The following is a 115343-nucleotide window of genomic DNA, read 5'->3' as shown; positions in this document are numbered from 1 at the left end:
TTCAGCGCCTTGCGCCGCCCCTTCGGCGGCATTCTTCTCATGACCCAAGCCATCGCGGGCAAGCCGGCGATGGCGGCTCTCGCCCGCGATGGCCTTCTAGCAAACAGGCGCCGATAACGAGGCGGACGGTAGCGCTGCCGCCAGGCGCGCAAACCGAATACGCTCGCCAACCCAATCAGCAAAAGTAGGGCCCAAGGGCGGGATGCGGAACGGTGGGTCGCTCCCCGCAGCCACCCGCCACTGCTTCCCGTTCCCTCGGCCATCGGCTCAAAGAGATTGCCTCGACTATCCATAGCGCGCTGTCGCCCTAAATGCTTGCGCTCTACCTGCCTCGCCATGATTCGCTCCGCCACGCCCGGCAACACGCGTTTTATGCCCAATAACATGCGCCCCGCGCCACCAACGACTACCTCTCTCCTCGGAGTTCGCGCCAAGCTCACGATGGCATCGGCAACCTGCTCGGAGGAGTAGACCGGCTCCATCGGAACTATATTGCGACCGCTGTAGTTCGCCGCGTGGTGGAAAAACGGGGTATCGACCGTAGCCGGCAACACCGTACAAGCGTGAATATGCGGCGCATCCTTTAACTCCATGCGCAGACCTTCGGTTAAGCCGCGAATGCCGTACTTACTAACGCCGTAGGCGTTTGTGTACGGCTGAGCCAAGGCCCCTACAATCGAGCTGGTGTTAATAAGGACCCCTTGGTCCTGCTTACGGAAACACGTTAACGCCTCTCGCGAACCGTAAACGTAACCCAGTAAATTGGTGCGCAGAACCTGCTCGTAGTCCTCCAGGGGTGTCTGTTCGAAACGCCCGAATAAGGTCACGGAGGCATTGTTGACCCAGACGTCGATTCTGCCGAAAGTATCCCGCGCACGCTTGGCCAGAACTTCCACCTCCGACGCCCGCGAGACATCCGTAGGAACCACCAGGGCACGCCCTCCCGCACGAATACACTCTCGCTCAACTTCCCTTAGAGCGCCTTCCCGCCGCGCAGCAAGAACCACCCGGGCGCCGGCGGCCGCAAACTTAACGGCCGTGGCCCTTCCGATACCGCTGGAGGCACCGGTAATGACGACTACAGCGTCTTTCAGCTTCCTGCGCATTTGGGCATCCTCCTTCATTTGCAACCAATCGCCCGTACCGAGGTGGCTATAAGGGTGAGTGAACTATGCTTTCAACACCCGGAAGCGATGGCAACGGCGAAACGAACAGCACGTTTTCCTACCGCGAGCCCGCCGCTGTCCGCCCATAACCCTGCCTACTTTAGTGGCGGCTTGTTTAGCCTGACGCAAGCGTGGAAGCAGAAAAACGGCCGCGAAGAACGGTATAAGAAACTTGTGATTCTGCCCCTGCCCCATATGTTGGTTAGCACGACCATACGGTGACAGATAGGGAGGGAGCGTGATGAATTGGGATCAGGTCAAAGGCAACTGGAAACAGATGAAGGGACGCGCTCGGCAGCAGTGGAGCAAGCTCAGCGACGATGACTTGGATAATCTCGAAGGCAATCGCGAGGAACTCGTCGGCAAGATTCAGGCCCGCTACGGCAAAAGCAAGGACGAGGCCGAAGCGGAAGTCAATAAATGGATGGACAGCTTGTAAGCCGCTATGGGCATAGAAGTCGGCGGCTTTTTCAGCCTACTACTCCTAATCGCCGTAGTGTGGGCACTTATTAATGTTTTCCAAAGTGCTGCGTCGACGTTCGCCAAAGTAATTTGGACCGTTGTTATTCTCTTGCTGCCGTTCCTGGGCTTTATTGTTTGGCTGCTTTTCGGACCTCGCTCCGCCAAAGCTTAGCAGGAAGGCCTCACGGGCAATGAGAAAACGTATGGGCTGTGACGAGAGTAGCCATCCGAACCTTACTGAAGATAGCCACCGAGACAAGGCCGCCTAGCTATATATACAGCGTCGCCCCGTGCCGCATCGGCGCGGGGCGACGCTTATAGCCTTTACGGCTTCTCGCGTTCGAGATCTTCCTCGTCTTCGTCCTTTTCCGGCGGCATCAAGTCGGCTTTGGTCACGCCCAGAGCCAAGGCCAAACCGCTAGCAATAAAGATCGAGGAATAGGTACCGATCAAAACGCCGATTAGGAGCGCGAAAGCAAACGGCACCATAACCTCGCCCCCAAGGAAATACAGGGACAACACCACCATCAAGGTGGTACCGGACGTTACCAAGGTACGCGACAGGGTTTGGTTGACCGAGATGTTCATCACCTCTTCGGGCGTGCCTTTACGTAGCTTGAGGAAATTCTCCCGAATACGATCGAATACCACGATGGTATCGTTCAAGCTATAGCCGATCACCGCCAGTATCGCAGCCAAAACCGTCAGATCGAATTGCATCTGCGTCAGCGAGAACACGCCGAGCGTGATCACCACGTCATGAATCAACGCGGCCACCGAGCCGGCCGCAAACCGGTACTCGAAACGGAAAGCGACATAAATCAAAATGCCGAATAAGGCATACAACATCGCTAAGCCGCCCTGCTCGGTCAACTCCTCCCCGATCTGCGGGCCGACGAACTCTACCCGACGCAATTGCACGCCTTCCGTATCGTCCTGTAAGGCTCGTAGCACCTGATTACTCAGTGCCGCATTATCGACCCCTTCAATCGGCGGCAAGCGCACCATGACCTCGCGCGCCGTACCAAAATGCTGCACGGCCGCGTCGTCAAAGCCTGCCTCGTCCAACGCTCCGCGCACCCGGTCTAACTCAACCGCTTGCGGATAGCCTACCTCGATGACGGTACCGCCGGTGAAATCGATCCCGAAGTTCAACCCGCGGGTCGCCAGGAGCGCAATCGAGGCGACCAGCAAGACTACCGATACGAAAAAGGCCAGTTTGCGCTTGCCGAGAAAGTCGAAATTAAACTCTAGGTTCTTCATGGGATGCGTCCCTTTCGCCTCGCTGCACTAAATGTGCAGCTTGGTCAGCCTCCGGCGGCGACCGTAAATCAGGTTAATAACCGCCCGAGTACCGAGAATAGCGGTAAACATCGACGTCACGATACCGATCGATAAGGTTACCGCGAAACCCTGAATCGGCCCGGTACCGAACACGAACAGCACCAGCGCGGCAATTAGCGTGGTGATGTTGGCATCGGCAATGGTCGAGAAAGCCTTACCGTACCCGGAATCGATCGCTTTCTGCGGGCTCAACCCCGCCTTCAACTCTTCCCGTATTCGCTGGAATATCAGCACGTTAGCGTCCACCGCCATACCGACCGTCAATACGATACCGGCGATACCAGGCATCGTCAGAGTCGCTTGCAGAAGCGACAGGATCCCAACGATAAGGACTAAATTGACGAACAAAGCCAGGTTCGCCACCAAACCGAACACTTTGTAATAGACCGCCATGAACACGACGACCAGCAAGAAGCCGATTGCAACGGCCATGAAGCCTTGCCGCACATTTTCCGCCCCCATGCTGGGGCCAATGGTCCGCTCTTCGACGATTTCGATCGGTGCGGCAAGCGCGCCCGCGCGCAACAATAGCGCTAAGTTGCGCGCTTCGGTCGAAGATTCGATGCCGGTGATACGGAAGCGGCTACCTAAGGCCTCGCGGATCTGAGCAACGCTAATCACCTCTTCGGTACGCGTACGCTCCCGCACTGGCTCGCCGTCGACTATCTGCGTTTCCACGCGCGTTTCGATAAACACCACCGCCATATTCCGGCCGACATTGGCTTGGGTAATATCGCGGAAGATACTCCCACCGGCACTGCTCAAGCGAATGTTGACTTCCGGCTGGCCAGTCTCGGAATCCAAGCCGGAAGCGGCGTCGACGATGTAATCGCCAGTGAGCATCACATCGCGCTCGAGGATGACCTGGCCATCGGCGCGGCGATCGTAGACCCGTCCATCGGCAGGCACGCGCCCAATTCGCCCGTCGCCTTGATCGCTCCGGTGAACCATACGGAATTCCAACGTTGCCGTTGCCCCGAGAATATCTTTTGCACGTGCGGTATCTTGTACGCCGGGCAACTGCACGACAATGCGGTCCACCCCCTGACGCTGAATAATCGGCTCGGCAACCCCCAGCTCATTCACCCGATTCCGTAACGTGGTGATGTTCTGCTGAACGGCGTATTGCCGCATTTCCCGCACGGCTTCTTCCGTCATGCTCGCGAACAACCAGAATTGACCGCCACGTTCGGCCTGCCGAAACTCTAAGTCGCGATATTCGTTGCGCAGGTAACGCACAGCGCGCTCCCGCTCGGGCGCCTGGGCAAACCGAATCTCAATACGATCGCCCTCAAGTTCGACCGCCCCGTAACGAATTCGTTGTTCGCGCAACCGCGTCCGAAACTCCGTCACGGTCCGCTCCAGCCGCTGCGTCATCGCCGACTCAAGGTCCACCTCCATCAGAAAGTGAACGCCGCCGCGAAGATCAAGACCGAGATACATCGGCTCTGCGTTGAAACGACGCAGCCAATCCGGCGTCGCCGGCGCAAGATTAAGCGCCACAATATGATTGTCGAGCTGACGGCGCAGGATATCCTGAGCCGCCAGCTGATCGTCTAGGCTGTTCAGACGAACCAGGTATTGCCCCGCCTCGACCTCGGCGCCGCGAACACCAACGCCTTCGCGCTGCAGCAACTCGAGGGCACGCATCTGTACCGCTTCGCTCGGCGGCTCGCCTTGAACGGTGGTGATCTGTACTGCCGGATCTTCCCCGTACAAGTTCGGCAGCGCGTAAAGCACGCCTAGTACGATGGCGACGAGCAGGACGAGGTATTTCCAGAAGGGATACCGGTTCATAATCCGTTGGCCTTTACAACGAGGTTATTTGGCGCTCTTTTTCTCTTTGGACGCCTGTTTAAACGTGCCTTTCGGCATCATGGCGGCGACCGCATTTTTTGTAGCTGCACTTCGATGCCGTCGGCGATCTCAACCGTAGCGAAGGTCTCGCCAACGTCCAGCACGCGACCGAGCAATCCGCCGTTGGTCACGATTTCGTCACCCTTAGCCAGGGCTTCGACCATCTTCTTATGCTCTTTCGCCCGCTTTGCCTGCGGCCGAATCAACAGGAAGTAGAAGATGACAATCAGCAGGATAGGAAATAATAGGACTTCCAAACCACCACCGGCGGCCTGCCCTCCCTGCGCATAAGCATCAGATATGAAAAAGCTCATTTCAGGCCCTCTTCAGGTTAACGATTAAGCCACAGGGCACACCTGGGCAGGCGCCATTATGTCACAGGCGTCTGCCCGAAAAACCTTCAATCCCCAACTTGGGCTGTCATCGCAGCCCGCTATTCCGGCATCGGCTCGGCAAGCCGTGCGTAGAAATCGCTGACGAACTGCTCGAAGGTGCCCGCCTCCAGCGCCTGTCGTATCTCGCGCATGAGGCTTTGATAATAGTAAATGTTGTGAATTGTGTTCAGCCGTGCCCCCAAAATTTCTTTGCAACGATCGAGGTGACGCAAATACGCGCGACTGTAATGTTGACAGGTATAACAACCGCATTGTTCGTCGATCGGCCGCGGGTCGTCGGCGTAGCGGCTGTTACGAATCCGCATCGTGCCATTCGGCGTATACAAAAACCGTTGCGCGCATTGCGCGTGGGAATAACGCAATCGAACATATCGACGCCGCGCCGAACCGCCTCGACGATATCTTCCGGCTTCCCAACGCCCATGAGATAACGCGGCCGATCTACCGGCATTTGCGGCGCTAAGCCGTCTAGCACGGCAAGACGCTCTGCGGCCGGCTCGCCGACCGAAAGCCCTCCGATCGCATAACCGTCAAAACCGATTTCCCGCAATCCCGCCAACGATTCGCTGCGCAGCCCATCATACATGCCGCCTTGGACAATGCCGAACAAAGCAGCCGGATTATCTCCGTGTGCCTCCTTGCTGCGCTTTGCCCAACGCAGGGACAATTCCATGGACAGCCGTGCGTCGCGTTCGTTCACCGGATAAGGCGTACATTCGTCGAAAATCATCACGATGTCGGAGCCCAATGCGCGCTGCACCGCCATCGACTCTTCGGGCCCGAGAAAGACTTCGGAACCGTCGACCGGCGAGCGAAAACGCACACCTTGTTCCGTAATCTTACGCATCGCCCCCAGGCTAAACACCTGAAAGCCGCCCGAGTCGGTCAAGATCGGCCCCTGCCAATGGGTAAAGTCGTGCAGATCGCCATGGGCGCGGATAATCTCCACACCCGGCCGCAGCATCAGATGAAAGGTGTTACCCAGAATAATCTGCGAACCAAGCTCTTTGAGCTCTTCCGGGGTCATGGCTTTAACCGTGCCATAGGTACCGACCGGCATGAAGGCAGGCGTTTCAACCACGCCACGCTCAAAGGTCAACCGCCCGCGCCGAGCATAACCTTCGCTTTTCAACAATTCGAACTGCATCGACCTTACTCTGCTACCGCCGCCGGCTGGGGCGGACTAATAAACATTGCGTCGCCGTAACTGAAGAACCGATAACGCTCTTCTATGGCATGCCGGTAAGCCTGCATGGTGTTCTGGTAGCCGGCAAAAGCGCTGACCAACATAATCAGCGTCGATTCGGGCAAATGGAAATTCGTCACCAGCGCATCGACAACGCGAAACGTAAAACCGGGATAGATAAAAATGTCGGTTTCGCCCTGGAACGGAGCCAAGCGACCGTGCCGGGCCGCCGTTTCCAAGCTGCGCACCACCGTCGTACCGACCGCGACAATACGCCCTCCGGCCTCTTTAGCCGCCGTTATCTGGGCGCAGGTCTCGGGGCTGACTTCCAAGTATTCGCGATGCATCCGGTGCTCTTCCAAACGTTCGGCTCGCATCGGCTGAAACGTGCCGGCACCGACATGCAACGTGACCCGCGCCTGGCCAACACCTTTGGCACTTAAACGAGCCAGGAGTTCGTCGTCGAAATGCAAGCCGGCCGTCGGTGCGGCAACGGCTCCCGGGCGCTGCGCATAGACGGTCTGATAACGCTCGCGATCATGCTCCTCGTCCGGCCGCCGAATATACGGCGGCAACGGCATATGGCCATGACGCTCAAGCAACCCGAGCAGATTCTCCGCCGCCTCGACTTCGATGAGGAAAAACTCCCCTTCGCGCCCTACCACAGTGACGGAGATTGCGCCTTCAAGCCATAGCGAAGCCCCCGGCTTCGGTGCCTTGCTCGCCCGTATGTGCGCAAGCGCCCGGCGTTGGTCGAGAACACGCTCTATCAGCACCTCGACTTTACCGCCAGTGGCTTTTTCGCCGTGCAAGCGCGCGGGAATGACCCGTGTGTCGTTTAGCACAAGGAGATCGCCGGGCCGTAACAACTGCTCGAGATCGCGGAACCGACCGTCCCGGCATTCGCCGGTCCGGCCATTTAACTGCAACAGGCGACTGCCGCTTCGCTCGGCGAGCGGATAGTCGGCAATCAACTCCGGAGGCAGATCGAATTGAAAGTCAGAACGCTGCATGGCGCGGCATATTAACAAGTTCGTTACGACCGCGCGAGCAAATCCCTTTGCTGTAGACGAAAAGTATCGTTATAATCCCCCTCAATCGTGCCGGGGTGGCGGAACTGGTAGACGCGCCGGATTCAAAATCCGGTTCCCGTGAGGGAGTGCGAGTTCGATTCTCGCTCCCGGCACCATTTTTCTCTTTGCATGTCTCCAAAGCGCTCGTACGAGCACGCCATAGAAAAAACGACTTCCTGGTGAATGACCTGCTACTCAACCTCCTCGCCGTCTTTGTCGGCAGCGCCCTAGGAGGAGGAGCACGCTATGGCGTAATTAGCATCGCGAACCGCTGGCTCGGGGAGCGCTTTCCATGGGGCACGCTGGTCGTTAATGTCAGCGGGGCGATACTGATCGGCCTACTCGTATCGCTGACGACCGACGGCGCTCCTTTAACCGAACTAGAGCAAGCAAAATGGCTGCTGATCGTTGGCGTCTGCGGCAGCTACACCACGGTTTCTTCCTTCTCGCTACAAACCCTTAACTTGGCCGTCAAGCAACGCTTACTCACGGCGGCAACTAACGTGCTGGTTTCGGTGGCGTTGTGCCTCGGCGGGGTTTGGCTGGGACTATTCATTGGCAATGGGTGGGTGGGCAACTCATGAAGCTCTGGCTGTGGGTCGCGCTCGGCAGTGCCCTAGGAGGCAGCACCCGTTACCTTTGCGGCGTCGCAGTACATAGCATGGGCAGCACCGGTTTCCCTTGGGAAACGCTGTGGGTCAATGTTACCGGCTCGTTTTTAATCGGCCTGTTCGCAACCTGGAGCACAGCCGGTCGCCTCAAAGTCTCCGTCGCCACGCATCAGTTCATTGTCACCGGCTTTCTTGGCGGCTATACGACGTTTTCGCTATTCAGTCTGGAATCGCTGCGTCTGTTAGAGAAAACGCCACTGCTCGGCTGGCTATATATGGGATCGACGTTGAGCCTTAGTCTTTTCGGAGTCTGGCTTGGTTACCGGCTGGCTTTGACATGGGTAAAACCGTAAGGCCGCACTCGCAACAAAAGCGAGCGCGGCCTTAACATGACATTTCCCCCTACCCAACCGGTATGGTCAACAATGCCGTAGCGATCGAGAAGTAGATCAGGATCCCGCAGATATCGGCGATAGACGTAATAAGCGGGGCGCTCGCCGTTGCCGGGTCGAAATTCAAACGGGTTAGCAGGAAAGGCAACAGCATGCCGATCATGCTGCCGAAGATAACCACGGCCACCATCGACAACGCAACCACCGTCCCGACCTCGGGCCCACCACGCCAAAGGCCTAAGCCCCAGACCGCAAGCCCCATCGTCACACCAAGCGCAGTCGCAACGCCCAACTCTTTCCCCCATAGTTTGAGCCAATCGCGTGCCTGCACATCGCCGGTGGCCAACGCCCGCACCATCAACGTCGCCGACTGCGATCCGGCGTTGCCGCCGGAATCGACGATCAACGGCAGGAAGAATACCAACGCAATCACCGCCTCGATGGTGTCTTCGAAATACGCAATACTCGCGCCGCCGAAGATATTCATGAACACCAGCAAAACCAGCCAGCCGACGCGTTTACGATACAAAAGCGACGGGCGAGCATCGCGCAAGCTCAAATTAAAGGCGCCGGTACCGCCGATTTTCTGGAAGTCCTCGGTATTCTCCTCTTCCAACACGTCCATGACGTCATCGACGGTCACAATCCCCAGCATGATGCCGCTGCGGTCGACCACGGGCAAAGCTGTGATGTCGTAGTGCTGGATCATCCTCGCCGCCTCGGTGCGCTCTTCCGAAGCAAGCACACTCACGGCGGGGCCGGACACCAAGCTCTCCACCAGCGCTTGCGGCTCCCCTAACACCAAGCGCTTTAGGCTTACCGTGCCTTCCAAACGGCCGCTATGATCGGTGACATAGAGCGTGTTGACCGTCTCTCCGTGCTCGCCCACTCTGCGCACATGCTCCAAAGCCTGTGCCAGCGTCCATTCCGGATGCACCGCAACGAAGCGGGTGTTCATCAAGCGCCCGGCACTGTTCTCAGGATAGCCAAGCAGCTTTAACGCTTGCTTAAGATCCTCCGGTGTCAAAAGCTTTAACAGCGCCTCCACACCTTCCTGCGGAAGCTCTTCCAGCAAGGCGGTACGGTCGTCGGGCAACAAACCGGCTAGCAGAAAACGCCCGTCCTGATCGCTAACCTGGCGCAGCAGATCGTATTGCACCGGCGGTTCGAAATAAGCAAACACTTCCGGCCAGCGCTCACGCGGTAACTCGTTGAAGGCACGAACGATAAGCGCCGTATTGAGATCGCCCAACGCATCCGCGATATCTTGCACATGCAATGCGTCGTACTGCTCGGCAAGTTCTTCCCAGGCCTCGCGCTGAACCAGCTCTCTTAGCAAGAGGGCTTCTTGATTTTGCTCCATTGGCACGCCCCTTCCTTCTTACCGTACGGCTGCCAGAACTTGTGCCAGCGCGCGATTTTGCTTGGCGGGATTTAGCGCCGAATACACTCGCGTCCGGCGCGTCGGCGGCAATAGCGCAAACGCCCGCAAGCGCTGCTCCGCTTCAAGCTGCTCCAATCGACCCGCAACCTCATGTTCCGGCAACGAGGCCAACACTTCGGCCACCACTTCCCAGTCGCCACGCTCGACCAGCGCGGAAAAGTCTATAATTTCTTTACGTTCAGCCATGGCATCACCTTTTCAAGCCGCGTCGGACTCGACGCTCGTCTTGACCTATACGTTTATTGCGATGTGCATTAGCCGTTACGCCAGGCAAGAGCCGCCCGCCCCACCGCAACCTAAGGCCCGGTTAAGGCACACGCGCTCCCACCAACGAACGACTGCGGACAAAAGCAGCTTGTTGCGGCAACGCCGGACGATTCCGTTACCCGTCAGGGCAAAAGAAACGAATCGGCGCGCCTTCAGCATCGGGAGCTCCCGCTGCTTACAAGCGACGAAATAAGAACCGAGGGAAAAACGGCTGAAATCAGCCTATGCGTGTCGACCGCACGCGCTTCCCACCGCTACCAGGCGGAAAGCATGTCGGTGAAAGGAAACAACCGAGAGTACTTACCGCCCGAACGAGATAACGTTGCTGTTTAAATGACAACTACCAGGTTCCAAGGATGTAAGCCCTCTTGCTGCAAAGTGCGCGGCCAATTTTACATTGTTCGCGCTAAGGATCAATTATTTATGCTGAGATTTCGATGTCAGCGCACGTGAGCCACCTCCTGGCCCAACATTTCCGTTGTTACCAGCACAACGCCTTTAGGCGATACGAAAAAGCGCCGACGGTCCGCCTCGGCATCTTCGCCGATCACCATACCGGGAGGAATGCGGCAGCCCTCGTCAATGACAGCCCGGGTAATTCGACAACCTTCTCCGACCACAACATCCGGTAAAATTACCGAATCTCGCACTTCCGCCCGTGGATTGACGACAACTTGCGAAAACAACAACGAGTGACGCACGACGGCACCGGCGATAATATCACCGCCGGAGACCATCGAATCTACCGCCATACCGCACATATCCTCGTTATCGTAGATAAACTTCGCCGGCGGCAACTGCGCTTGGTAAGTCCAGATCGGCCATTCGTCGTCGTAGATATCCAACTCGGGAGCCTCGCCAATAAGCTCCTGATTAGCTTCGTAAAATGCATCAACCGTACCCACATCGCGCCAATACGCCTGCTCGCCGGAGTGCGGATCGCTGAAGGGGTAAGCCATGACTTTATCGGTAGCAATAGCCGCCGGGATAATATCTTTGCCGAAATCGCGCGCGGAACCGAGATTTTCCGCATCCTCTCGTAGTTTCTGAAAAAGATACTCGCGATTAAAGACATAGATGCCCATCGACACCAAGGCATGATCGGGACGGCCGGGCATAGGCTCCGGCTCCTTAGGCTTTTCGTTAAAGCGAAGCACCTTGCCGTCGTTGTCGGCCGTCATCACCCCGAACGAGCGGGCCCGCTCCCGAGGCATCTCCACGCAGCCGACGGTCATATCGGCACCGCTCTCCACATGCCGCGCGATGATATTGCCGTAATCCATCTTATACACATGGTCGCCAGCCAAGATCAGAACATAGCTGGGGTTATGTGCTTTGATAATGTCGATGTTCTGATAAACCGCATCCGCCGTGCCCGCAAACCAAATCGGCTTATCCAAGCGTTGCTGGGCGGGGATAATCTCCACAAACTCGCCGAACTCCCCGCGTAAAAACCCCCATCCGCGCTGCACGTGTTGAATCAACGAGTGCGCTTTGTACTGGGTAAGTACTCCGATTCTGCGGATGCCGGAGTTAATGCAATTGGACAGCGGGAAGTCGATCAACCGGAATTTACCGCCGAAGGGAACCGCAGGCTTAGTGCGCCAATCGGTCAGGTTAGCCAGCCGACCGCCGCGCCCCCCTGCCATAATCAACGCTAGGGTGTCACGGGTGAGACGACTTACAAAGCGAGGGTTACGTTCAAGAAACATGGTTCTTGGATCTCCGCATCGGGGCATCAACGACTGCGCCGTAGGATACTGGTCGAAGCGACGCCTGCCAACGACGATCAGTCGGCGCTGTTTTTCAAGTACACCGTTCAGCTACCGGCGCTCGCAGGCACTTCTCTAGCCTTCCTTATACAGGAGTGATAAATTATCGGACCAACGGGGCCGTAGCTCAGTTGGGAGAGCGCAGCAATCGCACTGCTGAGGTCAGGGGTTCGACTCCCCTCGGCTCCACCAAATACGTGTAAAGACCAGCATCCGCTGGTCTTTTTTTAGGTTCATCGCGCTTTAGCGGAGGATACCCGCCTCGCTTTGTCGGATAGCGTAAGCTCCGTTATACTGGCGCAGCTTCGTCAAACGCGCTTTGTCGAAAGCGTCTTCTTGCGCAGCCCCGGTAGCTCAGCTGGATAGAGCAATCGCCTCCTAAGCGATAGGTCAGAGGTTCGAATCCTCTCCGGGGCACCATTCGATTCGATAAACGCTGCTTGCGTGCCCCCCACCACCTACAACGTCGTCTTACCCTTTCCGCTTAACAAAGCGCATCAACCGACGGCGACGCGCCAACTGCCGTGGGGTCAGCTTGTTTTGCCGCCCCTCGTAAGGGTTCTGGCCGGTCTTGAACTCGATACGCACCGGCGTCCCTTGCAACCCCAATTCGCGGCGAAACACATTGATTAAATATCGCCGATACCCCGCCGGCACTTTCTCGGTTTGGTTACCATGGATCACGATCAACGGCGGGTTCTGTCCGCCTTGGTGCGCATAACGCAACTTGATCCGACGCCCATGCACTAAAGGCGGCTCGTGGGCGGCAACGGCGTCGGATAACACCTCGTTTAACAAAGGCGTAGAGAGCTTTCGCATAGCCGCATCGTAAGCCTTGCGAATATCGTCGAACAGCAATCCTACGCCGGAGCCATGCAGGGCGGAGATATAGTGAGTGCGGGCGAAATCCAGGAAACCGAGTTTAACATCCAACTGTCGACGCACACTTTCTTTCTGCGCCGGTTGCAGACCGTCCCACTTATTTACCGCCAGCACCAATGCCCGCCCGGATTCGAGCACGTGACCCGCTAACGATGCGTCCTGGTCAGTCACCGCCTCATGCGCATCGACCACCATAATGACGACATTGGCGGCCTCTATAGCCTGTAGCGTTTTCACTACGCTGAATTTTTCCACCGCTTCGTCAATTCGCGCGCGCCGTCGCACCCCAGCCGTATCGATCAACGTGTACTGACAGTCGTCGCGCTCGAAGGGGATAAAAATACTATCGCGCGTAGTACCCGGCATGTCGTAGACCAAGACCCGCTCTTCCCCCAGCATACGATTTACCAGAGTACTCTTTCCGACGTTGGGACGGCCCACCACGGCTACCTTAATCCCCTCTTCGAGTTCCGCCGGTAACCCCTCAGGGCCGGATTCTTGCGGTGCAAGGTCCGTCAATACCTGCTCGATGAAGGGTGCGACATGCGTTCCCTGCGAGGCAGCGATCATATGCGGCTCGCCCAACCCAAGCCGATGAAACTCGGCGCCGGCCATAGCACGATTCATCCCGTCGACTTTGTTTACCACCAGATACAAAGGCGTACCCCGACGCCGCAATACGGTGGCCAACTCCTCGTCGGCCGCCGTTAGGCCGGCGCGTGCATCGACCAGAAACAGAACGACGTCCGCCTCGTCCAATGCTCGCATGGCCTGGCTTTGCATACCCAGTGCCACACCCTCGGGATCGTCGCCCAGCCCTCCGGTGTCAACCACGATGTATGGCCGCGATCCGACCTTGCCACGGCCGTACTGACGATCTCGGGTCAGGCCGGGATAGTCGGCCACTAAGGCGTCGCGGCTACGGGTTAGATAGTTAAACAAGGTTGACTTGCCGACATTCGGCCGACCAACCAGGACGATTACGGGTTCCATGGCGTTTTTTGGATCCTGCTGGGTTCTTGGACGCACCCGCTCCGGCGGCGAGCACATTAGCGGCCTGTAGAATAACAGATGTCTCGCTTCGTGCAGCCACCGGTAAGCGTTCTAAGAAGAGCGTTTTGTGTCAGGAGACGCGTCGAGTTTCGCTTCTAAGATCGAAAGCCGCGGTTAGCAGCGCCTGCGTGTAGGGATGGGCCGGTTGCTCAAAGAGCTTCTCAGCCGTGTTGGTTTCGACTACCTTGCCGTTACGCATCACCATAATCCGATGGCTTAAGGCACGAACGACCTTTAAGTCATGACTGATGAATATATATGCCAGCCGATGCCGCTCCTGCACCTCGCGTAGCAACTCCACCACCTGTGCCTGCACCGAGCGATCCAAAGCGGAGGTGGGCTCGTCGAGAATCAATACTCGGGGCTTAAGCACTAGTGCCCGCGCAAAAGATACCCGTTGCCGTTGGCCGCCGGAGAGTTCGTGCGGATAACGGTGCCGAAGCTCGGCAGCCAAGCCGACTTCTTCCAACGCCTGGGCAATCAGCGCTTCCCGCTTGCCTGGTTCTGTGCCGATGCCGTGTACTTCCAGCCCTTCGGCGACGATCTGCCCGACCGACATTCGTGGGCTGAGACTGCCGTACGGATCTTGAAACACGACCTGAAACGCCTGCCTCAAAGGCCGCAGCTCTCGGCTCGACAAGCGACTGATGTCGCGCCCCTGGAAAGTGATCGTACCGCGCGACGATAACAATTTAAGCAATGCCAAACCTAACGTCGTTTTACCGGACCCACTTTCGCCGACAATGCCTAAGGTTTCGCCCTCTTTAACCGCCAAGGACACGCCGTCGACAGCTTTCACATGGCTGCGCGTACGGCCGAGGATACCGCCCTTGATCGGGAACCAAACACGGATATTGTCGGCTTGCAGTACCGTTTCGCTATTGGCAGGCACACTCGGCGGTCGGCCCGTCGGCTCGGCATCGATTAGCTTCTTTGTGTACGGATGCTCCGGCCGGGCAAAAAGAGCATCGGCCTGATTCGCCTCCACCACTTCTCCGTGCTGCATGACACAAACACGATCCGCCAACTTACGTACGACGTTGAGGTCATGGGTTATAAGCAGCAAGCTCATACCAAACCGACGCTGCAAATCTTTGATCAGCTCCAGTATCTCGGCCTGGATCGTCACATCCAAGGCAGTGGTCGGCTCGTCGGCGATGAGTAAATCGGGCTCGTTCGCCAATGCCATCGCGATCATAACGCGCTGGCGTTGGCCGCCGGAGAGTTCGTGCGGAAAGCTGCCGAGACGTCGTTCAGGCTCGGGCAAACGAACCAAGCGCAGCAATTCGAGTATGCGCTTGCGCGCCGACTCCCGCGTCATACCGGCATGTAAGCGCAACGTCTCGCCGATTTGCTTTTCAACGGTGTGCAGGGGATTCAAGGAGGTCATCGGCTCCTGGAAGATCATACTGATACGATCCCCGCGAATGCGTTTAAGTTCGCGCTCCGGCGCCCCCACGAGTTCCTCGCCGCGGAAACGAATGCTGCCGGACGGGTGTTGGGCACGCGGATAAGGCAACAGCTGGAGTATGGATAAGGCGGTCATCGATTTCCCCGAGCCGCTCTCGCCAACCAAGGCTAGCGTTTCGCCCTCGCGCAACTGGAAATCGACTTTGCGTACGGCATCGACGGCGCTATCTCCACTGCCAAAGCGTACGGCCAGGTCACTCACGCTGAGCAATGGCTCGCTCATACGCCACCTCCTTGCAAGCTCTTACGGGGGTCGAAGGCGTCACGGGCCGCTTCGCCGATAAACACGAGCAGGCTGAGCATAGCCGCTAGGGTTAAGAATGCCGTAATCCCCAACCAAGGCGCATGTAAATTATCGCGTCCCTGTCGCAACAACTCCCCTAATGACGGCGAACCGGCCGGCAAACCAAAGCCGAGGAAATCGAGCGAGGTAAGCATGGTAATCGACCCCGTAAGGATAAAGGGCATAAAGGTTAATGTAGCCACCATCGCATTCGGCAGCGCATGGCGAAAAATAATCGTCTGGTTCGGAACGCCCAGCGCACGCGCCGCGCGGACGTAATCGAAGTTTCGCACGCGAAGGAACTCTGCTCGCACGACCGCAACCAAGGCCGTCCAACTAAACAGCAACATGATCGCCAGCAGCCACCAGACATTCGGCTGCACAAAGCTGGACATGATAATGATCAGGAACAGCACCGGCAGACCGCTCCAGATTTCGATAAAGCGCTGCCCCAACAGATCGAGCCAGCCGCCGAAATAGCCCTGAATTGCGCCGGCAAACACCCCGATGACCGAACTTAGCAAGGTCAGCGCCAAGCCGAACAAAACCGATAACCGAAAGCCATAGATCAGGCGCGCCACGACATCCCGCGCCTGATCGTCGCTACCCAGCCAGTGCTCGGCCGAAGGCGGCGCCGGCACTGCGGTTTCGACATCGTAGTTAATCGTTTCGTAGTGATAACGAATCGGCGGCCACAGCATCCAGCCGTCCGCCTCGATCAACTCCTGCACATAAGGATCGCGGTACTCGGCTTCGGTAGGAAATACACCGCCGAAGACCGTCTCGGGGTACTCTCTGAACACGGGAAAGTACCAGCCGCCATCGAAATTAACCACCAGGGGTTTATCGTTGGCGATAAACTCCGCCCCTAAGCTCAAAACGAATAAAAATAGAAAGATCCACAAAGACCACCAGCCGCGCCGGTTACGCTTGAACTGTTGCCAGCGACGTTCGTTGATCGGGCTGAATTTAATAAGTGACAACGCCATAGCGATCCGTCAGGCCTCCCGCCGCTCGAAGTCGATCCGTGGGTCAACCACCACGTACATCAAATCGCCGATCAAGCTCAGGATCAGCCCTAATAAGGTAAAGATGAACAAGGTCCCGAACACGACGGGATAATCACGGTTGATGACGGATTCAAAGCCGAGTAAGCCAAGCCCATCCAAGGAGAAAATCATCTCGATCAAGAAAGCGCCGGTAAACAGCACGCTGAGGAACGCCGCCGGAAAGCCGGCGATGACGATCAGCATTGCGTTGCGAAACACGTGGCCGTATAGCACTCGACGCTCGGAAACCCCCTTGGCCCGCGCCGTGATGACATACTGCTTACTGATCTCTTCCAGAAACGAGTTCTTCGTCAGCATCGTCAAACTGGCAAAACCACCGATCACCATCGCCAATACCGGCAGCGTTATATGCCAGAAGTAGTCGAGAATACGAGCCGGCCAGCTCAGCTCGTGCCAATCGTCGGATACCAAACCGCGCAACGGGAACAAGTCAAGGAAACTGCCGCCGGCGAATAACACCACTAACATGATGGCGAACATAAAGCTCGGCACCGCATAACCGACGATAACCACCGCGCTGGTCCAAAAATCGAACCGGGTCCCGTCCCGGATGGCCTTCTTGATACCTAACGGAATCGAAATCAGATAAACGAGCAAAGTCGTCCACAAGCCCAGGGAAATCGAGACCGGCAACTTATCCTTGATCAGATCGATCACCGAGCGGTTTTGATAGAAGCTCTCGCCGAAATCGAAGCGTAGATAACCGCCGATCATTTTAAAGAAACGCTCATGGGCCGGCCGATCGAAGCCGTACATACGCTCAAGATCGGCAATCAGCTCCGGGTCCAAACCTTGCGCGCCCCGATAAATGCCGCCTTCGCCCGCCTGGCCCTCGCCGCCGGCGAAGCGCGCTGTGGCTTCGACATCGTGTCCTTGCATCTGGGCGGCGAAACGCTCAATAGGTCCGCCGGGGGCCATCTGCACGATGATAAAATTGAGCAACATGATGCCGAATAGTGTTGGCACCATCAGCAGCAAGCGCCTCAGGACATACGCTTTCATGCAATGATCCTTTAGTCCCGTTCCCCACGAAGATGCGCCGCTTTCCCGGCATCGACCCACCAAGTATTAAAGCCTAGCGAATAATCCGGGCTTTGCTCCGGTCGGCCGAACTTATTCCAGTAAGCGATCCGGAACGTACTGGAGTACCAATGCGGAATGATGTAATGCTGCCACAGCAACACACGATCCAAAGCACGGGTCCGGGCGATTAAGGCTTCGCGATCGGGCGAGCGGATCAAGGCTTCGATCAAATCGTCCACCACCGGATGGCTAATCCCCGCCACGTTACGGCTACCTTCTGTCTCCGCTGCCGCAGACCCCCAGTAACTGCGCTGCTCGTTGCCCGGCGACATCGACTGCGGAAAACGCATCGAGGTGATGTCAAAATCGAACGTATTCACGCGATTTAGGTACTGAGTGATATCAACGGTACGTACCGTTGCCTCAATTCCCAGACGCTCCAGATTACGAATGAAGGGAAGTGCAACTCGCTCCATAGTCGATTGCACCAAGAGAAACTCGATCTGCATCCGTTGCCCGGTTGCGACGTTCGTTAAACGACCGTCGCGAACCTCCCAGCCGGCCTCCTCCAATAACGCCAGTGCTTTCAGCAGATTCTCCCGACGCTGCCGCCTGTCGCCATGCACCGGAGGCTCATACACCTGGGTGAACACCTCCTCAGGCAGTTGATCCCGATACGGCTCTAGCAACTCCAGCTCCGCTTCGCTGGGCAATTCGCGCGCAGCAAGCTCGGAGTTAGAGAAAAAACTCTTGGCCCGCGTATAGGAGTCGTGGAACAACGCGCGATTTGCCCACTCGTAGTCGAACGCCAAGTTCAGTGCCTCGCGCACGCGCGGATCGCTGAACTTGGCGCGTCTTGTATTGAAGAAAAACGCCTGCACCCCTTGCGGAATCGTGTGCTCGATTTCGTCTAAGACGATATTGCCGGCACGACGCGCGGGTGTGTTATAGCCATTGGCCCAATTGCCCGCGCTATACTCCTGGCGAAAATCGTACTCGCCGGCAATGAACGCCTGCAAAGCAATGTTATCGTCGCGATAGAAATCGTAGCGAACGGTATCGAAGTTGTAACGCCCGCGGTTGACCGGAAGATCCTTTGCCCAATAGTCCCGAACTCGCTCATAGGTGACCGACCGGCCCGGCTCGACGCGGGTAATGCGATAAGGCCCACTCCCTAGCGGGGGTTCCAGCGTCGTCCGGCTAAAATCCCGCTCTGCCCAATAATGCTCCGGCAACACCGGCAGTTGACCGATAATGAGCGGTAGCTCCGGGTTATCGTCCGAGCGGAAGTAAAACGTGACTTCCCGTTCTCCCGTTTGTTCGACGCGATCGATATCCGCATAGTACTTCTGATAAATCGGATGCCCTTCGGTCTTAAGAATATTCAGGCTAAAGACGACATCGCTCGGCTTAATCGGCTCCCCGTCATGGAAGCGCGCTTCTTCCCGCAAGGTAAACGTTACCGATAAATGGTCGTCCGCGACCTTGATAGTTTCTGCAACCAAACCATACATACTAAATGGCTCATCGGCGGAAGAAACCATCAGCGAGTCGACGGTCGGTGCCACTTCGCTCGTAAAAGGCACGCCGTTCGGCGTAGTGCCGCGGAGAATGTAACCGTGCAAACTATCGAAGGTGCCCCGTCCATGCAGGCGTACCTGCCCTCCTTTGGGAGCATCCGGGTTTACGTAATCGAAGTGCTCGAAATCGGCAGGGTATTTAGGTTCGCCGTGTAATGTGATCGCATGCTGGCCCGCCCACGCCGTGAGCGGCAACAACATGAGCGAGACAAGTAGAAATTTTCGCACCCTGGCTTCCTCCTGAATCACGGCGCCGACACTATCCAAAGAGTGTCGCTAAAAGACAACAGGTTGTCACCTCTGGATCGGTCGCGCTTTGGCGCGCATCACCTTTTCAAGGTTAGGAAACCGATTCTCATGACGAATTTCTTGCGCGCTTCCCTATGCGAGGCGCGCCTTTTTCAGTAAGTTATGCGGGTCGCGCGGCCGGGGTAACGTTCTGGCCCGTTTCGCGCCTACCCATTTTGCATTTACCGAGAAGTAGTCGGGGACTAAAAAACATGGGCTTTCTTAAAAATAAACGTGCGCTTATCGTCGGCGTAGCCAGCAACCGTTCTATTGCCTGGGGCATCGCGCAAGCTATGCACCGCGAAGGCGCGGAACTTGCGTTTACCTATCAAACCGAGAAACTCAAGCCACGCGTCGAAGGCTTTGCCAAAGACCTCGACAGCTCCATCGTCCTACCGCTCGATGTCGCCAGCGACGAGCAAATCGAGAATGTTTTTAGCGAGCTGCAAAAGCATTGGGACGGCTTGGATATCATCGTCCACTCGGTTGCCTTTGCACCACGCGAAGAACTCGAAGGCTCTTATGTGGACAACGTAACCCGAGCCGGGTTCGCGATGGCGCAAGACATTAGCAGCTATAGTTTCGTTGCGCTTGCCAAACACGGCCGCTCAATGATGAAGGGCCGCAACGGTTCTCTGCTCACTCTTAGCTACCTGGGTGCCGAACGCACCCTACCCAACTACAACACCATGGGGCCGGCAAAGGCGAGCCTGGAAGCCAACGTACGCTACATGGCGGCCGATCTCGGCGCGGAAGGCACCCGCGTTAATGGCATTTCCGCCGGACCGATCCGGACGCTGGCGGCTTCCGGCATCGGCAATTTCCGCAAGATGCTCGATTACAATGCAATGGCGGCCCCTATGCGACGCAACGTCACCATTGAAGAAGTCGGCAATGCTGGGGCATTCCTTTGCTCCGATCTCGCCTCCGGTATCACCGGCGAGGTGGTACACGTCGATGGCGGGTTCAACATCGTCGGGTTAAGCGGTAGCGAGTTCGAATAAGCCGCCTGTCAGGCAGCTGCCCAAATAATGCAAAAGGCCGTACGGCTTTAACCGCACGGCCTTTTTATTGCCTAGAAGTACAACGCTACGTTGCAGCGTCCGCCGCCTTTCAAGCTCCGGGTTTAGATCCGGTCCTCGTACACACGGACATTAGCCTCTTCCCGCAAATCGGCCAGCAAACCCGCTAGCGCCGCTTGACCGTAGGCCTGCTGCAGCAGCATGCGATATTGCTCGCGCTCTCCTTCGTCCAAGGCTTCGATATCGCCATCCGTTACGTTATGCAGCTGGATCACCGCGTAACGGCCATTGCCAACTTGTACATCCGCAACGCTCGGAGCATCCTCGCTCGGACGCGACATCATGAACGCTTGCCGCACCACGGCCCCAGGGTGATTCGTACCGCTACCACGAACAACCGTGTCGGCCTCATGCGCCGTCACGCCGTCGAGTTCAGCGAGGCTCTCCAAGCTGTCGCCGGCCTCAAGGCGCTCCCGCAGTTCGGCAGCCAATTCCCGAGCCCGGTCTTCGGCCTGTTCGCGCGCCAGACGACTGCGAACCTCCTCAGCCACCTCCTCTAGCGGTAAGGTCGTTGCCGGGCGGTGCTCCTCGACCCGAACGACAACATGACGCCCGCCTAAGTCGATCGCCTCGCTGTTATAGCCATGTTGCAGTACTTCGTCGCTAAAAGCTTGTTGCACTACAGCCGAGTTAGATGCCAGTCCAGAGTCGGCCCCATCCCTCGAGAACCAGTCGGTATGCTGAATATCCAGCCCCATCGCTTCGGAGGCAGGCTCCAGGCTTTCCGCATGCTCATAGGTCAGATTATTCAGTTGCTCCACCAATTCATGGATTCGGTGGCCAACCCGCTCTGCCACTAACTCCTGCTCGAGCCGATCGCGGACCTCCTCAAAAGGCCGTACCCGATCCGGCTCCACATTGTAGACTTGGATCAGATGGACACCGAAAGGCGTGCGAACCGGCGGACTCACTTCGCCCTCGTTGAGCATATATGCCGCTTCTTCGAACTCGTCGACCATTTGGCCGCGACGTATCACGCCGAGATCGCCGCCTCGGTTTGCCGAGCCTGGGTCATCGGAATACTCGCGCGCCAAGTCTTCGAAAGACATACCTTCGGCAATGTCCGCACGCATTTGATTCAGCTGCTCGCGGGCAGCCTCCACTTCGGCTTGCGACGCGCCCTCCGGCACCGAAATCAGAATATGCCGAACGGCGCGATCGCCTTCCCGCGTAAAGCGAGAGTCGCGCACTTCGTTATAGCGCTCCCGAATATCTCCTTCGGAGACTTCGACCCCCTGCCGAAGGCGTGCCTCCTGAAGCTCTACATAGGCCAAACGTACCTGCTCGGGACGCTGAAATAGCGCCTGATTGTCGTTATAAAAAGCCTGCATCGCTTCTTCGGTGACCGAAGCCGGGTCGTAGAACGCCTGCCTATCGATCGCAAGGTAAGCGAAGTCACGACTTTGGCGATCGATCCGAATGAGGCGCTCGATGTCGGAATTGGTTACCAGAGCGGTCCCGAACACACCGAGCTGAAGCTGCTCGATAACCTCTGCGTTACGCACACGCGCTTCATACACTTCGGGCCTCATGCCCGCATTACGCAGCAACTGCTCGTAACGGGCGGAAGAAAAGCGACCGTCCTCGTGGAAAACTTCCTGCGAACGCACCAAAGCCCGCAAGCGTTCGTCGCTGATCCTTAAGCCCCGCTTATCGACGTACTCAGCCAGTAGGCGCTCGTTAATCAATTGCTCCAACGCATTACGACGCATTTCATCGTCGTCAAAGATCGCCGGATCCAACTGGTCGCCGAACTGGGCCTCGAGCTGCTGACGCTGCTGGCGGTAACGATTGGTGACTTCCGACACCAGAATATCCTCACCGTTCACCTGCGCCGCAATATTCGGCGAAGGCCCCGACAAATAGTTATAGACGCCAAAAAACGCAAATGGGATGGCGATCAAGACGATGATCACCCACGCGAACCAGCCCTTGGCGCGATCTCTGATCGCTAGCAACATGGTATTTCGATCCTGTTCAGAGAATGTGCTAACAGAAAGATAGTCTTTTCCATAGACAAAATAAAAGGGCGCCGGTTTCGGCGCCCTTTCTCATTATAGCAAATATTTGGCGGAGCGGACGGGACTCGAACCCGCGACCCCCGGCGTGACAGGCCGGTATTCTAACCAACTGAACTACCGCTCCTAAAACTAATGGTGGGTGGTGAGGGGATCGAACCCCCGACATTCGCCTTGTAAGGGCGACGCTCTACCAGCTGAGCTAACCACCCGATAGGAGGCGCTTAGTTTACTGCATCCTTAAGGGCTTTACCAGCCTTAAAGCCTGGGACTTTCGATGCAGCGATGGTGATGGTTTCGCCAGTACGCGGATTCCGGCCGCTACGAGCAGCCCGCTCGCGAACGGAGAACGTACCGAAGCCAACCAAAGTGACCTGATCACCTTCTTTCAGCGCAGCGGTGATGGAGTCTACCAGAGCATCCACCGCACGGCTAGCAGCCGCTTTGGAGATATCTGCGTTCTGGGCTACGGCTTCGATCAGTTCGGATTTATTCATTACCTTATATCCCCTTGGTGTTGTTCTTGATGCACAACGACTCGGCTAGGCAGCCTACACGGCTTCTTTATAGCGGAGACCGTGCCTCGCTAAGCGAATAAATTAGCTGCCGCTATCCTAGCGGTCTCGCCGCCTCAGGACAAGCGCCCTGCTTGGGTCGAGCCAAACTAGGTTCCCCCCATCGTCAGCTCTGAACCAAAACGTACTGACGCTGCCACGCCAAGACGGTGTCTCGGCGCAAAAACGGCGGGTTGCGTCGCCCGCAGCCCGCCGGCAATCACGTTTATAGCAGTCGCTCCCGAGAACTGTCAACGCCGGCAAAACGCCTACTGTCGCGGGTTGTGGACAGGTTCACAGCTCGATGCTAAAGCGACTGTCCCTTAATGAGGCCTTACCTCGCGCGTCTTCTTACTCGACTCGGATTGCTTACGCTCCTCGACCGCTTCCGATAATGGAGTTGGCGGCGAGGCTAGCGCCACATCCAAAACCTCGTCGATCCAGCGCACCGGGCGAATATCAAGCTTACTCTTAATATTCTTCGGAATATCGGCAAGATCCTTCCGGTTTTCTTCGGGAATCAAAACAGTGGTAATACCGCCACGATGTGCCGCAAGCAATTTTTCCTTTAAGCCACCGATAGGGAGCACTTCTCCACGCAGGGTGATCTCGCCGGTCATGGCGACACTGGACTTAACCGGAATCTGCGTAATTGCCGACACCATCGCGGTACACATGCCGATACCCGCGCTTGGCCCGTCTTTCGGAATCGCACCTTCCGGCATATGAATATGGAAGTCATGCTTTTCGAAGAACTCGGTATCGATACCTAATACTTCGGTACGGCTCCGCACGACAGTGCGAGCGGCCTCGATCGACTCCTTCATGACATCGCCAAGCTGGCCCGTTTGACTGAGCTTACCCTTACCCGGCATCACCGCCGTTTCGATACGCAGCAGTTCGCCGCCAACTTCCGTCCATGCCAAGCCGGTAACCTGCCCGACCTGATCCAACTCTTCGGCGATACCATAGCGGAAACGCTTGACGCCCAGATACTTCTCCAGTTGCTGGGTGCCCACCGACGTTTTCTTATCCTGAGGCTTGAGCGAGACGTCCTTGACCACCTTGCGGCAGATTTTCGCGATCTCACGCTCCAAGTTACGAACGCCGGCTTCGCGCGTATAGAAGCGGACAATATCCCGAACCGCGTTTTCGCTAATCTCAAGCTCGTCCTTCTTCAGGCCGTGTTGTCTCAATTGCTTCGGCACCAAGTACCGCTCGGCGATATTGACCTTTTCGTCCTCGGTATAGCCGGCGAGTCGGATGACCTCCATACGATCCAGCAACGGCCCGGGAATATTCATCGTGTTAGCGGTGGCCACGAACATGACGTCCGACAAGTCAAAGTCGACTTCGAGATAATGATCGCCGAACGTGTCGTTCTGCTCGGGATCCAGCACTTCCAACAAGGCAGATGCCGGATCGCCGCGAAAGTCCATCGCCATCTTGTCGATTTCGTCGAGCAGGAAGAGCGGATTACGGGTACCGACCTTACTGAGATTCTGTACGATCCGCCCCGGCAAAGAACCGATGTAGGTCCGCCGATGACCGCGAATTTCCGCTTCGTCGCGAACCCCGCCCAAGGCCATCCGGACAAATTTCCGGTTAGTCGCGTGCGCAATGGACTGGCCTAGCGAGGTTTTACCGACGCCCGGCGGGCCCACAAGGCACAAGATCGGCCCCTTCAGCTTCCGCACACGCTGCTGAACGGCGAGGTATTCGAGAATACGCTCTTTAACCTTCTCCAAACCATAATGGTCTGCCTCGAGGATTTTTTCCGCCGCGCTGAGGTCGTGCCGCACACGGGTGCGTTTTTTCCACGGCACGGAAACCATCCACTCTAGATAGTTGCGCACCACCGTCGCTTCCGCCGACATCGGCGACATAAGCTTCAATTTGTTAAGCTCCGACTCGGCCTTCTCGCGTGCCTCCTTCGGCATCCCCGAAGCTTCGATTTTCTGCTCCAGCTCCTCGATTTCGTTAGGCACATCCTCAAGCTCACCCAACTCCTTCTGGATAGCTTTCATTTGTTCGTTGAGGTAGTACTCGCGCTGGCTCTTTTCCATCTGCTGCTTAACGCGGCCGCGGATGCGCTTCTCGATTTGCAGCAGATCGATTTCGCCTTCGATCAAGGACATCAGGTGTTCTAACCGCTCGCGGACGCTATCGATCTCGAGGATTTTCTGCTTTTCCTCGATTTTCAGCGCCATATGTGCCGCGATCGTATCGGCAAGCCGACCTGGGTCCTCGATACCGGCAAGGGACGACAGAATCTCCGGCGGCACCTTTTTGTTAAGCTTGACGTACTGCTCAAACACGCCGACCACCGAGCGGCTAAGAACTTCCAGCTCGCGATCGTCGCTCTGATCAACTTCCTCTTGCTCAACGACTTGTGCTGCGAAGTATTCTTCCTGGTCTTCAAAGTTCAGAACCCGCGCCCGCCTGACGCCCTCGACCAACACCTTGACCGTGCCGTCAGGTAACTTAAGCATTTGCAAGATGGTCGCGATGGTTCCGACGCGGTATAAGTCGTCTTCGCTCGGATCATCGATTTCGGCGCTCTTTTGCGCTACCAGGACGATACGCTTATCGTCTTCCATAGCGGCTTCCAAGCCCCGGATCGATTTCTCCCTTCCCACAAACAAGGGAATAACCATGTGGGGGTAAACCACCACATCGCGAAGTGGGAGTACCGGCGCCCCGCTTACGGGTGCGTTAGCGATTTCCGAAGGCTGATCTTTCCGCTCCATACAGGAGTTCCTCACTCTTCGTCGCGCTGCGAATGTAATGCAGCAGATGCGGCCGACCGCAGGCACACTTGGGAAACATATGCGGCCAGGAAACGGCCTTCCAAAACGAGCGGCCCGCGAGTAAACCACTAAGTCGTTCGTCCAGGCGAGAAGCCAAACTATGCGGCTTAGGGATCACTCTCCCTGGGCGAACCATTCTCATGATAGTAGCAATGGAAACCCAAACAGGAAACGGGGCAAGGCGAGTAAGGGAGAAACGACTAGCGCATGCATCGTCAGCACGGCCAGCAGTTTCTTTATGCGGCGCTCTAACCGAACAAACAAAACCGCTCTAATCTAGAGCGGTCTTAAAGCGCTGATCAAGAGCTACCAACAAGCCAGGACCACCCGCCCCTGCCGGCTTCATTGCCCAGCAAAAGCCATAAGGGACGGAGCCAATTCGGCGCTTGTCCCTTATGGCTCGGACCGCTTATTGATCAGACACCGCTTTAGAGGGCTCTGCCCCATCGTAAATGATGTAAGGCTTCGCCTCGCCACGGATGACCGCCTCGTCGATAACTACCTTACCGACGTTGTCCATAGACGGCAGGTCGTACATCGTATCGAGCAGCGTTTGCTCAAGAATGGTTCGCAGGCCGCGGGCACCGGTTTTACGCTCCATCGCCTTGTCCGCTACGGCGCGTAGCGCGTCTTCGCGGAACTCCAGCTCGACCTCTTCCATTTCAAACAGCTTTTGATACTGCTTGGTAATGGCGTTCTTCGGTTCCTGCAGAATCTGAATCAGCGCGTCGGCATCCAGCTCTTGCAAGGTCGCCACGACCGGTAACCGCCCGACGAATTCCGGTATCAAGCCATACTTGATCAAGTCTTCCGGCTCGACTTCCTGCAGCACGGCGCCGACGCTCTTATGCTGCTCTTTGCTCTTCACTTCCGCCGAGAAGCCGATGCCGCCTTTTTCCGAACGTTCGCGGATGACTTTATCCAGCCCGGCGAAAGCACCACCGCAAATGAACAGAATATTGCCGGTATGAACTTGCAGAAATTCCTGCTGCGGATGTTTACGACCGCCTTGAGGCGGTACGGAGGCAACGGTGCCTTCAATCAGCTTCAGTAGTGCCTGCTGAACGCCTTCCCCGGATACGTCCCGAGTAATAGACGGGTTGTCCGCCTTACGCGAAATCTTGTCGATCTCATCGATGTAGACGATGCCCGTCTGCGCTTTTTCGACGTCGTAATCGCACTTCTGAAGCAGTTTCTGAATGATATTCTCGACGTCTTCACCGACGTAACCGGCTTCCGTCAAGGTTGTCGCATCGGCGATGGTGAACGGAACGTCCAACATCCTTGCCAATGTTTCAGCCAGCAGCGTCTTGCCCGACCCGGTCGGCCCAATCATCAGAATGTTGCTCTTGGCGAGCTCGACGCCGTCTTTACCCTGCCCTGCTTCCAACCGTTTGTAGTGGTTATAAACAGCGACAGAAAGGACTTTCTTCGCATGCTCCTGGCCGATGACGTAATCGTCCAGCGTTTCTTTTATCTCATGCGGCTTGGGCAACTTGGAGCCGGCTGTCGCAGACTTCTCCTGCATCTCCTCGCGGATAATGTCATTGCACAGCTCGACGCACTCATCGCAAACGAACACTGAAGGTCCGGCGATCAGCTTACGAACTTCGTGCTGACTCTTCCCACAAAAGGAGCAGTAGAGCAACTTGCCGCCGTTATCTCCTCTGCCTTTATCTCTATCGGTCATGGCCTGCCCTCAGCTCGGGAAAACTCACGGAATGTATAAGACCTTGCCCTCTTTTCGAGAAGCACGCAAGCGATCAACCCGCTGTAGATACCGCTTGCTTCAGGTGCCAACCGTCCCAAGCGCGGACAGCACCTGCGAAAAGGAATGGGATTGCACGAAAACCATTTAAAGAGTTGGAGGTCTCCCGCGCCACAAGGTTCCCTGAGTTTCTTACTCGGCACCACCCACCAGACTCTTACGGTCTTTGAGCACGGCGTCCACGAGGCCGTACTTCTGGGCCGCCTCCGGTCCCATGAAATTGTCTCGCTCGGTATCGCGCTCGATCACTTCGATCGGCTGTCCGGTGTGATGAGACAACACTTGATTTAACCGCGCCCGCATGGACAAGATCTCGCGCGCATGAATATCGATATCCGTCGCCTGACCTTGAAAGCCGCCCAGAGGCTGATGAATCATAACCCGGGAGTTCGGCAAGCAGTAGCGCTTACCGGCGGCGCCGGCCGCGAGCAGGAAAGCACCCATGCTAGCCGCCTGCCCCAGGCACATCGTGCTTACGTCGCACTGCACGAACTGCATCGTGTCGTAGATTGCCAAACCCGCGGTAACCGCACCGCCCGGGGAATTAATATACAAGTGTATATCTTTATCCGGGTTTTCCGATTCCAGAAACAGCATTTGCGCGACGATAAGGTTAGCCATGTAGTCTTCTACCGGGCCAACCAGAAAGATCACCCGCTCTTTCAGCAAACGCGAGTAGATATCGTACGCACGCTCGCCACGCGCAGACTGCTCAACCACCATCGGCACCAAACCGACGGCATTGAGGTCGTGTCCTGCCGTTTTATCGTTATTGGCGGTCATATCCCTTAAACCTCAATCAGTCGTTGTCTTCGGCTTCTGCGTTGTCGGCGACGCCCATCAACTCCTGGAAGCCGGTCGGCTTATCGGTAACTTTGGCCCGTTCGAGCAGCCAATCAACCACTTGATCTTCCATAACCGCAATCTCGATACTTTCCATCATCTTGCGGTTCTGCATGTAGTAACGGATAACTTCCTGCGGTTGCTCGTATTGCGCAGCCATACCTTCGAGGACTTTCCGCACCCGATCCTGATCGAGCTTTATCTCGTTGGCACGAACAATTTCGTTAACCAACAGACCGAGCTTAACACGACGCTTCGCTTCCTCTTCGAACATGGAAGCCGGCAGATCGTCGTCCTCCTGCTCCTGGCCAAACTGTTTCGCCCGCTCTTTGGCCTGCTCGCGCAGGTGAGAGATTTCGCCGTCGACCAACACCTGGGGCAACTCGACCTCATTGGCCTCAGCCAAGCCATCCAACACTTGCGGCTTAACCTTCGCCTGGACGGCCTGATCGCGTTCGCGCTCCAAGCTTTCGCGGATATTCTCGCGCAGCTTCTCGACACCGCCGTCGGTGATACCGAACTGTTCGGCGAAGGCATCGTCCACCGCCGGCAACTGTGGCTCTTCAACTTTCTTCACTTCTACATGGAAAGTCGCCGTCTTTTCGGCGATGTCCTTGTCCGGGAAGTTTTCCGGAAAGCTGTAATCGATATCTTTTTTGTCGCCCGCTTTCAGGCCTTCGAGGCCTTCCTCGAATTCTTTCGGCATTTGTCCAGAGCCGATCTGCACCGGAACATCGCTGCCTTCGTTACCGGCAAACTCTTTGCCGTCGATCTCGCCCTTAAAATCGATGACGACACGATCTTCGGCCTGCGCAGCACGCTCGACTTCAACGAAGTTTGCCCGCTGCTTGCGCAGATTCTCGACGATACGATCGACGTCTTCCTCGCCCACTTCGACTTGCGGACGCTCGACTTCGATCGTCTCAAGGCCTTTAACTTCAACTTCCGGCATCACTTCGAAAGTTGCAACGTACTCGATATCCTGGCCCGCGTCGATCTGCTTGGGATCGATTTCCGGCGCACCTGCCGGCCGCAGGCTCTGCTGCGTAACCGCCTCGCCATACGTCGACTGAATCAGCTCACCAAGCACTTCGCCGCGCACTTGCTCGCCGTAGCGCTTTTTCACCACCTTCAGAGGCACCTTACCAGGGCGGAAACCATCCAAGCGCACGCGGCCGCTAAGAGAGCGCAGCCGGCTTTCAACTTCCTTATCAACCCGCTCCGACGGTACCTGAACCGTCATGCGGCGTTGCAACCCCTGGGTGGTCTCGACTGAAACTTGCATCTAAATACACCTCAAAGTCAGGTGATGACAATTCGCTTCCAATATACGTAGGGGGGCAAAAGAGGCCGTCGCAAAGCCGTTCCGTGCGGAGGGACACCACGGCATCGCCACAAGGTATCCGCACCTCCTCACGACGGTTCGCGACAACCCCTCAAGCCCCCTTCGACAGGAAATGGTGCGAAAGGAGAGACTCGAACTCTCACGGGTTACCCCACTGGAACCTAAATCCAGCGCGTCTACCAGTTCCGCCACTTTCGCATTGTTGGTCACTAATTTACCGCGTTAGAGCGCTACGTTCCAAGTTGTGCCCGCCTACAGGCCGCCAACGTATCGCTCGCTCCCCGCGTAGTGCCCCTTAGATTGAGGCACATTATAGCGGGGAATCAAGTCCGCAAACAAAAACGGCTTACGAGCAATCCCCGCAAGCCGCATTTTGTTGGTGGGCCGTCAGGGACTCGAACCCCGAACCAATTGATTAAGAGTCAACTGCTCTACCATTGAGCTAACGGCCCAATAAACTGGGGTGGACGATGGGACTCGAACCCACGACGACCGGAATCACAATCCGGGGCTCTACCAACTGAGCTACGCCCACCATTGTTTGCGCCAACTTTTACACCAATCGGCCCGGACCGGGTTGGCGCGCCCGGCAGGACTCGAACCTGCAACCCTCGGCTTAGAAGGCCGATGCTCTATCCGGTTGAGCTACGGGCGCTCTGGACAGACTATCCTGCCGCCGAGGCCGAATCTGGTCGGGGTGGAGGGATTCGAACCCCCGACCTCCTGCTCCCAAAGCAGGAGCGCTACCAGACTGCGCTACACCCCGCGTACCGCCCAGTCCAGCTTCCCGCCTGGCGCGGAAGGCGTGAATAATACGCAGACTGGAAGGCTGAGTCAATGACCTTAGCTACAATTAGCAGCGACTCTATGACTACCAACCCACGCCTTGTCGCTCGCTTGGGCGCCGTGCGACAATCCCGCCGCCGGCACGGCTCAGTTTAGCAAAACGGGTTTAGCATGACAGCAAAAATCATCGATGGCAAAGCGATTGCGGCGCACCTGCGCAACGATATCAAACAATCGGTCGTTAAACGTCAGGCGGATGGGCGCAGCCAACCGGGCTTAGCCGTCGTGTTAGTGGGCGCGGACCCGGCATCGCAGGTTTACGTTCGCAAAAAGCAAGAAGCCTGCGACGAGGTCGGTTTCTTTTCGCAACGCTACGATCTGGCTGCGACAACCACGGAGCAGGAGCTGCTGAAACTCATCGATGAGTTAAACGCGAACCCGGCGATACACGGTATTTTGGTGCAACTGCCGCTACCGCAGCAGATTGACGCCCAAACCGTCATCGAGCGCATTTCTCCGCACAAAGATGTGGACGGCTTTCACCCCGACAATATCGGCCGCTTGACCCTGCGCCTACCCGGCCTGCGCCCCTGCACACCGCACGGCGTGATGACCTTGCTCGATCGCTGCAACGTCGAGCTAAGCGGTAAAGACGCGATCATTGTCGGACAATCGAACATTGTCGGCCGCCCGATGGCGTTAGAGCTACTGAACCAGCGCTGCACGGTGACAATATGCCACAGCCGAACGCAAGCATTGGCGGATAAAATCGCTACGGCGGATATTGTCGTCGCCGCCGTTGGCATACCTAACTTTGTTAAAGGCGAATGGATTAAGCCGGGGGCAGTCGTCATTGACGTCGGCATCAACCGTAACAACAACGGCAAGCTGGTAGGCGACGTCGACTATGCCGCGGCCGCCAAGCGCGCCAGCTGGATCACGCCGGTTCCGGGCGGGGTAGGACCGATGACGGTCGCTACCTTATTGCAAAACACGCTTCTTGCAGCGGAGGCGTTTGACGACTAAATAGCTACGGAGTATCGATAGAGAAAGGCGGATGCGATGACAGACACGCAAGCTCCGGGAGAACGTCGGCGCTATAGCCGGATTCCGTTCGACGCCTCCGCCCAACTCGACGAAGGCACGCACAGCCACGAAGTCCGCTTGCTCGATATTTCTATTAATGGCGCTTTACTGGAACTGGACCCGCAAACACCGTTAGACAGGGGTCGACGCTACCGGCTCTCGATCAGCCTATCGACAACGGCAACGGTAATCATGGAAGTTCGCTTACGCCATCGAAACGGTGCCTTAGCGGGCTTTAGGTGCGAGCGGATCGACCTAGAGAGCTTGACACACCTACGCCGCCTGGCGGAATTAAACCTCGGCGATACCGCACTGCTGGAGCGGGAGCTCGCGGAACTGTTCGGCACGGACAGCTAAGCCCCTGTCAACTTAGGGCATCGATCGCTTCGCTCAGGCGCTCCACACCGATCACTTCCATACCTTCGATGACCGTCGCCCCCCGAGGAGCGTTTTTGCGCGGCACCAGGGCATGTTTAAAACCGTGCTTAGCGGCCTCCCGCAGGCGTTCCTCACCGTTTTGTACCGGTCGTATTTCACCGGCGAGACCGACTTCGCCGAACACCACCCAGTCATGAGGCAATGGGCGATCGCGAAGGCTGGATAGCACCGCCAGCAAGGCCGGCAGGTCACTCGCGGTTTCCGTCAACCGCACACCACCGACGACATTGAGGAACACGTCGAGCCCGAAAGTTGCGACACCCCCATGACGATGCAGTACGGCCAACAGCATCGACAGGCGATTACCTTCCAAACCAAGCGCCACGCGGCGCGGATTACTCAAGGGGCTGTCGGCCACCAACGCCTGCACTTCGACGAGCAATGGGCGGCTACCCTCTCGCGTCACCGTGACCACACTGCCGGGCACTTCGGCATCATGCCGCGACAAGAATATCGCCGAAGGGTTAGATACTTCTTTAAGCCCCGTTTCGGCCATGGCAAACACGCCTAGCTCGTTAGCCGCTCCGAAGCGATTTTTTACCGCTCGCAGCAAGCGATAGCGGCTTCCGCTGTCGCTCTCGAAATAGAGCACCGTATCGACCATATGCTCAAGCACACGCGGCCCGGCAAGCGTCCCCTCCTTGGTTACGTGACCGACGAGAAACAACGCCGCACCGCTTTGCTTTGCATAGCGAACCAAAAGCGCGGCGGTCTCTCGCACCTGGCTGACCGAGCCGGGCGCAGATTGGAGCTGCTCGGTAAAAATCGTCTGCACCGAGTCGATGACGATCACCTGCGGTCGCTCGCGCTGGGCGGCGGCCAGAATGGCTTCCACCGCGGTTTCCGCCAGGACTTTCAACCGATCGCCTTCCACGCCGAGCCGATTTGCCCGTAACGCTACCTGGCGCAAAGACTCCTCACCAGTAACATAAAGGGCGGAAACTTCCTCCGGCAATTGCGCCAGACTCTGTAGCAACAAGGTCGATTTGCCGATTCCCGGATCACCTCCCAGGAGGATGACCCCACCGACCACCAGCCCCCGCCGAGCACCCGATCAAGTTCGCGACTACGTGTCGTAAAACGCGCTTCTTCGGCCTGAGGGACCTCGGCGAGCGTTTGCACGCCGGAGTCGCCAGCGTAGTTGCCGCGCCGCTTAGCGCCGACCGCCGATGCAACCTGGACGACCTCTTCTAACGTATTCCAGGCGCCGCAGTCAGCGCATTGCCCCGCCCACTTTGGGCTCATGGCACCGCAAGCGGTACAGGTATAGGTTGTCTTGGCTTTCGCCACGAGTGCTCGATCTCCTTTCCATTTGCGCGACCACCGTTGCGCGGGTGCATCTTCTCACAGCGACGGCCGCGTCGGCGGCACAGCCCGCTAGGCTTCCGCCTCCCGGTATTCGAAACGAACACGGCCCGTTACCTTGGTAAGCAATTCATAGGCAATGGTTCCGCTGAGCTCCGCCACCTCTTCAATCGGCAGCCCTTCGCCCCAAAGCGTCACGGGGTCGTGAATACGCGCCTCCACGCCTCTGAGATCGACGCATAACATATCCATCGACACCCGGCCGAGCACCGGGCACCGACGCCCGTTAAGCAACACCGAAGCCTTTGCCCCGGCGTGCCGCGGATAACCGTCGGCGTAACCGGCTGTAACGATCCCCACCGCCATATTCTCGGGACAGGTATAGGCACCGGCGTAGCCCAGCCGGTCGCCGCGTCGACAAGCATTGATCGCGACCAGGCGACTCTGCAACGTCATGACAGGCCTCAGGTCCGGGCGCTCGTCGCGGCCATCGGCAAACGGCGAAACCCCATACAGCATAACGCCGGGGCGCAGCCAGTCGCCGTGCGCACGCGGCCAGGCCAACACACCTGCCGAATTGGCTATCGAGCGCTCGCCCGGCAAGCCGGCACAGGCGCGCTCGAACTCGCGCAACTGAAACTCGGTATAATCGCTATCGCGGTCGTCGGCGGCGGCCAAATGGGTGAGAAATCCAATCCGGTCGACCGTATTGCAGGCACGCAGCCGCTCATACATCGGCCTAACTAACGCCGGGTCGAAACCAAGCCGATGCATCCCCGAATCGACCTTCAGCCAAACCGCCACCGGCCGCGACAAGCTTGCTCGCTCTAATAGCTCCACCTGCCATAGGGAGTGCAAAACCAACTCGCACCCGAGCCGGCCAATCAGCGATAATTCGCTATCGTCGTACATTCCCTGCAGCAAAACAATCGGTTGCGCAAAGCCCGCCTCCCGCAACGGCAAGGCCTCCTCAACCGAGGTCACTGCAAACGCCTCGGCATCGCTTAAGGTTTGCGCCACCGGAAGCACACCATGGCCATAGGCATTGGCCTTGATCACCGCCATCACACGGCTGCCGGGCGCGCTACGACGCGCGAGCTCGAAGTTATGCCGCAGCGCCCCCAGGTCGACGATCGCCTGGGTGTTACGACTCATTGATAGACTTCGCCGCTATATACGTCATCGATGAAGTTCTCGAACCGGGTAAAGCGCCCCAAGAAGGTAAGCCGAACGGTACCGATCGGACCATTACGCTGTTTGCCGATAATGATCTCCGCCGTACCTTTGTCCGGGCTATCGTCGTTATATACCTCGTCACGATAGATAAAAGTGATGAGGTCGGCATCCTGCTCGATCGCTCCCGATTCACGGAGGTCGGACATAACCGGACGCTTATTGGGACGCTGCTCAAGAGAGCGGTTAAGCTGCGACAGCGCGATAACAGGCACATCCAACTCTTTCGCCATGCCCTTTAAACCGCGGGAGATTTCCGAAATCTCGGCCGTTCTGTTTTCTTTAAAACCCGGCACCTGCATAAGCTGGAGGTAGTCGACTACGATCAAGCCCAGACCGTGCTCGCGCTTTAATCGGCGCGCGCGCGCGCGCATCTCGTTGGGCGAGAGGCCGGCGCTATCGTCGATATACAGCGGCGCTTGCGATAAGAGATTCATCGTGCCGGTCAAGCGCGGCCAATCTTCGTCGTCCAGTCGCCCGGTACGAATTTTCTGCAACTCGACCCGACACAGCGAGGAGAGCATACGCATGACCAACGAGTCGCCTGGCATTTCCATGCTGAATACGGCGACAGGCGCACCTTTGAGCGCGGCATGCTCGGCCATATTCATGGCGAAGGTCGTCTTACCCATCGACGGTCGCGCAGCCACGATAACCAGATCTCCCGGCTGAAGACCGGAAGTCATACGATCGAAATCGTTGAAACCGGTAGGCAAGCCGGTAATCTCGCTCTCCTGCTCGTACAGGGTGGCAATACGATCCACCACCTGCGGGAGAATCTCCTTAACCCCCATAAAACCCTGCTTGTGGCGACCGGTTTGCTCGGCGATCTCGAAGATGAGCCGCTCCGCCTCCTCAAGCAATTCGGCGCTGTCGCGCCCTTCCGGCTGAAACGCCTGAGTCACCACTTCGGTACCGGCGCGAATTAGCTGCCGCAATACCGAACGTTCACGCACGATATCCGCATAAGCTTTAATATTCGCCGCGCTGGGAGTATCGCGCGCCAAGGCGCCTAGATAGGCCAGCCCCCCGGCGTCCTCCAATAGGTCGTGGGAGCGCAACCATTCCGACAAGGTCACCACGTCTAGCGGTTGACCGGCCTCCGCCAGGGTGGCGATACCGCGAAAGATCAAGCGGTGGTCGCGCCGATAAAAGTCCTCCTCGGTAATACGATCCCCGACGTTATCCCAAGAACGAACTTCAAGCAGCAGACCGCCCAATACAGCCTGTTCGGCTTCGAGCGAATGAGGTGGGGTTCTGAGCGCTTCCGTCTCCGGCGAGGCCGGTTTGGGCTCGGCCATGAGGCTTACCTCCTACGCCAAACTAACCGGCTGCACACGTAGCCGCCTGTGCGATCGCCGGCGACGCCGACAATCGCCAGCACCGTACGACTGGCCGACACGCTGCGACACAATCGCCTATTCGGCCGGAAAGCCGCTCAATGCAGTGCGATCAGACAGCTCTTGCGAGAGCCGCCGGCGCCAGATAATGGAACACATGCTGACGCGACGCCTTTTAAACTCAGCACCATGCGGCACTGACAAGCGAAGCTTACGGCAGCCTTAATCGAGCGGTTGTAGAACGACTAGCAACCCACTTCTCGGTGCTGTCGCGTTCTCAACAAGCTGCTCTTTGTTTATCTCATCAAACCAAAGGCAGGCGCAGACCAGCTGCGGCACTACCCGATACGCCACAGATAAACCGGGAAAACGCGCCTCTCCCCTAACCGAGAGAGAAAGCTGCGTTTTCCCCAACAGCCTATAAGGCTTAAGCTTCCGGCGCGACGACAACCTTCACAGTTGCGTCCACGTCCGTATGCAGATGCAGCTCGATGTCGAACTCGCCGCAAACCCGAATAGGACCTTCCGGCATGCGCACTTCGGCACGGCCGACTTTAACGCCTGCGGCCGTCACGGCCTCGGCGATGTCGGCGGTACCGACGGAACCGAACAGCTTACCTTCGTCGCCCGCTTTGCATTAACGGTGACGGTCAAGCCTTCCAGCTGAGCCTTGCGGCTTTCGGCGGCAGCCACTGCTTCGGCGGCAGCCTTCTCTAGTTCGGCACGGCGCTCTTCAAAGAACTTGACGTTCTCTTCCGTCGCCGGCTTGGCCTTACCCTGAGGAACCAGGAAGTTACGACCGTAACCGGGCCGCACCTTTACCTTGTCGCCCAGGTTACCCAGGTTCTCGACCTTCTCCAGCAGAATGACTTCCATTGTTTGCACCCCAACGGTGTATCGCAAAAATGTTCGTAAAACACGGGCCGAGCCGTCGCCAGAACAGCCTTTAACTACGGCTGTAGATACCGTAGCCGCGCCCGAAAAAGCCGGCGATCGACACTGCTTACCGTCAACCGCCGGCCTTTTACTATCGCTTAGTGGCGATCGGTGTACGGCAGCAGCGCCAGGTAACGCGCCCGCTTGATGGCGGCCGCCAATTGGCGCTGGTAGCGTGCACTCGTGCCGGTGATACGGCTCGGGACGATTTTGCCCGTTTCGGTAACGTAGTTGCGCAGAGTGTTGAGATCCTTGTAATCGATCTCTTTTACACCTTCGGCAGTAAAGCGGCAAAACTTACGACGACGAAAAAAACGCGCCATGATCTTATGCTCCTGTCTGATTTTGACGGTCATCGAGTACCGTCAGTGTTCTCGCGTAAACCAGCAATCGGTAATCTTCCGAGGCCTGATCGCTCCGAGCAAGAAACCCGAAAACTCGCACGCTACAGCCTTCTTCCAGGGAGGCTAGCCGATTGCACAGCTCCTCCCCAACAGCCCTGACGCCAATGCGAAACGCTTGCCGACGCAATACGCTCGCTTCCGGTTGCTCGGAGTAATGCTCTAAGGCAAAGCGGGCTATAGGTATACCGGCCGGCGAATAACGTACCTGTGGCCGCCCCAGCAAACGCCCGGCGATGGCCACTCGGTTCTCCGCTATGGGGTCAATCACTCCAAGCCCAGGCCTTGCGCTTTCGCATTAGTCCGATTAGGCGCTGGCGTCCTCTTCGCTTTCGCTGCGGCCACGAGTGGACTCTTCGCGCTCTTCCTTGCTCTTGGCAAGCGGCGACGGCTCGGTAACGGCCTCGTCGCGAGACAAAACCATGTTACGGATCACAGCGTCGTTGAAGCGGAAAGCGGAGGCAAGCTCCTCCATCTCTTCGTTACCGCACTCAACGTTCATCAGCACGTAATGCGCTTTAATAAGCTTTTTGATGGGATAAGCCAGCTGGCGGCGGCCCCAGTCTTCCAGGCGGTGGATTTTACCGCCGTTCGACTCGATGATCGCGCGATAACGCTCGACCATGGCCGGCACCTGCTCGCTTTGGTCCGGATGAACCAAAAAACGATTTCGTAATGTCGCATTGTTGCTCCTTTCGGATATCTCGGGCACCGGTTGCGAAACCATTGCCCAGAAAGCCTTCGGCAATCGCCGTAAGGCAAGGAGGCCGCCTGCCCACAGAGTAACCCATCGACAGCCGACGCTAAAAGATCGCGTAGTTTAGCCTACGCCGATGCGCAATGAAAGCCGGTTTGCAGCCAACGCCGCTAATTGCCCACCGCGGACTTGCTTGCGAGCCGCTGTCGTAAGGCTTCGAACAACAAAACCCCGGCAGCCACGGACACGTTCAAGCTCTCGACAGTCCCTTGCATCGGAATCCGCACCAACATATCGCAATGGTCGCGGGTAAGCCTGCGCAAGCCACTCTCCTCCGCACCCATTACTAAAGCGAGGGGACCGCTCAAATCGACATGGAACACGTCGTCTCGCGCTTCTCCCGCGGCGCCGGCCAACCACACACCGCGCTCGCGCAACGTCCGCAGACAACGTGCCAAATTAGTCACCTGAAAGAAAGGCACTTTACCGACCGCGCCTGAGGCGACTTTATGCACCGTCGGGGTCAGGCCGACAGCGTTATCGCGGGGCGCGATTACCGCATCGACCCCAACCGCCTCCGCCGTCCGTAGGCAGGCGCCAAGATTGTGGGGGTCTTGCACCTGGTCCAGGATAAGCAAAAGCGGCGGCTTCTCGCCTAATTCGTCCAACAACTGCCACAAGGCGGACTCACCCTGCGGCGGCGTACCGCTATAGCGTACCAATACGCCCTGATGGTTGCCCCCATCGGCTAGCTGATCCAGCTCCCGTCGCGACACACGCTGAACCGGAACCTGGAGTTTCTCCAAGGCGGCGGCGACATTCTGGAGCTTGGCATCGCGCCGCTGGCGCTCCAGGACCACCTCAACAATATTTCCAGGATCGTACTTCAACGCTGCGCGCACCGCGTGCACGCCATAAATCACTTGCACCTTGCTCATCGCTCGAAGCTTATCTCCGTCGGGGCTGCTTGGCGCGTTGGCGGGGGGAACGAGTGGTTTTCGTTCGCACTCGCCGTTTTCCAGGCCCGCGCCTGGCGGCACCGCTACTGTGATGCTCAACCAGCTCGAAATCGATCTGGCGTTCGTCTTTGTCGACTCGAGCCACTTTAACCGTGACCTTATCCGTCAACTTGTACTCGGTACCGCTGCGCTCGCCCGTCAAGCGATGACCGATCGGGTCGAAGTGGAAATAATCGTTCGCCAGGTTAGTGATGTGAATCAGACCGTCGACGAAGATCCCGCTCAATTCGACAAATAGCCCGAAGGAGGTGACTCCGCTAATAACACCTTCGAACTCCTCGCCCAACTTATTGGCCATGAACTCGCATTTAAGGCTCATGATGGCATCGCGCGTCGCCTCATCGGCGCGCCGCTCGGTCATCGAGCAATGCTCGCCCAGAGCAACCATTTCGTCTTGCCGAGCAGCGTAATCTTGCCGCGAGCCGCCTTCCAGAACGTGGCGAATCGCACGATGCACCATGAGGTCCGGGTAGCGGCGAATCGGCGAGGTGAAATGCGCATACTCATCGAGTGCCAAGCCGAAATGGCCGACATTATCGGGACGGTACTCTGCCGCCTGCATCGATCGCAAAAGCACCGTTTGGATCAGGTGACTGTCTGGGCGACCACGCACTTTCTCCATCAGCTTTGCATAGTCTTGCGGCGTCGGCGCATCGCCACCGCCGAGTTGCAGACCGACCTGACCGAGGAATTGGTGCAATTTCTCCAGTCGTTCTTGGTTAGGCCGCTCGTGATCGCGATACAACGCCGGCATCTTATGCCGTTGTAGAAAACGGGCGGCCGCTACGTTCGCGGTGACCATGCACTCTTCGATGATCTTGTGCGCTTCGTTTCTTTGCGCCGGAGCAATTTCCCGAATCCGACCGTCGTCGTCGAACACGATAGCCGCTTCCGTTGTCTCGAAATCGATCGCGCCACGCTTCGCCCGAGCCTGACGCATCGCCTTATAAGCTTCATAAAGATGCCGCAAGTGGGGCACCAGGTCCGCTCGCCGCTTTGCGGCCTTGCGGTCGCCGTCGACGACGATAGCGGCTACTTCATCGTAGGTGAGCCTAGCGTGAGAATGAATAACGCCTTTAAAGAACTTCGAACGCCGGACGCTGCCATCCGCCGATAGCGTGATCTCGCAACATAAACACAGGCGATCGACATTCGGGTTTAACGAGCAAAGCCCGTTCGATAAGGCTTCCGGTAGCATCGGGACGACGCTACGGGGAAAGTAAACCGAATTACCGCGTTCGCGCGCCTCGCGATCTAACGCGGAAGTGGGCTTGACGTATTCCGCCACATCCGCGATCGCGACAATCAGGCGCCAGCCTTTCGGGGTCGGCGCACAAAAGACCGCATCGTCGAAATCGCGAGCATCCGGGCCGTCAATCGTCACCAACGGCGTGTCGCGGAGGTCGACTCGACCCTGCTTGGACGCTTCCGGCACCGTGTCGGCAAAACGCCCCGCCTCTTCAAGCACCGCCCCCGGCCACTCCACCGGAATATTGTGCACGCGCGCCGCGACTTGAATCTCCATCCCCGCTTCGACGTGCTGCCCGATGACCTCGACCACCCTTCCGATCGGTTGCCGCCGCAAACTCGGCTGCCGCACAATCTCGGCCACCACCAACTGGCCATGAGCGGCGCTAACCTGCTCTTCGCTCGGCACAATGACATCGTGATGGATGCGCTTGTTTTCGGGAACGACGAAGCCGATCCCGCTTTCCAGGTAAAAGCGACCGACAATATGCTTGTTGTGGCGCTTCAAAACTTCTACCAAATCGCCCTGCGGCCGGTTTTGCGCATCGAGCCCAACCACGCGGACCACGGCGCGATCCCCGTGCAGCAGGGAGCGCATTTCCTTCGGCGCCAGATAAATCCGCTCGCCACCGGCATCGGGCTCCAAGAAGCCGGAACCGTCTTTCTGGCCAACGATGCGGCCTCGAATCAATTCTTCGTTATCGACGATAACGTAAGCACGTCGACGATTTTGGATAAGCTGTCCGTCGCGCTCCATCGCGCGCAACCGTCGCCGCAACCCTTCCAGTTGTTCGGCGTCCTCGAGCGCGAGCATCTCGCCCAGATCGCGCCTTGAGAGCGGGCGACCGCTCTTGCGTATCACCTCCAGGATAAACTCCCGGCTAGGGATTGGGTGCTCGTATTTGAGCTTTTCCCGTTCCAGGTAAGGATCCTGCCCGTTCTTTCGTGCTTTATGCTTGGTCATTCAATTCCTACTTTTCGTATTCCTGTTCGCAGGATACGCAATCCGTGACAGACTGCAACGACTAAGCGGCGCCACCAACTGCTAAAAGCGTCGACTGCCGTCCTCAAGAGCCAGCAGACGACTGGCAAATAACAACCGCAGCAGCATGGCGCTCAAGTTTTTCGTTGAAAAAACCACCAACACGCGCTTTACGTCACACAACAAAGATCGCCTTGATCAGTTTCTTCGAAATAGGCGTTGACAGTTTCTGTCACAACGGGGTAAAGTCTGCGCCGTCAACGATTGCTGCGGCCGAAACGGCTCAGCCATCGCCGAGGTGGCGAAATTGGTAGACGCGCTAGCTTCAGGTGCTAGTGGGGGAAACCCCGTGGAGGTTCAAGTCCTCTCCTCGGCACCAATTTCAGAAAAAGGCGGGCCTTTTAAGGTCCGCCTTTTTTGTTGCGCGTCCGGAAAAGCGCACGGCTATTAACCGCCTACCCCTCAAAAAAGGGCGCTTCGCGCCCCTTAAGAATATCGCCGCGTCATTCGGCAAAGGGATGCCGCAACACGATTGTTTCTTTCCGGTCCGGCCCGGTGGAAATGATATCTACCGGCACACCGACGAGTTCTTCGATTTTCTTTAGGTAATCGCGCGCTTCTTGCGGCAGCTCGTCGTAGCTTTGGATACCGACCGTCGAACGGTGCCAACCCGGTAAGTCGATATATTCCGGCTCGCAGTCGGCCAACATCTCAGCACCTGGCGGCAGCGTATCGACCAACTCGCCGCCACAACGATAACCGGTACAGATCCGCAACGTATCGAGTTCGTCCAGGACATCGAGCTTGGTAATGCACAAGCCCGACAGGCTATTGATCTGAGCGGCCCGCTTTAAGGCAACGGCGTCGAACCAACCACAGCGACGAGCCCGACCGGTCGTCGCGCCGAACTCATGCCCCTTACGCCCTAAATGCTCGCCTAACTCGTCGAACAATTCGGTCGGGAACGGTCCGGCACCAACCCGGGTGGTATACGCTTTAGTGATACCCAAAACATAATGCAGATCGCGCGGCCCCACTCCGGTACCGCAAGCCGCAGCACCTGCTGTGGTGTTGGAAGACGTAACGAACGGATAGGTGCCGTGGTCGATATCGAGCAAGGTACCTTGGGCACCCTCAAACAATAGACTGTTGCCAGCCGCTTTATGCTCAGCCAGCAGCACACCGATATCGGTGACCATGGGCTTGAGCTCTTCGGCCAACTGCAAACAATTATCCAAGGTTTCTTGGAAATCGATCGGCTCTTCTTTGAAGAAGTTCTGCAACACGAAGTTGTGATAGTCCAACAACTCGCCTAGCTTCGCCGCCAAACGCTCGCGATGGAAAAGATCGGAAACCCGAATGCCCCGTCGCGAGACTTTATCTTCGTATGCGGGCCCGATACCGCGACCGGTGGTGCCGATCGCCGCAGCGCCTCGCGCGCGCTCGCGGGCCAGGTCCAACGCAACGTGCACGGGCAGAATCAACGGGCAGGCCGGACTAATCCGCAAACGCTCCCGCGCGGCACTCCTTTAGCCTCAAGTTGGCCAATTTCCTTTAATAAGGCTTCGGGGGACAAGACAACGCCGTTGCCGATTAAGCACTGAACATTCTCTCGTAAAATGCCGGAGGGGATAAGGTGCAGCACCGTCTTCTCCCCCTCGATAACCAACGTGTGGCCTGCGTTATGCCCGCCTTGGAAACGGACGACAGCCGCTGCCCGGTCGGTCAATAAATCGACGACCTTACCTTTGCCTTCATCGCCCCATTGGGAGCCAATTACTACGACGTTCTTTCCCATCGACCCTGTCTCGATACCTAGATAAGAGTAAATCTCTGCACTTATACGGCTTCTACTTGCCAGCCCGACGGACCTTGCTTAACGACCCGGTCGCAACCCATCGCACGCGCGCCCTCTTGTTGTCCAGGCAAAGCCCAGACCACGCGTTCGCCTTGCGCGCGCAGATCGCGAACCAGTTCCAACAACGCAGGCTCGTCGGACCAGGGCACCAAGATACCCTGCGGCGGCGGCGATGCTTGGTAATCGCCAATCGCGAGCAGGGTCTTGAGATCGGCGCTGAAGCCTGTGGCCGGACGTGCGCGACCGAAGACCTTACCGATTTCGTCGTAACGCCCGCCGCGCGCGATCTCCTGCCCTAGGCCCGGCGCAAACGCGGCAAACACGATACCCGTCTGATATTGATAGGCCCTTAACTCCGCCAGATCGAAATGCAACGGTACTTGCGGATGCCGGCGCTCTAACGCCGAGGCGGCACTCCAAAGCGTTTTCAGCGCCGCCTGAACCTCAGCGCCGGCACTGTGTAGAGCGCGCTGGGCATGATCGAGAATCTCAACGCCACCGTTAAGATCTTGCAATGCAGACAGCATGTCTCGCTGCGGCGCCGCAACATTGCTCTCCGCGAGAATATCCTCGATTTCCACCCTCGCTTTTCGCTGCAAGGCGTCGAAAAGCTGCGCTTCGACATCGGCGCTTAGGTTTGCCTCGCGGGCCAAGCCGCGGAAAATACCGACATGGCCGATATCTAAGTGTGGCGCAGTTACCCCGGTTATGGCCAGCGTCTCAAGCATTAAAGAAATGATTTCCAGATCGCTTTCGACACCGGCATGACCGAACAACTCGGCCCCGACCTGTAACGGATCTCGCGACCGACCCAGGCCGTAGGGGCGCGTACGCAAAACCGTCCCGATATAACACAAACGTACGGGGCCTTCCCGCTTGAGTTGATGCGCATCGATGCGTGCCGCCTGCGGGGTCATATCGGCACGCACCCCCATCATTCGGCCCGACATTTGATCGGTCACCTTAAATGTCTGCAAATCGAGGTCGTGACCGACTCCCGTGAGCAGAGAATCGAGAAATTCGATAAAGGGAGGAATGATTAGCTCATATCCCCAACTGCTAAACCGATCGAGCAATTGGCGACGCAAATCTTCCAGTGCCGAGGCACGCGGCGGCAGGACCTCGTCCACGCCTTCCGGTAACAGCCAGCGGTTATCCGTGGAAAACGCGCTTTCTTTCATGAATGCCCCCAGTTGCCGACGACCGCAGCCGTCTTATCACCGTCGCAACATCCTGCGTCGGACCGGATCGCTGTCAGCGACGCCTGATCGCTACTGTCGCAGCAAATAAAGGAGCCCCGCTCCTAACAGCATTGCGACTAAACCGGCGATGCGTAACGAGCGATCGTTCAATTGCGCAACTTGCAACAGTGTCCGCCGCATACCCGCCGGATTAAGAAACGGCAAAATCCCTTCCAAAACCAGCAATAATGCCAGCGCAGTCAAGAGATCGACAGCCATCGTTTATCCCACAAAAAGCCCGGACGATCAACCGACCGCCCGGGACCGAGTTCTCTCTACTCGTTACTTCAATCGTTCATGTGACGATTGAAGTAGCGGAAGAACTGAGAATCCGGCGATAACAACAAGATATCGCTTTCATCGCTGAACGCCCGCGTGTAGGCACCAAGGCTGCGATAGAAGGAGTAGAACTCCTCATCCTGGGTAAAGGCTTGGGCATAAATTTCAGCCGCCCTAGCGTCACCCTCGCCTCGGGTTTGCTCAGCATCCCGATAAGCGTTTGCCAAAATCACCTCGCGTTCGCGATCGGCTTCAGCGCGGATACGCTCTGCCGCCTCGTGACCGCGAGCGCGGAAGTCGCGCGCTACACGCTCACGCTCGGCCCGCATCCGGTCAAATACCGAGTCGCTGACGTCCGCCGGCAGGTCAAGGCGCCGAATCCGTACGTCAACGATTTCGATACCCAGATTCTGCGCGGCAACCGCGGCCTGTTCGGTCAGCACTTCCATGATGGCAACGCGCTCGCCGGAGATCACATCCTGCATCGTACGCTTACCGAACTCTTCCCGCAGCCCCTGGCGGACGATATTCGCCAATCGCTGATTAGCGATATCGACATCGCCCCGCACCGAGGTATAGAAGCGCCGTTCGTCTTCGATTCGCCATTTGACGAAGGAATCGACGATAACGTTCTTCATTTCCTGAGTCAGGAAGCGCGCAGGAGTCTCGTCCAGGGTCTGTACGCGCGCATCGAACTTCCGTACGTTGTTAACGAACGGCATCTTACGGTGTAGCCCCGGTTCGAAGCCGGATTCGACGACCTCACCAAGCCGAAACTTCAGCGCCTTTTCGGTTTGATCAACCGTAAAGAGCGAAAAGTAGGCGAGAACAACGGCCACCACGACCAAGGCGACCAATAAAGTCTTTAACTGCTGCATCAGCGTGTCTCCCTAGCGCGCGGGTTGCTCTGATTACCGCCGCCCGTGCCGCTGCCAGTAGTGGCCGAACTCGGCATCGGCGGGTTCAGCAGACTTTGCGAACCGGCATCGCCGCCGCGACCATCGCGCCCGGTCATCTTATCCAGGGGCAAATACATCAACGGCTGACCGTTTTCGACATCGATAAAGATCTTACTGCTACGCTGCAAGACCTGCTCCAAGGCGTCGATGTAGAGACGCTCGCGAGTCACACCCGGGGCCCGCTGGTACTCGGTCAACAAAGCGAGGAAACGAGCGCTTTCACCTTCGGCACGCGCAATCACGCGATCCCGATAACCCAAGGCCTCTTCCAACTGCCTTGCAGCTTCACCATCGGCACGCGGAAGCACTTCGTTGCGATAAGCACGCGCTTCGTTAATGAAGCGTTGCTCGTCCTCGCGCGCTCGAATCGCATCGGCGAAGGAGCCCTGCACTTCCTCAGGCGGCTGAACGTCCTGGATCGCTACGCGATTGACGTTCAAACCGATTTTGTACTCGTCGAGCACTTCCTGAATCAGCTCATGGGCACTAGCGGCGACCTCTTCACGACCTTCCGTCAGCACATAATCCAGTTGCCGCTTACCAACGATTTCGCGAATCGCGCTCTCGGCCAGCTCCTTCACCGTGCCGTCGGGGTCGCGGAATTCGAATAGATACTGCTCCGGGTCCGAGACTTGATAGTGGACGGCCAGATGAACGTTAACGATATTCTCGTCGGACGTTAGCATCAGCGCCTCGTTGAGACGCTCCCGCGTACGACCGCCCGGCAAGACCTCGTAGCCGATTTCGATACTGCGTACGGTTTCGATATCGACGATCCGCACTTCGTCGATGGGATATGGAATCCGCCAGTGAAGACCGGGATCGACAGTCGTCTGATAAGCGCCGAAACGTAAAACGACACCGCGCTTACCTTCGTCAATGATATAAATACCGGACAATAACCATACGACCAGCAAAATACCGATTAACAAACCGATGCCGGCAAAGCCCGCACCGCCGCCACCGGCTCCGCCGTCGTTGCCATTACCATCGTGCGGGGGTTTTCCGCCAAACAGGCTCCGGACGCGGTTCTGCAGCTTCCGCAGCACCTCATCCAGGTCCGGCGGGCCTTGATCCTTGCCCGACCCGTTCCAAGGATCACGATTGCCGCCACCGGGCTCATTCCAAGCCATGAGATTCTCCGTGCATCGATCGAATGATGTATCTCGTCTGCGCTTGTGCGCCTAAATTTTAATGAGAGCTTTACTCACACAGCAAGGAATCTAACAGATCAAGCTCGCGATCTCTCGCAAAAGCCATGCGTGCCGCCGAAAGCGGCGGAAAGTTAATGGTCTGCTGTCATCCAAGCCAAACTAGCCGGCTACCGTAGCGGACTATAGTAATAAGCTCGTTGTAACGTTGAAAATGCGTACGGCTATGCCGCAACAGTTTATCGGGTTTAACACTCTACCAGAAAACGATTTGATACTCGTGGTTCAAGTGCGACAAATGCGAACTGCCTCCTCCCCCGCACAAGCATGTTTCAGTGAGCCAGACGTATTTCGCACGCAAGGCAGCTTGCCCGCGCTCGCAACGAAGGCTCAGAATAGACAACGCAAGGGAAAATTAAGCACCCGACTCGAGTTCCTTATCAGCCACCTCCGCGGAACGTTAGACGCCGCCCGCTTCGATCGGTTCCAATGGTGCTGTCAGCCCCTCCTTCCGGTATAGCCGGTCCAAGTCCCGACGCGGCAAATCGACTTTCAGCAAAGACGCCCCTTGGTCGTCGACTTGCTCCTCTATAACGTCGCCCAAGGCATAGAAACGCGCGCGTAATCGACCTTCCGCCGGCGGCAAACGCACCAGACCGCGCACACGGGCAGCCCCTACCCGCTCGGCCAGAACCTCAAGCAGTAAGTCTACGCCTTCCCCCGCCTCGGCGGATAACCACACTTCGACAGGGTCACCTTGGCCGTTGCGAACGATGCCGGCACCGCGCCCCAATAAGTCCACTTTGTTATAAACCCGTAATACCGGCACATCGGCAGCACCAAGCTCCGCCAGCACGGCTTCAACCTGACGCACCTCTTCGTCCCGCGTCGGGCTAGCAGCATCGATAACGTGCAACAAGAGATCGGCTTCCGCCACCTCTTCCAAAGTAGAGCGAAAAGCCTCGACCAATTGATGCGGCAAATCCCGAATAAAACCGACGGTATCGGCTAGTATAAGTTCTTGCCCATTGTCCAGCTCCAGGCGACGCAACGTCGTATCGAGGGTCGCGAACAACTGGTCGGCCGCATAAACCGAAGCTTCCGTTACCCGATTAAACAAGGTGGATTTGCCGGCATTGGTATAACCGACGAGAGAAATCGCCGGCAGCTCGCGCTTGCGGCGCGCTTGCCGCCCCTGATCGCGTTGTTTACGGACTTTTTGCAGCTTCCGTTGCAGCTGTTTAATCCGCAAGCCAAGCATGCGGCGGTCAAGCTCTAACTGCGTTTCCCCCGGCCCGCGCAGGCCTATACCGCCTTTTTGCCGCTCAAGATGCGACCAGCCCCGTACCAATCGGCTAGCGATATGATTAAGTTGCGCTAACTCGACCTGAAGCTTACCTTCGAATGAGCGCGCGCGTTGCGCAAAATATCGAGAATCAATCCAGTCCGATCAAGCACTCGACACTGCAACGCTCGTTCGAGGTTACGCTCCTGAGCCGGAGAAACGTCATGATTCAGTAAGACAAGATCGAGTTCGCCGGCGGCGATCAATTCCGCCAATTCGGCAACTTTGCCTTTACCGATAAAAACCGGGCATCCGGCGCTTTGCGCCGGCTGATACTGGTTTCAACGACCTTGGCCCCGGCCGACTCCGCTAGTGCCGTAAATTCGGCAACAGTTTCCGTCGCATCGCCCTCACCCAGATCCAAGTGCACAACGATGGCTCGTTCGCCGCCGCCCGGACGGGCAAACAATTGCGCCGCCGAGGCCGATGTCTCAAAAACGTCAGAAATTGCCGTACTCCTGACCGCGCTCTTCGCCAGCGGTCGCAGCGGGCCGTACATTACGCGCCGGCACGATAGTAGAAATGGCGTGTTTGTAGACCATTTGACTCACGCTGTTTTTCAGCAGAATCACAAACTGGTCGAACGACTCAATCTGGCCTTGGAGTTTGATCCCGTTAACCAGGTAGATTGACACGGGAACCCTTTCCTTCCGGAGCACGTTCAAAAACGGTTCCTGAAGCGACTGCCCTTTGGCCATTATAATGACTCCTTAAATACTGGTTGATTTTTGTTATTCGAGGGCTCCCCGCGGTCCCACCCCAACGATGCTACCCAGCGGTCGACCTACCTACTGACAAGAAGGTAAAAGTTTAGCATACGCCATCCTGTATACGCTTAGCTAAACAGAGAGGCTGCGCGCTGATAAAGCGTTTCGGAGAGATTCCCGTCTTCCCCCGAATACCACTCGCAACCTTGCTCCGAACGCAACCAAGTCAGTTGTCGTTTGGCAAACTGACGGGTTGCAATAATGCCCTTACTTGTCATTGTTTCATAGTCGTACTCGCCCTCGAGATAATCCCAGACCTGTCGATAACCGACGGCACGCATTGAAGAACATTCGCGATTCAAATCGGGGCGCTTGCGCAGGCCCGCCACTTCGTCGACGAAACCGTCCCCCAGCATTTGCGTGAAACGCTCCGCAATGCGTTCGTGCAGCCAACGCCGATCCCTCGGAGCTACGACCCATTTGGCCACGGGAAACGGAAAAGGTTCCCTATTAGCTCGGTCTAAAAGTCGGGTAAGCGGCTGCCCTGTTAATTCATACACTTCCAGCGCACGCTGGATTCGTTGCGGATCATTGCAATGAATACGCGCTGCAGCAACCGGATCGATCGCGCCCAGCCGCTCGTGCAGCTTAGCCCAACCCTGCTTTGCCGCCTCTTCGGCTAATCGTGCCCGTACCGAAGAATCCGCTTCCGGCAGATCGGCCAGGCCTTGCTCCAGCGCCCGGAAATATAACATGGTGCCCCCCACAAGGAGTGGCAAACGCCCTTTCGCGTGACTCGCTGCAATCTCCCGCAACGCATCGCTACGAAATTGCGCCGCTGAGTACGCCTCCTCCGGGTCTAGTATATCGACCAGTCGATGGGGCGCTTGAGCAAGGACATGGGGACTTGGTTTGGCTGTTCCAATGTCCATTCCTCGGTAAACCAATGCCGAATCTACGCTAATAATATCGACTGGCAAGCGTTGCGCAAGCTCGACGGCAATACCGGTTTTGCCCGACGCCGTCGGCCCCATCAGCATAATAACCGGCGCCTTACTCTCAGAACCTCGCGCCATGCGTCAACGGCCTCTCAGGAACAACCGGTCTAACTCGGGAATACTGAGCGCCGTCCACGTCGGACGCCCGTGGTTACATTGTCCGCTGTTGGGCGTCTGCTCCATTTCCCGTAGCAAGGCATTCATCTCCGGCACCGTTAAGCGACGATTAGCGCGAACCGAGCTACGGCAACCCATATCGCCCAACACATGGTTGATGGCTTCCTGCAATCGACCGCTGGAACCGTTGGCGAGGAAGTCGCTCAGCATATCGCGCACTAATTGTTCGGCATCGGCGTCCTTCAGCAGGACCGGCACGCGCCGTACCAATAGTACATTCGGTCCGACACGGTCTAATTCGAAACCGAGCGTCGAGAACGCCTCCGCATGCTCTTCGGCGGCCCCCGCCTCCTGTAAGCTGACCTCGACCCGGACCGGAACCAATAGCGGCTGAGAGGCAACACCGTCTGTCTGCAATTGTTTTTTCATGCGCTCGTAGACGATTCGCTCATGCGCGGCATGCATATCCACCAGCACCAGACCCTCGGCATTTTGCGCCAAAATATAAATGCCGTGCAGCTGCGCGAGCGCGTACCCCAACGGAGGCGCCGCGCCAGCCGGCGGGGCCTCCGCTGCCGGCCGGTGCGACCAATCGGTAGCCGTAGCGGGACTTCCCGCCGGCCCTGATTGCTGAGCTCGCTCGCCGGCACTCTCCCCGTAGAGCATCCGCGCTTCCTGGAGCGGCAAACTCATCGGCGTTGTCGGGCTTGGCCTTTGCGGCAATGCCGACGACGAACCGGCCGAATGGCTTAAAACGCCCTCCGGGCGCGGCGCCGGCGGAGCGACGCTGGCAATTGCCGGTGCTTCCGGCCGCGTTTGCTCTAAAGCGCGTTTTAGCGTCCGGAAGAGAAAATCGTAGACTAGGCGCCCTTCGCGAAAACGAACCTCGTGTTTGGTCGGGTGCACGTTGACATCGACTTGCTCCGGCTCGATATCCAGATACAGCACATAAGCCGGGTGCCTATCCTTAAACAACACGTCGTGGTAGGCACGCCGAATCGCATGCGTTGCCACGCGATCTTTAACCATCCGGCCATTAATATAGAGATACTGCAAATCCGCTTGGCTACGAGAGTAGGTAGGCAAGGCCATCCAACCACTCAAACGCAAACCGGTTGCCTCCGCATCGACGCGTAACGCCTGCTCCACAAAAGCACTACCGAGCAGGCTTGAAAGACGTTTATCGCGGGCCGGATCGGATTCGGCGGCCGGCGCTTGCACAACCGGTTTGCCGTTGTGGCGCAAGCTGAAGCCGACATCGAAACGGCTGAGCGCCATCCGCTTTACAAGCTCTTGTATATATCGACATATCGTCCCGTCGGTACGGAGAAACTTACGCCGTGCAGGCGTATTAAAGAATAAATCGCGTACTTCGATCGTCGTACCGACGGGATGAGCAGCGGGCTCAGGGTCCGCATCGGGCGAGCGTCCTTCCAAGCGCAAAGCCCACGCGTGCTCGGCGTCGCGAGCTCGACTGGTAATCAACATCCGCGAGACAGAGCCGATACTAGGTAACGCCTCGCCACGAAACCCTAAGCTGCGCACTTTCTCAAGGTCCGCCAAATCGCGGATTTTACTTGTGGCGTGCCGCGATACGGCCAAAGGCAATTGATCGTAAGGAATCCCATCGCCGTCGTCGCGGATACGAAGAAGGCGCTTACCCCCCAGCTCGACCTCAATATCGATGCGCCGAGCATTGGCATCCAGGCTATTTTCAATAAGTTCTTTAGCGACCGAGGCCGGACGCTCGACGATCTCGCCGGCAGCGATCTGGTTAACCAGCTGCGGCGGTAGTTGTTGAATGCGGCGTGCTGACATTCTAGAACGCGGTGGCCCAACCGAAAAACGGCCATTATGAGGCATCCGACAAGTTGCCGCAAAGGGGCTTGCGCGCGGGAGCCGCGCAACAACGACGGCCAGCTATCGCCAGCAGGCCCCGCACTACGGAATAACCAGCGTACTCCCCACCATAATGCGATCGCCTTGCAAATTGTTAGCGGAACGTAAACTGCTCAGATTAACCTGATAACGCCTGGCGATTCCGCTCAGCGTATCGCCTCGCTGGACAACATGCTCCCGCTGCTCGCCAGCCGCCATCCGCAACTCGGGCAGCAGAGCGTGCTCGGCATAATCTCTCACTCCTCCCATAATTGCCTGGGCAAGCCGAGCTTGATGGTTCGCGTCTCGCAACCGGCGCTCTTCATCCGGGTTGGAAATAAAGGCAAGCTCCACCAATACCGAAGGCATATCGAGCGATTTCAAAACCACGAACCCCGCCTTCTCGACGCTATTGCGGTGAACCCTCCCGACCGCTCCCAACCTGCCGAGCATAAATTGCGCCAGCTCAACGCTCGACTCCACCGTCGCCGCCCGCGATAAGTCCAACAACACGGTCGCGACCAGATCGTCTTTATCGTCGAGCGACACACCGCCAATCAGGTCGGCCGAGTTCTCCCGCGCCGCCAACACGCGCGCCGCTTCACTGGTTGCACCTTGGTTAGACAAGGTATAAACCGAAGCCCCCTGCACATTCCGCCGGGGATTAGCATCGGCATGCAATGAGATGAACATATCGGCCTGCTGCTCCCGTGCCCGGCGGGTCCGCTCGCGCAGCTCAAGAAAATAGTCGCCGTCGCGAATTAACACAGGCCGCATACCCGGCTCCCGGTCGACTAGGTCGGCAAGACGACGGGCCACCTCTAGTACAACGTCTTTCTCAAATGTCCCGCCCGGCCCGATGGCGCCAGGGTCACGACCGCCGTGGCCGGCATCGATCGCAATCACCAACTCTCGCCGATTGCGCTCGGAAGCCGTGCGCACAGGTTCCGCCGGGCTCTCTCCTCGGCTATTACCGCCCAAATCGACAACCAAGCGATGCCCATAGGAGTCATTAGGCTTTACCAGAAAGCTCTTAACATCCGCCTGACTCTGCAAATCAAGCACAACACGATAGTCGCGCCGGTCTCGTCGCGCCCCTCGGAGGTTGCGGACCACGCCCTGCCCTTCAGCTGCTTCTAACACAGCAGCATCAACCGTCGTATTCTCAAAATCAACGACAACCCGGTGCGGATCCGGCAATGAGAAAACGCGGTGTTCGACCGGCCCACTGAGGTCGAAAACAACACGAGTACCGTTATCGGTACTGGACGTACGAACCCCATCGACCGACACCTGCGCTAACGCGCTCGGCGACAATAGAAGCAAACTTAGCAAAGCGAGTATTCGGGCCATGAATGTGTCCGGATCGAACTTGTTCTTCTTCCGTAGGCAACAACGACTCGGCGTCGCTACAACATCGTGTAGAACCTTCAAGGTGAACACTCCATATTCCTGAAGCGAACCGGGTGAAGCCCGGCCAAGCGGATCAGCGCTTCCTTAGCAGAAGATGCGAACAGTTAGACACAAGGCGAGAAATAAATCAAGAAAAACGATATTTGTTAGCTAGATAGAGAATAGACTTAGCAAACGGGTTAAACTATGGAACAACGTTGAACAAGCTGGTTTTTGCCGCCGCGGAACGGGGCTTTAGCACGGCTCTGCGCGCTTCTCCGACATACTCCAGACACAGATCGAGATCCGGCGTCGGCAAGCATCCCTCGCCACGCTGCGGCCACTCGACCAAGCACAGATAATCGCCCGCGAGCAAGTCGCGAATACCGATATACTCCAGCTCTTCGGGATCGCCGAGACGATACAAATCCAGGTGATAAATACGGCGGCCGGATAGTTCGTACGGTTCGATCAACGTATAGGTCGGACTCCGCACCGCACCTTTATGCCCTAAGCCACGCAACAGCCCGCGCACCAGCGTCGTCTTACCCGCCCCCAGGTCGCCGTGCAGAAAGACCAAGCTCGGCCTTGGCAACTGCTGCGCCAAGCGCGCCCCCAGCTTTTCCGTCGCCTCGGCATCGGCCAACTCAATCCTAATATCGTTCATAGCGGGCACTCGCTTGCACAAAAATAGGGAAACAAATCGGTTGCTAACAATCCCCGCTCGCCCCGCACGGCCGCACGGTCGGCCGCCTCCGCGTGCAGCTGAACGCCAACCTCCGCTGCATCCTCAGGCGCTAACCCTTGCGCCAACAGGCCGCCAATGACGCCGCTCAAGACGTCGCCCATTCCCGCCGACGCCATACCGGGATTACCGGCATAACACACAGCGGCATCACCCGTCGGCCCCTGCACAACCGTGCCGGCGCCCTTTAGCACGCAGACACCGCCATAACGCCGGCTAATGTGCGCAGCAGCCGCGTAACGATCGGCCTGTACGTCCTCGCCGCCAAGAAGGCGTTTAGCTTCTCCCGGATGCGGGGTCAAAACCCAATTGTCACGCATGATCGGCTGCCGCGCCAACAGATTCAAACCATCCGCATCCACCAGCATAGGTCCCGAAAAGGTTAACGCTTTCTGCCAGACGGCTTTACTCCAAGCCGTCTGGCCGAGGCCTGGGCCAACCACAACCACGCTCGCTCGTTCCAACAGCGGAGCGAGTTGTTCGGCGTCCTCGATAGCGAAACACATCGCCTCGGGCCGGGCCGCCAGAACCGCAGTCACATGTGCACCGCGCGTCGCCACCGTGACGAGCCCGGCGCCGATGCGCAGGGCCGCTTCGCTCGCCATACGTACGGCACCGCCCATACCGAGCTCGCCGCCGACAACCAACACATGACCGAACAATCCTTTATGAGCGTCCCGAGGTCGCGGCGCCAGACGCGCACGGCACTCGGCAGCGTCAAGAAGCCTGCCAGCTATCGGCACCTGCGAGTAGACAGACTCCGGCACACCGAGACTGGCGAAGACGATATCGCCGGCGCAAGCCGACCCGGCACCGGTGTACAAACCTTTCTTCAAACCGATGAAGGTAACCGTCGCTGTCGCCTTGACAACCCCACCGAGCACCGCTCCCGTATCGGCTTGCACACCGGAGGGTATATCCAACGCCAGCACGGGAGCCTTGGCAGCATTGACCGCACGCACCGCTTGCAGCCACGCTCCTGTCACCGGGCGATCCAAACCAATCCCGAATAGCGCATCGACTATCAACTCGGAAGACGTCAGGCGCTCTGGATCGAACTCGACGACTAGACCGCCATTCGCCCGATAGCGCTCGAAGACGGTCAAGGCATCGCCTTGAAACCTTGTGGCATCGCCCAACTGCAATACCGTAACGTCTATACCGTCGGCCTGCGCTAAACGTGCCACGACATAACCGTCGCCGGCATTATTACCGATACCGGCGACAACACAGAGCCGACGCGCTGCCGGCCAGCGTAGGCGCAAACAACGGTATGCGGCCGCCCCCGCACGCTCCATTAAGGCTAAGCTGCTACCGACTTCCGTCGTTGTCGCCGCCAACCGATCGAGGCGACGTAATTGTTCGCGAGAATACAGGATATGTTCGAGTCTCATCGTAATCCCTTCATCAGCAGCCCTTGCCTAGCACAAAAGCTATTAGCGATCGGACACTAGCACACCTTAAGAGACGCCAAACAAACGGTTACAATAGCACCATGAGTTCACCCGTTAGCGCCAAAAATCAGGACGCGCTTCGCGACCCCCGGACCTTAGCGGAGCTGGCCGCTAGCATCAAACAGTGGGGCCGAGAAGCAGGCTTTGCAGAAGTCGGCATCACCGGAACCGACCTGGCCCAGGACGAAGCCTACCTATTACGCTGGTTGGAGCGCCAGTTTCACGGCGATATGGATTATATGGCACGCCACGGCGTTAAGCGCAGCCGTCCCGAGCAGCTGTTGCCCGGGACGATTCGCGTGATTTCGGTCAGGATGGACTACGCCCCCGAAGAAGAACCCGAGCACGGCGACAACACGCAGGCGTTCATTGCCCGTTACGCCCGCGGCAGGGATTATCACAAACTCATCCGTAAGCGCTTACAGCATTTAGCAACGCGCCTCGAACAAGAAGTCGGCATGTTCGGCTACCGTGTTTTTGTGGACAGCGCGCCGGTGTTGGAGAAAGCGCTCGCTCGCAACGCAGGCTTAGGGTGGATCGGCAAGAACACGCTACTTATCAACAGTCGCGCCGGCTCTTACTTTTTCTTAGGCGAAATTTACACCGATTTGCCGCTTCCGGTTGACGAACCGGCAAGCGAGCATTGCGGAAGTTGCCGGGCCTGCCTCGACATCTGCCCAACCAAGGCCATCGTCGCACCTTATCAACTCGATGCCCGGCTCTGTATTTCCTACCTGACCATCGAATCGCACCAGGCCATCCCCGAAGATCTACGGCCTCATATCGGGAACCGCATCTTCGGCTGCGACGACTGCCAGCAAGTTTGTCCTTGGAATAAATTCGCCCAAGCCACGGACGAAGCCGACTTCAAACCGCGCCACGGCTTCGATAGCGCCGATCTGATCGAACTATTTCTTTGGTCGGAAGAAACCTTCCTCGAACGTACGGCCGGTTCGGCTATTCGCCGGCTTGGTCATGAGCGCTGGCTGCGCAATATTGCGGTTGCACTCGGCAACCAAGCGCCCGAACCCACTATTGAAGCGGCTCTCGAACAACGCCGGAACCATCCATCCGCGCTGGTCCGCGAGCATGTCGAGTGGGCGTTAGCACGCCTTCGGACTTAGATTTGCCTAGCGTCCTATGCTACGAACTACCTTCGGCGCCTCTTTTCCCGACCAACGCCGATATTGGCTTACCAAGCCTTGGGTCGATCCGTCGTGAGCCGCCACGCCTTCGCCGTCGTGAAGAACCGGCAGCAAATTGTCGGCCAGCCGCTTGCCAAGCTCCACGCCCCACTGATCGAACGCATTCAGGTTCCAGATAACGGACTGACAGAAGACTTTATGCTCGTATAGCGCGATCACCTGCCCGAGCAAGTGCGGCGACAGGCACTCCAACAACAAGGTACTGGTCGGCCGATTGCCGGGAAACACCCGATAAGGCAGTAAGAACGCTATCTGCTCGGCGGAAAGCCCCTCCGCCGCCATTTGCGCCTTTGCCTCGGCAGCGGTCTGCCCATTCATCAATGCTTCGGTCTGGGCAAACAAGTTAGCGATAAGCTGCTCATGATGCTCTTCGAATGCGTTATCGCTACGAGCCACGCCGATGAAGTCCGCCGGTACCGGTGTCGTCCCCTGGTGCAGGGCCTGGAAAAAAGCATGCTGCCCCACCGTCCCCGTCTGCCCCCAAAGCACCGGGACCGTGTCGTAGCTCACGGCCAAACCGTCGCGCGTAACGGACTTGCCGTTACTCTCCATCTCTAACTGCTGCAAATAAGCGGGCAAATGCCCCAACCGCTCGCTATAGGGAATAACCGCCCAACTGGACAAACCGAGGAAATTACGACACCAGACACCGATCAGCGCCATCAGAACCGGAATATTCTCCCGCAGCGGCGCCTCTCGGAAATGCTTATCCATCGCCGCCGCCCCCTTCAGCAGCTCTTGGAAACGCGACATCCCGCAAGCCAAGGCAACCGGCAATCCCACCGACGACCATAACGAGTAACGCCCGCCGACCCAGGACCAAACGGGAAACACCCGTTGCGGCGCCACACCGAACTCCACTGCCTTTTGTTCAGCGCCGGTCAAAGCAACCACTTGGTTGTTAAGCGCCTCTTTCGACCCGGCGGCATCCATCAACCATTGTTTGGCAGCTTCGCCATTCAATAAGGTCTCCCGCGTTCCGAAGCTTTTCGACGCGATACTAACCAGCGTGCGCGCAGGGTCGAGGCGGCGAATACACTCGCTTAGCTCAACGCCGTCGATATTGCTAACAAAATGGATTTGCGGCCCATCGGCGTACGGAGCCAACGCCTGCAGCGCCAATCGAGGCCCCAAGTCCGAGCCGCCGATTCCGATGTGAACCACATCCGTAATCGTCTGCCCGGTAAAACCTAACAAGCGCCCGCCCCGCACATCGGCCACAAACCGCTCCAAGCGGCGTAGCGTCGCCTGCACCTGATCCGGAATTACAGTATTCGATAAATCGGCGCAGCCGCCGCGCAATGCCATATGCAAGGCAGGGCGCCGCTCTGTGTGATTAACCGCTTCGCCGTTAAACAAGCGTTCGCGCCAACTCTCCAGCTCCGCTTCGCCGGCAAGAGCAAGCAGCTTGCCCAGGACTTCTTCGGTAAGCCGCTGCTTGGAAAAATCGAATAGGATACCGTCGCTTTGCACAGACAAACGCTCGAAACGGCGCGCGTCTTGCTCGAACAGCTGACGAAGGGAAACATCCGCTAAGTTGCGCTCGTGGGCTTCCAATTCCCGCCAGATAACGCTTTGTGTCATGTCCTTCATGTACAGCCCCTGATTACCCAAATCCATTTTAGGAAAGCGCGGTATAGCTTATACCTGCTCGCAGCTTATGTACGCTCCTTAGAGCAAGCCGCCAGAAAACCCACTGATAACGGCAACCGTCAACGTCAAGAAACGCTGCCCGCCCAGGGTCCGGACCGTCATCCAATGCCCGCATCGCCACCAACCGCCTTGAACTTACGCTTGGCTCGACAACAAGCTGTCGGAAAGACTTAATGCCCCTAAATGAGGGACTCATAACGGTAGCCACAACGGCCGGCACGGATATCAAGATTTATTATACGTGCCCCCTATCGTCAATGCCCTCTTTCTCGACACGACATAACAACGCTGCCGGCCCGAGAACGTAGCTTAGTAGCTAGACCCGATGCCGGCAGCGTTAGAATTCTGACGTCGAGTACGACGCGACCGTTCAGGCTACTTGCAAAGGAATGGCACTACGACGATGCGTAATGCGGTTATTCTCATCGCAATACACAAGCGTCGGCTGATAGTTAGCCATATCCTCTTCATTGACGAGGCCATAGGCGCAAATGATGATACGATCGCCGACCTCCACTTTGTGAGCAGCGGCCCCGTTCATCGAAATCATACCCGTGCCGGACTCACCGCGGATCGCGTACGTCGTAAAACGCTCCCCGTTGGTGATGTTGTAAATGTGGACTTGTTCGTACTCGCGGATACCGGAAGCATCCAGCAAATCTGCGTCAATCGCGCACGAACCCTCGTAGTCCAGCTCGGTGTGAGTCACACAAGCCTGGTGCAGCTTGCATTTCAGCATATTCAGATGCATAACCAATCACCGTCCTGTCGTCTCTGAGCGATTCGAGTCAGCTTGCGCTTCCAGCACCGGCTACTCTACTTTTCATGCAAAGCAGCATATTATCCTGTTTTAGCTTTGGCTGATCAATCGCACTTCCTTATTATCGATCAACCTTGCTGGGCCCAACCGAGCGGCAGCCAATAATATTAGCTCCTTATCGCCTGGTTGAGGTTCAGCCAGGTCTCCCTGTCGGCGCAGGCTAACATAGTCCGTCTTGAATCCTCCCTGATCCAAGCATTGACTCACCCAGGCTTCGATAGCACGAAAATCGTGCTCACCCGCTTCCAGACGAGTCGCGGCCTCGTTCAGGGCCTTTGCCAACAACGCTGCCTTTTGGCGCTCAACCGGAGAAAGATACCCGTTGCGGGAGCTCATTGCCAACCCGTCTGCCTCACGAACGGTTTCCGCCGCCATGATTTCGACCGGCAGGTTAAGATCGCGCACCATGCGCTTAATCACCTGCAACTGCTGGTAGTCCTTCTTGCCGAATATAGCAAGATCCGGCTGCACCATATTGAACAACTTCGTTACAACCGTCGCCACCCCGGCAAAGTGACCGGGACGGGAAGCCCCGCAGAGTATTCCACCTAATGCCGGCACATCAACCCTTGTTTGCACATTTAATCCATCGGGATACACTTCTGAGACATTGGGCGCAAAAACAATGTCGACCCCTATGGGTTCTAGCAGAGCGGAATCGGCCGCTAAAGTGCGGGGATAATGCTCGAAATCTTCACCTTCCCCAAATTGCAACGGGTTGACGAAAATGCTTACGACAACCCGATCCGCCGCCGCCCTCATTCGCTCGGCGAGATCCAAATGTCCGCGGTGCAGATTTCCCATAGTAGGTACTAAACCCACCCGTTCGCCGGCAGAACGCCAAGCGGCGACCTGCTCTCGCAGCTCGCGGACTGTATGCACGATACGCATGATGACTCTCGCTAAAAGGAATGCTCGGCGCCAGGAAAGCGACCGGCTCTTACCGCTTGCACATACGCCTCGACGGCATCCGCCAAGCTTGACTGGCCGTCCATGAAATTGTGCGAAAACTTCGGCACACGCCCCGGCGTCAGCCCGATCATATCGTGCAACACAAGGATTTGCCCGTCGCACTCAGGGCCGGCGCCGATGCCGATAACCGGAATATGCAATTCTTGCGCAACCCGCGCACCGACTGCCGCCGGCACACACTCCAGCAACAGCGCATCGGCCCCTGCCGCCTCAAGCAGCTTAGCATCGCGAAGCATGTTCTCTGCCGCGCTTTCGTCCTTACCCTGGACGCGATAGCCGCCGATCTTATGCACGAACTGGGGCTGCAAGCCCAAGTGAGCGCAGACAGGAATCCCAGCTCGGCTCATACGCGTGACTAATTCCGCCTGATCGCCATTACCTTCGAGCTTCACCATATGCGCGCCGCCCTCTTTCATTAAACGGCCGGCATTACGCAATGCATCGCCGGTGCTGGCGTAGCTCATAAACGGCATATCGGCCATGATCAAGGCTCGCTTGCGTGCCACGGCAACGCAACGGCTATGGTAGACGATGTCGTCCACCGTTACGCCCAGCGTCGTCTCGCGCCCTTGCATGACCATACCCAGCGAGTCGCCGACCAATACGACATCGACCCCAGCGGCATCGACCAGAGCGCCAAAAGCATAGTCATAGGCCGTAAGACATACGATACGCTCGCCGTTTTGTTTCATTTGCTGAAGGCGGGAGACCGTTACCGGTTTCTGCGCCTGAGCTTGGGACTTACCACCGTACATACGAAATCCCTGTCACAAATTGGAGACAGCTAAGCTTACAGGCCCAGGGGGGCAGGATTAAAGTAGTGTCGACCACTATTTATACCGCGAATTCGCTCTAGCAGCATGGCATAGTCTCTTTCGCTGTCGACGATATTGATATCGCTGGTATTTACGATCAGCAAAGGGGACTGCTCGTAATGATAGAAAAACTCGATATAGGCCCGGCACAAACGCTCGAGGTACGCATTCGAGATAATTTGCTCGTAGGCGATACCACGGACCGCGATACGCTGCATGAGCACATCGAGCGGCGCTTGCAGGTAGATCACCAAGTCCGGCCGAGGAACCTCCACAGCCAACTCGTTATAGACCTTGGCGTATAGCGCGTACTCGTGCTCATCCAAGGTCAGCTCGGCAAACAAGCGATCCTTATCGAATAAAAAATCGGCGACACGATGCGACTGAAACATGTCGCCTTGGCGTAATTCGCGCAACTGCTCGGCCCGCTGCATCAAGAAATACAGCTGGGTAGGGAATGCCGCCATGCGCGGATTCTCGTAAAACCGCTCAAGAAAAGGGTTATCGTCTGCTTGCTCTAACAGCAAGTCATAGCCAAAACTGGCGGCAAGCCGTTTAGCCAAGGTTGTCTTGCCGACCCCGATAGGGCCTTCTACAACAATATGCCTCAGTTCTTGTTCACTCATAGGTTCGCGCCGAAACCTCAGGGGTAGGATCCATTCCGACCAGACCGTCAGCAGGACAAGCCGACTTCAGCGACAGTACGGTCCCTCTCCCAGGAACCATCAGGCCGGCACCGATTTCAGCGAGAGGATACAGCACGAAAGCGCGCTCGTGGAGTCCGGGGTGCGGCACCTGCAGGCGCGAGCAGGAAATCTCCTCCTCCCCCCAGAGCAACAAATCCAAGTCCAGGGTTCGCGCGCCCCAGCGCAAATCACCGCGCACCCGCCCCTGCCGGCGCTCGATAGCCTGCAAGGCATCCAAGAACTCAAGCGGCTGTAGACGCGTACGCATAATCGCCGCAGCATTGACAAAATCGGGCTGATCCTGCGGACCCATCGGGCGGGTACGGTAAAGGCTGGAAACCGCATCCAGCTCAGTAGCGGCTATTTCGTGCAACGCAGCCACCGCCTGCAACACCTGCTTCCTCGGCTCGGCGAGATTACTTCCCAAACCCACCGCAACGGTCACAGATCCATTAGCCATAGACGCCTCAGGCAGGTTTGCGCCGCCGTCGCCGCCGTCGCCGCGGCGCACTATCCACATCCGGCGGCGGGGCACCGCCTTCGCGTTCGACATACTCCCGCCACCAGCTCACAAGCTCGGGATCGGCCTCGCCCGCTTCGCCCCGCAACAAGAGGAAATCGTAAGCCGCGCGAAACCGCGGATGCGTTATCATGCGTGCCGCTCGTCGATTATTCCGGCGCTCGAAACGAGGCTGCATCAGCCACACTTCGCGCATCGGCACACTAAATCGCTTGGGAATCGCCACCGACTGCAGCTGATCGACGACCACGTCGTCCGCAGCCGCTTGCAAAGCCGCCATTTGCGGCAAATCGTCCTCTTCCAACCGCTTCCCGAACGCCTCTTGCACCGCCGGCCATAACAACGCCGCAAATAAAAACGCAGGCGTTACCGGCTTACCGTCCGCAATTCGCTGATCGGTATTCGCCAAGGCTCTCGCGATGAAAAGCGAGCGGGTACCGTGACTGTCGCGCGCCAAACTCGCCTCGGTCAACGGGAACATGCGCGAGAAAACGTCGTACTGCCGCAAGGCTTCCAACGTCGCCACACCAACGCCGCTCATCAATAACTTAAGAATTTCGTCGAACAACCGGGCGGCAGGGACATCCTCCAGCAAGTCCGCCATGCGCGGAATAACGCCCGCCGTTTCGCTCTCGATACGAAAGCCGAGCTTTACCGCAAACCGCACAGCCCGCAGCATGCGTACGGGATCTTCGCGAAACCGCACTTGCGGATCGCCAATAAGCCGCACGACGCCATGCTCCAAGTCCTGCATGCCGCCAGCATGATCGACCACCGAAAAATCGGCAATATTGTAGTAGAGGGCGTTAATCGTAAAATCCCGCCGCATGGCATCTTCGGCCAACGTGCCGTAGGCGTTATCGCGAATAATGCGGCCATTCTCAAGCTGCACGTCGCCGTTGTCGGCACTGCCGTCGTGCAACGCACGGAATGTTGCCACTTCGATAATCTCCGGACCGAAATGCACATGCGCCAAACGAAACCGTCGCCCGATCAAGCGACAGTTACGAAACAGCGCTCGCACTTCCTCCGGATGGGCGTCCGTGGCGACGTCGAAATCTTTCGGCTCGCGCCCTAGCGACAAATCGCGCACACCACCACCTACCAGGTAGGCCTGATACCCAGCATTTTTCAGCCGATACAACACCTTAAGTGCATTATCGCTGATATCTGCCCGCGAGATTCGATGCTCCGAACGGGGCACGATTATAGGGTACTGAGAATTTGCTTGCTGATCCGTCACTAGCTTGAAACGAGCACTTGAGCGAATGAAAAGAGGGCGTATAATACCACCGCTTGCAGGCGTGTGTAGTGGTTTTGCCCAAAACGCCTGGATTTTTGCATGATTTTCCGCTCCCATCGTCTAGCGGTTAGGACGCCGCCCTCTCACGGCGGTAACCGGGGTTCGAATCCCCGTGGGAGCGCCATACTAACAAGTAAACGGCCTTTTTGAGTAAATAGACGCGGATATTTTCCAACGATCTTCCGCATATTCTTACTGCGGCCGTTTTGTTGTGTCACGCCTATGAATACCGTCTCGAGCGCTCCGACTGCAAGTTTTCTACGCCGCATGGGCGCCTGCCTCTATGATGGGCTTCTCGTTCTCGCCCTCTGGATGGTAGGCACCGTGATCGTATTGCCCTTCACCGGCGGCGAAGCGATTCCCGACCAGTTCCAGCCTCTTTTTCAGGCCTATCTCGTCGTATTGACGGCGGCATTCTTTATTGGTTTCTGGCGGCACGCCGGACAAACACTCGGGATGCGGGCCTGGCACCTGAGAGTACAACAACCCGATGGCAGCCGCATCACGCTACAGCAAGGCCTGATCCGTTTTTGGTCGCGATCCTCTCCTGGGGGCAGGCGGCTTAGGCTTTATCTGGATACTGATCGACAAACAAGGCCGCAGTTGGCACGACCTTGCCTCCGGCACGGTCGTCGTATTCTCGCGCTCGTACCAGTAATCAACCAGCTTCTGCTTCGTCAGCGAACCCGCATTATGCCCCACAGCCCGATGGCAAGAAAAACCAACGTCGGCAACAGGGCGCTAAACGCCGGCGGCAATCCGTAGACCAACCCCATCTGGTTAAGCAGGCGGTTCGACAAGAAAAACACGATACCAATCAAAACCCCGACAAAAAGGCGTTGCCCCGCATTGGCGCTTCGCGCCGAACCGAACACCATAGGGACGGTAAGCAAAAGCATCGCGACCGTCGCCAAAGGCGTAGCCACTTTAATCCAGAACGCCAACCGGTACTGCTCGCTGTCGAGATCGTTTCGCTCCAGATAAGTGATATAGGTGCGCAGCTCTCGCGCCGACATCATTTCCGGATCGACCACGACCACATCGAGCACCGCAGGCGCCAAATCGGAATCCCAGGCTAGACGATCGACCGTATCGACGGCGACGCCAACCGCCGAGAAACGACTTTTCGTAATTTCCTCTAGAACCCAGCCACCGCCTGCATAAAGGGCTCGCTCAGCCTCCAGGATCCCGGTTAACCGACGTTCTTCGTCGAACTCGAAGATACGCATCCCAACCAGATGCCGATTACCGAGCGCCCGCTCAACCTTGACAAAATTCGCCCCATCGCGGGCCCAGAACCCAGCGAGGCGATCGGAGGCAACCCGTTGGCTAATAGCACCGCTCCGTAAGTCTTGCGCCCAGCGCTCCGTGGTCGGCACCACCCACTCGCCTAGAGCGAACGCAATCAAAGCAAGCACAAACCCGGCCATGACGACAGAACGTGCAACGCCGAGAATCGAGATACCGACCGCTCGCATCACCGTCAGCTCGTTACGGGCGGCCAAACCGCCTAAGCCTAACAAGCTGCCGATCAAGGTCGCCATCGGAAAGGCTTCGTATGCTCGATAGGGGGCGCGCAACAATACATACATAAGCGCCGACCCGGCGGTATATTCGCCACGCCCAATATCGCCAGCCTCGTCGACAAACGAAAAAACGACTTCCAACGATAAAAGGATTAATAAGGTGATTAGGCTACCGACCACCACCGTAACCGTTAGGTAACGCGATAATAAACTCATGCCTTACCTCTCGGCCGCCACGGCTGCTGCAACCCAAACCGGTGGAACAACCAAATTAATGCTGCCAGCGCAAATAAACCGTGAACCCACCACAGCCCCAACCCGACCGGGATCGTACCGTCGCGCATCCACTCCTGCGCCACCGCCAAACCGTTGGAGTACACAACATAAACCAACACGGCCGCGATCAGCTTGCCGTAACGACCTTCCCGCGGCTCAGCTTTGCAAAGGGGAACAGCGACAAAAGCCAACAGCAACGCCATCAGCGGCATCGAAAAGCGCCATTGCAGCTCGGCCCAATCTTCCGGCTCGCCGCGCGCCATCAGCTCGGCAGTAGGCTGCGCATCCATTCGCATACGCGGCCCTCGCCCTTCTTGTTGCGCGATAAGCACACCGTGCTCCTCAAACCCTAATAAGCGCCACTCGCCGAGCTGTCCCGGCACGCCTTCATAGCGATACCCGTCTTCTAAGATGATGTAACGATCGCCGTCGGCGTCGCGTTCCTGCCGCCCCCGGTCGGCGAACACCACAATAGAACGCCCATCCTCTCGCCCCAGTTGTAGAAAAACATTCTCCATACGGCGACCGTCGTCGCTCATGCTTTCCATATAGAAAACGCCATCCATCCCCCGCGCACTAAGGAAACGGCCGGGCCGCAACGCTTCGATATCGGCCTGTTGCTGGGCCTCGGCTTCGGCGCGCGCACCCTCGGCAGCCGCCCACGGCCCTACCGAGAGCGCTAACCAACCGACGAACAACGCCAGCGGAACCGCCAACAAGTACAACGCACGATAAAACTGTGTCGGCCCTGCACCGCACGCCGTCATCGCCGCCATTTCGCTATCGCGGTAAAGACGCCCGAAAGCGAGCACGACCCCCAAAAAAAGGCGGCGGGCAAAACCAAGCCAAGGTAACTCAGCGATTTCAAGCCAAGCAGTTGGAATATGACATCGGCGGGAATGTCGCCGCTAGCAGCGGCAGAAAGATAACGGACCAGCCGATTGGTCATCAATACCGCTACCAAAACCAGGGTTACAGCAAACCACGACTGCAACACCTCTTTCACTAAGTAACGGCTAAGCACCGAAAGCTTCACATAGCCCTCCGCAAGGGAAGCAGGCAAAAACACCGAGACACAGGCTAACTCCCGCCAGTCCGATATCGTAAGCAAGTTGCCTTAAATTCCCACTTATCGCGAGATTCGCCAAAAGGCCCCATTTTTCCATTAAACTAGTGTCCCGGCCAGCCAAGTTTGCTACATTCGAGAAGCTGCTCGGGAGGCGCAGATAGCCCTTCGCACCGCGCCGCCTAACTAATAAGGCTCGTTTTCTGACGACCTATCCCCAGGACAGCGCCAACGTCGGCCGAGAACCTACTGAACAACGCCCCAACTGACGGAGTTGCAGATGGAATTTACGGTAAAGAGCGGAAACCCGGAAAAACAACGCACCGGTTGCATCGTCGTCGGAGTATTCGAGTCCCGCCGCCTGTCCTCGGCGGCGACGCAAATCGATAAAGTAAGCGACGGATTCCTCTCCAGCCTTGTTCGCAGGGGCGACATGGAAGGCAAGCAAGGGCAAGCTTTGTTGCTCGGCGCTGTTCCCAACGTTCTGGCCGATCGCGTATTGCTGATCGGTTGCGGTCGCGAGCGGGACTTCAACGAGCGCGCGTTCCGCCGCGCGATAACGACCATGGCTAATAAGCTCGACGAGTGCGGAGCGACCGAGGCAGTCTCTTATCTTAGCGATCTGCCCGTCAAGGGTCGCGATCTCGCATGGCGCATCCGCGATGCGGTACAAACCATCCATTTAACGCAATACCGTTTCGACCAACTAAAAAGCAAAAAGGACGCACCTCGCCGCCCTCTGCGCAAACTCATTTTTAACGTGCCAAGCCGCCGCGAGCTAACGCCCGGCGAAGAAGCAGCCCGAATCGGAGCAGCGATTGGCCGGGGAATGAACTATACCCGTGATCTGGGAAATTTACCCGGTAACATCTGCACGCCGACCTACTTAGGCGAACAAGCCGAAGCGCTGGCCGAGCGTTTTTCCAGCATCACGACCGAAGTTTTGGACCAGAGCGCGCTGGAAGAGTTGCAAATGGGCGCCCTCCTCTCTGTCGCCCGCGGCAGCCGACAGGCGCCCAAGCTGATCGTCATGCAATACCGCGGTGGCGCCAAAGACGATAAGCCCACGGTATTAGTCGGCAAAGGCGTCACTTTCGATACCGGCGGAATCTCGCTCAAGCCCGCCGCGGCGATGGATGAGATGAAGTACGACATGTGTGGCGCCGCCAGCGTTTTCGGCACACTGCAAACCTGTGCCGAGCTGGAACTGCCGATTAACGTGATTGGCATCGTACCGGCCACGGAGAACATGCCCGGCGGCCTGGCCACGAAACCGGGCGACGTCGTCACCAGCATGTCCGGGCAAACGATCGAGATTCTCAATACCGACGCCGAAGGCCGGCTCATTCTCTGCGACGCCCTAACCTACAGCGAGCGCTTTGAACCGGCCCAGGTTATCGACATTGCCACCCTCACCGGAGCCTGCGTTATTGCCCTGGGGCATCACACTTCCGGCCTGTTCGGCAATCATCCGCCCCTGGTCAACGAACTGATGGCGGCCAGTCGCAATAGCGGCGATCGCGCCTGGGAAATGCCGATGGGCGATGAATATCAGGAGCAACTGCATAGCAATTTTGCCGACATGGCGAATGTCGGCGATCGTTCCGCCGGCTCGATTACGGCTGCTTGCTTTCTGTCCCGTTTCGCGCAAAAGCTGCGTTGGGCTCATCTCGACATCGCAGGTACCGCATGGAAGTCCGGCAAGGACAAAGGAGCGACAGGTCGGCCGGTCCCGCTGCTGACCCAATTTCTGCTCGATCGCGCTAGTAGCGGCAAATAAGGCCCGGAGCACGACTTGGTAGAGCGAATCGACTTTTACATCCTCGATGAAAACGGTGGCGAAGGCTGTGAGCAGTTTACCTGCCGGCTGACGGAAAAGCTTATGATCAAGGTCATAAGATATTTATCCGAGCCGCTACGCCGGAGCAGGCAAGCACGGTCGACAAGCTGCTTTGGACATACCGCCAAGGCAGCTTTTGCCTCACGCCGGCGTTCAAGCGGCCGATAACGAGCCGATTGTCATCGGCACCGCGAGCGGCGAGAGGCAAGCGTTCGATCTGTTGATTAATCTCGCGGGCGATCTCCCGGAGGGCTGGCAAGGCTATCAACGCTTAGCGGAAGTCGTTGATCCGCGCACCGGCGCACTCCCCGCCGCTCGCGACCGGTTCCGCCAGTACCGATCGGCAGGTTACGAGCCGCATTATCACAAGCTGGGCAAGGCCAAACGATGAAAGACGACATCGACAACAATCTACAGGGTCTATTCGTGGTGCAAGAGGACGAAGCAACGCCCGCAGCAGGCCCCTCGCCTGCCCGCGAAGCCGACGACGACGAGCCGCTCTATGTCGACGACCGCGGCATACCGATGTTGTTCGATGTCGTGATGCCGGGCGAACATTGCAAAACAGCCGGCATCGCCCTGCTGCGGAAAAGCGAACTGGGACAAGCACCGACGGCCGACGCCCCCGCCAGCAAGAGCGATCTCAACGCGCGCATCGACGCCGCTATCGACGCGGCGCTACCCGCCGCCTCCGCGCAAGCCGCCGCGCTACTGCGGGAGAGTTTGTTTCCCGGCTTGGAGGCGCCCGCTACAGACACGTCGACCGCAACCCATCGCGATGCCGCATCGCGGGATGCTCGACCGAGTTCGTAGGACGAACGATGCCGCTTTCTTCGACGGCCCGACAGCCTGTTAACTTATGTTTGCTGCGCTACAATGCGCGCCAACCGAACACAGCGTAAAGACGATACGATGGAAAAAAGCTACGAACCGCATTCGATTGAACAGCGTTTGTACAAACGTTGGGAAGAAGCCGGCCATTTCGCCCCCAGGGCGAAGGCGAGTCCTATTGCATTATGATCCCTCCGCCCAACGTCACCGGCACGCTCCACATGGGCCACGCATTCCAGGACACGATCATGGACGTGCTGACCCGTTACCATCGCATGCGTGGCAAACGCACCCTATGGCAACCGGGCACCGATCACGCCGGTATCGCTACGCAAATGGTTGTCGAACGCCAGCTCAACGTCGAAGGTAAAACCCGCCACGACTTAGGACGAGAAGCATTTACCAAACGGGTTTGGGAGTGGAAAGCCGAATCCGGCGGCACGATCACCCAACAGCTACGCCGCATGGGCGCCTCAGTCGACTGGCGGCGAGAACGCTTCACGATGGACGACGGACTATCCGAGGCTGTCCACGAGGTATTTGTTCGCTTGTACGAAGAAGGCTTGATCTATCGCGGCAAGCGCTTGGTCAACTGGGATCCCGTACTCCACACGGCCGTATCCGATCTGGAAGTCGTCTCGCAGCAGGAAAACGGCAAACTCTGGCATTTCCGTTATCCGCTAACCGACGGCAGCGGTCATCTAGTCGTTGCAACGACGCGCCCGGAAACCATGCTGGGCGACACGGCGGTCGCAGTTCACCCCGACGACGAGCGCTATCGTACGCTGATCGGCAAGACCGTTAAGCTACCGCTGGCAGATCGCGAAATTCCCATCATCGCCGACGACTACGTCGACCCCGAGTTCGGCACCGGCTGCGTCAAAATCACACCGGCACACGATTTCAACGACTATGCCGTAGGCCAGCGGCACAAGCTGCCGCAAATCAACCTGTTTACCGTCGACGCCAAGCTCAACGACAACGCCCCGGAAAACTATCGCGGGTTAGACCGCTATGAAGCTCGACAAAAGGTGGTCGACGCACTCGATGCGCTGGGGCTTCTAGAAACGATCGAAGATCACAGCCTCATGGTCCCGCGCGGCGACCGCAGCGGCACGGTGATCGAGCCTTTCCTAACCGATCAATGGTTTGTCAAAGCCGAGCCGCTGGCCAAGCCGGCTATCGAAGCGGTGGAAACCGGCAAAATTCGGTTCATTCCGGATAACTGGAAAAACACGTACTACGACTGGATGCACAAAATAGAAGATTGGTGCATCAGCCGTCAGCTCTGGTGGGGACACCGAATTCCGGCGTGGTACGACGCCGAAGGTAACATTTACGTCGGCCGCAACGAAGCCGAAGTCAGGGAAAAATACCAACTCGGGGAAGAGCTTGCCCTGCAACAAGACGAAGACGTCCTCGACACCTGGTTTTCCTCCGCTCTCTGGCCTTTCTCGACGCTGGGCTGGCCGGAACAAACCGACGCCTTGAAAACCTTTTACCCCACGAATGTCTTGGTTACCGGCTTCGACATCATTTTCTTCTGGGTTGCCAGGATGATTATGATGGGCCTCAAGTTCATGGGCGACGTCCCCTTCCGCGAAGTTTATATTCACGGCCTGGTGCGGGATCCGGATGGACAAAAAATGTCCAAGTCCAAGGGTAACGTACTCGATCCGATCGATATCATCGACGGCATCGATTTAGAAACCTTGGTAACCAAGCGCACCACTGGGCTGATGCAGCCAAAGATGGCGGCCAAAATCGAGAAGGCTACTCGACGCCAGTTCCCCGATGGCATCGCCTCGCACGGTACCGACGCGCTACGCTTTACCTTCTGCTCGCTGGCCACGACCGGCCGCGACGTGGTGTTCGACCTAGGGCGCGCCGACGGCTACCGCAACTTCTGCAATAAGCTATGGAATGCTGCACGTTACGTGCTGATGAATACGGAAGGCGAAGATTGCGGCGCGACCAATGGCGATGTCAGCCTAAGTGTCGCCGATCGCTGGATCATCTCTCGTCTGCAACGCACCGAGCAAGAAGTCAGCCGGCACATCGAAGGCTATCGGATGGACCTCGCCTCCCAAGCCTTGTACGAGTTTATCTGGAACGAGTACTGCGACTGGTATCTGGAGTTATCGAAACCGGTATTACACAACGCAACCGATCCGGCAGAACTGCGCGGCACCCGCCGCACCTTGGTGCGCGTGCTGGAGGCGATCCTGCGATTGACTCACCCGTTTATGCCTTTCATCACCGAAGAAATATGGCAGCGGGTCGCGCCATTGGCAGGCCGCGAAGGCGACACCGTTATGCTGCAACCATATCCGGAGGCCGATGCGCAACGGATCGACACTGCTGCAGAAGAGGATATCGCCTGGATCCAAACCTTCCTCCTCGGCGTACGCCGGATTCGTGGCGAGATGAACATTGCGCCGGGGCGCCCGCTTCCGGTTTGCTGCAAACGGCAACGCGCAAGATCAACAACGGCTACAAGCCAACGAGAGCTTTCTCACCGCGTTAGGCCGACTGGAATCCATCACCTGGCTGCAAACCGGAGAAGAAGCGCCGGAGTCTGCCATTGCCTTGGTCGGCGACATGAAGATTTTGGTACCAATGGCAGGGCTTATCGATAAGGAAGCCGAGCTGGCACGTATCGATAAGCAACGCGACAAGCTGCGGAAGGAGCTGGACCGCGCCCGCACCAAACTCAACAACCCAAACTTTGTTGAGAAAGCGCCGACTGCGGTCGTGCAGCAAGAGCAAAACCGCTTAGCGGAAATGGAGTCCAGCCTGGCCACGCTCGACGAGCAGCACGCGCGTATCAGTGCATTATAAGTGGAAACCGACAACCGCCCCTCCAGGCTCCTCTTCTTAGAGGAGCGGGAGGGCGCTCCTACGATACGCCCGCAGAGCGCAACACCATCCTCACGACCAATGCGATCACTACTACAAAAACGACGGTAAAAAGAATCCCGCCAACAATAAACGCCGCCGGACTACCATGCTGAAAATCGCGCTGGCGCGCCTCCTCGCTCTGCACACCGAACGCGGCGGCGGCGACGCTTTTGGTTACCTGCCAGAAACTTGGCGGACGCTGCTTCTCGTCACTCATTATTTACCTCCAATCACCCGCATGCTCGCGAATTCCGCAATGCAAAACAGGTAACGCTTGCAACCGGAAGCCGCAAGGTATAAAAGAAAACTGAGTCTCATGCTCTAATCTGTGCATACCCAAGCCGTGTCGCTGAGCCGTAAACCGGGCATAGTGCGTACGCACCGAGAAATAGCGACAACTCAAACAAGGCTTTAGGAGCGTTTCCTTAGTTGATAAGGAGACAAATCATCGCGCTTCTCATGTAATCGAGTAGCGAAATTGCGCTATATCGCCGACCGAACAAAAGAATAACATAACTGATAACAACAAAAGGGGCCGTCATCGAGGGCCACCCGCTTGCTCAAGGAGGCCGCACCCGGTGAGGGATCACAGCGGGAAAAAGCGGAGAGAAAGCTATGTATCAACGCCTCATACCGACAATTCTGGGTCTTTTGGTCCTGGCTATCGCCCCTCAACAGCTTGTGGCGGACACAACGGCCAACACACCGACCGAGGCTTATCTGGCCTATCATCAAGCCCTGCAGCGGGGTCACCACGAACGTGCGCTATGGCCATATATGACCACTGAGGCACGCGAAGACTTCGAATCGCGCTTTACTCCGGAGTTGCGCAATCGGATGTTTTTCATGATGAAGGCAAGCTCGCCGCGGAATATCGAGGTTGCGGATGTTCGCATCGAAAACGGCCGCGCGACGCTTGAGCTAGTACCCGCCGACCCGGGCAACCGAACCGTCGGCACAGCCCATATGGAACAAGAAGATGGGGAATGGAAAGTCGTCGATGTCGTGTGGCAGCAGCGCTAACGTTCTTACCTATTCGCTAGCACTGCACCTGTTACTCGGAAGCATAGGCTAACTAGTCGCTACTCGCGACGAGTGTACCACCAGGCAGCTTGCGAAATCGGTTTCGATGCCCCTTATGCTGGACCCGCTCCCACGATATAACGGGCCATAACAACGGCATCTTCTCGCCCTTGATCGGCGGGATAGTAGTTTTTGCGGCGATCGATCTCGCCGAACCCTTCGCTGTCGTACAAACGCAGGGCCGGCTTATTGGAAGGCCGCACCTCGAGAAACAAGACATCGGCGCCGGCCCGTTCGGCCTGCGCCACCATATGGCGTAACAGCACGCGCCCTAGCCCCCGCCCCTGGTAGGCAGGGTCCACGCAAAGATTAAGCACATGCCCTTCGCCCGCGACCAACGACCAGACCACATACCCCGCTATTCGCTCATCGACCACACACACTTCGCAGCGATATCCGACCTTTAAACAATCGCGGAAAATACCTTCGGTCCACGGATAAGGGTAAGCGGCCTGCTCAATGGTAAAGACGGCTTTCACGTCCATACTCTGCATGGACCTAATCCGGTAGCTAAGGCGGTCGAGGTTAGCGTTCATAAGCGTACGCGAATCGGCTAAGCCGCATGTAAGAGTTTGAGCGCCTGCTTAAGATCCTGCCAAGCCTTCACCTTGTCGGCAGGGGAACGCAGCAAATAGGCTGGATGGTACGTAACAACGACCGGCGTGTCTCTCGTTTCCAAACGATGCACAGCCCCTCTTAGACGACCAAGCGGCGCTTGCGTCTGCAATAGATTCTGTGCCGCAACCCGACCGACCGCCAGAATGACATCCGGCGCAACCAACTCGATCTGCCGGCGTAGGTAAGGTGCGCAGGCAGCCGCCTCTTCCGGCTGCGGATCGCGATTGTTGGGCGGGCGACACTTAACCACGTTAGCAATGAATACTTCGTTGCGGGCAAACCCCATCGCCCGCAACATATTATTTAATAATCCGCCTGCCGCCCGACAAACGGCTCGCCCCGGCGGTCCTCTTCCGCCCCAGGGCCCTCGCCGATCACCATCATACGAGCTTGACGATCTCCTGTGCCAAACACCGTTTGCGTGCACCCGCTACGCAGCGCACACAACTGGCAATCGGCAACCTTAGCCGCCAACTCGTCCCAATGCCAACCGGCATCCGCCGTGGGAGCCGCCGCCGCTTCCGACACCGACGGCTCAAGCTCGGACACGGCCTCTTGTACAGTCGGCTGCTCAGAGGCTGCCGTGTCATGTCGTGGCACCCAGACATCGATGCCCATGCGTTGCAGATAATGATTACGCATAGCCTACAACGCCTCCCTGCTCGCCGCTGCGAAGCATCCACCCACGATTAAACGTCGGCTGCTTGCGGATGTGTACGATCCTGGCCAAGTAAGATTTTATTGATCGCGTTAACGTACGCTTTGGCGGACGCGATGACAATATCGGTATCTGCGCCTTGTCCATTGACTACCCGCCCCGCACGCTCCAAACGGACGGTAACCTCGCCCTGAGAATCGGTGCCGGTGGTAATGTTGCTAACCGAGTACAGCAACAACTGCGTGCCACTCGGCACCAGGGTGTCGATCGCCTTGAATGCGGCATCAACCGGACCGCTGCCGGGCGCGCTCGCATGCTGCTCCTTACCGTCAACCGACAGGGTAACCTCGGCTTCCGGCGTTTCCCCGGTGGCCGACGTTACGCTCAACGAAACCAATCTTACCCGCTCGTTCTCAAGCGCAAGATTGGCTTCGGTTACCAAGGCTTGCAGGTCGTCGTCGAAAATTTCGTGCTTCTTATCGGCCAACTCTTTAAAGCGAACAAACGCTTCGTTAAGCTGCTCTTCCGACTCGAAAACCGTACCGAGTTCTTGCAGTCGCGTTCGGAATGCATTTCGGCCGGAGTGCTTACCCAAGACCATGCGATTGGTTTTCCAACCCACATCTTCGGCCCGCATGATCTCGTAAGTTTCCCGACTCTTGAGCACACCATCCTGGTGAATGCCGGACTCATGCGCGAAAGCATTAGCCCCGACGATCGCTTTATTCGGCTGCACGGAAAAGCCGGTAATATTCGCGACTAAGCGCGAGGTAGGCACAATCTCCTGAGCATTGATATGGGTATCGCAATCGAAGAAATCCTGCCGGGTCCGCACGGCCATGACGATCTCTTCCAACGATGCGTTACCGGCCCGCTCGCCCAAGCCGTTAACGGTACACTCCACTTGCCGCGCGCCGGCACGCACCGCTGCCAACGAGTTGGCGACGGCCAAGCCCAAATCGTTATGGCAATGCACCGAAAATACCGCCTTATCGGCGTTCGGCACGCGCTCGCGCAGATAACGAATCAAGTCGCCAAACTGATCGGGTACGTTATAACCGACCGTATCGGGAATATTGACCGTGCTCGCGCCGGCATCGATCACGGCCTCTAACACGCGGCATAGGAAATCCGGCTCGGAACGGCCTGCATCCTCCGGCGAGAACTCGACGTTGTCGCAGAACTGACGAGCATACTTAACGGCCCACACCGCCTGCTCAAGCACCTCGTCCGGCTCTAGCTGAAGCTTCATCTTCATATGAATGGGCGAGGTCGCAATAAACGTATGGATGCGCCCTGCATTCGCCGGTTTTAGCGCTTCGCCGGCACGGCTGATATCATCTTCCCGTGCCCGCGCCAAACCGCAAACCACGCTGTCTTTTACCTGCCGAGCCACGGCCTCAACCGATTCGAAATCACCTTTGCTGGCGGCGGGAAACCCTGCCTCGATGACATCGACCCGCATCCGCTCCAGCGCTTTTGCAATACGCACCTTTTCTTCCTTGGTCATGGAAGCGCCGGGGCTTTGCTCCCCATCGCGCAAGGTGGTATCGAAGATAATCAAACGATCTTTGTCTCGACTCATCTCAGTCCCGCTCCGGATTGGCTGCGGCTATATATTTGTATGACAGTCCCACGCCCCATTGGTTGGCCCAATGAGCAACAAGCACGCCTTGACCGCTGATTCGGCGCGCACCCCATACACTGGCCGGTGGGGAGGATGGATACTGACGCTTACCTACTCGGCATGCCGCCTATTTGCAGGCCGGCGCATTCGCACGGCCGGCCCATAAATTTAGTGGCTTCCAATATAGCTGTTGCCCCTAGCCCCGACAAGCGCGCCACCCTACTTAGCGCGCAGCTGCCGGTGATGACGCCGCTGTATTACCGTCATGATTGGCCCTGACAACACGTAGACCATGAAGCCCACGAATAGCACCATTGGCGGATGCAAGGTCATGAACACCAACACCAGCACCAACGCCACTACCGCGATAAAGGGCACGCGGTAACGGAAATCGAATTCCTTAAAGCTGTAGTAACGCACATTGCTGACCATCAAAACGCCGGCCAGTACCGTCAGCCCGGCGGCGAAGAGATGCAGCGTAAAGCTATCCGCCGCCCAACGCTCCCCGACCCACACCAAACCGGCAACGACACCGGCTGCCGAAGGGCTTGGCAGGCCTTGAAAATAGCGTTTATCGGCAGCCGCCACCTGAGTGTTAAAACGTGCCAATCGCAGTCCGGCGCATGCGGTATAAATAAACGCCGCCGACCAGCCCAGCCGGGCCCACAGCTGTCCATGATCGGCCATATCCGCCAAAGCCCATTGGTACATAACCAAGGCCGGTGCCACCCCGAAGGACACCATATCGGCAATACTGTCGTACTGAACGCCGAAGTCGCTTTGCGTGTTGGTCAAACGCGCGATACGGCCATCCATACCGTCTAAGATCATCGCGACGAAAATCGCCCCGGCGGCTGTCGCGAAGTTGCCCTCGTTGGCAGCAATAATGGCAAAAAACCCGCAAATAAAGCGGCTGTAGTAATTAAATTAGGCAGCAAGTAAATACCGCGCCGACGGCGGGAGGCAGGCGCTTGTTCGACGCTCATAGTAATCCTCTTAATAAGGGAGTCCGTCTCTGCACAAGATAACCAATATCCGCACTCACGAAAACGTCTGCCGAACGCAGGAGGCTACACAAAAAAGCCGGGCTGAGCCCGGCTTTTCACTTAGACGCATAGAGATACTTAGTTCTTTTCGCGATCGACCAACTTCTTGGCCTTGATCCACGGCATCATGTCGCGAAGCTTAGTACCGACCTCTTCGATCGGGTGCTCGGCGGCGATGCGGCGCATAGCCTTGAGGGTCGCACCGCCGGCCTGGTTCTCCAAGACAAACTCTTTGGCGAACTGACCGGTCTGGATCTCTTGCAAGATCTCCTTCATCGCGCGGCGCGACTCTTCGTTAATAACGCGCGGCCCACGCGTGAAGTCACCGTACTCGGCGGTGTTGGAAATCGAATAGCGCATATTAGCGATCCCGCCCTCGTACAGCAGGTCGACGATCAGCTTCAGCTCGTGCAAGCACTCGAAGTAAGCCATTTCCGGCGCATAACCGGCTTCGGTCAAGGTCTCGAAACCGGCCTGAACCAATGCCACGGCACCGCCGCACAGCACGGCCTGCTCGCCGAACAGGTCGGTTTCGGTTTCTTCGCGGAAGCTGGTTTCGATGATGCCGGCACGGCCGCCGCCGTTAGCGCTAGCGTAGGACAGAGCTATTTCCTTCGCGCGCCCGGTGGAATCCTGGTGGATCGCGATCAGGCTCGGTACGCCGCCGCCCTCGGTGTAGGTAGCACGCACCAAGTGACCCGGGCCTTTCGGCGCGATCATGATGACGTCCAGGTCTTCGCGCGGGGTAATCTGGCCGAAATGCACGTTGAAACCGTGAGCGAAGGCCAGGGCCGCGCCTTTTTTCAGGTTCGGCTCGATCTGGTTGTTGTAGATGCTCGCCTGGTGCTCGTCGGGGGCCAGTACCATCACCAGGTCGGCTTGCTTAACAGCGTCTTCGATGCTGGCGGTTTTCAAACCTGCCGCTTCGACCTTCTTAGCCGTTGCCGAACCGGGACGCAGGCCGACCACGACGTCGACCCCGGATTCCTTCAGGTTGTTGGCATGAGCATGACCTTGCGAGCCATAGCCCACGATAGCGACCTTCATTCCTTGGATAATGGACAGGTCCGCGTCTTTGTCGTAGTAGACTTTCATCGTTCCCCCGTAAGGTGTAGGTATACCGGACAATCAACCGCTATGAGCGGCAACCGTAGGTTCTAGATACGTAAATGTCTTTCGCCGCGCGCGATACCGATCACGCCGGAGCGTACCACTTCCATGATCGGCGTTTGCCCTAAAGCGGAAATAAAAGCGTCGAGCTTCTCGCTGGTACCGGTCAGCTCGATCGTGAAGATTTTATCGGCCACGTCGATCACGCGGCCACGGAAGATATCCGCCAAGCGCTTAACTTCTTCCCGCGCCTCGTAGCTAGCAACGAGGACTTTAACCAACATCATCTCGCGCTCGATATGCGGGCCTTCGGTCATATCCATGACCTTGACCACATCCAGCAATTTGTTCAGCTGTTTAATGATCTGCTCGATGATCTGGTCGTTCCCTGTCGTCACCAAGGTAATACGGGATAAGGTCGCATCGTCCGTCGGTGCGACCGTGAGCGATTCGATATTGTAGCCGCGCGCAGTAAATAACCCCGCGATGCGCGAGAGCGCACCGAACTCGTTCTCGACCAGAATGGAAATGATGTGCCGCATAGTCCTACCGCAACCGTTTTGCATGGCCGACGACGCCGTCTGCCGTCGAAGCGACGCCAGCCATTTCGTCATCATCGCTATTGATCGGTCCGCCGTTAGCTTCGCCCACGCCGGCAGCGACGCAGACAGTGCTGTAGTCGTACGCTAAGCATGCGACGCAGGCAGAAAGGGGTAACGCTGATTAGCTTTCCCTTAAGCCACTGGACACGAAGTCGGGCGTTGGCGGACCACCGTGGGACTGCCGACTCCAATCACCTGGGGCGCGCGGCTAGCGGCTTGCCAGGGGGTCAACAACCCTTGTTAACCGCCGGTCGTGCCCGGCGGGCCGGGACGGTTGATCCCATAGCCACGCCTATTGCGACAGGCCCTGCGCGGTAAAAAGGAGAAAAACTACTGTGGAAACAACTTTCCGTCAAGGGAAACCCTGAATAATTCTCTTATATCGGCACTAGCCGACACACCCGCACTGGCCCGAAAAGTGCCATCGACCGCTGACAGACTTCCGCTAAAATAGAGATGGCGATAATCTCATAAACCAACCGTTCAGCTCTTTTGGCAAGCCTGTCGCACCCGCCGACGGCAGGTTAATGCAGCGGCGCTGGGCACTCATACACCACGATAATAACTGTTAGGACGTAGGATTGACATGGGCACAGGGATCACATGGAGTTTTGCGCTAACCGTATTGCTTGCATTACCGGCGGCGGCGAGCGGCGTCTACAGCTGGGTCGACGAGGAAGGTCGTCACCATTACGGGGCCACCCCTCCGCCAGGGGTTCATGCCGAACAGGTGAATATCCGGCGCGACGGCAGCCGAAGCGCGCCGCAACCGGCGGCGCGTTCGGGCGACGATTCCGACCGGCTAGAGCGCACCCAGCATTGCGATAATGCCCGCGCCAATCTCGCTGTACTGGAAGATTCCGGCATCCAACAGTTCCGGGACGAAAACGGCGAGGTCTTCAACTATAGCGCCGAGGAACGCGCCGAACTGATCGAAGAGACTCAGGCGCAGATTGCCTATTTCTGTCGCGATGAATAGGCAGCCGATGCAGGCCTTGGCAACTTCGCACAGCGGTACCACGCTGGGTTAGCATTGAGCGCACAGCTACAATACGCTTTGCCCCACCCACTAGGGGCAAAGCCTTTTTTTACCGGAGGTAAGCGGCAACCATGCGAGCTTCTCGTTTTCCGCTTTTTACTAGCAAAGAAATACCGACAGACGCCGAAATCGTCAGCCATCAGTTAATGCTGCGCGCCGGCATGATTCAAAACTGGCCTCCGGCCTCTACACCTGGCTCCCGCTCGGGCTGCGAGTTTTGCGCAAGGTGGAGAGCATCGTCCGCGAAGAAATGAATAAAGTCGGCGCTCTCGAAGTCTTCATGCCCGCGGTGCAACCGGCCGAGCTGTGGGAGGAATCGGGGCGCTGGGAACAGTACGGCAAATTGCTGCTAAAGATAAAAGACCGGCACGAGCGGGAGTTCTGCTTCGGCCCGACACACGAAGAAGTCATCACCGATCTGGTGCGGCGGCAAATCAAGAGCTACAAACAGCTCCCCATTTGCTATTACCAAATCCAGACCAAGTTTCGCGACGAGATCCGGCCGCGCTTCGGCGTTATGCGCGCGCGCGAGTTTCTGATGAAAGATGCCTACTCATTCCATCTCGATCAGGGCTCGCTCGCCGAAACCTACGAGACGATGTACGCTGCCTACACCCGCATCTTCACCCGAACCGGCCTTAAGTTCCGCCCGGTTCAGGCGGATACCGGCAATATCGGCGGCAGCGTATCGCACGAGTTTCACGTGCTTGCCGACTCCGGCGAAGATGCCATCGCAATCTCCGACACAAGCGACTACGCAGCCAACGTCGAACTAGCCGAAGCCATCGCCCCGCCCGGCGACCGGCCCGCAGCCGGCAAACCGCTGGCAACGGTGGAGACGCCGAATCAACACACAATCGAAGAAGTCAGCGCATTGCTAGGCGTCGCGCCGGAGCAGTGCCTAAAAACGCTGATTGTGGAAGGCGCGGAAGGCGGACTGGTTGCACTCGTGCTGCGCGGCGACCACCAGCTAAACGACATTAAGGCGGAGAAACACCCCGCCGTTGCAACGCCCTTGCGCTTCGCCAGTGCCGAACGTATCGAGCAAGAGCTAGGCTGCAAACCTGGCTCGATCGGCCCGGTCGGCTTGCCGATTCCGGTGCTTGCCGATTTAGCGGCGCTTTATACGGCCGACTTCATTTGCGGCGCAAATCAAGATGGCAAACACTTGCAAGGCGTGAATTGGGGACGCGACCTCCCCGAACCTCAGCGCGCAGACCTGCGCGAGGTGGTCGCCGGCGACCCGAGCCCGGACGGCAAGGGACGGCTACACATTACCCGCGGCATCGAGGTCGGCCACATTTTTCAGCTCGGCCAAAAGTATACCAAAGCCATGGATGCCACCGTTCTAGGCGAGAACGGCCAGCCGCAAGTACTGACGATGGGCTGCTACGGGATTGGAGTCTCGCGCATTGTCGCCGCCGCCATCGAGCAGAACCACGACGAGCACGGCATCGTCTGGCCGGAACCGATTGCGCCTTTCCAAATTGCGTTGGTATCGCTCAACATGAACAAATCGACCGCCGTTGCGGAAGCCTCCGAGGCGCTATACCGACAACTCACCGACGCCGGCTACGACGTCTTGTGGGACGATCGCGACGCCCGCCCTGGGGTCAAGTTCGCCGATATAGAGCTTATCGGCATTCCTCACCGGGTTGTGGTTGGCGACCGCGGCCTGAAAAACGGCACCGTCGAATACCGCAGCCGCCGCGATAGCGCGAACCAGGAGGTCAACCTGGATCAGCTGATCGAATACCTGCGCACCCGTCAAAGCGTATGAAGCGTCCGTTTGGCCTACTCGCCGGTATTTTGCTGACACTCGGCCTGAGCTTTAGCGCTCAGGCCGAGGAGTCCTCTGCCGTCGACCCGGCACTCCGGCAAGCGTTGATCGAAGCGGTGGAAAGCGGCGATAGCTTCGAGAACCGCTATGTCGCCGAAGTATGGCTGATGGATATGTCGCATCGTTTGCGCTCGCGCATCGCCGACCCGCAACAGCGCATCAAGCTGCTGCGCCAGGTCCACTTCGAAGCCAACCGGGTCGACCTACCGCCGGAGCTCGTTCTCGCCGTCATTGAAGTCGAAAGCGCCTTTAATCGTTTTGCCATCTCGGTCGTGGGCGCTCGCGGATTGATGCAGATCATGCCATTTTGGCTCGACGAAATCGGCCACCCCGACGACAATCTGTTCGACGTCAGTACGAATTTACGCATGGGAACGACCATTCTTCGTCACTACCTGGACATCGAGAACGGCGACCTAACCCGCGCCCTCGCCCGCTACAATGGTAGCTTGGGGCAAACGTGGTACCCAGAGCGGGTCTTCGACGCCATGGAGCGACGCTGGTACAGCCAGTAGCGCCGGATTAACACACGACGCCGTAACCATGCGATCTGCCCAACGCCCCACACTACCGGCAACATTCACGCTTTCTCACAAGGACAAGACATGAGCGATACGTCATCTTCGGAACGGGTACTGATTGCCGGCTGCGGCGATCTCGGCACCACACTCGGGCTACAGCTTAGCGCAGCCGGACATCGCGTTTGGGGGCTGCGGCGCCAGGCCGACAAGATTCCAGCACCCATCGCAGGCATAGCCGCCGACCTAACCCGCTCGGAAACGCTCGCGGAACTGCCCGAGCAGCTCGATCTGGCGTATTACATTGCAACTCCCGGCCGTTCGAAGACGAGGCATACCGCCGCGCCTACGTCGACGGCCTAAGCAACCTCCTCGCGGCACTCACCGACCGATCGAACCTGCGCAGGTTGGTTTTCGTCTCCAGCACCACCGTGTACGGACAAATCGATGGCAGCTGGGTAGACGAACGCTCCCCCACCGAACCCCAAGGATTCTCGGGGCGGCGCATGCTAGAAGCGGAGCAGATTGCGCTTAACAGTGCCGTTCCCACCAGCGTGGTACGCTTTGGCGGCATTTACGGGCCCGGCCGCAACCGCATGCTGCGGAAAGTAAAAGCGGGCGAGCCATGCGTCGCCGAGCCTCCGCAATACACCAACCGCATTCACAGGGACGACTGTGTCGGCGTGCTGGCCCATCTTGGCAAACCGGAAACGCCGCCGGGTATCTATCTCGGCGTGGACGACGCACCCTGCACCCAATGCGAACTGATGGACTGGCTAGCACAGCAGCTCGGACAACCGCTACCCGAGCGGACCAGCGGACCGACCGGCGGCATCCGCGGCAGCAACAAGCAATGCCGTAACGACAAGCTCAAGGCCAGCGGCTATCGCTTTACGTATCCGAGCTTCCGCGAGGGTTACCGGAGCATTCTTACCGCTACCAAACCGTAAACGACAAGCGGGCGAAGGAAGAGGGGAGCGTTAGTTAAGCGGAGAGCTCGTTAATCAACAGCTCGATTAACGCAGGAGAAGCGCCAAGATAAGGCCGCAGGTCGATAGCGACTGCCGGGTGACGACTACGACATCGGTCGACGATGGCCGGGATATCTTCCGCGACATGACGGCCCGCCGCTAAAAAATACGGGTACAAGACTACCTGCGTAGCCCCTGCCGCTACCGCCTCGTCGACAGCCTGATCGATTGTCGGCGAAGTCAGTTCGAGAAAAGCCGCGTCGACGCGGCTAAAGCTTAGATCGAGGCGGGAAGCCAGCATCCTCGCCAGCTCCCGCACCTCATCGTTCGATGCCTCGCGGCGGCTACCGTGAGCCAGTATAAGCAAGGCGCGCATCAGCATTTCTCCACGTTCAACACAAAGAAGCCGACCCGCCCTCGCTTAGCCTAGCGAAGCCGCTTAACGTGCAGGTCGCCTTCTTGGCTTGCGTAGTAAGCGGATATATCGCGCATATCCTGCTCAGACAAATCCGCTGCGATTCCGTTCATGACGGGGTCGCGACGGTTGCCGGATTTGTAATCGCGCAAGGCCTGCACCATGTAATCCGCATACTGACCAGCTAAGCGGGGAAATTGCGGATTCGGGGAATTACCGTCTTCACCGTGACAGGCAATACACGCTGCCGCCTTCTCGCGACCGGCTACCGGATCCCCTACGCGCGACGCCGTCGCTTGGAACGACGCCGCCAACAGGCCAACCGCAGCCGCCATGACAAAAATACGTTTCATTATCCTCAGCCTCGTTATCTATGCCGGTGCCCGCTTACTCGGATTGCGCAAAGAAAGCAGCAATATCCCGCATTTCCTCTTCGGACATATTAGCCGTGAGCGCCCGCATCGTGGGATGCTGGCGATCTCCGCGCTGGTAGGCCTGCAGGGCGGACACCAGATACTCGGCATGCTGACCGCCGAGCTTTGGCACCTGGTAGGCAGGATAGGCATTACGGTAGCCGGGTACCCCGTGGCACCCCATGCACGTCTCGGCCTTCTCCCGCCCGGCTACCGGATCACCACCGGCGGCCTGCAGAGAACCCGAGCCAAGCAGCAAAAACATGCCCCCCAGGGCAAACAAGCTCTTCGCTCTCATCAGGTTTCCCCTTGATTATTGCCTTTTCGCATCTTTGGTCAGCCACCGGCGCGCTTCTCGATTAACGATAAACGCATCGATAGGATCGCCGGCGCAGGTTTAGCGACGCCGCTTCAGAAACAACATGACGCAGGCGAAAACCGCCCCCAAAGCCGACCAAAAATTGGGCCATATGTTTTCATGTATCGAAGTGGGCGTAAAGATGCAGAACCGCAGAGCATGATCTAGATCCCGCTCCGGGCACCTATTTCGCCGCCTTATGCGGTCTTGAATCCGTCCAAGTCGGGCGGCGCTGCCGCCGCTTCCGCTTCAACCTTCGTCACGACCGCTAAAGACGGCCCTTTATGTAACCACCTTTCAAGATCGGCCAGTTTATCAGCCTCGCCGCAGGCAAGCACCTCCACCCGACCGTCGTCCAGATTCCGCGCAAAGCCGGTAAGCCCGAGTTGCAACGCCTTGGCACGTGTACCGGCTCGATAGGAAACGCCTTGCACCCTACCTGCTATAAAAAAACGCCGACAACGACTCATGTACGCTCACGCTCCCCGTCAGAAAAACCTCCGCCACCGGCACGGCAAGACTCTCTTCTAGACTACGATCCACAGGCTTAAGCAAGGCCGCCAAACGTTGATCGGCATCGCTATCGACTCGACATTGCTGCGCCTCGGGCAAGACCACAGGATAACTGCGGTAGACATCGAGCAAGGTAAAGCTGTTCGGGTCGCGGGCAAAAACCCAATTGCCTTGCGCCGTACGCTGGACGATACGCGCGCTTTCCAAATGCTGCAGCACGCGCTGTAGCGCCGTCTCGCCCGCATCCGGCTCCCGCGCCACCAATTGCTTAAGACTGACCGTGCGCCCCTCCCGTTGGGCCTGCCACAGATGGCCCAGCAAGTGCACGGTCAGCGTAAACTCCATCGCCGGATCTCCCAACGCGCCGGGTCGGTTATTGCGATAGCCGCTCAATGCTTGGGTAAACTCAGCTCCCGTCAGCAGAATAATCCACGACACATAGACCCAGACTAAGAAAAGCGGCAACGTCGCTAAAGCGCCGTAGATAACCTCAAACGTCGGAAAGGCGGCAACGTACCACGCGAACCCGCCTTTGGCGATCTCGAACATGAACGAGGCCAGCAGCGCGCCAATAACGGCATGGCTCAACGGTACGCGCCGGTTCGGCACCGCCGAATAAAGGAAGGTGAAGATTGCCGCCTGAGCAAGGAAGGGGGTGACGGATGCCAACAACTGCCGCGGACCGCGAGCCAGCTCGGCGGATAAAGTCCCAACATACGTAGAGGCAAGAACGGCCACGCCGATCAACAACGGACTCAGCGTCAGAACCGTCCAATACACCATAAAACCGTACAGCGGACGCCGACGGTTACGCACCGACCAGATATCGTTCAGCGCTTTGTCGATGGCCGACATCAGCAATAGCGCCGAGACGAGCAAACCGGCAATACCGGCCACTGTCAAGCCGGCCGCCTGACTAATAAAGTGCTCGATATAGTCGGAGACCACCTCCCCGGTAGCCGGCACTAAATTGGTGAAGATAACCGTCCGTACTTGGTCGACCAGCGGCTCAAAAACCGGAAAGGCCGCCAACACCGAAAATCCTACCGCCAGCAACGGTACGATAGATAATAAGGTGGTATAAGCAAGCGTGGCGGCATTCTGCAAGCAGTTATCGTGAACCACTCGTCGCGACAAATAAATCGCAAAGTTACGCCACTCGCATAACCAATAATACCATTGTTGCCGGTCCGTCAGTCTCGCGAGGGTGGCGCCGACGTTGCGAACACCGAAAATCACGGTTTTTCCAACACGCCTAACGAGGCCTCGCGAGCCAACATGGCACTGCGCTTAGCCGCCATAGCGGCCGAGCGCGCTTCGCGGTAACGCCCCTCGGACAAAGCCCGCGAAGCCGCTTCGATCAGCAGCTCGGCTTCTTCCAAGGCCTGTGGATTCGCCAATTCGTCCCCCACGGCTCTTGCAGCATTAATGGCTTGACGCGCGTCGCTCATCTCCTGCACCGGCGGCGATGTAGTTGCGCAGGCTGCCAAAAAAACAATCCGAATACAAACGCCAACAACCCGGCTCCGCCTCGTTTTACACGGCGCAGTCCGCTGCTGGGGGCATCGGTTACTTTGTGGTGTTCAAAGCTCACGCGTGGTAAATCCGCCAACACTCTGGATGTGGATAGGGTCGAGGATACAATGTTTGCCGGTAAATCCATAATCGGACACCTTATTGACCGCGGCCCCACTCATTGAAACGATAGCGCACCTTAAGGGAGATAGTTTTATGTCGATCATTATTTACCACAATCCTCGCTGTTCGAAGTCCCGCCAGACGCTGCAACTGCTCACGGAACGCGGCATCGAGCCGCAAGTCGTCGACTACCTGAAAACGCCGCCGACCGTCGCGGAACTGAGCAAAATCGTGGATGCTCTCGGAGTGGAGCCGCGAGAGGTTATGCGGCACAAAGAGGCAGAATACAAGGAACAAGCACTCGATAATCCGGAGCTCTCGCGCGAGGCTTTACTGGAAGCCATCAACCGCACACCGCGGCTGTTGGAACGCCCCATCGTCGTCAACGGCGAGCGCGTCGCTATCGGCCGGCCGCCGGAAAACGTTCTCGACATTCTTTAGGGACACCCCGAGCAATTCTCTTGGCCTGCGGGATAAGCGAGTTGCGCGGCCTTCCTACGTACCGTTATTTTTCTACGAGGGTAGACGATCGCCATGACCGAAATTCTCGTGCTGTATTACAGCCGCTTCGGCGCCACCGCCAAGATGGCGGAATTGATCGCCCGCGGCGTGGAAGAAGTTCCCGCCGTTACCGCGCGCTTACGCACCGTACCGCCCGTGTCGTCCAACACCGAAGCAACGGCGCCGCCTGTCCCCGAATCGGGCCCCCCTATGCCGAACTCGAAGACCTGGAAGCCTGCGACGGAGTCATCATTGGCAGCCCGACCCGGTTCGGCAACATGGCCGCTCCGCTGCGCTACTTTCTAGACGGCACCACGCCGTTGTGGCTTAACGGCGCACTGGCCGGCAAACCCGGCGCAGCGTTCACCTCCACGGGTTCCCTTCATGGGGGCCAGGAAACGACCCTAGTGACGATGCTGCTCCCTCTCATGCATCATGGCATGCTGTTGGTCGGCCTGCCCTATACCGAGCCGACTCTCAGCACCACCCTAAGCGGCGGCACGCCCTACGGAGCCAGCCATTTCGCGGGCCCCGAAGGCAACCGCCCGCTAACCGACGAGGAGAAAACGCTGTGCCGCGCGTTAGGACGCCGTGTCGCCACAACGGCACTGCGCTTAGCCAAAAGCACGGCAGAAGGCTAATACTCATGAACAACCCGCGCACCGTCCACCTGCTTGCCGTCACCTGCTACCTCAGCCTTTTTGCCTTGCTGATGGCTTGGCTTATCTGGCTTGCACCGCCGGCCCCCGAGTATCGATCGATCGCGTTAATCTTCTTGGTCGGTCCGCTGTTGCTGCCGTTGCGGGGCATACTCCACGCGCGGCGCTACACGTTTAGCTGGAGCGGGATGCTGATCTTGATTTATTTCGTGCACGGCATCGCCAGCATGGCGGCCGCCGGGCCGGCGCGTTGGCTTGGCGCCATCGAGATCGTGCTCAGCCTTAGCTACTTCATACTGGCAATCCGTTACTTACGAATAACCGGCAGCAAAGCCGCTAACAAAACGCACTCAAGATAGCTGTAGCACTTGCCGGATGAAGGGTATGGTCAAACGACGCTGGGCCGCTAGGGAAGCCTGATCGAGACGATCCAAGGTGTCGAACAGATACGCCATATCCCGCGGGAACCGCGCGAGCAGATACTGCGCGGTCTCCCGTGGCAGCTCCAGGCCGCGTTGATGGGCGCGGAAACATAAGCCGGCGAGTTTTTCCTCGTCGTCCAAATCCTGCAACCGCAAAACGAGCCCCCACTGCAAGCGGGACACTAGGTCCGGTAACGAGAAGCCCAAATCGCCCGGTTTGTCCTGCGCTGCGAACAGAAGCCGGCCGCCGGCATCCCGCACGCTATTGAATAAATGAAACAGCGCGACTTGCCAGTCCTGATGCTGCCGCAGCAGATGTACGTCGTCGACCGCGACCAAACTCATCGTTTCCAGGCCTTCCAGCACTTGGAGCGACCAGGTCAACGCATCCGCCAAGGGAAGGTACACTGCCAAAGCGCCCTCGCCCGCAGCCGCCCGACAAGCCGCTTGCAGCAAGTGCGTCTTACCCAACCCCTTATCGCCGTATAGGAAAAGATTAGACTCGCCGGTACCCAACGCGCAGGCGCGTACAGCCGCCAAAGCTTCCGCGTTCGGTCCGGGGTAATAGCTCGTAAAGCTCGCACTATCGTCGAGTCCAAGATCGAGCGCCAGCTGTGGAGAGAGTTTTGGAGGCAACATCGTCGACTTTGTGAACTTAGTCGGAGCGATTGGACCGCGCTTGAGCCACGCTGTCAATGGGGGTAGGCACGAAATTGCGGATGTTGTCAGCAGCCACCACTCAGTGTTTCCCTAATGATATAGCTAAATGATGTTTTACCGGACGTGCTTTGGCTGGTAGATTGCTTCGCCGCGAAATGCCGCCTGAAGCCATATCGGTTATACGTACTAAGAATCGGTTCGTGCTAAGACGGTACGCAGCAACCTCACGCACGCCAAAGGCTGTACAAGCGCTTATGGAGGCACAGTGATCCAGCGTCGACTAATCTCGGCCGGTTTGGCCGGCTGCCTGTTCGCCGCAACCGCGCAAGCGGATATTCTCGTTCTGAAGAACGGCGATCGGTATAGTGGTGAAGTCGTATCGATGGAAGACGGCAACCTCCGCTTTACATCCGATTACGGGCACACATTTACCGTGCCTTGGAGCGATGTATCGGCGATCACCACCGATGACAAGGTCCACCTGGTACTGGAAGACGAAAGCTGGGTAAAAGGGCGCCTTGCGGAGAGCAATGACGGGCGCGCCGAGCTGCACGACAACGGCGCTCTGGAACCGGTGGGCTTCCCGCTCGCCGCCGTGACGGCCATCAATCCGCCGGAAGGCCCTCATGTCCCGCCCGTGCGGACCGAAGGACGAATTAACTTCGGGGCCCGGAAAACGAGCGGCAACACGGAAACGGAATCGTTTAGCGGCGATATCGAGTTCGTTGCCCGTACGATCAACAATCGTTACACGCTTGGCGCGGAAGCCAATTATGGCAAAGACGACGGGGTTCGTAACAAAAACGACGTCACCGGCTTCGCCAGGTACGACCATTTCGTCGACGACAGGTGGTACTTGAACAGCAACGTACGCGCCACCCGAGACGAGTTCCGCAATCTCTCGCTACGCACCAACTTCGGTGTCGGTCTCGGTTATCAATTCTTGGAAACCGCGCGCCAGCGCTTATCGTTCGAAAGCGGTGTCAACTACGTCCACGAAACCTTCCGCGACGACACAAGCGACAGCCGTCCGGCTGGCCGACTAGCGGCGGACTACGAACATCGATTCGGCATGGACGACTTGAGCCTGTTCCATCGCAATGAGGTGCTGCTCGGCCTAGACGATATCCAAGACTTGATGATACGTAGCCGTACTGGCCTACGCTTTCCGCTAATCGACCGACTTACGGGGACAGTACAGGTAAACCACGATTACGATCGCTCGCCGGCAGCCGGTAACCAACGGACCGACGTCACCTATCTTCTCACCTTGGGCTACGGCTGGTAGACGAACGACACCGTCGCTCAGAAGCGATTGGGGGGCTCGGACAGTGCCTTGTATGCGCGCCGCCCCCAATGCGATACGTAACCGACTCCGCTAACCAGCAACGTCGCCAATATCGTCCAAAGCAACCCCTGCACGACCAACGCCGGCACCGGCAAGGCCGTTTGTTGAGCCAACACGGCGATTATCAGAACGATCAGCAGCGTGGTATTTACCTTACTGACGAAAGTCGGCTCTGGCGTGTAAGGCCCGACGAAAAACCGGTAGGCCAAGGCCCCTGCACCGATCACAAGATCCCGCGCCAACGCCAACAACAACAACCACCACGGCAACAGGCCCTGCAAGGTCAATGTAATAACCACGGCTAACATCAAAACCTTGTCGGCTAAGGCGTCGAGCACCCCCCGACTACGCTGCGCCAGTTATAACGCTTAGCCAAGAAGCCATCGACACCATCCGACAAGCCCGCAACGACGAACAACACCAGGGCGCTGGCATACGCCTCCGCCAGGATCAACAGCGTGACCGGCAGCGTCGCCAGCAAGCGCAGCAGGCTAATAAGATTCGGGAGTTGACGTAAAATCACCGGATTAAACGGAAGCCGTAGCTTTCCCGCCGCTCGCGCTGCTCTTCGTCATCCAGCAAATCTGCCAACTCTGCGGGTGTGCGCTCCAATACGTCGTCCAGCGGGCTCGGATCTGGCTCGTGCACCGCCTGCAAGCGCCGGTTGCTACGCAAAGCCTGCAACAAACGATCAGGGTGCCCATCCAGCGACACGCGGAAAGTCGCCGCGTCGCCGCGCACGGCTTGCAGCTGAACGTCTTGCACGCTGCCCTGCTCACGGAGGTAATGCTCCATCGCTCGATACTCCCGCAACCCCGGTACCCCCTGAATCTCCACCAACAAGGTATCGGCAACCGACAGGCGTCGCGGTACGGCCGTATACTCCGGAACCAAACGTTGGGCTAACGTCTCCACCGCGGCCTGCAAGCTTTGATCGAGGTCGCGGCCGTCGCTATGCCAGGCTGCACCGGAGGAACGATTCAAGATCTGCCAGCGCCCCACCCAATGCCCGCGTTGCTGATGCACGCGCCCGACCACGACAATCGGATTACCATAGCGGGTCGAAGCTTGGCGAATGTTATCGGTAAACCCGCCCCACACATCGGAGAACCCGACTTCGGCCAAGTCTTCCAAATCCAGCAACGGAAACAGTAGCGAAACCCCCAGCTCCCGAGCGGCTCCTGCCAAAGGCAGGCGTACGGCACCATGCTCATGAGCGCCCACCAGCATCCGGTCGCTACCGCCGTCGACAGCCAACCAAATCAGCACCGGCGGCCGATCGTTGCGCCAAACGGGAATCTCGTAGCGCTCCAGCGCTTGGGTCACCGTTGCCGAGTCGAAGTGCACGTTAAGCTGCAAGCCTGCGTCCGTCGTGTCATACCGGAACCGCTGCACATAGCGACTGGAACGTTCCAAAATCTCGGCAACCGATTCTTCCTCGACAATACCGCGCTGCCCGCTCAGCCTGACTAATAACAGCTTAAAGGCTTCGCGAACGGCTTCCTCGCGCTCGCCGCTACTCTGGTTGGCGACAGGCACCCGGACTTGAAAGCCCTCGTCGCGCGGCGCGGCGCCGACGGCAGCACTACTGACACATAGGATGAGGCCAAAAAGGAATGCCAACGGCTTATGCATGGTGTCTCGAACCACTGATCGGGCGTCTTGCGGGCTATCGCGAACGGCTCGGCCACCGGACAGCCTGCGAAGACAACATTTGTTTGCGGATAAGGGATTAAAATACCATGTTGCGACACTGAATCTACAGTAAGTAATTCATAATTGTTAATCCCAAGAAAAATCCGCAACGCCTAGGCCTGTTCGCAGCCTTGCAAACGCTACGGGCGGACCCTTTGCAAGCGAAGCCTTAGTTTAGGAAACAGGGCGCGAAGCCAGTATACTAGGGCGCGTTCAACCGACCTTCATGAGGAAACCGCAGTGACCGACAAGCCCTCCACCAACGCCGGCCTAACCTACCGCGATGCCGGTGTTGATATCGACGCCGGTGCATCGCTGGTCGAACGCATCAAAGACGATGTTCGCCGCACGCAACGGCCAGAGGTATTGGGCGGCCTAGGCGGCTTCGGCGGGCTATTCGAGCTGCCGCTGGGACGCTACCGGCGGCCGGTCCTCGTCTCCGGCACGGACGGTGTCGGCACTAAGTTGAAGCTTGCGATCGAAACCGGCTGCCATGACGGTATCGGGATCGATCTTGTCGCCATGTGCGTCAACGATGTTCTGGTCCAGGGCGCCGAGCCCTTGTTCTTTCTCGATTACTATGCCACCGGTCATTTGGACGTCGACGTTGCGGCTTCGGTAATCAAAGGCATCGCCGAGGGTTGCCACCAGGCCGGCGCGGCACTCATCGGAGGCGAAACGGCGGAAATGCCGGGCATGTACAGCGATGGCCATTATGATTTGGCAGGCTTCTGTGTCGGAATCGTCGAGCGCGAAGCGCTAATAGACGGTAGCACGGTACGCGAAGGCGACGTTCTCATCGGCTTGGGCGCGAGCGGCCCGCACTCCAACGGTTATTCGCTAGTACGCAAAGTGCTGGAAGTCAGCGGTGCTAAACTCGATACCGACCTTGACGGGCGCCCCTTACACGAGCACCTTATGGCGCCGACCCGGATTTACGTCAAGCCGGTTCTAAAACTCATGCAGCAGATGCCGGTGAAAGCCCTTTGCCACATCACCGGCGGCGGCCTGCCGGAGAATCTACCGCGCGTATTGCCCGAATCGGTCGCGGCCGACATCGACGCCAGCTCCTGGCAATGGCCTAGCGTCTTCCGCTGGTTGCAGCGCGAGGGCGGCATCGACACCCAGGAGATGTACCGAACATTCAACTGCGGGGTAGGCATGGTTCTTTGCGTCGCGCCGGAGCACGTCGATACGGCGCTGGCCGTACTGAAACAAGAAGGCGAACAGGCTTGGCAGCTCGGCAAAATCATAGCCGCCGATAACGGCGCCGCCGTTCGCATAGAGGACTAAGCGTGACACAACAACGACTCCCCGTCGTCGTCCTGATTTCCGGCAACGGCAGCAACCTGCAAACCTTTATCGACGGGCAAATGGCCGGCGAGCTGCCTATCGATATCAAAGCGGTGGTGAGTAATCGCGCCGACGCTTACGGCTTAACGCGGGCAACCAGCGCGGGAATCACGGCGCAGACTTTACCGCACGGCGGTTACCCGTCGCGCGATGAGTACGATCGCGACCTGACAGCCTTGATCGAGCAACACCAACCGGAACTCGTCATTCTGGCCGGTTTCATGCGAATACTGACCCCAGCATTCGTGAGCCATTTCGCAGGACGGTTAATTAACATTCATCCTTCCCTGTTACCGGCCTTCCGTGGCCTCGATACGCATGAACGCGCGCTAGCGGCCGGTGTCAAAGAGCACGGCTGCAGCGTCCACTTCGTCACGCCCGAATTAGACGCAGGTCCGGTGATCGTTCAAGCTAAAGTTCCCGTACTGTCGGATGATACGGCGGACACCCTGGCAAAACGCGTGCAAACGCAGGAGCATCGGATCTACCCGCTAGCCGTTCGTTGGCTTGCCGAGGGGCGGGTCGAAATGCGCGCAGACGGAGTTTATAGGGATGGAAAGCGCCAGTCCTCGCCGCCGGTACTTAGTGCGGAGCGGAACGGTCAGGAAGTATAGCCGTAACCGGCAACTGCTGGGGGGGCTGCTCATCGGCCTGATCGGGCTTTTCCTTAGCGATGCGTTGGCGGCACTACCGCCGGAGTTCTCCGCGCGCTATCGAGTTAGTCTCGGCAGCATTACCGTAGGCGAAGCCCGCCTTGAGCTAGAACACCTGCCCGACGATCGCTACCGCTACCGCTCGGTAAGCCGACCGACCGGAATCACGGGGTTGTTCTATCGGCGCGAGGTCAGCGAATACAGCGAGGGGAAAGTTACCGACAGCGGTTTGCAACCCGAACGCTACTACTACGAGCGGCGCGGGCGCGGCAGCCGCAACGTCGAGCTGCGTTTCGATTGGGAAAAAGGGCGCGTTATCAATCTTGTTGCCGACGACCGTTGGCAAATGAAAATTCCGCCCGACACGATGGATCGACTGGTCAGCCAACTCCAACTCATGGACGATCTGAAAAACGGCACCAGCGAGCTGGAATATCGCATTGCCGACGGCGGGCTGCTCCGCACCTATCGACTAACGGTGGAAGGCCGGGAGACCTTACACACCCGCCTCGGAGAATTCGAAACCCTGCGGGTTACCCGGCAGCAAACCGAGGACGACAGCCGCGCCACCACCTTTTGGGCGGCGCCGGCGCTGAATTACCTTCCGGTTCGAGTCGATCACCGCGAACGCAACGACGCCTACCGAATGACGCTCGACGAAGTCAAAGGCTTCTAATAAGCGCTATCGAGAGAACCCCTCAGAGCGCCGAAAAGCCAGGTTCCGCCCGCTACTTCCAGGCAACCCGCAACGCTGCCAGCCTTACGGCCGCGGCAGCGTCACCCCACGTTGCCCCTGATATTTGCCGGCACGATCGGCGTAGGAAACCTCGCACACTTCGTCCGACTCCAGGAACAGCATCTGCGCCACGCCTTCGTTGGCGTAGATTTTCGCCGGCAACGGCGTGGTATTGGAGAATTCCAACGTGACGTGCCCTTCCCATTCGGGCTCTAGCGGCGTCACGTTAACGATGATGCCACAGCGTGCGTAGGTTGATTTGCCCAGGCAAATGGTTAACACGCTACGCGGAATCCGAAAATACTCGACGGTACGCGCCAGGGCGAACGAGTTGGGCGGGATAATGCACACGTCGGACTTAACGTCGACGAAGCTGCTCTCGTCGAAATTCTTCGGGTCGACGATGGCCGAGTTGATATTGGTGAAAATCTTAAACTCATCGGCGCAGCGGACATCGTAGCCATAGCTCGACGTGCCGTAGGAAATAATCTTGCCGCCATCCGCTTCGCGAATCTGGCCGGGTTCGTACGGCTCGATCATGCCGTACTCTTCTGCCATACGGCGAATCCACTTATCCGATTTAATTGCCATTGGAAAATCTGCCCCAAGCAGTTGTTCTCATAATCGCAACCGTTTCATAACAAACGGCGTAGGCGGCTGATTCTACAGCTTCCGCACTCACGACAAAACACACGCGCAGGATGTCGAGCGCGCGCATTGCACAACGCAGCCCCTAGGCAAACACGAGCTGAGTAACAACGAACAATACGCAGCCGACCAATGCGCCCACCAGCGTGCCGTTGATACGAATGAATTGCAGATCCCGCCCCACTTCCGATTCCAGCCGCTCGCTTACGGTACGCGCATCCCACCCCCGCACCACCTCGCTGATAAAGCGCCCGATCTGATGCCGGAAAGGCACAACGGTTTCGGCAACCAGTACTTCCAAGCGGCCATTCAAGCGCCGACGGGCATCGGCATCGTTTTGCAGCGTTTTGCCCAAACTGCGAAAACTATCCGTCAGGGACGACAGCAAATCGGAGTTAGGGTCGGCAAGCTCTCGCAGCATCATGCCACGCAGTTGATCCCAGGCGGCTTCCAACAACTGTTGCAGCTCCGGGCTGGCCAGCAACTGTGCTTTAAACTCCTCCAAGCGCAGGTGAAATTCGGGAGAAGCCTGGAGGCGGTCGATTAGCTCGCCAACGGCCTTATCGAAATCCATCCGTACCGGGTTATCGCGCTGAGCCAGTTCGCCCAGCCACTCTTCCACCCCATCGATGATGGCGCGGGCAACTTTTCGGTCGATCCGGCGCGGTACCCACCAACTGCTCTTCGCCTCGACCTTCTCATAAATTGCAGATTCGTGACGTACGAGGAGCTCCCGCGCCAGCAGCAGCGCCCGGTCGAACAATTGTTGATGCTGCCGACTTGCCACCGTCAGACTCAATAGCCGAGTAATCAGCGGCACCAAATTGACGTCGCGCAGCTGTTGGCTGAACGTCTCGCGGAAGAACGTCCGCGTTTCCCGGTCGTCAAACGAATCGACCACATAGGGGGCGATAGAGAAGACGCGTTCGGCAACCATTCGACTATTACGCGCATCGTATAACCAATCGCCTATACGAGCCGCCGCATCGGCGCTGCGTAACTTCTCGGCAATCAATTCCGGCGCTAAGAAATTACGCTCGACGAAAGCGCCTAAACCGTCTCCGATACGTGCTTGGTTGCGAGGAATAATAGCCGTGTGGGGAATCGGCAGCCCCAACGGCCGACGAAACAAAGCCGTTACCGCGAACCAATCGGCGATCCCGCCAATCAAACCGGCCTCGGCACCGGAGCGCAGCAGCAACACCCAGTAGCTGGGCGACTCTACAAAATGCGTCGCCACATATAACGCGGCGGCAATCAGTAAACATACCGTGGCAAACCGCCGGTGGCGGCGCAAACTTGCCTGCCGCTCGGCGCTACGCTCGTCCAATTCCGCGCTATCCATCCGCATCGCCGCTTACGTCTTAGCCCAAACGCAATGGAGCCGGCTCAGCGGTTTTAAGCCAACGCAAATAATCGTCCAGCACCAAACGATGATCAAACACCAGCGCCAGCTGCGAATCCTCCGGATCGGCCATAACGATGGCCTTAGCATCGTCCGCCGCCCGCGCCTCTCCCGTCGCCGAGCCGATATAAACCGCACTCACGGTATGCCCCGCGCATCGCGCTTCGGCGCCGAATAAAGCCCCAGCAAACACTCCAGGCGGACATGCAACGACGTCTCCTCCAGCGCCTCGCGCACCGCGGCCGCCTCCAAGCGCTCGCCGACATCCACGAAACCGCCGGGAATAGCCACCCCTAACGGCGGGTTATGCCGCTCAATCAAAACGACTCGCCCCGGCTCGCCGGCCAAACGAATAATCACATCGACCGCCACTTGCGGCGTTTCCGGACGCGGCATAATCCCTCCTGGTAACAGCAAGCTCAATCAAGTGCGCGCAGATCGCCGAACACCGCTTCCAAGGTGACGAAAACGCGGCGTTCGACGGCAAAGTCGTTCTCGCGCGCGAACATCAGCTCCGGCTGGAGTTCGACGAACAACCACTGCCGCCATACATTACGCCGTAAACGGGCATTGACAAAATAATGATCTACTTGATGATTCGGCTCGCTCTCGCCACGCACCCCGACCTGATAGACAACCCCGCGGTCGGCTTGCAATCTCTGCGAAACCAGCAAATCCTGCTTGTAGTAAAACTGCTGCTCGCGGTCCAACCAGGTGATTTCGCTCAACGAGCGCAGCAAGCGGCCGGTTCCGACTTCCCGCTGCCAACGCATCTCCGAACTCGTGCCCGAACCGGTTCGTTCATACCAGAACAAGGACTGCCCCAAGCGCAACTCCCAGGTTGCCAGCGGAAACGAGCGCCGAACCCGAACCCGAGTATAAGGGTCTAGCGGCCACCGAACCCGCACCCCCAGATCGACATCGAAGTTCCAAACCTCGGCAAAGTCATGCAAAAATTGCAACCCGGCGACCGCGCCCTGCTCACGCGGCCGCCCACGTCCGGTCTCTCCGCGGCCGTCATGGCGGCGACCGTCAAACAAGTCCTCCGTCTCCGACTCCAGAAAGATATTCCACCGCTGCTCGGTCCTAGGTACCGCCAGGCGAAAACGCGCAAGCGACTGAAAATCCTCATCGCCTTCGCCGACCAAAACGGTACCGCCCAGGCGCAGCAGACTGCCGGCGTCATCGGCAGGGAATTCGTCGTGGCCGAATAAAGAATCCAGCTGGCGACCGAGCACGACCACCTCGGTCGCGACCTGTCGGTGCACCTTATCGACGACCTCGGCAGTGTCCGGCCGCTCCCGATTATCCAGCCACGCAGCACCGACCACCGGCCAAATGACTAACCATACACCAACCAGGCAACCCAACGAGCAGGCTCGATACGTCTTCATTGTCCTTCGCCAGCCAACTGTGTACGACCGCCTCGCCTGCCCCTCCCTGCTTGCCAGCCTCGATTACAACCCTTACTGGAGAAGAATTACGGCCATTTTGCGCAATCAGCAACGGGAGGCGCTATGCCCCGGCAAATGCACAACCGAAAAGTGCGCGATTATCGCCGCCTGCCTCGCCAGATCGCTGTCGCCTACATCATCCTCGCTAGCCTCTGGATTTTACTCTCAGACATGCTTGCAGTCTGGCTCTCCCCAGACGCCCGAACGTTATCTTTAGTGCAGACGTATAAGGGCTGGTTCTTCGTTCTCGCAACCGGCGCACTGCTGTACTTCGTACTACGCATGTACACGGCCAAATCGTACGAGCTTATGTCGCGGCTGATCGACACCGAAACCCGCTTTCGTCAGTTTTTCGATACGGTACCGGATGTTTTATTCAGCGCCCAACTGCCGGGCTTTGAGCTCCGCTCCGCAACGCCGGCCGTCAACACCCTGCTCGGCTATACCTCCGAAGAAATCTGCAAACAGCCTAAGCGATGGCAGGAGCTGATGCTGCACCCGTCGGAAGTGCTAGCGGAGATGCACGAACAACTGGACGACAAGGGGAGCTTTACCGTCGATTATCAGACTCACCACCGAGACGGCAGCACCCGCTGGATTCGCAGCCGAGGCAAGATCAGCTCCGGTACCGGCCTCCATGACAGCGTCTTCGGCGTTATGACCGACATCAGCGAAGCCAAGCGCACTGAAGCGGCGGCCATCGAACACTGTTTGCGCGATCGCACCACCTATCTGCTATCGCTGCCCGCTTTTACTTTAGCGGTCGACGCCTTAGTCAGCGGCGCCTTCAAGCAAGGTCTCTTACTTAGCTGCGCCTGCCTTGGAATCGACGACTTTCCCGAACTACGCGATCGTTTGGGCGAGCGCCGCACCGAACGCTTGCTACACCGTCTGAGCGACAAATTATTATCGGCGTTACGCAGTAATAACATCATTGGCAGCGGTAGCAACGTATTGGTTGCACACAGCGAAGGGCGATTTCTTTTTATCATGCCGGAGCGGAGCGTATCGGCAATGACGCTTCTGGCCGAACGTCTCCTGCGAGAGCTGGATTTCGAAATCGCCAAAGACGCGGCATTGCCGATCGCCATCCGGATCGGCATCGCCAGCCACCCGCTGCCCGGCGAAGATGCCGCCAGCTTCATCGACGACGCCATCGACGCGCTCGACACCGCACGCGAAGACACCCATACCCGCATCACGCTCTACAACGTGTTAGAACGAGAGCACCTTACCGAAGAGACGGTACGCTTACGCAAACGCTAAGCACGAGCGGCAACGCGCGAAGGCATTTGTTATGATAATGCAGCTCAGTTAGCCGCCATGGGAGGACTCGAAGTTGTCGACCCAACCTAACGCCGTGCTGCCAGAGTACGTAGCAAAACGCCAAAGAATTCTCGAAGACGTTCATTCCGGTTATCAGCACATCGTTATCGCGGAAGACCCACGCTTCGGCCGCTTGCTCTATTTAGACGACGATCTGCAAATCGCCGAATCGGACGAAGTCTATAACCAGGCCATGATCGAACCATTAGTGGACACCGATAATCTCGGCGAAGTCCTTATCCTCGGCGGCGGCGACGGAGGTGTGCTGAAAGCCGCCGTTCAGCATGGCAGCGAACATGCCGTCATGGTCGACATCGACGCCCAAGTCGTCGACCTGTGCCGCACCTACTTGCCGAAAATGTGCGAAGACGCCTTCGCCGCCGACAATGGCGAGCTTGTTATCGGCGACGCCTTTGCCTATCTGGACCGCGACCAACGGTACGATGCGATCGTCTACGACCTCACCATGCAACCGGTACGCGCGGACCAGACCCGTAAGGAGTTCATTCACGAAATACTGGACAAAGTCGCCAGCCGCTTAAAACCGGAAGGCGTATTCAGCATGCAATGTTGCGGCGCCGAAGAACATACCCTCAGGCGGGAAATCCGCAACGGCCTGGAGACCTACTTCGCACAGAGCGAACAGCGCATCGTCGACGTTCCCTCTTATCTTCCGGAACGCTGGGTATTTGCCTCCGCTACGGGTCCGCGCAGCTAAATAGCCTCGCCGCTCTTGATGCAAGGCAAGGGAACCGTCCGACTTATCGGCAGTCGAAATAAAAAAGCCCCGCCATTTGCAGTACAACAACAGGGTGTTAATCTCGCTTTGCCGAGCCCCACATACGGATAAGCCCTTACCAAATGGAGCGCCGATGACGAACAGGACGAATAGCGCCCGCACCGGTGCGCGAGCGAATAAAACGCTAAGCAAGCGTTATTGGCTATTGGTAACTGCGTTAGCGCTGCTGACTAGCGCCTTCCAGGTTCAAGCGCTACCGATAGAATTTAACGCCACCTACCTGGCAAGCGCTCGCGGCATGGCGCTAGGGCGGGCGGAAATGCAGTTCGAGCGTAATCGCGACGGAGAGTATAACTACCAGTCGCACCTACGCCCGCGCGGGGTTATCGCCCTGCTCTATCGCAACGAGATCGAAGAGAAAAGCCGGGGCGTGATCGAGAACGGGCAGATTATTCCCCACCGCTACGATTACATCCGCACCGGTCGCGGCGGTCGCGAAGACCATATCGACTTTCCGGAACAACCGGGCGGCGTCAGCACCTTGCATTACAAAGGCGATAGCCGCGAGCAACAATTGCCGGAACACGTTATCGACCAAATGTCGTTACACCTAGCGATGATGAACGACATTGCAGCCGGCGAAGAGGAAATGCGCTATCTCATCGCCCAACCCCGCCGCCTACGAGTTTACGCGGTGACGGTCAAGGGCCGCGACGAGATTCGCACCCGCGAAGGCACGTTTGAAGCGATTCGGGTCGAAGTCACCGGCCAATTACGGATCGACGAAGAGGACGAAGCCGACTTCGATCTCGACGCCGCCGAGTTACCGCCCTACACCGGTGGCGACGAAACGATCTTCTGGTTTGCGCCGGACCTGAGCTATCTACCGGTACGTATCCGCCATGTCGACGAAGACGACGGTGCCGTGGAACTGGAGTTGGAACGCCTGAAATCGTTAACGCCGGATCGCCGATGAAGCGCGCAGCAGAGGGCTGACTTGATAGCCGTTGGGGAATGCCGCTAAATTAATAATATTATGCCGGACGAAAACCGAAAGGAGGTGCGTCATGGCCGAATACGAGAATCGCCCACGCGAAGCCTTTGAGGGCTTAGGTCATTTCTTAGAAGGCCTCGTGTTTCCAGCTCGGCCGGTTGACATGATCCGGCACGCCGATCAAATTCACCGGCAAAACAGACTGCACGAGGAGATCCGCGACAGGCTCAATAAACTGCCTGATCGGGAGTATCGTAGTGCAGAAGAAGTGCGCAACGACATGGAAGACAAGTAAAGGCGGCGTAGAGGCACGCAACTAGTACGCCTTCACGCATAGATTCGCCTGTTCAGTGGCCAAGGGGGCTGGCCCGCTCGTGGGGCGCTCATTGCCAGCCCCATGACCGCATTGCGGCTCCTTGCCAAGGGCGACGCGGCGAGGAAAATCAATGGGGCGCCACGGTCTGTTAATCTGAAGCAATAAAGGAAATAAAGCCAGATTATGGATTCGATCAGCCTTGGGCCTCTCCTGCTGTCGACGCCTCGCGTAATCGCCTTGCTGAGCCTACTGGTTCTATTGGCCGGTGGCGCGTGGTACAAACGACGGGTCGACGCCCGTTTTGCCGATTGGGCCTTTAATGCCGCACTAACCGGGTTAGTCTGCGCCAGGCTCGCTTATGTAGCGTTCAACTTCGAGGCGTTTCGTAGCGACCCGCTAAGCGTACTGTATCTGTGGCAAGGCGGCTTCCACCCGATGGGCGCTGCTGTGGGCGCAATCCTCTACACGCTATGGCACTTCCGTGGCCAGTGGCGGCTGCTGCGTCATGCGACGGTTCCGCTTGCCGTTGCCGGTATTGCCTGGGGCAGCCTAACGATGCTCAACCAACTCACGGCGACACCCGGCAAACCTTTACCGCCCGTTAATCTGTACGACCTCTCCGGCCAGCCGCAAGCCATCGAACAGTTTCGCGGCCAACCCGTTGTCCTCAACCTATGGGCGACGTGGTGCCCGCCCTGCCAGCGGGAAATGCCGCTACTAGAAGAAATGGCCAAAGCCAACCCGGACGTCGTCTTCCTACTGGTCAATCAGGGCGAGACCCGCGACCAAGTGCAGGGTTTTCTCGACGCCGGCGGGCTCGATATTCGCTGGGTTCTGCTCGACGAGCAATTCACGATGGGCCGACACTTCGACATCGCCGGTTACCCGGCGACGTTATTCTTTAATGCCGAAGGCGAACAAGTCGAGCGTTACTTCGGCGAAGTCTCTCGCGCCTTACTCACTCGGAACTTGAATCGAATCCGGTAACCCCGGCGCCGGATAGCGCCTATAGAGCGGCCCTTATGCCGCAACACCCAGCTCCTCCAATAACGCATCCATATGCTTCGCCCAACCTTGATTGGCCTTCGGATTCGCCGGGCTGGGGTGCGTCACGCCGGTCACCTGCATACCGCGCGACTCGGCAACGGCTTCGACGCGTTGCTCGGCAAAACGTCCGACGCCCACTACCCAGCGCGGCTGCAATGCATCCAGCAAACGTCCCAGGCCGCGATCGCATACCTCGAATAAAGCACGCTGCTCATCGCGCCGTAACTTATCGGGAGTACGATTCGTGCCCTTCTCGTCAAAGAAGGCCAACGGGCAGTAATTCAGCACAAAAAACCGCTCCAGAAAGCGCTCCGCGGTACCGAACCGCTCCTGCGCCCAGCCCCAAATGCGGCTCCCGCTAACCTCGCGGCGGCGATTGGCGAAGCCGCTCACCGGACGCTTCGGGTGCACGTGCGGCGGCTGCTCGACCGGCGCCTCGATACCGAGCCAATCACGCACCATAACAATGTCGCCAAACGGCACGCCGGTCTGCAACATACCGAACGGCCCAGGGTTCATCCCGACCAACACCACTTCAGGCCGCCCCCCGTGAAACAAGCGCAAATACTGCTCGTGCGGAACCCAAGCGTAATCCAACGGATTGTACACGTGCGTGGTGGGCGGCCCGAACTCAAGCGCATCGCATTCGCGGCCAAGTTCGCGGGTAATCTGAATCAGCGTTTCCGCACTAGCACTCATAGATTTTCCTTTACGGGGCGACAACTCCTGCCAAGAGAGTAACGGCGGGCTATCGGCAGGCCAAGTGGCCGCGTCCGACACGGGCACTTGGCAATGAGCCCGCCGTACTACTTATTCGGTGGGACGTAGGCGCACCAACGGGGCGTCGTTGCTATCGACGAGCAGATAAAGATAGCCGTCCGGCCCGGTGCGAACATCGCGAATCCGCCACCTGCGATCGGCAAGTAAGGTTTCTTCGCCGGTGATCGCCTCGCCGTCGACGCTCAAACGCGTCAAGTGCCGCCGCGCCAGCGACCCGATAAACAAATCATTCCGCCATTCGGGGAACGCGTCGCCTGTGTAGAACGTCATGCCGGAAGGGGCATAGGAATCGTGCCAATGATAAACCGGCGCGACCATATCGTCCCGCTCGTGCGGATCCGGCCCGATCGGGCTACCGTCGCTGTACTCGCGGCCATAACTGGTCACCGGCCAGCCGTAGTTCTCGCCGGCCCGCGGCAGATTCACCTCGTCGCCGCCGCGCGGCCCATGCTCGTGCTGCCAAAGAACCCCGGTTTCCGGATGTAACGTCATTCCCTGCGCGTTACGATGGCCATAGCTGTAAATAGCCGGCTTTGCATCCTCGCGATCGACAAAGGGATTATCGGCGGGGATGCGGCCATCCTCGTGCAAGCGCAGCGTCGTGCCCTGGTGATTACCGAGCTGCTGCGAGCGGTCGCGGTCGCCACGGTCTCCCACCGTGACGAAAAGATACCCCTCGGCGTCGAATACCAAACGAGAGCCGAAATGCTGGCCACCGCCGGTAAAAGGCGTTGCGACGTGAATAACTTCGAAATCTTCCAAGTAGTTACCGTCCAACCGGCCACGCCCCACATGGGTGGCATAGCCGCCCTCGCCTGCGCCGGCATAGCTTAGATAAACCCACCGGGTCTCCTCGAAATCAGGGTGTAAGGCCACATCCAGCAAGCCGCCTTGGTTCACCACCGCTACTTCAGGGATGCCTTCGATCGTCTGGCGCTCGCCGGTCGTCACATCGACTCGGCTTAGCCGCCCCGGGCGCTCGGTCACCAGCGCTTCCCGCTCGTTCAAAAACGTCAACGCCCACGGATGCTCAAAGCCTTCGCTAACAAGCTCCACCTGATAGCTCGGGTTTTCGGCAGCTACCGCGACACAACCTCCCAGTACACCGGCCGCAATCGACAATCGTAATGCGGTACGAGCAATAGTCCTCATACACCCTCCACGGTTTAAGGCCATATAACCTGCCAAAACGCCCCCATTAGAGCAGAACTACATTCCGCATGACAAAAATCATCATGCTCCCGCACCGCCTTCGCTACCCTCCCACCCCGAAAGGAAACGCCTCAGTGCTCCCCAAGAACGACAAGACAGGAGTCCGCCATGAGTATTCCCGACTACGTGAGCTGGAAAGAGGAGCTTAGCGTCGGCATCCAGGAAATCGACGAGCAGCACAAGTGCCTGATAGAACTCATCAACGAACTTAATGCCGCGATGCTAGCTCGGCGTGGGCAGGAATCGGTCGATCAGGCGCTCGACAAGCTAATCGAATACACACGGACGCACTTCGTCGTCGAAGAAAGCCTGATGCGCATCCTCGGCTACCCCATCGCCGAGTATGAAGCGCATAAACGACACCACGAAGACCTCATTCAACAAGTGCTGGAGTTCAAGTACCAACTGGTCGGCGAAGGCAAAGTATCGCGCCAGGAACTGATGGAATTTCTGCGCAACTGGCTGATCAACCACATCATGAAAGAAGACCAAAACTACAGCGAGCATTTTCTTAAACACGGCGCCCAACGCTCTTGGCTAAAACCCGGCTGGTTTCGCAAAATCTGGTAGTCGCAGCGGCCAAAAGCGCGCCCGCAATCCGCACGATATGCTATCCTCGCTTGTTTTAGGAAAGCGCTGATAACGGCCTTATCCGCCGTAACAACTATCAGCCACCGGCTAGAACCGTATAGAGGATCGAACACATGCCAGCCTATCGCTCGCGGACCTCCACCTTCGGTCGCAACATGGCCGGCGCCCGCGCCCTGTGGCGGGCCACCGGGATGAAAGACGAGGATTTCGCCAAGCCGATTATCGCAGTGGCCAACTCCTTCACCCAATTCGTACCCGGCCACGTCCACCTCAAGGACATGGGCCAACTGGTCATCGAAGAAATCGAGAAAGCGGGCGGCGTCGGCAAAGAGTTCAACACCATAGCGGTAGACGACGGCATCGCCATGGGCCACGACGGCATGCTCTACTCGCTGCCCTCGCGCGACATCATCGCCGACAGCGTCGAATACATGTGCAACGCCCACACCGCCGATGCGTTGGTCTGCATATCCAACTGCGACAAGATCACCCCCGGCATGTTAATGGCCGCCATGCGCCTCAACATCCCGGCGATCTTCGTCTCCGGCGGCCCGATGGAAGCGGGCAAGACCCGCCTGGCCGGCGAGGATCTGAGCCTTGATCTGGTCGACGCCATGGTCGCGGCCGCCGACCCCAATCGTAGCGACGAAGACGTCGCGACCATCGAGCGCTCGGCCTGCCCGACCTGCGGCTCCTGCTCCGGCATGTTCACCGCCAACTCGATGAACTGCCTCACCGAAGCGCTTGGCCTGAGCCTGCCCGGCAACGGCTCGCTGCTCGCCACTCACGCCGACCGCGAGCGACTGTTCCGCGAAGCCGGCCGCCGCATCGTCGAACTCACCGAGCGCTACTATCGTGGCGAGGACGACAGCGTTCTGCCGCGCAACATCGCCAGCCGGGCCGCGTTCGAAAACGCCATGAGCCTCGATATCGCCATGGGCGGCTCCACCAACACCGTGTTGCACCTGCTCGCAGCAGCGCAAGAAGGCGAAGTCGACTTCACCATGAGCGACATCGATCATCTTTCGCGCAAAGTCCCCAACCTGTGCAAGGTCGCCCCGGCCACCCAGGCTTACCACATGGAAGACGTCCACCGCGCCGGCGGCGTCGTCGGTATTCTCGGCGAGCTCGACCGTGCCGGATTGCTGAAAACCGACGTCCCGACCGTGCACAGCAAAACACTGGTCGAAGGACTGGACAAGTGGGACATCAAACGCACCCAGGACGAGAGCGTCAAAGAGTTCTTCCGGGCCGGGCCGGCCGGTATTCCGACTCAGACCGCCTTCAGCCAGGCCACGCGCTATCCGAGCCTGGACGATGACCGCGAAAACGGCTGCATCCGTTCGCTGGAGCATGCCTATAGCCGCGACGGCGGCCTAGCCGTACTGTATGGCAACTTAGCCGAGCGCGGCTGCATCGTGAAAACCGCCGGCGTCGACGAGAGCATTCTCACCTTCGAAGGCCCGGCGCGGATCTTCGAAAGCCAGGACAGCGCCGTCGAAGGCATTCTCGGCAACAAGGTTCAAGCGGGCGATGTGGTCATCATCCGCTACGAAGGCCCACGCGGCGGCCCCGGTATGCAGGAAATGCTCTACCCGACCAGCTACCTGAAGTCGAAGGGTCTCGGCAAAGACTGCGCGTTGATCACCGACGGTCGCTTCTCCGGCGGCACCTCGGGGCTGTCCATCGGGCACGTATCGCCGGAAGCCGCCGAACAAGGCAACATCGCCCTGATCGAGGAAGGCGACACCATCCGCATCGATATCCCCAACCGCAAGATCGAAATCGCGATCTCCGACGAAGAGCTGGCGAAGCGGCGCCAAGCGATGGAAGCCAAAGGCGCGACCGCCTGGAAGCCCTCCATCGAGCGCACCCGCCGCGTCAGCACAGCACTAAAGGCCTATGCCAAACTCACCACCAGCGCCGACAAAGGCGCGGTGCGGAATTTGGACCTGCTGGATTAAACAATCCCGCTAGCCTATGAACGAAGAAGCCCCGGCAATGCCGGGGCTTCTTCCTAACCAGGCTCGTTATCCAAAGCGCTGACGATCAATAGAACCAATCCCCACTCGTCAACCAATCATCAAACGCATCCGCATCGGGATAGGTATCATAGAGGGTACCCCCCAGATACACGCTGACTTGTCCTAGTACACTACCGAAATCCCAGATCATCACAGAACCGCCGCCGGTAACCCTGAGAGTATCGCCACACGGCAAGTCTTCACCGCAAGCCGCGCTGTAATCCAAGACAGCGTCGGTTTCACTGTAAATAGCGCCTTGGAACGGCGCATCGTCACTCCACAAGCCGAAGCGGCCGCTATAGCTTATAACTCCGTTATCATCACTAAGCTTATAGTCCGCAACGGCAAACTGCTCGGACCAAGTCTCGCCTTCGTAGAACTCTTCCCACTCAAACAGAAACTGAGCGTCACTTATGTCTAAGCGATCGCCTGCCTCCTGAAGCTTCGCGTTACCGGCGTCCCGCTCGCGTAGCCACCAAACGAGCTCGCCATCGACACGCTCTTCCTCGACCACGGTAAGGTCCATGCTGAACCTGCTAACCCCGCCGCTGTCGACGTTCACCTCAATAAAGCCGTCTGCCATTTCCCTGACTTCAATGCCCGCAAAATCGTCCAGGTAGCGAAGGCAATTGTCATACACGACACGATACCGATTCTCGCTCTCCGAGAAGGTTTTAGATCCGACATCGTTCTCGCAGGAAGTGGTTTCGTCTAACGAGCGGGCATAGAAGCTTCCGGTATAAGCGACTTCCCTCCTCCCGCTTCGCGCATCTTCCAACGCGAGGAACCCCGACCCCTCGGTGATCCGCCGATAAACGTTACGTTCACGCTCCCCCCTACGGTCAGACTCATACTCTTGTTCCGTCGCACCGAAAGGGGTAAAAGGCAGGGCGTCGTCCCCGACAAAAGCCAACTCGGAAACGAAAAAGCCCACCGCCGCAGCGTTCGACTCATCAATGACAACGCCATTGTTGTGAACGTCGGTCAACTGGTTAATCAGCGCTTGATAGCCAGCATTACCACCACTGGAGCTACTACTCCCCCACATGCACTAAGAAGGACGGCAGACAGCACCGCTACGCCAGCCACGACAGGCCGCTTATACCCATGAATTGCAATCAAGATGATTTCCCCAAAGGAAGTTAATTATTTTAGTGTCCGCTAATATTTTTACAGAGATACTTATAAAAAACCATTCGCCTCAGGAGGAAATTGCGTTTCTACCCAACCAAGCCGGCCCTCAGCACAACGGCATCCAAATCCGCCCGCCCGACCGGCAAGGTGCGCCGTTCCCCTCTCTGCGCCTCCTTATGGCTCTTGGGCGTCGAGAATCCAATCCTCGAACGCTCGAAGATCCATAGCTGGCAACACATAGCCGGTGCGCTCGTAGTGCACCGTGACCGACTGCCCGTCCGAGCCGTATTCGAGCAAAAGCGCGGTATCTTCGGCGCCGCGTATCCTCATGCCGCCACCGCAGGAAAAATGTCCGAGCACCTCGGCGTCCGTACAACGATAAAGGGCCGGCACACTTTCCATGGAGACCGCGCTACCGATAGGCAGTATCGGCTGGCTCAAACGGGCACCGAGCCGCCCATTAACGGTGAACGCATCCCCTTGCTCGACGTAGTCGAAATCCTGGAACGCGAGCTCAACTATTAACCTGCCCTCCTCCGCCGAGGACGGGACGTTCTCCTCGATCAGCACCGAGGCATTACGCACGGCATCGACGCCGTCGCTGCTAAAGCGGTCGAACGCCCCTGCGTAGCGCTCGTAAGCGGCCGGTGAATCGGGCTCGTTCAAAAGACGCTGGGTATAGGTCACGTCGACGGTGTAACGACCGGCGCGATCGTAATCGGATTCCAATAATCGCAGGTCCACGAAGCCGTCAACCATAACTTGCTGGTCATACTCTTCGTGTAGCACACAGCCCTCGAACTCCAGCAGATATATTCCCTCGCCTTCGGAGAACCACATCTGCCCGTCTCCCGCCGGGCAAGCCTCCGGCTCCACCGCCGGCTGATAACTTCCGGTCCGAGGGATCTCCCAAGCATCCCCCAGCTTCTCTTCCAACAACAGCATCGCCGCATGCTCGGCGACGGCGCTCCGAAAGCCTCCGCCGGCATAGGCGCCAACGCCGCCGAACGAAAACCCCAAAGAAGCAAACGCCGGCGCAATGTCATCGGCCAGTACCGTCGGCCGCTTCTCAAGCGCTGTCAATTCGGCAATGCGCTCCGCCCTTGGAACTGCCGGCAACTTAACCTCGCCGCCGTCGTCGTCACGGCCACTACTACTGCTATCGCCGTTACAAGCGGCAAGCGCCCCGATTGATAGCAAAACAACACCGACCGCAGCCGGCTTCGCCAACCCCTGAAAGTACTTGAACATTACTTCCCCCAAGAATGTTCATTAAATTAATACGTTCAAATATTCTCTCAGGGTATAGCTCTTTGTACATTAGGCCGTTTGGGCCTAATGGCTCAAACCAGCCCCGTTCGCTCAAGAATCAGCGCCAAATCAGCCCCCACCGGCAAGGTACCGTATACATCGCCGGCATCCGCTCCCAGCCGGGTAGCACAGAACGCATCGGCGACAGCGGCGGGCGCGTGCCGCACCAGTAACGACGCTTGCAGACTCAGCGCCATCAAACTCGCCACACGGCGGGCGCGAAGTTGCACATCGCTCGGATCGCGCAGCTCCGTCTGCAACCGCTCAATCGCACGGTCCAAATGCACATTGCCGCCGGCAGCGCCCTGTAGCTCGCCCATGAAGACGGATACCGTTTCCGGCTCGCGCTGCATAGCACGCAGGATGTCCAGGCAAATAACATTACCCGAGCCTTCCCAAATGCTGTTCAGCGGCGCCTCCCGATACAGCCGCGGCATGCCGGACTCTTCGACATAACCGGCACCGCCCAGACACTCCATCGTCTCGTAAATAAATTCGGGCGCGCGCTTATTGGTCCAGAATTTCGTCACCGGCGTAGCGATACGAGAGAATAATTGCGCTTGGGTATCGCTGTGCGACTCGTCGAAGGCACGCGCCACCCGCATCACCATGGCCGTCGCCGCCTCGACTTCCAACGCCAAATCGGCCAGCACGTTGCGCATCAAAGGCTGATTGATAAGCAGCTCGCCGAAGGCTTTGCGGTGCTTAGCGTGATGTACGGCTTGCACCAAGGCATGCCGCATCATGCCCGGCGGCGCAGTCGCCGCATCGAGACGGGTTTGGTGCACCATTTCGATGATCGTCGCGACCCCTCGCCCCTCGGCACCGACCATTACTGCATACGTACCGTTGTATTCGATCTCACTCGAAGCATTGGAGCGGTTGCCGAGCTTATCCTTCAGGCGCTGGATAAAAAACGGGTTGCGCGAACCGTCCGGACGCCAGCGCGGCACCAGAAAACAAGACAACCCGGCCTCGGTTTGAGCCAGGGTAAGAAACCCATCCGACATCGGTGCCGAACAGAACCACTTGTGCCCGACCAGCTCATAGTCCGCCCCAGGCCCGCCTTTACCGAGGGGAACGGCGCGGGTAGTGTTCGCCCGCACATCGGAGCCGCCCTGTTTTTCTGTCATCGCCATACCGAACGTCACGCCGGTTTTCTCGCCCGCCGGCAGACAACGGGGGTCGTATTGCGACGATAAAATGCGCGGCTCCCACTCGGCCGCCAGCTCGGGCTGATGACGCAAGGCGGGCACGACTGCGTGCGTCATCGTAATCGGGCAACACACACCCTGCTCGGGCTGCGTCAACAAATACATAGCGGCCGTATGCGCCACAGCGCCGCCTTCGCCCGGCCGCTTCCAGGCAATCGAATGAATATCGTGGCGGATCGCCATACTCATCAGATCGTGGTACGCCGGGTGGAACTCGACTTCGTCGACACGGTGGCCGTAGCGGTCAAAGGTTTTCAGCTCCGGCACATGCTGGTTGGCAAGAAACCCCAACTCGCGGTAAAACTCGCTGCCCGTGGCTTGCCCCAACTCTTGCGCGTAGCCCAACACCCAGGACGGCGCTTCCCGTTGCAGAGCCTCCCGTAAGGGGATGTCGGTATCGCAGGCATTGTAGTCGCCCAGAGGCGCGGCTTGATTGGTGACCTCATGGGTCGGTAGCTGGGTCATGGGGGTGCGGTATTTCATCTTCTCCTCCCAGTCGGCTAAAGCGTTTGTCGTTGTTATCGGCCCGCGTAGCGCGGTCAGTTTTTCACCATAATGCCACACAAGTTTCGCCTCGGCGCAGCAAGCAAAGTAGAATCACGCTCTTTGGTAATTGGGGGATGCGCGATGCTCGATAACGATCAAGCCCAAGTCGTCGCCCACGACGATGGCCCGGCAGCCGTATTGGCCGGCGCCGGCTCCGGCAAAACCCGCTGTACGACCGAGCGCGCCGCACGTCGGCTGACCGAATCGGGCGTGTCGAGCGACGGCTTGATGCTGCTGACGTTTACCAACAAAGCTGCCGCCGAGATGCGCGAGCGGCTGCGTAGCCGTCTGCCCAAGCAACTGGCCTTACCTTGGATCGGGACGTTTCACAGTTTTGGCAACCGTCTGCTACGCAGCTACGGCAAAACCATCGGCATCCCCAAAAACGCCACACTGATGGACGCCGACGACGCCGGCCGAATGCTCGATGCTTTTCTCGCCGCGCCATTCCCCGACAAGACGCGTCGTATCGACGCGGTGCGGCTTAACGAAGCGATCAACGCGCACGGCCTGGACATCACCGCCGAGGCGGACCGCCCGGCTATCGAGCACTTGTGCGACAAAGCCGGATTCTCAGGCCACTTGCTACGCGGCGTACTCACCGCACTAACGCGCTACGAAAAAGAGAAACGCCGCGCCGGCATTCTCGACTTCAGCGACTTGATCCTGCTACCGGCACGCCTGCTACGCAAAGACGAAGCCTTGCAGGAACGCCTGCGGCAACAGCTACGGGATGTCACCGTCGACGAAGCCCAGGACACCGACGGCGCCCAATTCCGCCTATTAAAACTAATCTCGCCGCATAGCCGCACCGTGCTACTCGTCGGCGACGACGACCAGGCCATCTACGAGTGGCGCCACGCGCGGCCGGAGAACATGCGCGATTTCATCGACGAGTACGGCGCAACGATTTATCGCCTGGAGCGAAACTACCGCTCGACGCCGGCCATCGTCACCGGCGGCGCCGCTTTGGTGCGCCACAATGAAAACCGCCTGGAGAAAAACCCCTACGCAGTGCGCAAGGCGCCGGAACGCGACGGCGTCCGCTTGATTCACTACGATGACAGCGACACGATGGCCGAAGGCGTAGCCGACCGCATCCACGCCGCTACCGCCCAAGGCACCAGCCCCGGCGATATCGCCGTCCTATACCGGAAAAACCGCCTGGCGCGACTGATCGAAACCGCCCTACTCCGGCGCGCCATTCCCTACCGCATCAAGGCGGGCACGGATCTCTTAAGCTACGCCGACGTTCGCATGATGTTGGCGGCCGGACGGCTGGCGATCAACCGCCGCGACGTGCGCGCGCTCTCGCGCCTGGCCGACCTGGTGCCCGGCCTCGGCGCCAAAGGCGTCGGCCAAATGATCGCCGCCGGCGACGATCCGCTGCAACACACCGGGCGCTTATCGGCCAAAGCGGCCAAAGGCGTCGGCGAACTGGCTAGCGCGCTGGAGCAACTGTATCGCGACGGGCCCGACAAACTGCTCCACTGGTGCGAAAACACCGGCCTATTCCGCAGTTGGCTGCAACAGCGCGCAAAGAACAGCTTAAAGGCAGCCGGGCGACCGATCGATCGCAGCGAACTGGAGCTAGCGTTGCGCCCCGCCAAAGGCCGGATGGGCGCGATTCAACGCGCGATGAGTAAACGCCTGGAAACGGCGGCTCGAAACGCCTCCCTCGACGAGCGCTGGGCCACGGGGCTGGAAGTAATCGCCGGCGGCACCGACGAAGCCGAGACCGACCAACCGAAAGTCACCCTGTGCTCGATTCATGCCTCCAAAGGGCTCGAGTGGCCGATTGTGCATGTCTTCGGTTTCTCCGACGGCTTAATGCCGATGGCGCGGGAAGACACGGTAGAAAACCTCCCTGAAGAGCGACGCTTAGCCTACGTTGCCCTTACCCGGGCGCAGAACCAAATCGTGCTGCATCACGCCGAACGAATCGACCTTGGCACCGGCGGCGGCGCGGAAGAAATGCAAGTATCGCGCTTTATGGTAGAAATCAACCGCGGCCACCAGATCGAACTCATCGACCGCCGCCAAGGCAAAAGCACGCCGGATAACGAAGAATCACAAAAAACCGCCAAAGACTGGCTGGCGGAAATGCGTAAGACCGTCAACACATAACCCCAACAGGCAATGTTTGATACCCTATTGTCTTACGCGCCAACATGGAACGACGAGGTAAGCCCATGGCCGACGAAATGCAAGACATTCAAATGGATCTCGACAACCTCTACCAAGAAGAGGTTTTCACCGACCGCCGCATCGGCAGCATCATGCGCCTAACGCCGGTTACCGCCGAAGGCGAAACCGACACCGGCCGCGACGTGCTCTATGTCGGTCAAACCCAAATCATGACGCCCGCCGGCGCCCTGCCGCTGAGCTTCGAAATCGAGGCGAAATCCTTGAAAGAAGCCATCGAAGGCTTCCCGGCAGCGGCGCAGAAATCGGTCGACGACACCATGGAGCGGCTGAAAGAAATGCGCCGCGAAGCGGCCTCCTCGCTGGTCATCCCGGAAGGCGGCGGTGGCGGCTTCGGCGGCCAAGGCGGCATGCCCGGCGGCGGCATGCCGGGTGGCGGCAAGATTCAGCTGCGCTAAACAACGATTTCGCCGGGGCGGGCAACCCCGCCCCGGTATTATCGCCTGTGCTCCACCTCCTGCATCACCCGGTCGGCGCTTACCCGCCACCTTTTCCGGCCGCGTTGCAGGGCCGCCTGAGGTACAGTCGAAACCCGTCACTTCCGCCTGCTCTACTTCCTGTCCTGCCTTGCGCATCGTGATTGTGGCGCTGAGGCGGCGAATCTCCGTCTAATACACTGACCTGAAATCAAAACCTTACAACTTGCCCCGTTCGCCTCAGGCTCTGTGCCTCTCCCCGCGCCTATGGCACTATTACGACATGCTTCCCCCATACCACGAAAAACGCTGAGGGCGAGGGTATGCCGCCGCTGGAATATAACCGCTTGGACCATAATGGATCATAAGGACATGCGCACGTCGCTGAGCCACTTACCGGCTGAGAAACAGCAGGAACTAGAGCAGATCGCCGGCCTGATCGACAAAGCCGTGCAGCCGGAGCTGGTGATTCTCTACGGCAGCTATGCGCGAGGCGATTACAAGGAAGAGAAAGACCTAGCCCCACACCGTTGGTCGGGGCATGCCTCGGATTACGATATTCTGGTGGTGGTATCGGATCGCACCGCCGAATCGGACGCAGAGCTGGGGCGGCAACTTTATGAGCTGTGCAACGCGCAGCACTTCTCGGCGTCCGTCCGGCCGATTGTTCATCGCCTCAGCCACGTGAACCAAAGCCTGCGGGAAGGGCGGTATTTTTTCCTCGACATCAAGCGCGAGGGGCGCGTGTTATTGGGCAGCAACATCGGCCCGCTGACCGAGCCGGAAGAATTACCGACCAAGGACCGGCTGCGGATTGCGCAGGAGTATTTTCAAAGTTGCTTTCCTCAGGCTGCTCATTTCTATGAGCAGTACGAGTTTTCGCTGGCTAAAGAGCAGCTACGGCCGGCCGCTTTCAATCTCAATCAAACGACCGAATCTGCCTATAAGTGCATTCTCTTGGTTCACACCCTGTATTGCCCGCACGAGCATCTATTGGACTATCTCGGGTTCCAAGCGTCGGATTACGGACCGGTGTTCGAAGAGATCTTCCCGCACACCACGCAGCTAGAGCGGGATATGTTCCAGCTGCTCGACAATGCCTACATCGCCGCCCGCTACCATCTCGACTTCAACGTCACGGAAGAAGACCTCGATTACTTAGCGCCCAAAGTGCAGCGTTTGTTGGACGTAACCCAAGCGCTGTGCGAACAGGAACTGGAGCGCTTGCGGGAGGAAAGTCAGGAATAAGCGTGGGCTGCATTGTTTGGGCATGAAGCCATCCGAGGCGGGTAACTGATAGATGGACGCCTGCGCCCCGCCCTCCCCGGCTAGGGGCGGTGGTGTGACTTCCAGCAACACCGCAACACCGGGACAGCCATCCAACAGCCATCCAACAAAGGAAGCCCGCCGACTGAACGCCTACCCTCTGCCTTCCCCGGCTACAGGGTGGTGACTTCC

At 58.0% G+C, this 115343-nt stretch carries 95 protein-coding genes, 12 tRNA genes and 16 pseudogenes (1 of these 123 running past the window's edge); 40 read left to right on the top strand and 83 right to left on the bottom strand.

Annotation, left to right across the window (positions count from 1 at the left end):
- On the bottom strand, positions 1–1106 hold the 5' portion of the coding sequence (locus CAI21_RS05505; RefSeq protein WP_116301364.1) for an SDR family oxidoreductase. The gene continues 232 nt to the left of window position 1, outside the view; only the first 1106 of its 1338 coding nucleotides appear in the window; the start codon lies at positions 1104–1106; its stop codon lies off the left edge, out of view.
- A gap of 301 nt (positions 1107–1407) precedes the next feature.
- Here CAI21_RS05505 and CAI21_RS05495 point away from each other — a divergent pair, with 301 nt between their 5' ends.
- Both CAI21_RS05495 and CAI21_RS05490 read left to right on the top strand, forming a co-directional pair.
- Positions 1408–1605: a CsbD family protein gene (locus CAI21_RS05495; protein WP_116301362.1), complete on the top strand. Its 198-nt coding sequence runs from the start codon at positions 1408–1410 to the stop codon at positions 1603–1605.
- Between the two features lie 6 nt (positions 1606–1611).
- On the top strand, positions 1612–1800 hold the full coding sequence (locus tag CAI21_RS05490) for a PLDc N-terminal domain-containing protein (RefSeq protein ID WP_116301361.1): 189 nt from the start codon (positions 1612–1614) through the stop codon (positions 1798–1800).
- A gap of 152 nt (positions 1801–1952) precedes the next feature.
- On the opposite strand, the gene secF is transcribed toward CAI21_RS05490, so the two are convergent.
- The 5 genes and pseudogenes from secF to queA all read right to left on the bottom strand — a co-directional run bounded on the left by secF (position 1953) and on the right by queA (position 7423).
- Positions 1953–2891, bottom strand: coding sequence for a protein translocase subunit SecF (gene secF / locus CAI21_RS05485; protein WP_116301360.1), 939 nt, complete (start codon positions 2889–2891; stop codon positions 1953–1955).
- A 27-nt stretch (positions 2892–2918) separates the two neighbouring features.
- Positions 2919–4772, bottom strand: coding sequence for a protein translocase subunit SecD (secD, locus tag CAI21_RS05480; protein WP_116301359.1), 1854 nt, complete (start codon positions 4770–4772; stop codon positions 2919–2921).
- 21 nt (positions 4773–4793) lie between these two features.
- Positions 4794–5143 (bottom strand): annotated as a pseudogene (gene yajC / locus CAI21_RS05475) (preprotein translocase subunit YajC).
- Positions 5144–5262: 119 nt separating this feature from the next.
- A pseudogene (gene tgt / locus CAI21_RS05470) lies at positions 5263–6371 on the bottom strand (tRNA guanosine(34) transglycosylase Tgt).
- Positions 6372–6376: 5 nt separating this feature from the next.
- Positions 6377–7423, bottom strand: a complete 1047-nt coding sequence (queA, locus tag CAI21_RS05465) for a tRNA preQ1(34) S-adenosylmethionine ribosyltransferase-isomerase QueA (protein ID WP_116301358.1) — start codon at positions 7421–7423, stop codon at positions 6377–6379.
- 89 nt (positions 7424–7512) lie between these two features.
- Here queA and CAI21_RS05460 point away from each other — a divergent pair.
- The 3 genes from CAI21_RS05460 (at position 7513) to CAI21_RS05450 (ending at position 8447) form a co-directional block, all read left to right on the top strand.
- Positions 7513–7599, top strand: a tRNA-Leu gene (locus tag CAI21_RS05460).
- 63 nt (positions 7600–7662) lie between these two features.
- Positions 7663–8067, top strand: a complete 405-nt coding sequence (locus tag CAI21_RS05455) for a fluoride efflux transporter FluC (protein WP_181919278.1) — start codon at positions 7663–7665, stop codon at positions 8065–8067.
- A complete protein-coding gene (locus CAI21_RS05450) occupies positions 8064–8447 on the top strand; it encodes a fluoride efflux transporter FluC (protein ID WP_258868012.1) in 384 nt (127 codons plus the stop codon). The genes CAI21_RS05455 and CAI21_RS05450 overlap by 4 nt, the downstream gene beginning before the upstream one ends.
- Before the next feature lie 49 nt (positions 8448–8496).
- On the opposite strand, the gene mgtE is transcribed toward CAI21_RS05450, so the two are convergent.
- The 3 genes from mgtE to glgC all read right to left on the bottom strand — a co-directional run bounded on the left by mgtE (position 8497) and on the right by glgC (position 11909).
- Positions 8497–9849 (bottom strand): magnesium transporter, encoded by a 1353-nt coding sequence (gene mgtE, locus CAI21_RS05445; RefSeq protein ID WP_116301355.1) that lies wholly within the window; start codon positions 9847–9849, stop codon positions 8497–8499.
- Between the two features lie 18 nt (positions 9850–9867).
- Entirely contained in the window at positions 9868–10116 is a 249-nt protein-coding gene (locus tag CAI21_RS05440; RefSeq protein WP_116301354.1) for a hypothetical protein, read from the bottom strand.
- Between the two features lie 521 nt (positions 10117–10637).
- Entirely contained in the window at positions 10638–11909 is a 1272-nt protein-coding gene (glgC, locus tag CAI21_RS05435) for a glucose-1-phosphate adenylyltransferase (protein WP_116301353.1), read from the bottom strand.
- 176 nt (positions 11910–12085) lie between these two features.
- Here glgC and CAI21_RS05430 point away from each other — a divergent pair.
- Both CAI21_RS05430 and CAI21_RS05425 read left to right on the top strand, forming a co-directional pair.
- A tRNA-Ala gene (locus CAI21_RS05430) sits at positions 12086–12161 on the top strand.
- 151 nt (positions 12162–12312) lie between these two features.
- A tRNA-Arg gene (locus CAI21_RS05425) sits at positions 12313–12389 on the top strand.
- Positions 12390–12440: 51 nt separating this feature from the next.
- On the opposite strand, the gene der is transcribed toward CAI21_RS05425, so the two are convergent.
- The 5 genes from der to CAI21_RS05400 form a co-directional block, all read right to left on the bottom strand.
- Positions 12441–13844, bottom strand: a complete 1404-nt coding sequence (der, locus tag CAI21_RS05420) for a ribosome biogenesis GTPase Der (protein ID WP_116301352.1) — start codon at positions 13842–13844, stop codon at positions 12441–12443.
- A 130-nt stretch (positions 13845–13974) separates the two neighbouring features.
- Entirely contained in the window at positions 13975–15597 is a 1623-nt protein-coding gene (locus CAI21_RS05415; RefSeq protein ID WP_116301351.1) for an ABC transporter ATP-binding protein, read from the bottom strand.
- Positions 15594–16646, bottom strand: coding sequence for an ABC transporter permease (locus CAI21_RS05410; RefSeq protein WP_220347775.1), 1053 nt, complete (start codon positions 16644–16646; stop codon positions 15594–15596). Before CAI21_RS05410 ends, CAI21_RS05415 begins: the two co-directional genes overlap by 4 nt.
- Positions 16647–16655: 9 nt before the next feature.
- Positions 16656–17729 carry a microcin C ABC transporter permease YejB gene (locus CAI21_RS05405; protein ID WP_116301350.1) on the bottom strand — a complete coding sequence of 358 codons (1074 nt, stop codon included), beginning with the start codon at positions 17727–17729 and terminating at the stop codon, positions 16656–16658.
- 11 nt (positions 17730–17740) lie between these two features.
- Positions 17741–19558: an extracellular solute-binding protein gene (locus tag CAI21_RS05400; protein WP_258868009.1), complete on the bottom strand. Its 1818-nt coding sequence runs from the start codon at positions 19556–19558 to the stop codon at positions 17741–17743.
- A gap of 272 nt (positions 19559–19830) precedes the next feature.
- On the opposite strand from CAI21_RS05400, the gene CAI21_RS05395 reads away from it, so the two are divergent.
- On the top strand, positions 19831–20622 hold the full coding sequence (locus CAI21_RS05395) for an enoyl-ACP reductase FabI (protein ID WP_116301348.1): 792 nt from the start codon (positions 19831–19833) through the stop codon (positions 20620–20622).
- A gap of 122 nt (positions 20623–20744) precedes the next feature.
- On the opposite strand, the gene CAI21_RS05390 is transcribed toward CAI21_RS05395, so the two are convergent.
- The 13 genes from CAI21_RS05390 to CAI21_RS05330 all read right to left on the bottom strand — a co-directional run bounded on the left by CAI21_RS05390 (position 20745) and on the right by CAI21_RS05330 (position 30804).
- Positions 20745–22661, bottom strand: a complete 1917-nt coding sequence (locus CAI21_RS05390) for a SurA N-terminal domain-containing protein (RefSeq protein WP_116301347.1) — start codon at positions 22659–22661, stop codon at positions 20745–20747.
- A gap of 107 nt (positions 22662–22768) precedes the next feature.
- Positions 22769–22845 (bottom strand) — tRNA-Asp (locus CAI21_RS05385).
- 9 nt (positions 22846–22854) lie between these two features.
- Positions 22855–22930: transfer RNA gene (locus CAI21_RS05380), tRNA-Val, on the bottom strand.
- A gap of 12 nt (positions 22931–22942) precedes the next feature.
- Positions 22943–23215 carry an HU family DNA-binding protein gene (locus CAI21_RS05375; RefSeq protein WP_116301346.1) on the bottom strand — a complete coding sequence of 91 codons (273 nt, stop codon included), beginning with the start codon at positions 23213–23215 and terminating at the stop codon, positions 22943–22945.
- 380 nt (positions 23216–23595) lie between these two features.
- Positions 23596–26022: an endopeptidase La gene (gene lon, locus CAI21_RS05370; protein WP_116301345.1), complete on the bottom strand. Its 2427-nt coding sequence runs from the start codon at positions 26020–26022 to the stop codon at positions 23596–23598.
- A gap of 469 nt (positions 26023–26491) precedes the next feature.
- Positions 26492–27772 (bottom strand): ATP-dependent Clp protease ATP-binding subunit ClpX, encoded by a 1281-nt coding sequence (clpX, locus tag CAI21_RS05365; protein WP_116301344.1) that lies wholly within the window; start codon positions 27770–27772, stop codon positions 26492–26494.
- Positions 27773–27982: 210 nt separating this feature from the next.
- Complete coding sequence (clpP, locus tag CAI21_RS05360) at positions 27983–28633, bottom strand: ATP-dependent Clp endopeptidase proteolytic subunit ClpP (RefSeq protein ID WP_116301343.1); 651 nt, start codon at positions 28631–28633, stop codon at positions 27983–27985.
- 16 nt (positions 28634–28649) lie between these two features.
- Positions 28650–29978, bottom strand: a complete 1329-nt coding sequence (tig, locus tag CAI21_RS05355; protein WP_116301342.1) for a trigger factor — start codon at positions 29976–29978, stop codon at positions 28650–28652.
- A 173-nt stretch (positions 29979–30151) separates the two neighbouring features.
- A tRNA-Leu gene (locus CAI21_RS05350) sits at positions 30152–30236 on the bottom strand.
- Between the two features lie 179 nt (positions 30237–30415).
- Positions 30416–30490: transfer RNA gene (locus CAI21_RS05345), tRNA-Lys, on the bottom strand.
- A gap of 7 nt (positions 30491–30497) precedes the next feature.
- Positions 30498–30573 (bottom strand) — tRNA-His (locus CAI21_RS05340).
- Between the two features lie 43 nt (positions 30574–30616).
- Positions 30617–30693, bottom strand: a tRNA-Arg gene (locus CAI21_RS05335).
- Positions 30694–30727: 34 nt separating this feature from the next.
- Positions 30728–30804, bottom strand: a tRNA-Pro gene (locus CAI21_RS05330).
- A 191-nt stretch (positions 30805–30995) separates the two neighbouring features.
- On the opposite strand from CAI21_RS05330, the gene folD reads away from it, so the two are divergent.
- Together folD and CAI21_RS05320 are read left to right on the top strand one after the other, a co-directional pair.
- Positions 30996–31850 carry a bifunctional methylenetetrahydrofolate dehydrogenase/methenyltetrahydrofolate cyclohydrolase FolD gene (folD, locus tag CAI21_RS05325; protein WP_116301341.1) on the top strand — a complete coding sequence of 285 codons (855 nt, stop codon included), beginning with the start codon at positions 30996–30998 and terminating at the stop codon, positions 31848–31850.
- A 36-nt stretch (positions 31851–31886) separates the two neighbouring features.
- Positions 31887–32267, top strand: coding sequence for a PilZ domain-containing protein (locus CAI21_RS05320; RefSeq protein ID WP_116301340.1), 381 nt, complete (start codon positions 31887–31889; stop codon positions 32265–32267).
- Between the two features lie 7 nt (positions 32268–32274).
- Here the strand turns inward: CAI21_RS05320 and radA are convergent.
- The 9 genes and pseudogenes from radA to rnr all read right to left on the bottom strand — a co-directional run bounded on the left by radA (position 32275) and on the right by rnr (position 41491).
- Positions 32275–33638 (bottom strand): annotated as a pseudogene (radA, locus tag CAI21_RS05315) (DNA repair protein RadA).
- Positions 33639–33725: 87 nt separating this feature from the next.
- The gene (alr, locus tag CAI21_RS05310; RefSeq protein WP_116301339.1) at positions 33726–34808 is read right to left on the bottom strand and encodes an alanine racemase; all 1083 of its coding nucleotides are present in this window, start codon (positions 34806–34808) and stop codon (positions 33726–33728) included.
- Positions 34805–36187 carry a replicative DNA helicase gene (dnaB, locus tag CAI21_RS05305; protein WP_116301338.1) on the bottom strand — a complete coding sequence of 461 codons (1383 nt, stop codon included), beginning with the start codon at positions 36185–36187 and terminating at the stop codon, positions 34805–34807. Before dnaB ends, alr begins: the two co-directional genes overlap by 4 nt.
- A 466-nt stretch (positions 36188–36653) precedes the next feature.
- Positions 36654–37102, bottom strand: a pseudogene (gene rplI / locus CAI21_RS05300) (50S ribosomal protein L9).
- 158 nt (positions 37103–37260) lie between these two features.
- Positions 37261–37485 carry a 30S ribosomal protein S18 gene (gene rpsR / locus CAI21_RS05295; protein ID WP_116301337.1) on the bottom strand — a complete coding sequence of 75 codons (225 nt, stop codon included), beginning with the start codon at positions 37483–37485 and terminating at the stop codon, positions 37261–37263.
- 4 nt (positions 37486–37489) lie between these two features.
- A complete protein-coding gene (gene priB / locus CAI21_RS05290) occupies positions 37490–37834 on the bottom strand; it encodes a primosomal replication protein N (protein ID WP_116301336.1) in 345 nt (114 codons plus the stop codon).
- A 36-nt stretch (positions 37835–37870) separates the two neighbouring features.
- Positions 37871–38247 (bottom strand): annotated as a pseudogene (gene rpsF, locus CAI21_RS05285) (30S ribosomal protein S6).
- A 183-nt stretch (positions 38248–38430) separates the two neighbouring features.
- Positions 38431–39198, bottom strand: a complete 768-nt coding sequence (rlmB, locus tag CAI21_RS05280) for a 23S rRNA (guanosine(2251)-2'-O)-methyltransferase RlmB (protein WP_116301335.1) — start codon at positions 39196–39198, stop codon at positions 38431–38433.
- Between the two features lie 10 nt (positions 39199–39208).
- Positions 39209–41491 (bottom strand): ribonuclease R, encoded by a 2283-nt coding sequence (rnr, locus tag CAI21_RS05275; RefSeq protein ID WP_116301334.1) that lies wholly within the window; start codon positions 41489–41491, stop codon positions 39209–39211.
- Between the two features lie 310 nt (positions 41492–41801).
- On the opposite strand from rnr, the gene CAI21_RS05270 reads away from it, so the two are divergent.
- Positions 41802–41888: transfer RNA gene (locus tag CAI21_RS05270), tRNA-Leu, on the top strand.
- Positions 41889–42012: 124 nt separating this feature from the next.
- Here the strand turns inward: CAI21_RS05270 and CAI21_RS05265 are convergent.
- The 12 genes and pseudogenes from CAI21_RS05265 to CAI21_RS05210 all read right to left on the bottom strand — a co-directional run bounded on the left by CAI21_RS05265 (position 42013) and on the right by CAI21_RS05210 (position 55573).
- Positions 42013–43307, bottom strand: a pseudogene (locus CAI21_RS05265) (adenylosuccinate synthase).
- 41 nt (positions 43308–43348) lie between these two features.
- A complete protein-coding gene (locus CAI21_RS05260) occupies positions 43349–44548 on the bottom strand; it encodes an ATP phosphoribosyltransferase regulatory subunit (RefSeq protein WP_116301333.1) in 1200 nt (399 codons plus the stop codon).
- Between the two features lie 90 nt (positions 44549–44638).
- Positions 44639–44827, bottom strand: a complete 189-nt coding sequence (locus tag CAI21_RS05255) for a DUF2065 domain-containing protein (protein ID WP_116301332.1) — start codon at positions 44825–44827, stop codon at positions 44639–44641.
- 68 nt (positions 44828–44895) lie between these two features.
- Positions 44896–45765 carry a protease modulator HflC gene (gene hflC / locus CAI21_RS05250; RefSeq protein WP_116301331.1) on the bottom strand — a complete coding sequence of 290 codons (870 nt, stop codon included), beginning with the start codon at positions 45763–45765 and terminating at the stop codon, positions 44896–44898.
- Positions 45765–46979, bottom strand: a complete 1215-nt coding sequence (gene hflK, locus CAI21_RS05245) for an FtsH protease activity modulator HflK (RefSeq protein WP_116301330.1) — start codon at positions 46977–46979, stop codon at positions 45765–45767. The genes hflC and hflK overlap by 1 nt, the downstream gene beginning before the upstream one ends.
- Positions 46980–47457: 478 nt before the next feature.
- Positions 47458–48751, bottom strand: a pseudogene (gene hflX / locus CAI21_RS05240) (ribosome rescue GTPase HflX).
- A 31-nt stretch (positions 48752–48782) separates the two neighbouring features.
- Entirely contained in the window at positions 48783–49040 is a 258-nt protein-coding gene (gene hfq, locus CAI21_RS05235; RefSeq protein ID WP_116301329.1) for an RNA chaperone Hfq, read from the bottom strand.
- A gap of 137 nt (positions 49041–49177) precedes the next feature.
- Positions 49178–50125, bottom strand: coding sequence for a tRNA (adenosine(37)-N6)-dimethylallyltransferase MiaA (gene miaA, locus CAI21_RS05230; RefSeq protein WP_116301328.1), 948 nt, complete (start codon positions 50123–50125; stop codon positions 49178–49180).
- A 3-nt stretch (positions 50126–50128) separates the two neighbouring features.
- Positions 50129–51982: a DNA mismatch repair endonuclease MutL gene (mutL, locus tag CAI21_RS05225; RefSeq protein ID WP_116301327.1), complete on the bottom strand. Its 1854-nt coding sequence runs from the start codon at positions 51980–51982 to the stop codon at positions 50129–50131.
- Positions 51983–52105: 123 nt separating this feature from the next.
- A complete protein-coding gene (locus CAI21_RS05220) occupies positions 52106–53476 on the bottom strand; it encodes an N-acetylmuramoyl-L-alanine amidase (protein ID WP_258868900.1) in 1371 nt (456 codons plus the stop codon).
- 163 nt (positions 53477–53639) lie between these two features.
- Positions 53640–54101 (bottom strand): tRNA (adenosine(37)-N6)-threonylcarbamoyltransferase complex ATPase subunit type 1 TsaE, encoded by a 462-nt coding sequence (gene tsaE, locus CAI21_RS05215; protein ID WP_116301326.1) that lies wholly within the window; start codon positions 54099–54101, stop codon positions 53640–53642.
- Positions 54098–55573: an NAD(P)H-hydrate dehydratase gene (locus tag CAI21_RS05210; RefSeq protein WP_116301325.1), complete on the bottom strand. Its 1476-nt coding sequence runs from the start codon at positions 55571–55573 to the stop codon at positions 54098–54100. Before CAI21_RS05210 ends, tsaE begins: the two co-directional genes overlap by 4 nt.
- A gap of 101 nt (positions 55574–55674) precedes the next feature.
- On the opposite strand from CAI21_RS05210, the gene queG reads away from it, so the two are divergent.
- Positions 55675–56757 (top strand): tRNA epoxyqueuosine(34) reductase QueG, encoded by a 1083-nt coding sequence (queG, locus tag CAI21_RS05205; protein ID WP_116301324.1) that lies wholly within the window; start codon positions 55675–55677, stop codon positions 56755–56757.
- A gap of 6 nt (positions 56758–56763) precedes the next feature.
- Here queG and pgi read toward each other — a convergent pair whose 3' ends face one another.
- From pgi to pcnB, 7 genes are all read right to left on the bottom strand, one after another.
- Positions 56764–58431 carry a glucose-6-phosphate isomerase gene (pgi, locus tag CAI21_RS05200; protein WP_116301470.1) on the bottom strand — a complete coding sequence of 556 codons (1668 nt, stop codon included), beginning with the start codon at positions 58429–58431 and terminating at the stop codon, positions 56764–56766.
- Between the two features lie 430 nt (positions 58432–58861).
- A complete protein-coding gene (gene panD, locus CAI21_RS05195; RefSeq protein ID WP_116301323.1) occupies positions 58862–59242 on the bottom strand; it encodes an aspartate 1-decarboxylase in 381 nt (126 codons plus the stop codon).
- 99 nt (positions 59243–59341) lie between these two features.
- Positions 59342–60202: a pantoate--beta-alanine ligase gene (panC, locus tag CAI21_RS05190; protein ID WP_116301322.1), complete on the bottom strand. Its 861-nt coding sequence runs from the start codon at positions 60200–60202 to the stop codon at positions 59342–59344.
- Between the two features lie 11 nt (positions 60203–60213).
- Complete coding sequence (gene panB, locus CAI21_RS05185) at positions 60214–61038, bottom strand: 3-methyl-2-oxobutanoate hydroxymethyltransferase (RefSeq protein ID WP_116301321.1); 825 nt, start codon at positions 61036–61038, stop codon at positions 60214–60216.
- Between the two features lie 35 nt (positions 61039–61073).
- A complete protein-coding gene (locus tag CAI21_RS05180) occupies positions 61074–61724 on the bottom strand; it encodes a deoxynucleoside kinase (protein ID WP_116301320.1) in 651 nt (216 codons plus the stop codon).
- Entirely contained in the window at positions 61717–62244 is a 528-nt protein-coding gene (gene folK, locus CAI21_RS05175; RefSeq protein WP_116301469.1) for a 2-amino-4-hydroxy-6-hydroxymethyldihydropteridine diphosphokinase, read from the bottom strand. Before folK ends, CAI21_RS05180 begins: the two co-directional genes overlap by 8 nt.
- Before the next feature lie 7 nt (positions 62245–62251).
- Positions 62252–63508, bottom strand: coding sequence for a polynucleotide adenylyltransferase PcnB (pcnB, locus tag CAI21_RS05170; RefSeq protein ID WP_309544654.1), 1257 nt, complete (start codon positions 63506–63508; stop codon positions 62252–62254).
- 148 nt (positions 63509–63656) lie between these two features.
- Between pcnB and CAI21_RS05165 the strand changes: the two genes are divergently transcribed.
- Together CAI21_RS05165 and CAI21_RS05160 are read left to right on the top strand one after the other, a co-directional pair.
- Positions 63657–63731 (top strand) — tRNA-Glu (locus tag CAI21_RS05165).
- A gap of 98 nt (positions 63732–63829) precedes the next feature.
- On the top strand, positions 63830–64372 hold the full coding sequence (locus tag CAI21_RS05160) for an RDD family protein (protein ID WP_309544939.1): 543 nt from the start codon (positions 63830–63832) through the stop codon (positions 64370–64372).
- Here CAI21_RS05160 and lptG read toward each other — a convergent pair.
- Together lptG and lptF are read right to left on the bottom strand one after the other, a co-directional pair.
- The gene (gene lptG, locus CAI21_RS05155; protein WP_116301318.1) at positions 64285–65349 is read right to left on the bottom strand and encodes an LPS export ABC transporter permease LptG; all 1065 of its coding nucleotides are present in this window, start codon (positions 65347–65349) and stop codon (positions 64285–64287) included. The two genes, CAI21_RS05160 and lptG, sit on opposite strands and share 88 nt — an antisense overlap.
- Positions 65346–66406, bottom strand: a pseudogene (gene lptF, locus CAI21_RS05150) (LPS export ABC transporter permease LptF). The gene lptG and the pseudogene lptF overlap by 4 nt, the downstream one beginning before the upstream one ends.
- A 349-nt stretch (positions 66407–66755) precedes the next feature.
- On the opposite strand from lptF, the gene CAI21_RS05140 reads away from it, so the two are divergent.
- From CAI21_RS05140 to CAI21_RS05125, 4 genes and pseudogenes are all read left to right on the top strand, one after another.
- Positions 66756–68255: a leucyl aminopeptidase gene (locus CAI21_RS05140; protein WP_116301315.1), complete on the top strand. Its 1500-nt coding sequence runs from the start codon at positions 66756–66758 to the stop codon at positions 68253–68255.
- An 80-nt stretch (positions 68256–68335) separates the two neighbouring features.
- A pseudogene (locus CAI21_RS05135) lies at positions 68336–68706 on the top strand (DNA polymerase III subunit chi).
- A complete protein-coding gene (locus CAI21_RS05130; protein ID WP_116301313.1) occupies positions 68703–69128 on the top strand; it encodes a hypothetical protein in 426 nt (141 codons plus the stop codon). The pseudogene CAI21_RS05135 and the gene CAI21_RS05130 overlap by 4 nt, the downstream one beginning before the upstream one ends.
- A gap of 99 nt (positions 69129–69227) precedes the next feature.
- A pseudogene (locus CAI21_RS05125) lies at positions 69228–71987 on the top strand (valine--tRNA ligase).
- A 58-nt stretch (positions 71988–72045) separates the two neighbouring features.
- Here the strand turns inward: CAI21_RS05125 and CAI21_RS05120 are convergent.
- Positions 72046–72264 (bottom strand): DUF2970 domain-containing protein, encoded by a 219-nt coding sequence (locus tag CAI21_RS05120; protein WP_116301312.1) that lies wholly within the window; start codon positions 72262–72264, stop codon positions 72046–72048.
- A gap of 398 nt (positions 72265–72662) precedes the next feature.
- Between CAI21_RS05120 and CAI21_RS05115 the strand changes: the two genes are divergently transcribed.
- Positions 72663–73070: a nuclear transport factor 2 family protein gene (locus CAI21_RS05115; protein WP_116301311.1), complete on the top strand. Its 408-nt coding sequence runs from the start codon at positions 72663–72665 to the stop codon at positions 73068–73070.
- 113 nt (positions 73071–73183) lie between these two features.
- Here CAI21_RS05115 and rimI read toward each other — a convergent pair whose 3' ends face one another.
- The 6 genes and pseudogenes from rimI to ilvN form a co-directional block, all read right to left on the bottom strand.
- Positions 73184–73624: a ribosomal protein S18-alanine N-acetyltransferase gene (rimI, locus tag CAI21_RS05110; RefSeq protein WP_116301310.1), complete on the bottom strand. Its 441-nt coding sequence runs from the start codon at positions 73622–73624 to the stop codon at positions 73184–73186.
- Between the two features lie 59 nt (positions 73625–73683).
- Positions 73684–74129: pseudogene (locus tag CAI21_RS25805) on the bottom strand (uracil-DNA glycosylase).
- Between the two features lie 308 nt (positions 74130–74437).
- Positions 74438–75991 (bottom strand): 2-isopropylmalate synthase, encoded by a 1554-nt coding sequence (locus tag CAI21_RS05100; protein ID WP_116301309.1) that lies wholly within the window; start codon positions 75989–75991, stop codon positions 74438–74440.
- A gap of 261 nt (positions 75992–76252) precedes the next feature.
- Positions 76253–77019 (bottom strand): annotated as a pseudogene (gene pssA, locus CAI21_RS05095) (CDP-diacylglycerol--serine O-phosphatidyltransferase).
- A gap of 138 nt (positions 77020–77157) precedes the next feature.
- The gene (ilvC, locus tag CAI21_RS05090) at positions 77158–78174 is read right to left on the bottom strand and encodes a ketol-acid reductoisomerase (RefSeq protein WP_116301308.1); all 1017 of its coding nucleotides are present in this window, start codon (positions 78172–78174) and stop codon (positions 77158–77160) included.
- A 62-nt stretch (positions 78175–78236) separates the two neighbouring features.
- Positions 78237–78731: an acetolactate synthase small subunit gene (gene ilvN / locus CAI21_RS05085; RefSeq protein WP_116301468.1), complete on the bottom strand. Its 495-nt coding sequence runs from the start codon at positions 78729–78731 to the stop codon at positions 78237–78239.
- A gap of 646 nt (positions 78732–79377) precedes the next feature.
- On the opposite strand from ilvN, the gene CAI21_RS05080 reads away from it, so the two are divergent.
- From CAI21_RS05080 to CAI21_RS05065, 4 genes and pseudogenes are all read left to right on the top strand, one after another.
- Positions 79378–79770: a DUF4124 domain-containing protein gene (locus tag CAI21_RS05080; protein WP_116301307.1), complete on the top strand. Its 393-nt coding sequence runs from the start codon at positions 79378–79380 to the stop codon at positions 79768–79770.
- A gap of 131 nt (positions 79771–79901) precedes the next feature.
- Positions 79902–81610 (top strand): annotated as a pseudogene (locus CAI21_RS05075) (proline--tRNA ligase).
- Positions 81607–82185 carry a lytic transglycosylase domain-containing protein gene (locus tag CAI21_RS05070; protein ID WP_116301306.1) on the top strand — a complete coding sequence of 193 codons (579 nt, stop codon included), beginning with the start codon at positions 81607–81609 and terminating at the stop codon, positions 82183–82185. The pseudogene CAI21_RS05075 and the gene CAI21_RS05070 overlap by 4 nt, the downstream one beginning before the upstream one ends.
- A 90-nt stretch (positions 82186–82275) precedes the next feature.
- Positions 82276–83138, top strand: a pseudogene (locus tag CAI21_RS05065) (SDR family oxidoreductase).
- Positions 83139–83172: 34 nt separating this feature from the next.
- Here the strand turns inward: CAI21_RS05065 and CAI21_RS05060 are convergent.
- From CAI21_RS05060 to CAI21_RS05035, 6 genes are all read right to left on the bottom strand, one after another.
- Positions 83173–83535: a sirohydrochlorin chelatase gene (locus tag CAI21_RS05060; protein WP_258868004.1), complete on the bottom strand. Its 363-nt coding sequence runs from the start codon at positions 83533–83535 to the stop codon at positions 83173–83175.
- 50 nt (positions 83536–83585) lie between these two features.
- Positions 83586–83927, bottom strand: a complete 342-nt coding sequence (locus tag CAI21_RS05055) for a c-type cytochrome (protein WP_116301305.1) — start codon at positions 83925–83927, stop codon at positions 83586–83588.
- A gap of 34 nt (positions 83928–83961) precedes the next feature.
- The gene (locus CAI21_RS05050) at positions 83962–84285 is read right to left on the bottom strand and encodes a c-type cytochrome (protein WP_116301304.1); all 324 of its coding nucleotides are present in this window, start codon (positions 84283–84285) and stop codon (positions 83962–83964) included.
- Positions 84286–84542: 257 nt separating this feature from the next.
- Positions 84543–84815, bottom strand: coding sequence for an acylphosphatase (locus tag CAI21_RS05045; RefSeq protein WP_116301303.1), 273 nt, complete (start codon positions 84813–84815; stop codon positions 84543–84545).
- Positions 84781–86097 (bottom strand): virulence factor BrkB family protein, encoded by a 1317-nt coding sequence (locus CAI21_RS05040; protein ID WP_116301302.1) that lies wholly within the window; start codon positions 86095–86097, stop codon positions 84781–84783. Before CAI21_RS05040 ends, CAI21_RS05045 begins: the two co-directional genes overlap by 35 nt.
- A complete protein-coding gene (locus CAI21_RS05035; RefSeq protein ID WP_116301301.1) occupies positions 86094–86309 on the bottom strand; it encodes a DUF4398 domain-containing protein in 216 nt (71 codons plus the stop codon). Before CAI21_RS05035 ends, CAI21_RS05040 begins: the two co-directional genes overlap by 4 nt.
- Positions 86310–86589: 280 nt before the next feature.
- On the opposite strand from CAI21_RS05035, the gene arsC reads away from it, so the two are divergent.
- From arsC to CAI21_RS05020, 3 genes and pseudogenes are all read left to right on the top strand, one after another.
- Positions 86590–86937: an arsenate reductase (glutaredoxin) gene (arsC, locus tag CAI21_RS05030; RefSeq protein WP_116301300.1), complete on the top strand. Its 348-nt coding sequence runs from the start codon at positions 86590–86592 to the stop codon at positions 86935–86937.
- Positions 86938–87030: 93 nt separating this feature from the next.
- Positions 87031–87638, top strand: a pseudogene (wrbA, locus tag CAI21_RS05025) (NAD(P)H:quinone oxidoreductase).
- A gap of 5 nt (positions 87639–87643) precedes the next feature.
- Complete coding sequence (locus tag CAI21_RS05020) at positions 87644–88015, top strand: DUF2069 domain-containing protein (RefSeq protein WP_116301299.1); 372 nt, start codon at positions 87644–87646, stop codon at positions 88013–88015.
- Here CAI21_RS05020 and hda read toward each other — a convergent pair.
- A complete protein-coding gene (gene hda, locus CAI21_RS05015; RefSeq protein WP_116301298.1) occupies positions 88007–88717 on the bottom strand; it encodes a DnaA regulatory inactivator Hda in 711 nt (236 codons plus the stop codon). The genes CAI21_RS05020 and hda overlap by 9 nt on opposite strands.
- A 286-nt stretch (positions 88718–89003) precedes the next feature.
- On the opposite strand from hda, the gene CAI21_RS05010 reads away from it, so the two are divergent.
- Positions 89004–90026, top strand: a complete 1023-nt coding sequence (locus CAI21_RS05010) for a DUF481 domain-containing protein (RefSeq protein WP_116301297.1) — start codon at positions 89004–89006, stop codon at positions 90024–90026.
- 17 nt (positions 90027–90043) lie between these two features.
- Here CAI21_RS05010 and CAI21_RS05005 read toward each other — a convergent pair whose 3' ends face one another.
- The 3 genes from CAI21_RS05005 to CAI21_RS04995 are packed head-to-tail and all read right to left on the bottom strand — an operon-like array spanning position 90044 to position 91721.
- On the bottom strand, positions 90044–90424 hold the full coding sequence (locus tag CAI21_RS05005) for a CDP-alcohol phosphatidyltransferase family protein (RefSeq protein WP_116301296.1): 381 nt from the start codon (positions 90422–90424) through the stop codon (positions 90044–90046).
- The gene (locus CAI21_RS05000; protein WP_116301295.1) at positions 90409–90609 is read right to left on the bottom strand and encodes a CDP-alcohol phosphatidyltransferase family protein; all 201 of its coding nucleotides are present in this window, start codon (positions 90607–90609) and stop codon (positions 90409–90411) included. Before CAI21_RS05000 ends, CAI21_RS05005 begins: the two co-directional genes overlap by 16 nt.
- Positions 90606–91721 (bottom strand): DUF2066 domain-containing protein, encoded by a 1116-nt coding sequence (locus CAI21_RS04995; protein WP_116301294.1) that lies wholly within the window; start codon positions 91719–91721, stop codon positions 90606–90608. The genes CAI21_RS05000 and CAI21_RS04995 overlap by 4 nt, the downstream gene beginning before the upstream one ends.
- Before the next feature lie 300 nt (positions 91722–92021).
- Here CAI21_RS04995 and purM point away from each other — a divergent pair, with 300 nt between their 5' ends.
- From purM to CAI21_RS04980, 3 genes are read left to right on the top strand one after another with little or no spacing between them, the layout of a single operon-like run.
- On the top strand, positions 92022–93074 hold the full coding sequence (gene purM, locus CAI21_RS04990) for a phosphoribosylformylglycinamidine cyclo-ligase (RefSeq protein WP_116301293.1): 1053 nt from the start codon (positions 92022–92024) through the stop codon (positions 93072–93074).
- A 2-nt stretch (positions 93075–93076) separates the two neighbouring features.
- Positions 93077–93748: a phosphoribosylglycinamide formyltransferase gene (purN, locus tag CAI21_RS04985; RefSeq protein ID WP_116301292.1), complete on the top strand. Its 672-nt coding sequence runs from the start codon at positions 93077–93079 to the stop codon at positions 93746–93748.
- Positions 93687–94463 carry a DUF3108 domain-containing protein gene (locus tag CAI21_RS04980; protein ID WP_116301291.1) on the top strand — a complete coding sequence of 259 codons (777 nt, stop codon included), beginning with the start codon at positions 93687–93689 and terminating at the stop codon, positions 94461–94463. Before purN ends, CAI21_RS04980 begins: the two co-directional genes overlap by 62 nt.
- An 84-nt stretch (positions 94464–94547) precedes the next feature.
- Here CAI21_RS04980 and dcd read toward each other — a convergent pair whose 3' ends face one another.
- The 4 genes and pseudogenes from dcd to CAI21_RS04960 form a co-directional block, all read right to left on the bottom strand.
- Complete coding sequence (dcd, locus tag CAI21_RS04975; protein WP_116301290.1) at positions 94548–95114, bottom strand: dCTP deaminase; 567 nt, start codon at positions 95112–95114, stop codon at positions 94548–94550.
- Positions 95115–95256: 142 nt separating this feature from the next.
- Positions 95257–96516, bottom strand: coding sequence for a DUF445 domain-containing protein (locus CAI21_RS04970; protein WP_181919272.1), 1260 nt, complete (start codon positions 96514–96516; stop codon positions 95257–95259).
- 19 nt (positions 96517–96535) lie between these two features.
- Positions 96536–96972, bottom strand: a pseudogene (locus CAI21_RS04965) (NUDIX domain-containing protein).
- A gap of 23 nt (positions 96973–96995) precedes the next feature.
- Positions 96996–97970 carry a hypothetical protein gene (locus tag CAI21_RS04960; protein WP_116301288.1) on the bottom strand — a complete coding sequence of 325 codons (975 nt, stop codon included), beginning with the start codon at positions 97968–97970 and terminating at the stop codon, positions 96996–96998.
- 123 nt (positions 97971–98093) lie between these two features.
- Here CAI21_RS04960 and CAI21_RS04955 point away from each other — a divergent pair, with 123 nt between their 5' ends.
- The 5 genes from CAI21_RS04955 to CAI21_RS04935 all read left to right on the top strand — a co-directional run bounded on the left by CAI21_RS04955 (position 98094) and on the right by CAI21_RS04935 (position 102392).
- Positions 98094–99296: a PAS domain S-box protein gene (locus tag CAI21_RS04955; RefSeq protein WP_116301287.1), complete on the top strand. Its 1203-nt coding sequence runs from the start codon at positions 98094–98096 to the stop codon at positions 99294–99296.
- A gap of 73 nt (positions 99297–99369) precedes the next feature.
- Positions 99370–100074 (top strand): spermidine synthase, encoded by a 705-nt coding sequence (locus tag CAI21_RS04950; protein ID WP_258868003.1) that lies wholly within the window; start codon positions 99370–99372, stop codon positions 100072–100074.
- A 154-nt stretch (positions 100075–100228) separates the two neighbouring features.
- On the top strand, positions 100229–101071 hold the full coding sequence (locus CAI21_RS04945; protein WP_116301286.1) for a DUF3108 domain-containing protein: 843 nt from the start codon (positions 100229–100231) through the stop codon (positions 101069–101071).
- Positions 101072–101162: 91 nt separating this feature from the next.
- Positions 101163–101384 carry a DUF2795 domain-containing protein gene (locus tag CAI21_RS04940; RefSeq protein WP_116301285.1) on the top strand — a complete coding sequence of 74 codons (222 nt, stop codon included), beginning with the start codon at positions 101163–101165 and terminating at the stop codon, positions 101382–101384.
- A gap of 204 nt (positions 101385–101588) precedes the next feature.
- Positions 101589–102392, top strand: coding sequence for a TlpA disulfide reductase family protein (locus CAI21_RS04935; RefSeq protein WP_116301284.1), 804 nt, complete (start codon positions 101589–101591; stop codon positions 102390–102392).
- Between the two features lie 33 nt (positions 102393–102425).
- On the opposite strand, the gene CAI21_RS04930 is transcribed toward CAI21_RS04935, so the two are convergent.
- A complete protein-coding gene (locus CAI21_RS04930) occupies positions 102426–103151 on the bottom strand; it encodes a uracil-DNA glycosylase family protein (RefSeq protein ID WP_116301283.1) in 726 nt (241 codons plus the stop codon).
- A gap of 111 nt (positions 103152–103262) precedes the next feature.
- Positions 103263–104384: a PQQ-dependent sugar dehydrogenase gene (locus CAI21_RS04925; protein ID WP_116301282.1), complete on the bottom strand. Its 1122-nt coding sequence runs from the start codon at positions 104382–104384 to the stop codon at positions 103263–103265.
- Between the two features lie 168 nt (positions 104385–104552).
- On the opposite strand from CAI21_RS04925, the gene CAI21_RS04920 reads away from it, so the two are divergent.
- Complete coding sequence (locus CAI21_RS04920) at positions 104553–105014, top strand: bacteriohemerythrin (protein ID WP_220347773.1); 462 nt, start codon at positions 104553–104555, stop codon at positions 105012–105014.
- A 134-nt stretch (positions 105015–105148) separates the two neighbouring features.
- Positions 105149–106999, top strand: a complete 1851-nt coding sequence (ilvD, locus tag CAI21_RS04915) for a dihydroxy-acid dehydratase (RefSeq protein WP_116301281.1) — start codon at positions 105149–105151, stop codon at positions 106997–106999.
- Between the two features lie 85 nt (positions 107000–107084).
- Here the strand turns inward: ilvD and CAI21_RS04910 are convergent, their stop codons facing one another.
- The 3 genes from CAI21_RS04910 to CAI21_RS04900 all read right to left on the bottom strand — a co-directional run bounded on the left by CAI21_RS04910 (position 107085) and on the right by CAI21_RS04900 (position 111201).
- Positions 107085–108107 carry a hypothetical protein gene (locus CAI21_RS04910; RefSeq protein WP_116301280.1) on the bottom strand — a complete coding sequence of 341 codons (1023 nt, stop codon included), beginning with the start codon at positions 108105–108107 and terminating at the stop codon, positions 107085–107087.
- A gap of 260 nt (positions 108108–108367) precedes the next feature.
- Positions 108368–109444: a hypothetical protein gene (locus CAI21_RS04905; protein ID WP_116301279.1), complete on the bottom strand. Its 1077-nt coding sequence runs from the start codon at positions 109442–109444 to the stop codon at positions 108368–108370.
- Positions 109445–109536: 92 nt separating this feature from the next.
- A complete protein-coding gene (locus CAI21_RS04900; RefSeq protein WP_116301278.1) occupies positions 109537–111201 on the bottom strand; it encodes an acyl-CoA dehydrogenase family protein in 1665 nt (554 codons plus the stop codon).
- A 144-nt stretch (positions 111202–111345) separates the two neighbouring features.
- Between CAI21_RS04900 and CAI21_RS04895 the strand changes: the two genes are divergently transcribed.
- The 3 genes from CAI21_RS04895 (at position 111346) to CAI21_RS04885 (ending at position 115133) form a co-directional block, all read left to right on the top strand.
- Positions 111346–113391: an ATP-dependent helicase gene (locus CAI21_RS04895; RefSeq protein WP_181919271.1), complete on the top strand. Its 2046-nt coding sequence runs from the start codon at positions 111346–111348 to the stop codon at positions 113389–113391.
- 65 nt (positions 113392–113456) lie between these two features.
- Positions 113457–113867, top strand: coding sequence for a hypothetical protein (locus CAI21_RS04890; protein ID WP_116301276.1), 411 nt, complete (start codon positions 113457–113459; stop codon positions 113865–113867).
- Between the two features lie 375 nt (positions 113868–114242).
- A complete protein-coding gene (locus CAI21_RS04885) occupies positions 114243–115133 on the top strand; it encodes a HEPN domain-containing protein (RefSeq protein ID WP_181919270.1) in 891 nt (296 codons plus the stop codon).
- Positions 115134–115343 lie beyond the last annotated feature (210 nt).

Origin of the sequence: Alkalilimnicola ehrlichii, from assembly GCF_003399765.1 — a bacterium.
Classification (GTDB): domain Bacteria; phylum Pseudomonadota; class Gammaproteobacteria; order Nitrococcales; family AK92; genus AK92.
Note: the sequence above shows the minus strand (reverse complement) of the source record. Positions and strands in the feature narration are given on the sequence as shown.

What these genes read in the sequence shown, in the direction of transcription:
- CAI21_RS05495 (WP_116301362.1), top strand. Translation starts at nt 1,408, where the DNA reads ATGAATTGGGATCAGGTCAAAGGCAACTGGAAACAGATGAAGGGACGC.
- CAI21_RS05490 (WP_116301361.1), top strand. Translation starts at nt 1,612, where the DNA reads ATGGGCATAGAAGTCGGCGGCTTTTTCAGCCTACTACTCCTAATCGCC.
- secF (WP_116301360.1), bottom strand. Translation starts at nt 2,891, where the DNA reads ATGAAGAACCTAGAGTTTAATTTCGACTTTCTCGGCAAGCGCAAACTG.
- queA (WP_116301358.1), bottom strand. Translation starts at nt 7,423, where the DNA reads ATGCAGCGTTCTGACTTTCAATTCGATCTGCCTCCGGAGTTGATTGCC.
- CAI21_RS05450 (WP_258868012.1), top strand. Translation starts at nt 8,064, where the DNA reads ATGAAGCTCTGGCTGTGGGTCGCGCTCGGCAGTGCCCTAGGAGGCAGC.
- mgtE (WP_116301355.1), bottom strand. Translation starts at nt 9,849, where the DNA reads ATGGAGCAAAATCAAGAAGCCCTCTTGCTAAGAGAGCTGGTTCAGCGC.
- CAI21_RS05440 (WP_116301354.1), bottom strand. Translation starts at nt 10,116, where the DNA reads ATGGCTGAACGTAAAGAAATTATAGACTTTTCCGCGCTGGTCGAGCGT.
- glgC (WP_116301353.1), bottom strand. Translation starts at nt 11,909, where the DNA reads ATGTTTCTTGAACGTAACCCTCGCTTTGTAAGTCGTCTCACCCGTGAC.
- der (WP_116301352.1), bottom strand. Translation starts at nt 13,844, where the DNA reads ATGGAACCCGTAATCGTCCTGGTTGGTCGGCCGAATGTCGGCAAGTCA.
- CAI21_RS05415 (WP_116301351.1), bottom strand. Translation starts at nt 15,597, where the DNA reads ATGAGCGAGCCATTGCTCAGCGTGAGTGACCTGGCCGTACGCTTTGGC.
- CAI21_RS05410 (WP_220347775.1), bottom strand. Translation starts at nt 16,646, where the DNA reads ATGGCGTTGTCACTTATTAAATTCAGCCCGATCAACGAACGTCGCTGG.
- CAI21_RS05405 (WP_116301350.1), bottom strand. Translation starts at nt 17,729, where the DNA reads ATGAAAGCGTATGTCCTGAGGCGCTTGCTGCTGATGGTGCCAACACTA.
- CAI21_RS05395 (WP_116301348.1), top strand. Translation starts at nt 19,831, where the DNA reads ATGGGCTTTCTTAAAAATAAACGTGCGCTTATCGTCGGCGTAGCCAGC.
- CAI21_RS05390 (WP_116301347.1), bottom strand. Translation starts at nt 22,661, where the DNA reads ATGTTGCTAGCGATCAGAGATCGCGCCAAGGGCTGGTTCGCGTGGGTG.
- CAI21_RS05375 (WP_116301346.1), bottom strand. Translation starts at nt 23,215, where the DNA reads ATGAATAAATCCGAACTGATCGAAGCCGTAGCCCAGAACGCAGATATC.
- lon (WP_116301345.1), bottom strand. Translation starts at nt 26,022, where the DNA reads ATGGAGCGGAAAGATCAGCCTTCGGAAATCGCTAACGCACCCGTAAGC.
- clpX (WP_116301344.1), bottom strand. Translation starts at nt 27,772, where the DNA reads ATGACCGATAGAGATAAAGGCAGAGGAGATAACGGCGGCAAGTTGCTC.
- clpP (WP_116301343.1), bottom strand. Translation starts at nt 28,633, where the DNA reads ATGACCGCCAATAACGATAAAACGGCAGGACACGACCTCAATGCCGTC.
- tig (WP_116301342.1), bottom strand. Translation starts at nt 29,978, where the DNA reads ATGCAAGTTTCAGTCGAGACCACCCAGGGGTTGCAACGCCGCATGACG.
- folD (WP_116301341.1), top strand. Translation starts at nt 30,996, where the DNA reads ATGACAGCAAAAATCATCGATGGCAAAGCGATTGCGGCGCACCTGCGC.
- CAI21_RS05320 (WP_116301340.1), top strand. Translation starts at nt 31,887, where the DNA reads ATGACAGACACGCAAGCTCCGGGAGAACGTCGGCGCTATAGCCGGATT.
- alr (WP_116301339.1), bottom strand. Translation starts at nt 34,808, where the DNA reads ATGAGTCGTAACACCCAGGCGATCGTCGACCTGGGGGCGCTGCGGCAT.
- dnaB (WP_116301338.1), bottom strand. Translation starts at nt 36,187, where the DNA reads ATGGCCGAGCCCAAACCGGCCTCGCCGGAGACGGAAGCGCTCAGAACC.
- rpsR (WP_116301337.1), bottom strand. Translation starts at nt 37,485, where the DNA reads ATGGCGCGTTTTTTTCGTCGTCGTAAGTTTTGCCGCTTTACTGCCGAA.
- rlmB (WP_116301335.1), bottom strand. Translation starts at nt 39,198, where the DNA reads ATGAGCAAGGTGCAAGTGATTTATGGCGTGCACGCGGTGCGCGCAGCG.
- rnr (WP_116301334.1), bottom strand. Translation starts at nt 41,491, where the DNA reads ATGACCAAGCATAAAGCACGAAAGAACGGGCAGGATCCTTACCTGGAA.
- CAI21_RS05260 (WP_116301333.1), bottom strand. Translation starts at nt 44,548, where the DNA reads ATGAAAGAAAGCGCGTTTTCCACGGATAACCGCTGGCTGTTACCGGAA.
- CAI21_RS05255 (WP_116301332.1), bottom strand. Translation starts at nt 44,827, where the DNA reads ATGGCTGTCGATCTCTTGACTGCGCTGGCATTATTGCTGGTTTTGGAA.
- hflC (WP_116301331.1), bottom strand. Translation starts at nt 45,765, where the DNA reads ATGCAGCAGTTAAAGACTTTATTGGTCGCCTTGGTCGTGGTGGCCGTT.
- hflK (WP_116301330.1), bottom strand. Translation starts at nt 46,979, where the DNA reads ATGGCTTGGAATGAGCCCGGTGGCGGCAATCGTGATCCTTGGAACGGG.
- hfq (WP_116301329.1), bottom strand. Translation starts at nt 49,040, where the DNA reads ATGGCCAAAGGGCAGTCGCTTCAGGAACCGTTTTTGAACGTGCTCCGG.
- miaA (WP_116301328.1), bottom strand. Translation starts at nt 50,125, where the DNA reads ATGGCGCGAGGTTCTGAGAGTAAGGCGCCGGTTATTATGCTGATGGGG.
- mutL (WP_116301327.1), bottom strand. Translation starts at nt 51,982, where the DNA reads ATGTCAGCACGCCGCATTCAACAACTACCGCCGCAGCTGGTTAACCAG.
- tsaE (WP_116301326.1), bottom strand. Translation starts at nt 54,101, where the DNA reads ATGAACGATATTAGGATTGAGTTGGCCGATGCCGAGGCGACGGAAAAG.
- CAI21_RS05210 (WP_116301325.1), bottom strand. Translation starts at nt 55,573, where the DNA reads ATGAGACTCGAACATATCCTGTATTCTCGCGAACAATTACGTCGCCTC.
- queG (WP_116301324.1), top strand. Translation starts at nt 55,675, where the DNA reads ATGAGTTCACCCGTTAGCGCCAAAAATCAGGACGCGCTTCGCGACCCC.
- pgi (WP_116301470.1), bottom strand. Translation starts at nt 58,431, where the DNA reads ATGAAGGACATGACACAAAGCGTTATCTGGCGGGAATTGGAAGCCCAC.
- panD (WP_116301323.1), bottom strand. Translation starts at nt 59,242, where the DNA reads ATGCATCTGAATATGCTGAAATGCAAGCTGCACCAGGCTTGTGTGACT.
- panC (WP_116301322.1), bottom strand. Translation starts at nt 60,202, where the DNA reads ATGCGTATCGTGCATACAGTCCGCGAGCTGCGAGAGCAGGTCGCCGCT.
- panB (WP_116301321.1), bottom strand. Translation starts at nt 61,038, where the DNA reads ATGTACGGTGGTAAGTCCCAAGCTCAGGCGCAGAAACCGGTAACGGTC.
- CAI21_RS05180 (WP_116301320.1), bottom strand. Translation starts at nt 61,724, where the DNA reads ATGAGTGAACAAGAACTGAGGCATATTGTTGTAGAAGGCCCTATCGGG.
- folK (WP_116301469.1), bottom strand. Translation starts at nt 62,244, where the DNA reads ATGGCTAATGGATCTGTGACCGTTGCGGTGGGTTTGGGAAGTAATCTC.
- CAI21_RS05160 (WP_309544939.1), top strand. Translation starts at nt 63,830, where the DNA reads ATGAATACCGTCTCGAGCGCTCCGACTGCAAGTTTTCTACGCCGCATG.
- lptG (WP_116301318.1), bottom strand. Translation starts at nt 65,349, where the DNA reads ATGAGTTTATTATCGCGTTACCTAACGGTTACGGTGGTGGTCGGTAGC.
- CAI21_RS05140 (WP_116301315.1), top strand. Translation starts at nt 66,756, where the DNA reads ATGGAATTTACGGTAAAGAGCGGAAACCCGGAAAAACAACGCACCGGT.
- CAI21_RS05130 (WP_116301313.1), top strand. Translation starts at nt 68,703, where the DNA reads ATGAAAGACGACATCGACAACAATCTACAGGGTCTATTCGTGGTGCAA.
- CAI21_RS05120 (WP_116301312.1), bottom strand. Translation starts at nt 72,264, where the DNA reads ATGAGTGACGAGAAGCAGCGTCCGCCAAGTTTCTGGCAGGTAACCAAA.
- CAI21_RS05115 (WP_116301311.1), top strand. Translation starts at nt 72,663, where the DNA reads ATGTATCAACGCCTCATACCGACAATTCTGGGTCTTTTGGTCCTGGCT.
- rimI (WP_116301310.1), bottom strand. Translation starts at nt 73,624, where the DNA reads ATGCAGAGTATGGACGTGAAAGCCGTCTTTACCATTGAGCAGGCCGCT.
- CAI21_RS05100 (WP_116301309.1), bottom strand. Translation starts at nt 75,991, where the DNA reads ATGAGTCGAGACAAAGATCGTTTGATTATCTTCGATACCACCTTGCGC.
- ilvC (WP_116301308.1), bottom strand. Translation starts at nt 78,174, where the DNA reads ATGAAAGTCTACTACGACAAAGACGCGGACCTGTCCATTATCCAAGGA.
- ilvN (WP_116301468.1), bottom strand. Translation starts at nt 78,731, where the DNA reads ATGCGGCACATCATTTCCATTCTGGTCGAGAACGAGTTCGGTGCGCTC.
- CAI21_RS05080 (WP_116301307.1), top strand. Translation starts at nt 79,378, where the DNA reads ATGGGCACAGGGATCACATGGAGTTTTGCGCTAACCGTATTGCTTGCA.
- CAI21_RS05070 (WP_116301306.1), top strand. Translation starts at nt 81,607, where the DNA reads ATGAAGCGTCCGTTTGGCCTACTCGCCGGTATTTTGCTGACACTCGGC.
- CAI21_RS05060 (WP_258868004.1), bottom strand. Translation starts at nt 83,535, where the DNA reads ATGCGCGCCTTGCTTATACTGGCTCACGGTAGCCGCCGCGAGGCATCG.
- CAI21_RS05055 (WP_116301305.1), bottom strand. Translation starts at nt 83,927, where the DNA reads ATGAAACGTATTTTTGTCATGGCGGCTGCGGTTGGCCTGTTGGCGGCG.
- CAI21_RS05050 (WP_116301304.1), bottom strand. Translation starts at nt 84,285, where the DNA reads ATGAGAGCGAAGAGCTTGTTTGCCCTGGGGGGCATGTTTTTGCTGCTT.
- CAI21_RS05045 (WP_116301303.1), bottom strand. Translation starts at nt 84,815, where the DNA reads ATGAGTCGTTGTCGGCGTTTTTTTATAGCAGGTAGGGTGCAAGGCGTT.
- CAI21_RS05035 (WP_116301301.1), bottom strand. Translation starts at nt 86,309, where the DNA reads ATGAGCGACGCGCGTCAAGCCATTAATGCTGCAAGAGCCGTGGGGGAC.
- arsC (WP_116301300.1), top strand. Translation starts at nt 86,590, where the DNA reads ATGTCGATCATTATTTACCACAATCCTCGCTGTTCGAAGTCCCGCCAG.
- CAI21_RS05020 (WP_116301299.1), top strand. Translation starts at nt 87,644, where the DNA reads ATGAACAACCCGCGCACCGTCCACCTGCTTGCCGTCACCTGCTACCTC.
- hda (WP_116301298.1), bottom strand. Translation starts at nt 88,717, where the DNA reads ATGTTGCCTCCAAAACTCTCTCCACAGCTGGCGCTCGATCTTGGACTC.
- CAI21_RS04995 (WP_116301294.1), bottom strand. Translation starts at nt 91,721, where the DNA reads ATGCATAAGCCGTTGGCATTCCTTTTTGGCCTCATCCTATGTGTCAGT.
- CAI21_RS04980 (WP_116301291.1), top strand. Translation starts at nt 93,687, where the DNA reads ATGGAAAGCGCCAGTCCTCGCCGCCGGTACTTAGTGCGGAGCGGAACG.
- dcd (WP_116301290.1), bottom strand. Translation starts at nt 95,114, where the DNA reads ATGGCAATTAAATCGGATAAGTGGATTCGCCGTATGGCAGAAGAGTAC.
- CAI21_RS04970 (WP_181919272.1), bottom strand. Translation starts at nt 96,516, where the DNA reads ATGGATAGCGCGGAATTGGACGAGCGTAGCGCCGAGCGGCAGGCAAGT.
- CAI21_RS04960 (WP_116301288.1), bottom strand. Translation starts at nt 97,970, where the DNA reads ATGAAGACGTATCGAGCCTGCTCGTTGGGTTGCCTGGTTGGTGTATGG.
- CAI21_RS04955 (WP_116301287.1), top strand. Translation starts at nt 98,094, where the DNA reads ATGCCCCGGCAAATGCACAACCGAAAAGTGCGCGATTATCGCCGCCTG.
- CAI21_RS04945 (WP_116301286.1), top strand. Translation starts at nt 100,229, where the DNA reads ATGACGAACAGGACGAATAGCGCCCGCACCGGTGCGCGAGCGAATAAA.
- CAI21_RS04940 (WP_116301285.1), top strand. Translation starts at nt 101,163, where the DNA reads ATGGCCGAATACGAGAATCGCCCACGCGAAGCCTTTGAGGGCTTAGGT.
- CAI21_RS04935 (WP_116301284.1), top strand. Translation starts at nt 101,589, where the DNA reads ATGGATTCGATCAGCCTTGGGCCTCTCCTGCTGTCGACGCCTCGCGTA.
- CAI21_RS04930 (WP_116301283.1), bottom strand. Translation starts at nt 103,151, where the DNA reads ATGAGTGCTAGTGCGGAAACGCTGATTCAGATTACCCGCGAACTTGGC.
- CAI21_RS04925 (WP_116301282.1), bottom strand. Translation starts at nt 104,384, where the DNA reads ATGAGGACTATTGCTCGTACCGCATTACGATTGTCGATTGCGGCCGGT.
- CAI21_RS04920 (WP_220347773.1), top strand. Translation starts at nt 104,553, where the DNA reads ATGAGTATTCCCGACTACGTGAGCTGGAAAGAGGAGCTTAGCGTCGGC.
- ilvD (WP_116301281.1), top strand. Translation starts at nt 105,149, where the DNA reads ATGCCAGCCTATCGCTCGCGGACCTCCACCTTCGGTCGCAACATGGCC.
- CAI21_RS04910 (WP_116301280.1), bottom strand. Translation starts at nt 108,107, where the DNA reads ATGTGGGGGAGTAGTAGCTCCAGTGGTGGTAATGCTGGCTATCAAGCG.
- CAI21_RS04905 (WP_116301279.1), bottom strand. Translation starts at nt 109,444, where the DNA reads ATGTTCAAGTACTTTCAGGGGTTGGCGAAGCCGGCTGCGGTCGGTGTT.
- CAI21_RS04900 (WP_116301278.1), bottom strand. Translation starts at nt 111,201, where the DNA reads ATGAAATACCGCACCCCCATGACCCAGCTACCGACCCATGAGGTCACC.
- CAI21_RS04895 (WP_181919271.1), top strand. Translation starts at nt 111,346, where the DNA reads ATGCTCGATAACGATCAAGCCCAAGTCGTCGCCCACGACGATGGCCCG.
- CAI21_RS04890 (WP_116301276.1), top strand. Translation starts at nt 113,457, where the DNA reads ATGGCCGACGAAATGCAAGACATTCAAATGGATCTCGACAACCTCTAC.
- CAI21_RS04885 (WP_181919270.1), top strand. Translation starts at nt 114,243, where the DNA reads ATGGATCATAAGGACATGCGCACGTCGCTGAGCCACTTACCGGCTGAG.